Origin of the sequence: Bradyrhizobium sp. AUGA SZCCT0160 (assembly GCF_018130105.1) — a bacterium.
Classification (GTDB): domain Bacteria; phylum Pseudomonadota; class Alphaproteobacteria; order Rhizobiales; family Xanthobacteraceae; genus Bradyrhizobium.
Genome location: NZ_JAFCMD010000004.1, coordinates 115,344 through 228,577, shown reverse-complemented (window position 1 = coordinate 228,577; position 113,234 = coordinate 115,344). Strand labels below are relative to the sequence as shown.

102 protein-coding genes, 1 tRNA gene and 2 pseudogenes (2 of these 105 cut by a window edge) are annotated in these 113,234 nt (G+C 63.3%); 55 read left to right on the top strand and 50 right to left on the bottom strand.

Translation table 11 applies throughout. From position 1 onward, the window contains the following. Positions 1-743: the 5' portion of a DMT family transporter gene (locus JQ558_RS09190; protein ID WP_212293450.1), read on the bottom strand. 136 nt of this gene lie to the left of the window's left edge; 743 of the gene's 879 nt are visible here — the first part of the coding sequence; it begins with the start codon at positions 741-743; its stop codon lies off the left edge, out of view. Positions 744-910: 167 nt separating this feature from the next. Between JQ558_RS09190 and JQ558_RS09185 the strand changes: the two genes are divergently transcribed. Together JQ558_RS09185 and JQ558_RS09180 are read left to right on the top strand one after the other, a co-directional pair. Further along, on the top strand, positions 911-1,309 hold the full coding sequence (locus JQ558_RS09185) for a RidA family protein (RefSeq protein WP_212274906.1): 399 nt from the start codon (positions 911-913) through the stop codon (positions 1,307-1,309). Positions 1,310-1,367: 58 nt separating this feature from the next. After that, positions 1,368-1,586: a hypothetical protein gene (locus tag JQ558_RS09180; RefSeq protein WP_212210390.1), complete on the top strand. Its 219-nt coding sequence runs from the start codon at positions 1,368-1,370 to the stop codon at positions 1,584-1,586. Positions 1,587-1,674: 88 nt separating this feature from the next. Here JQ558_RS09180 and JQ558_RS09175 read toward each other — a convergent pair whose 3' ends face one another. The 5 genes from JQ558_RS09175 to JQ558_RS09155 all read right to left on the bottom strand — a co-directional run bounded on the left by JQ558_RS09175 (position 1,675) and on the right by JQ558_RS09155 (position 4,496). Further along, a complete protein-coding gene (locus JQ558_RS09175) occupies positions 1,675-2,232 on the bottom strand; it encodes a hypothetical protein (RefSeq protein WP_409363423.1) in 558 nt (185 codons plus the stop codon). Further along, positions 2,177-2,533, bottom strand: coding sequence for a hypothetical protein (locus JQ558_RS09170; RefSeq protein ID WP_212210388.1), 357 nt, complete (start codon positions 2,531-2,533; stop codon positions 2,177-2,179). The genes JQ558_RS09175 and JQ558_RS09170 overlap by 56 nt, the downstream gene beginning before the upstream one ends. Positions 2,534-2,761: 228 nt before the next feature. Beyond that, positions 2,762-3,361 (bottom strand): formyltransferase family protein, encoded by a 600-nt coding sequence (locus JQ558_RS09165; RefSeq protein WP_212293449.1) that lies wholly within the window; start codon positions 3,359-3,361, stop codon positions 2,762-2,764. 148 nt (positions 3,362-3,509) lie between these two features. After that, positions 3,510-4,148 carry a hypothetical protein gene (locus JQ558_RS09160; protein ID WP_212293448.1) on the bottom strand — a complete coding sequence of 213 codons (639 nt, stop codon included), beginning with the start codon at positions 4,146-4,148 and terminating at the stop codon, positions 3,510-3,512. A 105-nt stretch (positions 4,149-4,253) separates the two neighbouring features. After that, positions 4,254-4,496: a hypothetical protein gene (locus tag JQ558_RS09155; RefSeq protein WP_212274958.1), complete on the bottom strand. Its 243-nt coding sequence runs from the start codon at positions 4,494-4,496 to the stop codon at positions 4,254-4,256. A gap of 146 nt (positions 4,497-4,642) precedes the next feature. On the opposite strand from JQ558_RS09155, the gene JQ558_RS09150 reads away from it, so the two are divergent. Further along, entirely contained in the window at positions 4,643-5,047 is a 405-nt protein-coding gene (locus JQ558_RS09150) for a hypothetical protein (RefSeq protein ID WP_212293447.1), read from the top strand. 72 nt (positions 5,048-5,119) lie between these two features. Here the strand turns inward: JQ558_RS09150 and JQ558_RS09145 are convergent, their stop codons facing one another. After that, positions 5,120-5,302: a hypothetical protein gene (locus JQ558_RS09145; protein ID WP_212037414.1), complete on the bottom strand. Its 183-nt coding sequence runs from the start codon at positions 5,300-5,302 to the stop codon at positions 5,120-5,122. Positions 5,303-5,709: 407 nt separating this feature from the next. Continuing rightward, positions 5,710-6,084: a hypothetical protein gene (locus JQ558_RS09140; RefSeq protein ID WP_212293446.1), complete on the bottom strand. Its 375-nt coding sequence runs from the start codon at positions 6,082-6,084 to the stop codon at positions 5,710-5,712. Between the two features lie 425 nt (positions 6,085-6,509). Between JQ558_RS09140 and JQ558_RS09135 the strand changes: the two genes are divergently transcribed. Further along, positions 6,510-8,111: an alkaline phosphatase gene (locus JQ558_RS09135; protein ID WP_212293445.1), complete on the top strand. Its 1,602-nt coding sequence runs from the start codon at positions 6,510-6,512 to the stop codon at positions 8,109-8,111. A gap of 31 nt (positions 8,112-8,142) precedes the next feature. Here the strand turns inward: JQ558_RS09135 and JQ558_RS09130 are convergent, their stop codons facing one another. The 3 genes from JQ558_RS09130 to JQ558_RS09120 form a co-directional block, all read right to left on the bottom strand. After that, positions 8,143-8,850: a DUF1045 domain-containing protein gene (locus JQ558_RS09130; protein ID WP_212293444.1), complete on the bottom strand. Its 708-nt coding sequence runs from the start codon at positions 8,848-8,850 to the stop codon at positions 8,143-8,145. 81 nt (positions 8,851-8,931) lie between these two features. Next, complete coding sequence (locus JQ558_RS09125; protein WP_212293443.1) at positions 8,932-10,125, bottom strand: alpha-D-ribose 1-methylphosphonate 5-triphosphate diphosphatase; 1,194 nt, start codon at positions 10,123-10,125, stop codon at positions 8,932-8,934. Next, complete coding sequence (locus tag JQ558_RS09120; protein ID WP_212293442.1) at positions 10,122-10,790, bottom strand: chloramphenicol acetyltransferase; 669 nt, start codon at positions 10,788-10,790, stop codon at positions 10,122-10,124. The genes JQ558_RS09125 and JQ558_RS09120 overlap by 4 nt, the downstream gene beginning before the upstream one ends. A 198-nt stretch (positions 10,791-10,988) precedes the next feature. On the opposite strand from JQ558_RS09120, the gene phnC reads away from it, so the two are divergent. The 4 genes from phnC to phnE (JQ558_RS09100) all read left to right on the top strand — a co-directional run bounded on the left by phnC (position 10,989) and on the right by phnE (JQ558_RS09100) (position 14,635). Further along, positions 10,989-11,804: a phosphonate ABC transporter ATP-binding protein gene (gene phnC, locus JQ558_RS09115; protein WP_212274899.1), complete on the top strand. Its 816-nt coding sequence runs from the start codon at positions 10,989-10,991 to the stop codon at positions 11,802-11,804. Between the two features lie 80 nt (positions 11,805-11,884). Next, complete coding sequence (gene phnD / locus JQ558_RS09110) at positions 11,885-12,823, top strand: phosphonate ABC transporter substrate-binding protein (RefSeq protein WP_212293441.1); 939 nt, start codon at positions 11,885-11,887, stop codon at positions 12,821-12,823. Between the two features lie 82 nt (positions 12,824-12,905). Then, positions 12,906-13,790: a phosphonate ABC transporter, permease protein PhnE gene (gene phnE / locus JQ558_RS09105; protein ID WP_212293440.1), complete on the top strand. Its 885-nt coding sequence runs from the start codon at positions 12,906-12,908 to the stop codon at positions 13,788-13,790. Further along, positions 13,787-14,635, top strand: coding sequence for a phosphonate ABC transporter, permease protein PhnE (gene phnE, locus JQ558_RS09100; protein WP_212293439.1), 849 nt, complete (start codon positions 13,787-13,789; stop codon positions 14,633-14,635). Before phnE (JQ558_RS09105) ends, phnE (JQ558_RS09100) begins: the two co-directional genes overlap by 4 nt. Before the next feature lie 103 nt (positions 14,636-14,738). On the opposite strand, the gene phnF is transcribed toward phnE (JQ558_RS09100), so the two are convergent. Beyond that, complete coding sequence (phnF, locus tag JQ558_RS09095; RefSeq protein ID WP_212293438.1) at positions 14,739-15,467, bottom strand: phosphonate metabolism transcriptional regulator PhnF; 729 nt, start codon at positions 15,465-15,467, stop codon at positions 14,739-14,741. A 118-nt stretch (positions 15,468-15,585) separates the two neighbouring features. Here phnF and phnG point away from each other — a divergent pair, with 118 nt between their 5' ends. From phnG to JQ558_RS09050, 9 genes are read left to right on the top strand one after another with little or no spacing between them, the layout of a single operon-like run. Further along, positions 15,586-16,044, top strand: coding sequence for a phosphonate C-P lyase system protein PhnG (phnG, locus tag JQ558_RS09090; RefSeq protein ID WP_212274894.1), 459 nt, complete (start codon positions 15,586-15,588; stop codon positions 16,042-16,044). Continuing rightward, complete coding sequence (phnH, locus tag JQ558_RS09085) at positions 16,044-16,652, top strand: phosphonate C-P lyase system protein PhnH (RefSeq protein WP_212293437.1); 609 nt, start codon at positions 16,044-16,046, stop codon at positions 16,650-16,652. The genes phnG and phnH overlap by 1 nt, the downstream gene beginning before the upstream one ends. Positions 16,653-16,654: 2 nt before the next feature. Further along, positions 16,655-17,758, top strand: a complete 1,104-nt coding sequence (locus JQ558_RS09080) for a carbon-phosphorus lyase complex subunit PhnI (protein WP_212293436.1) — start codon at positions 16,655-16,657, stop codon at positions 17,756-17,758. After that, positions 17,755-18,639 (top strand): alpha-D-ribose 1-methylphosphonate 5-phosphate C-P-lyase PhnJ, encoded by an 885-nt coding sequence (locus JQ558_RS09075; RefSeq protein WP_212293435.1) that lies wholly within the window; start codon positions 17,755-17,757, stop codon positions 18,637-18,639. The genes JQ558_RS09080 and JQ558_RS09075 overlap by 4 nt, the downstream gene beginning before the upstream one ends. After that, positions 18,632-19,423 (top strand): phosphonate C-P lyase system protein PhnK, encoded by a 792-nt coding sequence (gene phnK, locus JQ558_RS09070; protein WP_212293434.1) that lies wholly within the window; start codon positions 18,632-18,634, stop codon positions 19,421-19,423. The genes JQ558_RS09075 and phnK overlap by 8 nt, the downstream gene beginning before the upstream one ends. 9 nt (positions 19,424-19,432) lie before the next feature. Next, the gene (gene phnL / locus JQ558_RS09065; protein WP_212293433.1) at positions 19,433-20,131 is read left to right on the top strand and encodes a phosphonate C-P lyase system protein PhnL; all 699 of its coding nucleotides are present in this window, start codon (positions 19,433-19,435) and stop codon (positions 20,129-20,131) included. Positions 20,132-20,145: 14 nt separating this feature from the next. Continuing rightward, positions 20,146-21,303, top strand: coding sequence for an alpha-D-ribose 1-methylphosphonate 5-triphosphate diphosphatase (locus JQ558_RS09060; protein WP_212293432.1), 1,158 nt, complete (start codon positions 20,146-20,148; stop codon positions 21,301-21,303). Next, complete coding sequence (gene phnN / locus JQ558_RS09055; protein ID WP_212293431.1) at positions 21,300-21,890, top strand: phosphonate metabolism protein/1,5-bisphosphokinase (PRPP-forming) PhnN; 591 nt, start codon at positions 21,300-21,302, stop codon at positions 21,888-21,890. Before JQ558_RS09060 ends, phnN begins: the two co-directional genes overlap by 4 nt. A 13-nt stretch (positions 21,891-21,903) precedes the next feature. Next, complete coding sequence (locus JQ558_RS09050) at positions 21,904-22,515, top strand: pyridoxamine 5'-phosphate oxidase family protein (protein ID WP_212293430.1); 612 nt, start codon at positions 21,904-21,906, stop codon at positions 22,513-22,515. 410 nt (positions 22,516-22,925) lie between these two features. Here JQ558_RS09050 and JQ558_RS09045 read toward each other — a convergent pair whose 3' ends face one another. Continuing rightward, positions 22,926-23,123, bottom strand: a complete 198-nt coding sequence (locus JQ558_RS09045) for a hypothetical protein (RefSeq protein ID WP_212293429.1) — start codon at positions 23,121-23,123, stop codon at positions 22,926-22,928. Between the two features lie 163 nt (positions 23,124-23,286). Continuing rightward, the gene (locus JQ558_RS09040) at positions 23,287-23,604 is read right to left on the bottom strand and encodes an antibiotic biosynthesis monooxygenase (RefSeq protein WP_212293428.1); all 318 of its coding nucleotides are present in this window, start codon (positions 23,602-23,604) and stop codon (positions 23,287-23,289) included. A 332-nt stretch (positions 23,605-23,936) separates the two neighbouring features. Between JQ558_RS09040 and JQ558_RS09035 the strand changes: the two genes are divergently transcribed. Then, entirely contained in the window at positions 23,937-24,110 is a 174-nt protein-coding gene (locus tag JQ558_RS09035) for a hypothetical protein (RefSeq protein ID WP_212293427.1), read from the top strand. 826 nt (positions 24,111-24,936) lie between these two features. Continuing rightward, entirely contained in the window at positions 24,937-25,395 is a 459-nt protein-coding gene (locus JQ558_RS09030; RefSeq protein ID WP_212274885.1) for a hypothetical protein, read from the top strand. 256 nt (positions 25,396-25,651) lie between these two features. Here JQ558_RS09030 and JQ558_RS37170 read toward each other — a convergent pair. The 4 genes and pseudogenes from JQ558_RS37170 to JQ558_RS09015 all read right to left on the bottom strand — a co-directional run bounded on the left by JQ558_RS37170 (position 25,652) and on the right by JQ558_RS09015 (position 29,858). Beyond that, a pseudogene (locus tag JQ558_RS37170) lies at positions 25,652-25,995 on the bottom strand (hypothetical protein). Positions 25,996-26,175: 180 nt separating this feature from the next. After that, positions 26,176-26,251: transfer RNA gene (locus tag JQ558_RS09025), tRNA-Lys, on the bottom strand. Between the two features lie 148 nt (positions 26,252-26,399). Continuing rightward, positions 26,400-29,078 (bottom strand): glycosyltransferase, encoded by a 2,679-nt coding sequence (locus JQ558_RS09020; protein ID WP_212293426.1) that lies wholly within the window; start codon positions 29,076-29,078, stop codon positions 26,400-26,402. Positions 29,079-29,285: 207 nt separating this feature from the next. Further along, on the bottom strand, positions 29,286-29,858 hold the full coding sequence (locus JQ558_RS09015; RefSeq protein WP_212293425.1) for a beta-1-3, beta-1-6-glucan biosynthesis protein: 573 nt from the start codon (positions 29,856-29,858) through the stop codon (positions 29,286-29,288). Positions 29,859-30,163: 305 nt separating this feature from the next. On the opposite strand from JQ558_RS09015, the gene JQ558_RS09010 reads away from it, so the two are divergent. Continuing rightward, the gene (locus JQ558_RS09010; protein ID WP_212210359.1) at positions 30,164-31,789 is read left to right on the top strand and encodes a beta-(1-6) glucans synthase; all 1,626 of its coding nucleotides are present in this window, start codon (positions 30,164-30,166) and stop codon (positions 31,787-31,789) included. Here JQ558_RS09010 and JQ558_RS09005 read toward each other — a convergent pair. Together JQ558_RS09005 and JQ558_RS09000 are read right to left on the bottom strand one after the other, a co-directional pair. Continuing rightward, positions 31,749-32,129, bottom strand: a complete 381-nt coding sequence (locus JQ558_RS09005) for a hypothetical protein (protein ID WP_212210358.1) — start codon at positions 32,127-32,129, stop codon at positions 31,749-31,751. The genes JQ558_RS09010 and JQ558_RS09005 overlap by 41 nt on opposite strands. A gap of 141 nt (positions 32,130-32,270) precedes the next feature. Then, a complete protein-coding gene (locus tag JQ558_RS09000) occupies positions 32,271-33,704 on the bottom strand; it encodes a hypothetical protein (protein ID WP_212293424.1) in 1,434 nt (477 codons plus the stop codon). Positions 33,705-33,939: 235 nt separating this feature from the next. Between JQ558_RS09000 and glmU the strand changes: the two genes are divergently transcribed. The 6 genes and pseudogenes from glmU to JQ558_RS08970 all read left to right on the top strand — a co-directional run bounded on the left by glmU (position 33,940) and on the right by JQ558_RS08970 (position 42,711). Next, complete coding sequence (gene glmU, locus JQ558_RS08995) at positions 33,940-35,298, top strand: bifunctional UDP-N-acetylglucosamine diphosphorylase/glucosamine-1-phosphate N-acetyltransferase GlmU (protein ID WP_212293423.1); 1,359 nt, start codon at positions 33,940-33,942, stop codon at positions 35,296-35,298. 892 nt (positions 35,299-36,190) lie between these two features. After that, entirely contained in the window at positions 36,191-36,364 is a 174-nt protein-coding gene (locus JQ558_RS08990) for a hypothetical protein (protein WP_212293422.1), read from the top strand. A 12-nt stretch (positions 36,365-36,376) separates the two neighbouring features. After that, a pseudogene (locus tag JQ558_RS37825) lies at positions 36,377-36,529 on the top strand (autotransporter outer membrane beta-barrel domain-containing protein); the annotation flags it as partial. Between the two features lie 206 nt (positions 36,530-36,735). Then, the gene (locus tag JQ558_RS08980) at positions 36,736-39,804 is read left to right on the top strand and encodes an autotransporter domain-containing protein (protein WP_249119249.1); all 3,069 of its coding nucleotides are present in this window, start codon (positions 36,736-36,738) and stop codon (positions 39,802-39,804) included. A gap of 206 nt (positions 39,805-40,010) precedes the next feature. Continuing rightward, complete coding sequence (glmS, locus tag JQ558_RS08975) at positions 40,011-41,837, top strand: glutamine--fructose-6-phosphate transaminase (isomerizing) (protein WP_212293421.1); 1,827 nt, start codon at positions 40,011-40,013, stop codon at positions 41,835-41,837. Positions 41,838-41,934: 97 nt separating this feature from the next. After that, positions 41,935-42,711: a DUF502 domain-containing protein gene (locus JQ558_RS08970; RefSeq protein WP_212274708.1), complete on the top strand. Its 777-nt coding sequence runs from the start codon at positions 41,935-41,937 to the stop codon at positions 42,709-42,711. 115 nt (positions 42,712-42,826) lie between these two features. On the opposite strand, the gene recG is transcribed toward JQ558_RS08970, so the two are convergent. The 3 genes from recG to JQ558_RS08955 form a co-directional block, all read right to left on the bottom strand. Next, on the bottom strand, positions 42,827-44,935 hold the full coding sequence (gene recG / locus JQ558_RS08965) for an ATP-dependent DNA helicase RecG (protein WP_212293420.1): 2,109 nt from the start codon (positions 44,933-44,935) through the stop codon (positions 42,827-42,829). 78 nt (positions 44,936-45,013) lie between these two features. Further along, a complete protein-coding gene (gene prfH / locus JQ558_RS08960; protein WP_212293419.1) occupies positions 45,014-45,637 on the bottom strand; it encodes a peptide chain release factor H in 624 nt (207 codons plus the stop codon). Continuing rightward, positions 45,634-46,827, bottom strand: a complete 1,194-nt coding sequence (locus JQ558_RS08955) for an RNA ligase RtcB family protein (RefSeq protein WP_212293418.1) — start codon at positions 46,825-46,827, stop codon at positions 45,634-45,636. Before JQ558_RS08955 ends, prfH begins: the two co-directional genes overlap by 4 nt. A gap of 373 nt (positions 46,828-47,200) precedes the next feature. Here JQ558_RS08955 and JQ558_RS08950 point away from each other — a divergent pair, with 373 nt between their 5' ends. Next, on the top strand, positions 47,201-47,491 hold the full coding sequence (locus JQ558_RS08950) for a succinate dehydrogenase assembly factor 2 (RefSeq protein WP_212208624.1): 291 nt from the start codon (positions 47,201-47,203) through the stop codon (positions 47,489-47,491). Next, positions 47,488-51,006 carry a transcription-repair coupling factor gene (gene mfd / locus JQ558_RS08945; RefSeq protein ID WP_212293417.1) on the top strand — a complete coding sequence of 1,173 codons (3,519 nt, stop codon included), beginning with the start codon at positions 47,488-47,490 and terminating at the stop codon, positions 51,004-51,006. The genes JQ558_RS08950 and mfd overlap by 4 nt, the downstream gene beginning before the upstream one ends. Positions 51,007-51,149: 143 nt before the next feature. On the opposite strand, the gene JQ558_RS08940 is transcribed toward mfd, so the two are convergent. From JQ558_RS08940 to JQ558_RS08925, 4 genes are all read right to left on the bottom strand, one after another. After that, positions 51,150-51,740: a hypothetical protein gene (locus JQ558_RS08940; protein ID WP_212293416.1), complete on the bottom strand. Its 591-nt coding sequence runs from the start codon at positions 51,738-51,740 to the stop codon at positions 51,150-51,152. Between the two features lie 120 nt (positions 51,741-51,860). Further along, positions 51,861-53,087 (bottom strand): GGDEF domain-containing protein, encoded by a 1,227-nt coding sequence (locus JQ558_RS08935; RefSeq protein ID WP_212293415.1) that lies wholly within the window; start codon positions 53,085-53,087, stop codon positions 51,861-51,863. Positions 53,088-53,177: 90 nt separating this feature from the next. Further along, positions 53,178-54,683 (bottom strand): class I adenylate-forming enzyme family protein, encoded by a 1,506-nt coding sequence (locus JQ558_RS08930; RefSeq protein ID WP_212293414.1) that lies wholly within the window; start codon positions 54,681-54,683, stop codon positions 53,178-53,180. A gap of 22 nt (positions 54,684-54,705) precedes the next feature. Further along, a complete protein-coding gene (locus tag JQ558_RS08925; protein WP_212293532.1) occupies positions 54,706-56,538 on the bottom strand; it encodes an extracellular solute-binding protein in 1,833 nt (610 codons plus the stop codon). A gap of 269 nt (positions 56,539-56,807) precedes the next feature. Between JQ558_RS08925 and JQ558_RS08920 the strand changes: the two genes are divergently transcribed. Next, on the top strand, positions 56,808-57,638 hold the full coding sequence (locus tag JQ558_RS08920) for an invasion associated locus B family protein (protein ID WP_212293413.1): 831 nt from the start codon (positions 56,808-56,810) through the stop codon (positions 57,636-57,638). Positions 57,639-57,741: 103 nt separating this feature from the next. On the opposite strand, the gene hspQ is transcribed toward JQ558_RS08920, so the two are convergent. Beyond that, positions 57,742-58,074, bottom strand: coding sequence for a heat shock protein HspQ (gene hspQ, locus JQ558_RS08915; RefSeq protein WP_212208631.1), 333 nt, complete (start codon positions 58,072-58,074; stop codon positions 57,742-57,744). Positions 58,075-58,208: 134 nt separating this feature from the next. On the opposite strand from hspQ, the gene JQ558_RS08910 reads away from it, so the two are divergent. Further along, complete coding sequence (locus JQ558_RS08910) at positions 58,209-59,162, top strand: AEC family transporter (RefSeq protein WP_212293412.1); 954 nt, start codon at positions 58,209-58,211, stop codon at positions 59,160-59,162. A 34-nt stretch (positions 59,163-59,196) separates the two neighbouring features. Here the strand turns inward: JQ558_RS08910 and JQ558_RS08905 are convergent, their stop codons facing one another. Continuing rightward, complete coding sequence (locus JQ558_RS08905; protein WP_212293411.1) at positions 59,197-60,387, bottom strand: UbiH/UbiF family hydroxylase; 1,191 nt, start codon at positions 60,385-60,387, stop codon at positions 59,197-59,199. Between the two features lie 134 nt (positions 60,388-60,521). Here JQ558_RS08905 and pcsA point away from each other — a divergent pair, with 134 nt between their 5' ends. The 3 genes from pcsA (at position 60,522) to JQ558_RS08890 (ending at position 63,050) form a co-directional block, all read left to right on the top strand. Further along, on the top strand, positions 60,522-61,256 hold the full coding sequence (gene pcsA, locus JQ558_RS08900; protein WP_212293410.1) for a phosphatidylcholine synthase: 735 nt from the start codon (positions 60,522-60,524) through the stop codon (positions 61,254-61,256). Continuing rightward, positions 61,253-61,987: a TerC family protein gene (locus tag JQ558_RS08895; RefSeq protein WP_212293409.1), complete on the top strand. Its 735-nt coding sequence runs from the start codon at positions 61,253-61,255 to the stop codon at positions 61,985-61,987. Before pcsA ends, JQ558_RS08895 begins: the two co-directional genes overlap by 4 nt. Positions 61,988-62,075: 88 nt before the next feature. Beyond that, positions 62,076-63,050: a quinone oxidoreductase gene (locus tag JQ558_RS08890; protein WP_212208636.1), complete on the top strand. Its 975-nt coding sequence runs from the start codon at positions 62,076-62,078 to the stop codon at positions 63,048-63,050. A 170-nt stretch (positions 63,051-63,220) separates the two neighbouring features. On the opposite strand, the gene JQ558_RS08885 is transcribed toward JQ558_RS08890, so the two are convergent. Both JQ558_RS08885 and JQ558_RS08880 read right to left on the bottom strand, forming a co-directional pair. Beyond that, positions 63,221-64,417: an acetylornithine transaminase gene (locus tag JQ558_RS08885; protein ID WP_212293408.1), complete on the bottom strand. Its 1,197-nt coding sequence runs from the start codon at positions 64,415-64,417 to the stop codon at positions 63,221-63,223. Positions 64,418-64,663: 246 nt separating this feature from the next. Next, entirely contained in the window at positions 64,664-65,935 is a 1,272-nt protein-coding gene (locus JQ558_RS08880; protein ID WP_249142401.1) for a tetratricopeptide repeat protein, read from the bottom strand. A gap of 145 nt (positions 65,936-66,080) precedes the next feature. Between JQ558_RS08880 and JQ558_RS08875 the strand changes: the two genes are divergently transcribed. Then, positions 66,081-67,037 carry a hypothetical protein gene (locus tag JQ558_RS08875; protein WP_212293407.1) on the top strand — a complete coding sequence of 319 codons (957 nt, stop codon included), beginning with the start codon at positions 66,081-66,083 and terminating at the stop codon, positions 67,035-67,037. A gap of 9 nt (positions 67,038-67,046) precedes the next feature. Here JQ558_RS08875 and rimO read toward each other — a convergent pair whose 3' ends face one another. Next, the gene (gene rimO, locus JQ558_RS08870; RefSeq protein ID WP_212293406.1) at positions 67,047-68,372 is read right to left on the bottom strand and encodes a 30S ribosomal protein S12 methylthiotransferase RimO; all 1,326 of its coding nucleotides are present in this window, start codon (positions 68,370-68,372) and stop codon (positions 67,047-67,049) included. A gap of 113 nt (positions 68,373-68,485) precedes the next feature. Between rimO and JQ558_RS08865 the strand changes: the two genes are divergently transcribed. The 5 genes from JQ558_RS08865 to JQ558_RS08845 all read left to right on the top strand — a co-directional run bounded on the left by JQ558_RS08865 (position 68,486) and on the right by JQ558_RS08845 (position 74,352). Next, complete coding sequence (locus tag JQ558_RS08865; protein WP_212031559.1) at positions 68,486-69,076, top strand: ANTAR domain-containing response regulator; 591 nt, start codon at positions 68,486-68,488, stop codon at positions 69,074-69,076. Continuing rightward, entirely contained in the window at positions 69,073-70,251 is a 1,179-nt protein-coding gene (locus JQ558_RS08860) for a CmpA/NrtA family ABC transporter substrate-binding protein (RefSeq protein ID WP_212293405.1), read from the top strand. Before JQ558_RS08865 ends, JQ558_RS08860 begins: the two co-directional genes overlap by 4 nt. 356 nt (positions 70,252-70,607) lie before the next feature. After that, positions 70,608-72,392: a NirA family protein gene (locus JQ558_RS08855; protein ID WP_212293404.1), complete on the top strand. Its 1,785-nt coding sequence runs from the start codon at positions 70,608-70,610 to the stop codon at positions 72,390-72,392. 10 nt (positions 72,393-72,402) lie between these two features. Beyond that, complete coding sequence (locus tag JQ558_RS08850) at positions 72,403-74,001, top strand: sulfite reductase subunit alpha (RefSeq protein WP_212293403.1); 1,599 nt, start codon at positions 72,403-72,405, stop codon at positions 73,999-74,001. Between the two features lie 198 nt (positions 74,002-74,199). Next, positions 74,200-74,352 carry a hypothetical protein gene (locus JQ558_RS08845; protein ID WP_192736006.1) on the top strand — a complete coding sequence of 51 codons (153 nt, stop codon included), beginning with the start codon at positions 74,200-74,202 and terminating at the stop codon, positions 74,350-74,352. A gap of 10 nt (positions 74,353-74,362) precedes the next feature. Here the strand turns inward: JQ558_RS08845 and JQ558_RS08840 are convergent, their stop codons facing one another. Next, positions 74,363-75,274 (bottom strand): helix-turn-helix domain-containing protein, encoded by a 912-nt coding sequence (locus JQ558_RS08840; protein WP_212274691.1) that lies wholly within the window; start codon positions 75,272-75,274, stop codon positions 74,363-74,365. A 168-nt stretch (positions 75,275-75,442) separates the two neighbouring features. On the opposite strand from JQ558_RS08840, the gene JQ558_RS08835 reads away from it, so the two are divergent. From JQ558_RS08835 to JQ558_RS08810, 6 genes are read left to right on the top strand one after another with little or no spacing between them, the layout of a single operon-like run. Beyond that, complete coding sequence (locus tag JQ558_RS08835; RefSeq protein WP_212293402.1) at positions 75,443-76,669, top strand: amino acid ABC transporter substrate-binding protein; 1,227 nt, start codon at positions 75,443-75,445, stop codon at positions 76,667-76,669. 29 nt (positions 76,670-76,698) lie between these two features. Next, entirely contained in the window at positions 76,699-77,568 is an 870-nt protein-coding gene (locus tag JQ558_RS08830; RefSeq protein WP_249119245.1) for a branched-chain amino acid ABC transporter permease, read from the top strand. Then, positions 77,565-78,512, top strand: a complete 948-nt coding sequence (locus tag JQ558_RS08825) for a branched-chain amino acid ABC transporter permease (protein ID WP_249128215.1) — start codon at positions 77,565-77,567, stop codon at positions 78,510-78,512. The genes JQ558_RS08830 and JQ558_RS08825 overlap by 4 nt, the downstream gene beginning before the upstream one ends. After that, the gene (locus tag JQ558_RS08820) at positions 78,509-79,252 is read left to right on the top strand and encodes an ABC transporter ATP-binding protein (RefSeq protein WP_212293401.1); all 744 of its coding nucleotides are present in this window, start codon (positions 78,509-78,511) and stop codon (positions 79,250-79,252) included. The genes JQ558_RS08825 and JQ558_RS08820 overlap by 4 nt, the downstream gene beginning before the upstream one ends. After that, complete coding sequence (locus tag JQ558_RS08815) at positions 79,245-79,970, top strand: ABC transporter ATP-binding protein (RefSeq protein WP_212208645.1); 726 nt, start codon at positions 79,245-79,247, stop codon at positions 79,968-79,970. The genes JQ558_RS08820 and JQ558_RS08815 overlap by 8 nt, the downstream gene beginning before the upstream one ends. 39 nt (positions 79,971-80,009) lie before the next feature. Further along, complete coding sequence (locus tag JQ558_RS08810) at positions 80,010-81,461, top strand: aldehyde dehydrogenase (protein WP_211996825.1); 1,452 nt, start codon at positions 80,010-80,012, stop codon at positions 81,459-81,461. On the opposite strand, the gene JQ558_RS08805 is transcribed toward JQ558_RS08810, so the two are convergent. Further along, entirely contained in the window at positions 81,449-82,402 is a 954-nt protein-coding gene (locus JQ558_RS08805) for a helix-turn-helix domain-containing protein (RefSeq protein WP_212208646.1), read from the bottom strand. The genes JQ558_RS08810 and JQ558_RS08805 overlap by 13 nt on opposite strands. Positions 82,403-82,542: 140 nt before the next feature. On the opposite strand from JQ558_RS08805, the gene JQ558_RS08800 reads away from it, so the two are divergent. From JQ558_RS08800 to ggt, 3 genes are read left to right on the top strand one after another with little or no spacing between them, the layout of a single operon-like run. Further along, positions 82,543-84,519, top strand: a complete 1,977-nt coding sequence (locus tag JQ558_RS08800; RefSeq protein ID WP_212293400.1) for a primary-amine oxidase — start codon at positions 82,543-82,545, stop codon at positions 84,517-84,519. A gap of 40 nt (positions 84,520-84,559) precedes the next feature. Continuing rightward, positions 84,560-85,645 carry a TRAP transporter substrate-binding protein gene (locus tag JQ558_RS08795; RefSeq protein ID WP_212293399.1) on the top strand — a complete coding sequence of 362 codons (1,086 nt, stop codon included), beginning with the start codon at positions 84,560-84,562 and terminating at the stop codon, positions 85,643-85,645. Positions 85,646-85,684: 39 nt separating this feature from the next. Further along, positions 85,685-87,307: a gamma-glutamyltransferase gene (gene ggt, locus JQ558_RS08790; RefSeq protein WP_212293398.1), complete on the top strand. Its 1,623-nt coding sequence runs from the start codon at positions 85,685-85,687 to the stop codon at positions 87,305-87,307. Positions 87,308-87,312: 5 nt separating this feature from the next. Here ggt and JQ558_RS08785 read toward each other — a convergent pair whose 3' ends face one another. From JQ558_RS08785 to pxpB, 3 genes are read right to left on the bottom strand one after another with little or no spacing between them, the layout of a single operon-like run. Next, complete coding sequence (locus tag JQ558_RS08785) at positions 87,313-88,083, bottom strand: LamB/YcsF family protein (RefSeq protein ID WP_212274684.1); 771 nt, start codon at positions 88,081-88,083, stop codon at positions 87,313-87,315. A 35-nt stretch (positions 88,084-88,118) separates the two neighbouring features. Next, entirely contained in the window at positions 88,119-89,174 is a 1,056-nt protein-coding gene (locus tag JQ558_RS08780) for a biotin-dependent carboxyltransferase family protein (RefSeq protein WP_212293397.1), read from the bottom strand. Continuing rightward, on the bottom strand, positions 89,171-89,902 hold the full coding sequence (gene pxpB / locus JQ558_RS08775; RefSeq protein WP_212293396.1) for a 5-oxoprolinase subunit PxpB: 732 nt from the start codon (positions 89,900-89,902) through the stop codon (positions 89,171-89,173). Before pxpB ends, JQ558_RS08780 begins: the two co-directional genes overlap by 4 nt. A 255-nt stretch (positions 89,903-90,157) precedes the next feature. Between pxpB and JQ558_RS08770 the strand changes: the two genes are divergently transcribed. Beyond that, complete coding sequence (locus JQ558_RS08770) at positions 90,158-90,856, top strand: ribonuclease activity regulator RraA (protein WP_211996833.1); 699 nt, start codon at positions 90,158-90,160, stop codon at positions 90,854-90,856. 23 nt (positions 90,857-90,879) lie between these two features. Beyond that, positions 90,880-91,284, top strand: coding sequence for a cupin domain-containing protein (locus JQ558_RS08765; RefSeq protein WP_212274680.1), 405 nt, complete (start codon positions 90,880-90,882; stop codon positions 91,282-91,284). Between the two features lie 195 nt (positions 91,285-91,479). Here JQ558_RS08765 and JQ558_RS08760 read toward each other — a convergent pair whose 3' ends face one another. Both JQ558_RS08760 and JQ558_RS08755 read right to left on the bottom strand, forming a co-directional pair. Beyond that, complete coding sequence (locus JQ558_RS08760; RefSeq protein WP_212293395.1) at positions 91,480-92,328, bottom strand: DUF2147 domain-containing protein; 849 nt, start codon at positions 92,326-92,328, stop codon at positions 91,480-91,482. Between the two features lie 187 nt (positions 92,329-92,515). Continuing rightward, positions 92,516-93,295 carry a transporter substrate-binding domain-containing protein gene (locus JQ558_RS08755; protein WP_212208654.1) on the bottom strand — a complete coding sequence of 260 codons (780 nt, stop codon included), beginning with the start codon at positions 93,293-93,295 and terminating at the stop codon, positions 92,516-92,518. Between the two features lie 97 nt (positions 93,296-93,392). Here JQ558_RS08755 and JQ558_RS08750 point away from each other — a divergent pair, with 97 nt between their 5' ends. Beyond that, positions 93,393-93,905, top strand: a complete 513-nt coding sequence (locus tag JQ558_RS08750; RefSeq protein ID WP_212208655.1) for a DUF1993 family protein — start codon at positions 93,393-93,395, stop codon at positions 93,903-93,905. Between the two features lie 9 nt (positions 93,906-93,914). Here JQ558_RS08750 and JQ558_RS08745 read toward each other — a convergent pair whose 3' ends face one another. The 6 genes from JQ558_RS08745 to JQ558_RS08720 all read right to left on the bottom strand — a co-directional run bounded on the left by JQ558_RS08745 (position 93,915) and on the right by JQ558_RS08720 (position 100,129). Then, positions 93,915-94,619 (bottom strand): hypothetical protein, encoded by a 705-nt coding sequence (locus tag JQ558_RS08745; RefSeq protein WP_312014972.1) that lies wholly within the window; start codon positions 94,617-94,619, stop codon positions 93,915-93,917. A 56-nt stretch (positions 94,620-94,675) separates the two neighbouring features. After that, positions 94,676-95,662, bottom strand: a complete 987-nt coding sequence (locus JQ558_RS08740) for a hydroxyacid dehydrogenase (RefSeq protein ID WP_212293394.1) — start codon at positions 95,660-95,662, stop codon at positions 94,676-94,678. 32 nt (positions 95,663-95,694) lie between these two features. Beyond that, complete coding sequence (locus JQ558_RS08735; RefSeq protein ID WP_212293393.1) at positions 95,695-96,795, bottom strand: ABC transporter ATP-binding protein; 1,101 nt, start codon at positions 96,793-96,795, stop codon at positions 95,695-95,697. 4 nt (positions 96,796-96,799) lie between these two features. Then, on the bottom strand, positions 96,800-97,714 hold the full coding sequence (locus tag JQ558_RS08730) for a carbohydrate ABC transporter permease (protein ID WP_212031516.1): 915 nt from the start codon (positions 97,712-97,714) through the stop codon (positions 96,800-96,802). Then, entirely contained in the window at positions 97,714-98,646 is a 933-nt protein-coding gene (locus JQ558_RS08725; protein WP_212208657.1) for a carbohydrate ABC transporter permease, read from the bottom strand. Before JQ558_RS08725 ends, JQ558_RS08730 begins: the two co-directional genes overlap by 1 nt. A gap of 142 nt (positions 98,647-98,788) precedes the next feature. Further along, positions 98,789-100,129: an ABC transporter substrate-binding protein gene (locus tag JQ558_RS08720; RefSeq protein ID WP_212208658.1), complete on the bottom strand. Its 1,341-nt coding sequence runs from the start codon at positions 100,127-100,129 to the stop codon at positions 98,789-98,791. A gap of 463 nt (positions 100,130-100,592) precedes the next feature. Here JQ558_RS08720 and JQ558_RS08715 point away from each other — a divergent pair, with 463 nt between their 5' ends. Next, complete coding sequence (locus JQ558_RS08715; protein ID WP_212293392.1) at positions 100,593-101,330, top strand: Spy/CpxP family protein refolding chaperone; 738 nt, start codon at positions 100,593-100,595, stop codon at positions 101,328-101,330. A 345-nt stretch (positions 101,331-101,675) separates the two neighbouring features. Here JQ558_RS08715 and JQ558_RS08710 read toward each other — a convergent pair whose 3' ends face one another. From JQ558_RS08710 to JQ558_RS37820, 3 genes are read right to left on the bottom strand one after another with little or no spacing between them, the layout of a single operon-like run. Further along, positions 101,676-102,077, bottom strand: a complete 402-nt coding sequence (locus JQ558_RS08710) for a VOC family protein (RefSeq protein ID WP_212208659.1) — start codon at positions 102,075-102,077, stop codon at positions 101,676-101,678. Between the two features lie 27 nt (positions 102,078-102,104). Next, positions 102,105-103,301: an acyl-CoA dehydrogenase family protein gene (locus tag JQ558_RS08705; RefSeq protein WP_212293391.1), complete on the bottom strand. Its 1,197-nt coding sequence runs from the start codon at positions 103,299-103,301 to the stop codon at positions 102,105-102,107. A gap of 59 nt (positions 103,302-103,360) precedes the next feature. Beyond that, a complete protein-coding gene (locus tag JQ558_RS37820) occupies positions 103,361-103,483 on the bottom strand; it encodes a hypothetical protein (protein ID WP_283813710.1) in 123 nt (40 codons plus the stop codon). Positions 103,484-103,702: 219 nt separating this feature from the next. Between JQ558_RS37820 and JQ558_RS08700 the strand changes: the two genes are divergently transcribed. Beyond that, on the top strand, positions 103,703-103,969 hold the full coding sequence (locus JQ558_RS08700) for a PilZ domain-containing protein (RefSeq protein WP_212208661.1): 267 nt from the start codon (positions 103,703-103,705) through the stop codon (positions 103,967-103,969). 9 nt (positions 103,970-103,978) lie between these two features. On the opposite strand, the gene JQ558_RS08695 is transcribed toward JQ558_RS08700, so the two are convergent. After that, a complete protein-coding gene (locus JQ558_RS08695) occupies positions 103,979-104,947 on the bottom strand; it encodes a tripartite tricarboxylate transporter substrate binding protein (protein ID WP_212293390.1) in 969 nt (322 codons plus the stop codon). Between the two features lie 86 nt (positions 104,948-105,033). Next, complete coding sequence (locus JQ558_RS08690; RefSeq protein ID WP_409410499.1) at positions 105,034-105,669, bottom strand: DsbA family protein; 636 nt, start codon at positions 105,667-105,669, stop codon at positions 105,034-105,036. 844 nt (positions 105,670-106,513) lie between these two features. Here JQ558_RS08690 and JQ558_RS08685 point away from each other — a divergent pair. Then, a complete protein-coding gene (locus JQ558_RS08685; RefSeq protein WP_212293389.1) occupies positions 106,514-107,323 on the top strand; it encodes a helix-turn-helix transcriptional regulator in 810 nt (269 codons plus the stop codon). Positions 107,324-107,544: 221 nt separating this feature from the next. Then, positions 107,545-113,234, top strand: partial view of a VCBS domain-containing protein gene (locus tag JQ558_RS08680; RefSeq protein ID WP_212293388.1) — the start only. It continues 9,487 nt past the right edge of the window; the window shows 5,690 of its 15,177 coding nt (coding positions 1-5,690); the start codon lies at positions 107,545-107,547; its stop codon lies beyond the right edge, outside the window.

Here is a 113,234-nt window from a genome sequence, read left to right as displayed (position 1 = left end):
AAGGGAACCCGCAGGAAATCCATCGGGATCACGACCGTTGCATCGGCGTGCCGCAACGCCCGCGCCATGCAGTAATGCGAGAATGTGCCGCAAAACGCGATCACTGCCGCCCAACCCCAGATATAGGCCGGGGGCCACTTCCAGACGTAGAGCGCGGGAATAAATCCGGCCACAGATTGCACCACCAGCATCCAGAAGATGATCGCGACCGCCTGCTCGGTGCGGGTCAGCGACTTCACCATCGCGACCGAAACGCCGAAGCCCACGGCGGCGGCGAGCGCAATCAATTGTCCCGGATTGACTTCGCCGGTGGCGGGACGAACGATGATCACGACGCCTACGACTCCGAGCACAATGGCGGCGACCTTCCACACCGTCATGCGCTCGCCGAGAAACATTGCCGCCAGGATCGCGGTCCAAATCGGCATCGTGAATTCGATCGCAACGACTTGACCGATCGGGATCAGCGTCAGCGCGAAGAACCAGCCGAGTTGCGCGCCGTAGTGAACGATGTTGCGCACGACATGCATGTGCAGCCGAGCGGTCTTCAACACCGAGAACCCGCCGCTGGCCCGGATCAGCGGATACAGCATGAAGAACCCGAGGATGGTGCGCATCTCCATCAGCTGGAACACATTCAGTTCCCGCATCGCCTCGCGGCCAGCGACCACGATAATCAGCATCAAGGCGAGCCAGCCCGACATCCACAGCGCAGCCAGTGATTTGGAAGGTGTGCGGTCCATGCTGACGGCTGAGTTGGTTGACTTGGAGGGGCAGGCCGGTATCGGCGAGCGCCCGGCGATTTGCAACGTGCAAATCTGCGGACGCAGCGATGCGCGGGCGCCAATTTCGCTGTGGGAGGCGGCGCCGGATCGGTGCTAAGGATCGCCCGTCTCAGGAGGACTCATCCATGCGTATCCTACAACCGGCCGAATGGTCGAAACCCCGCGGCTTTTCACACGGTGTCGAGGTCGACGGTCCAGGCAAATGGATCGTGCTGGCCGGCCAGACCGGCGGCGACGAGAAGGGCGATTATCACCCCGACATGGCCGCGCAGGTCGGCACGGCGCTGAAACGGGTCATCAAGCTGCTCGGCGAGGCAGGGGCCGGTCCCGAACACATCGTCCGCCTGACCTGGTATCTGACCAGCCGCAGCGAATATGAGGCGGCGGGCGCCGGCATCGGCGCGGCCTGGAAGGAGACGCTCGGTCGCAACTTCCCGCCATCGACGCTGCTCTATATCGACGGACTGGTCGATGTCAGGGCCAAGGTCGAACTCGAAGTCACCGCTTACGTGCCCAGATCTTAAGTGCCCAAATCCTGAATCGGACTTGAGGCGCACCCGAACAACACAGGAAACATAGTCCATGACCAACCGCTCGACTTCAGAAGCCCGATCGACTTCAGCGAGTTTCGTGACGGCCTTTGCAACCGGCTGGCCCGAAGCCCAACCCGACATCATGGTGCTGTCGCTCACGACCCATAACGGGGTGCAGGATTTTGCCTTCAACAAGGAACAGGCCCTGCTGATCGCAAAGACCATCAAGGATACTGCTGCAAGGCTGGAGACGCCCAAAACCGGCTAGTCACCGCAAATACCGCTCATAACGAAAATCGCCCGCTCTGCAGCGGGCGATTTGGTATTCGGGAGAGTGCGGGCGGACCGCTGCGATTTTACTTCGAAAGCGAAATATTGGCGGCGCGGAACTGGCTGTCGGCCCGGATGCTGACGGACTGCTTGTTGCCGGCTGTCTTGAGCGCGATGTTCGCGTTGAAGCCGGCGGTGACGGCCGTGACCTGGAAATTGCCACCGCCGCCGCGGCCCTGCAGGCTGCCGGTGATGCCGCGGCTGGTTTCGCTCCACTGCCCGACAATCGCGCCGCCCTGGTCGACCACGTTGGCCGTCAGGTTGAACCGATAGGCGTCGCTCGCGCAGGTGAGGCTCATGTCCATCTTGGCGCCCGCAACGTCATAGACCGCGCGGCAGCGGATGCGTTCGTTCGATCCGTCGTCCAGCGTGACGGTGCCGGCGCCGGCCCACTTGCCGGCCATGCCGGCGTAGGGCCCGGAGGACTGGGCATAACTTGCTGGGACTGCAAGCGAAGTCATAAAAAACGCGACGGCTGCAATTGTCAGCCGCCGCGGATAGGCGAAGAAATCTGATGTTCGGCCTGTCTTACTGACGGGAGGCTTCCCATCGACCGCTACACGGTACACCAGCTGATGCCCCATTCCATTTCCCCGATCCGGAGTTGCCACTGAGTTGACCGTTCGCATATGCACCATTGATCGAGACTCGCACAAGTCCCCCGGAACTGACGGTTCCGGAAACCGGGGCGCCGGACCCCGTTACCTTGCCGTCGCTGACCGTGACGGTTGAGGCGGTGCGCGCATCGCAGCTGCCGGTTTTGGTGACGACGGTAACCTGCCAAAGCCCGTCATAGGGCTGCGCGGCGGCGGCGGGAGCGGCCGCGAAGGCTGCGGTGGCAAGAAACGAAGTCAAAAAAAGCTTGCTGATGCGGTTCGAACGCATGGATCAAATCCCCGAAAGATGTGTGTGATGAGCGCGTTATCCGGTCACAATGTGTTCAAACTTTGGTGCGCCGCAAAAACGCGGAAAGTTCCTGTGCACTCAAACACATCAAGGTGAATCCGGTTCCGGCCTCGGAACGAATAAAAGCGCATAATGGGCTCTTTTTCGGGCCATGATTCGGGCCGAAATGCTTAACTGGGTGAAACGGCCGGATATTCCCCCGTTTGGTCAGTGCCTTGCGTCGGATAGCTTTGGCGCGAGGGTGGCGAATTGCTCGTCCTGGGGCCGGGCCGGCAGGGTCTTGTGGATCCTGGCGTAATCGATGACTTCGCCGAGCAGCTTTTGGCCGAGGGGAGCCAGCGCGCGCTCCCAGAGCTCGCGTGCGGTCTCGCCTTTCCTGACGAAAACCCACTCCTGCGCCGCGATCGCGCCGGCGTCCATCCGGTCGGCGAGGTGGTAGATGGTACCGCCGGCGATCGGATCGCCTTCCTTGATGGTCCATTCGACCGCGGCGATGCCGCGGTGCCGGGGCAGCAGCGAGGGGTGATAGCCGATGCCGCCGAGCTTGGCGACGGCGAGCGCCTCGCGGGTGATGCGGGCGTGGCTGTGGGCCGTCACGATCAGGTCGCTGTCGGGGGCGATTTCCGCCGCTGAGACGAATCTGGCGTCGGCCTGCACGACGACCTCAACGCCGGCGGCCCTCGCTGCGGCGGCCAGCCGGTCTTCGTTGTCGTGGACGACGATCCTCGCGATTTCGACGCCGTGTTCGCGCAGCATGGTGAAGGTCGTCACGCCGAAATGGCGGGAGCCGACGAGGGTGATCCGCATATGTTCCGTCCGTCGTTAGTCAGGCCGATATGCGGATAGCACACCAAAGCCGTCAGACTCGCCGCCGGGGTCGGCTAGTCCGGGTTATCAACAGTCAGGGTTATCAACGAAAGGGCGCACCGGGCAAGTCGGCCTGCCGTCGCCGCAATTAGTTCCTGCTGGCACAGCTCGGGTAGGGCGCGGGCTCGCCGGGCACGATCGGACAGACACGAATCGGCTGCAATTGGCGCAACCGCTCCAGCCATTTGGTCTCGTCAATTGTGCTTCGCCCAGTCGCCGGCGTGCGTTCGGCCCATTGCACCGTGTAGTAATCGGCGCTGCCTTTGACGGTGACGATCAGGGTGGTTTCGCTGTGTTTGTCGGCGCTGGTTTCGACCCGGCCGCAGCTTGCCACCGCGACATACGCATCTTGATCGCCGAATTTGGCCGGGCCAAATCCTTGCGCTGCGAAGGTGTCGGGGCAGGCCGACTTGAAGCCACCGACCATCGAGCCCGCAAAGCGCTCCGGCGAAACCCCGGCGTTGCCGGCGGCCCCCTTGGCGCCGGTCACCGTGATCATCTGGGTCCAGCTCTTGACGGTCTCGCCCTTCAGCACGGCCTCGCGAACATAGTTCGTCCCCTTGGTGTTCTCGAACACCGTGGCGAAACTGGCGGGCAAGCTGAACATGACGAGTTGACCGAAGATCGGCGAGATCACCTTGAAAGTCGTGGGGGCCGGGCCTTGGGCCGATGCCGACGTCGCGAGCAGCGCGCACAAGGCCGCCGAGAAAACTGTCACTCTCGTCATTGGCAGCTTCCTCGCCGACTTCGCCGTGCAATCCGCGCGTTCGATCATAGGCCCGCGACGGCGCGCTGCCGGTTGGCGCGTGATCCCAATGGGATCCCCAAGGGGTCAAGTGAGGATACGAAGCTCCGGCCGGCCGCGGGTGCGGGGCTGGTCCTTGGCCGGCTGTGACTGGCGCGTCGCCACCAATTGAAGCTGGGTTCGCAGGTCGGCGCTGCATTGCTTCATCTGATTGCGCAGTTCGCGGCGCGTAAAGGCGGTGAGGGAGGGATCGGCCAGTTGCTGCCAAGCCGAGCGCAGCCATTCCTGCAGGGCGCGGATATCATTATCAAGGATTACGGGCTGGTTCATGCCGCCGAATCTCCAGATGTGATCGCCGCCAAGTTAGGTCTGATTCGTTTACAGATGCCTACTCCGGTAATTGACGGGCGCGACCTTTACCCCCGGAACGAGCGCCCCACATGAACGTTGGGCCCACAGCTTTCCCTGGAGATTCAATGTCCGGCCATTCGGCGCTTGTTGGCTTTGCGATGCTTGTCAGCCTGATCGTGCCCGGCACCGCGTTCGCGCAGTTCCCGCCGCCCGCCGGCTCGGCCGGAGCGGGCAGTTCTGCGATCAGCGGCATACCTTACGGTCCGGCCAATCCCAGCGCGGTCGGCGACCCCAGCGGAATCGGAAACGCCTCCCGGATCCCGCCGCCCGGCACCAACAGTCCTGCGCCGTCCCCCAGCTACGGTTCGGTCAATGCGTCGCCCTCGGGTTCGCGCGTCGTCGTGCCGCCCTATGCGGGGGCGTCGCAACGGATCACCGTTCCGCGCCAGGCAAGGTCAAAGAGGCCACCCGTGCGCCCGCGCGGCCGGGTTGAGACCAGCAAGTTCACCGGGATATGTCGGGGCTGCTAGGGGGCGCGTTGCCTCGGGACGCTGCCTTGACGCTGCCTTGGGACAAGGCCAGGCGATCCGCAGGAGCCCTGCCTAATGCGGTTGCAGATCGTTCGCCTTCCAGCCGGTGGAAAGCACAAGGAACAAGGCGCGATACGCGTGATAGCGTGCGGCGGGCCGGGTTTTCTCCCGTCCGCCTGCAATCATTTTCCCGCTCTGATCGCGCACTTGCCAGCAAAAGTTCCGGCGGCGCTTGAAGATCACAAATTGCAGCATCGGAGGCCGGAACACCGCGCGGGGCCCATTATTCCAAAGAAAATGCGGGCAATGCATGTTTCGGTTCATGGCGTGCGCTGCTCGGATTGAGAGCGGGAGGAACGTTCAACGCGTTATGGCCGATTCTCTTCCAAAATATCCGATTCGCAGGCTTGATTGCGGATCGTGGGGGCTGGCTCAACGGGGCACGGTGTTGTTGCCCGCCGCTGCGGATTCCGGAGATTCCAAGAATGAAACCCCCGCCGTCCCTGAGGATCGGCGGGGGGTATGGGAAAGATGGTGCGAGGCTGGGCGGTGCCCAGGTGTCGCGCCAAGGACCCGCGTGAAATCAGCCCTATCGAACAGTTCCGGGCAAGACGATTTTGTAAGCAATGCTGCCTGCGTTTCGTGCACACGCGACCAATCGATTACTCCGCGATGAATGACGTCGTCTTGGTCCCGGAATCGTAGCGCAGCCTGAGCACGTTGAATTTGCACAGATTGACGTTCTTCCAGCGCACCGATTCATCGTAATTCGCCCAATCCACCTTGATGTTCCAGACGCAGCCGTCCTCATCCTCGTCCTCATCGAATTCAACGTAAGCGGTGTCCTGGTTCTTCAGGGTCTTGTCGAGTTCGTTCTCCCATTCGTCGAGGCCGTCATCGGGCGAATTGAAACCCAAAAACTTGATCGCATAGCCGGTCTCGTTGATGACCGAGACGTTGCGGTTGTCGGCGGCCAAGGCGGGCGCGGCGGCGAGCGATAGTCCAAGCACAATCAACACGGATAAAATCGTTTTCATTTGAAATGCTCCTGGCGGCACAAGGCGTGCGGCGACGCGTTTAGCAACCTTTGCGTTGGCCGTCCTCTCACGCAGCGCACGATGATCGCAATTTGGACATCCGTATTCGTCCGGGTTAGCGGCGCGCGGTTTCGCAATCTATAACGGCCTCGCTAACAGCGGGGGGGGGCAGGGCGTTCGCTCATCACAGTGAACGCCATTCCACTGGAGGCTCACGAGGCCCGGACTCCTAGGCACTCCGGGCCTCGTCTACCTCCCCCACACATCCGCACATCCGCTCAGCAACCGACGGCGAGTTCACCGCTGAGATTGCGAACACCTTCATTCTGATGCGGCCGCGCGGTTCATCCGACTGTCGCAAAACCTTCGACCTGCGGTCAATTTGGACAGGCACCCTTCGTCGCGATTCGACGAGGATGCCTTGAATGCCGATTGGAATACGCGCGACGCAAGACCTGACTGGACAAGGCTTGACCAGACGTCAATTGCTGGTTCGATCCGCATCCACCGCCGCGGTCGCAGCGTTGGGAAGTGTTGCCAAGCCTTATCTCAGCCGCGCCGCGGACCGTCCGCACATCGCCGGCGGGATTGCGTCGGGCGACGTCTCGGCCGATTCCGCGGTGATATGGGCAAGGGCCGATCGTGCCGCGCGCATGCAGGTGGAGTGCTCGATCGACGAGAGCTTCAAGTCCATCCTTCGCGTCGCATGGTCGGAAGCGCTGCCCGAGCATGACTTCACCTCGAAGCTTTTGCTCGATGGCCTTCCTCCGGGGCAGGATATTTTCTACCGGGTGCGTTTCGCTGATATCGGCGAGTCCGGGATTTCGGGTGAGGCACAGGTCGGCCATTTCCGTACCGCGCCGGTGGCGCGACACGCGGTATCCTTTGTCTGGTCGGGCGATACCGCCGGCCAGGGCTGGGGCATCGATCCCGCCCGCGGCGGCATGCGGACTTACAAGACCATGCTCGTAAACCGCCCGGACTTCTTCATCCATTCCGGCGATCACATCTACGCCGACTGTCCGATCGAAGCCGAATTGAAGCTGCCGGACGGAGGCTTGTGGCGAAACATCGTCACCGAAGACAAATCCGTCGTTGCCCACAGCCTCGCGCAATATCGCGCCAACTACAAATACAATCTGCTCGACGAGAATCTGCGCGCCTTCAACGCGCAAGTGCCGATGCTCGCGCAGTGGGACGATCATGAAGTGACCAATGACTGGGCGCCGGTCGGCACCGCCGACGAGACCGGCTACGCCGAAGACGGCAGCTCTCACCTGGTGGCGCGGGCGGCCCGCGCGTTCCATGAATTCATGCCGATCCGCAACCTGGCTGGGCAGGCGGGGCGGATCTATCGCAAGGTCGCCTATGGGCCGCTGCTCGACGTCTTTCTGATCGACATGCGCAGCTACCGCGATTCGACGTGGAATAATCGCGACGACCGCAGCGACACCTGCATTCTCGGCCCCGCGCAACTGGCCTGGCTGAAGCGTGAACTCACGGCGTCCGATGCGACCTGGAAGGTCATCGCCGCCGACATGCCGATCGGATTGATCAGCGAGGATGCGATCGCGCTTGGCGACGGCCCGCCGGAGCGGCGCGAATGCGAGATTGCCGATCTGCTGTCCTTCATGAAACGCATGGGCATCAGCAACACCGTGTGGCTGACGGCCGACATGCATTACACGGCCGCACATCGCTACCATCCGAACCGCGCGGTGTTTCAGGATTTCGAGCCGTTCTGGGAGTTCGTCTCCGGACCGCTGCATGCGGGGACTTGGGCGCCGGCCCCGCTGGACAATACGTTCGGACCGGCGGTGGCGTTCCAAAAAGGCTGCAGCGCGGAGCAGGGCGAAAACCTCGCGCCGTGTTTCGGACTTCAGTTCTTCGGCCGGGTTGATATCGATGGCCAATCGGAGGTCATGACGGTGACCTTGAAGGATGTCGACAATCTGGATCTATGGTCGGTGGATATCGACCCGCGGCCGGATGGACGGCAGAAGCAAGTGCTGTCTCAACACATCTGATCCGCCTGACGCGGCGGCAATGCGGATGCGCCTAACCCTGGCCTGGCATGAGGACGAATTGCCTGGCGATCCGGAAGCGGGAATCCGCGCTGTCCTGACGGAATAACGCGAGCCGGTCGATCGCGAGCGTCTCGAGGCCGAGCGTGGAAAACCTATTCCTCAGCATCGCCAGAACGGTCTCCAGCCGGCTTGCGTCAAGCCGGCCTGTTAACGTCATGTGGAATCGAAACTCTTCCATCACGTAGGGATAGCCCCAGCGGTCGAGATGAGCGCGCTGCGCCGATGTCAGGCGGGAAGGATTGCGGCGCGCACGGTCCGCTTCGGTGAGCGGCGCGCGGAACATATCGAATTCGCTGACGCAGTCGGCCGCAAGCCGGATCAAATCACGCGGCGGCTCTGCCGGGATGACAGCAATGAAGCCGCTGATCGAGCCGACCACCGGCCTGATCACTGGAATCGCCCGGGCCGTTGCGGCGAAGGCGGCACACGCCGCGAGGAGTTCTGCTTCAGTCCTGCCTTGTGCCAGCGACAAGGGTGCCTTCAGCGTGGCGTGAAAGCCGTAATTGCGGGGATCGGCGGTCAGGTCCTGCCAATCCGGCGCAGCGCTGGCGACATCTACCGGAAACGGCAGGTCTTCGCCGCCGAAGGCGTCATAGCCAAGCAACTGCGAGCCGAAGCGGTTGAGATCGCTGGCCTGCGCCGGGGCGTAGTAGATCGCGTAACGCGGATAATTCGACATCGGTGCAGACTAAAGCGTTTTCGAGCGAAGTGGAGCCCGGTTCGCGTGAAGAAAACGCGTCAAGACAAAAGACTCGGCGCGTCAGGCGGCCGCAACCGTCTTGCGCGGCGCCGTTGAGGGACTGCGCAGGCGGCCAGCTTCCGTCAGATGCACCAGGCGTCCCGCGGCCATGACGGCGACGACACGCGGCCGCAACGGCACCTTGTCATCGACGAAGATGATGTCGGCACGCTGGCCGGCGGCGAGAACGCCGCGATCGGTGAGGCCGGCGGCGCGGGCGGGGGCTGAGGATATCAGCTGCCAGGCCTCGGCCAGCGGCAGCACGCCATCCGAAGCGAGGCGGAACGCTGCCAATAGCTGCGCCGGATAATAGTAATCCGACGCCAGCACCGAGCATAAGCCCTTGGCGATCATGTCGGAGGCCTTGGTCCAGCCGGTATGACTGCCGCCGCGGACGACATTGGGCGCGCCGAACACGATGAAGTCGCCGGCCTCTGCCGCCTCACGTGCGGTTTCCTCGTTGACCGGAAACTCGGCGATGCCGACGCCCTGCGCCCGAAACGCCTTCCGCACCTCGGTGCTTTCGTCGTCATGCGACAGCATGCGCACGTTGGCGTCACGCGCCGCTTTCGCCAGCCGGGCGATCGAGGCCGGCACCTCGTGCGCGCGGCCGACGACGCTCGCCACCAGCAAATCGAACGCCTCGTTCGAAAGCCCGGTGCGTTCGACCATGCGGCTGCGCTTTTGCGGCTTGTCGAGGTTGGCGACCGTCCCATCCATGTGGTCGTTGAATGCGAACAGGTCGATGCGCCCGTCCGACAGCCATTCGATGATCTCGGCCTCGGCGTCGAGATTGTAGGTCTCGTGACGCAGATGGAAGCGGGTATCGGCCGAAAGCTGCGGCCGCATCGACTCGATCGCTTCCAGGAGCCGCCTTGCATTATCGCCAGAGCGCAGGCCCGGCTCCCACGACCACGTCGTGCCATGATAGACCGTGGTGATCCCGTTGCTGATCGCCTGCCGGTCGCTGTCACCAAGGGCGACGTCGATCGGGAAATCGACGCCCGGGCGCGGCATCATCTGCCGTTCGAACGCATCGCCATGAAGATCGACGATCCCCGGCAACACCAGCAAGCCGCCGGCGTCGATGCCCAGCGAAGCGCGGCCCTGGTCGACGCCGATGGCGCTGATGTCACGGCCAGCGATCCGCAGCGAGGCCTCGTGGATTTCTTGGCCGAGCAGGGCTCGGCCGCCTTCGATGAAAATGTCAGTCACGATGCTGCACCCTGATGCCTGATCTGCGCGCGGACCGAGCCCGTGCCTGCTTCGTATTTTGCCAGAAAATCCTCTACCGTGAGCTTGCGGAAATCGGGCAGGGCGCAGCGCAGCGTCTCATGGTCCCAATTCCACCAGGCAAGCTCGGCGAGCCGGCCGGCGACCTCTTCCGAAAACCGCCGCTTGATCGGCCGCGCCGGATTGCCGCCGACGATGGTGTAGGCCGGGACGTCCTTGGTCACGATCGCGCCGGCGGCGACCACGGCGCCGGTGCCGACGTTGCGGCCGGGCAGGATGATCGCGCCATGGCCGATCCAGACGTCATGGCCGATATGGATTTGGTGCGCGCGCCGCCATTCGAAGAACGCGGCGTCGTCGCTCTCGCCGGAAAAATAGGCGCTGGCCCGGTACGTGAAGTGCGCCTGAGTCGCGCGGTGCATCGGGTGATTGCCCGGATTGATCCTGGTCATTGCCGCGATCGAGCAGAATTTGCCGATGGAAGTGTAGGTGATCTGGGCGTCATTGACGACGTAGGAATAGTCGTCCATCGACACTTCATGCAGGATCGTGCGCGCGCCGACTTCGCAATAGGCACCGAGCCGGGTGTCGTGCAATTTCGCCGTGGGATCGACGGTCGGGTCGACTGAAAGCATTTTGCCGGCCATACGGGCGTCTCTCCGCGACAAAGGTGGTGTCACGATGGCACGTCATCAATGGGCATGATGACATCTTCGTGACGGTTGCATGACGGATATCGCGTGGGCGATGAGGGTGTGGACGACGCCGCACCGCAGCGTGATTGTCACACAACTGTAAAGTCCAATCGCTAGCGATGATCCACGAGTGGGATTCTGGAGCATTGCATGCTGGTAGTGGAAGGTTTGACGTGCCGTTTCGGCACAAAAGCCGCAGTGGATGATGCGTCATTCTCCATCGCGCCCGGCAGCTTCGTCGGCGTGATCGGCCGCTCCGGCGCCGGCAAGTCGACGCTGCTGCGGATGATCAATCGCCTCGCGGAGCCTTCCGAAGGCCGCATCCTGTTTGAAGGCGTCGACGTGACCGCGCTGCGCGGCAAGGATTTGCGGCAGTGGCGCGCGCGCTCGGCGATGATCTTTCAGCAGTTCAATCTGGTCGGCCGGCTCGATGTGCTGACCAATGTGCTGATGGGGCGGCTCGCCGAAATCCCGTCCTGGCGTTCGCTGACGCAAACCTGGCCCGAACGGGACAAGGCGCTGGCGATGTCGGCGCTCGAGCAGTTCGACATGGCTTCGCTTGCAGCCCAGCGCGCCGACCAGCTCTCCGGAGGTCAGCAGCAGCGGGTCGCGATCGCGCGTGCGCTGGTGCAGGAGCCGGATATCATTCTCGCCGACGAGCCGATCGCTTCGCTCGATCCACGCAACACGAGGATCGTGATGGATGCACTGCTGCGCATCAACAAGCATTTCGGCATCACCGTGATCTGCAATCTGCATTCGCTCGATCTGGCGCGAGCCTATTGTGACCGCCTGATCGGCATGTCCGCGGGCCGCATCGTGTTCGACGGGGCGCCGGCGACGCTGACCGACCTCATTGCGCGCGAGCTTTACGATCTCGAAGCCAACGACGTCATGGGCGCAGCACCCGCACATGCGCCCGATGGAGCCGCCGTCCCTGAGCTGGGCACTGCGGCGGCGGCCTGAGCGTTTCGTCTGTAACAGGGCGGCCGCTTGCAAAGCTGCAAACCGCCGAAAAAATGCGTAACACAACAAGAGGGCACACCATGATCAATCGTCGTATCGTTCTGGCCGGCGCGGCCGCGCTGGCGTTTTCGGCCTCCGCCGCTTCTGCGCAGGACTGGAAGGGCAAATATCCGGAACTGACCTTCGCCGTCGTGCCGGCGGAAAACGCTTCGGGCGTGACCGAACGCTGGGCGCCGTTCGTCGCCTATCTCTCCAAGGAGCTCGGCGTGAAAGTCACGCTGCGCATTGCCAACGATTATGCCGCCGTCATCGAAGGCCAGCGTTCCGGCAACATCCATATCGCCAGCTACGGCTCGGCGTCGTTCGCGCGCGCGCGGATGACCGGCGTCAAGACCGACGCGTTCGCCAACGACATCAATGCCGATGGCTCTACGGGTTATTACTCGGTGTTCTTCGTCAAGGCGTCGAGCCCGTACAAGAACATCGACCAGCTGAAGGGCAAGAATCTGGCTTTGGTCGATCCGAATTCGACGTCGGGCAACAACGTGCCGCGCTTCGAACTCGACAAGCTGGGCATCTCCGATGCCGACACGTATTTTGGCAAGGTCGTGTTCAGCGGCAGCCATGAGAACGCCATCCTGGCGCTCACGCAGGGCACCGTCGAAGTCGCTGCCAATCAATGGACCACCGACGACGACTCCACGCTGGCCCAGATGCTGACCAAGGGCATGCTGAAGAACGCCGACGGCACAGCGATGAAGAAGGATGATTTCCGGATCGTGCATAAATCCGCGCCCATTCTCAATGGGCCCTATGCCTATAATTCGGACCTTCCGGCAGATTTGAAGGCCGCCATCGGCAAGGCGTTTGCGGATGCACCGACCAAGGACAAGGCCGCCTTCGAGCGTCTTTCCGACGGCCAGAAAAAAGCCTTCAATCCCGCCACGACAAAGGATTGGGACGGCATGATCGACCTGATCAAGTTCGTGGACAATCTTCGCAAGAAGAAGGCGTCCTGATCGATCGGCGGAGCGAGACCAGGCCGGGTCCATGCGACCCGGTCTTTTTCCGTTCAGGACATAACCGGCACAGCAGCCTTCCATGACATCAGCCGTATCCATCCTTCCAGCCCAGCAACTTGCGGCACTCAACGACGCGTATCGTGCGGCGGTGGCGCGCAAGCGGCTGCGGATGACGCTGGCAACGGCGGTATTCTTTGCCGTTCTCGTCATCGCCGCCATCGGCGCCGAGGTGAATCCGGTCACGTTCGTCAACAAGATCGGAAATTTCGTCAGCTACTTCGACCGCATCGGCACGCTGGAAAGCGGCGCGCGGGTCTGGTCCGATATCGGCGAGTGGTTCTGGGGTTGGAAAAAATGGCTGGCGCTGCTCGGCGAGACCGTCCTGATCAGTTACGTCGGTACCCTGGCCGGGGCGATCCTTGCTTTTGCGCTCAATTTTCTGGCCGCCGAAAATACCTCGCCGGCGCCATGGCTGCGGTTTACCATTCGCCGCCTGATGGAATTCTGCCGTACCGTTCCGGACATCGTGTTCGCGTTGATCTTCGTGATTGCGTTCGGTCTCGGGCCGATGGCCGGGGTTCTCGCCATCATGATCCATTCGGTCGGCGCGCTCGGCAAATTGTATTCCGAAATCGTCGAGAACATCGACATGAAGCCGGTCGAGGGGGTGCGATCGACCGGCGCGAGCTGGATCGCGTGCATCCGCTTCTCCGTCGTGCCGCAGGTCGCGGCGGGTTTTGCCAGCTACACATTGCTGCGCTTTGAGATCAATGTGCGCGGCGCGTCGGTGATGGGTTTCGTCGGAGCCGGCGGCATCGGCCAGGAACTCGTCGTCGCCGTCAGAAAGTTCTTTTATTCCGACGTCAGTGCGATCCTGCTGATGATCATTGTCACCGTGTTCCTGATTGATATCGGCACCGGATGGGCGCGCGGGCGGCTGTTCGGCAAGGAGGCACGGGCATGACACGGTTGCTGGCACCGGACTCCGGGGATTTGCGTGGCCGCTATCCCGAGGTTTTCGACCGGCCGGCTTCCTCCCGTCTCGCGATCCCCGCGATGCTGCTCGCAGCATTCGGGATCTTCGTGTTCGGGCTTGTAGAGCTGGAGTTTTCGCCGGCACGGATGCTGGCCGGGTTGAGCCAGCTCGGCTGGATCACGATGATGATGATCCCGCCCGATCCCGGCGGTTCGCTCCCGGTCTATCTCGTTGCACTCGGTGAAACACTGTCGATCGCGATGCTGGGCACGACCCTTGCCGCGTTGCTGGCGCTGCCGGTCAGTCTGCTGGCGGCAAAGAACATCGTGCCGTCGAGTATCTTCCGCTTCCCGGTCCGCCGCTTTCTCGATTCGATCCGCGGCGTCGACACGCTGATCTGGGCGCTGGTCTGGATCAACGTTGTCGGGCTTGGGCCGTTCGCGGGCGTGCTGGCGATTGCGGTGGCGGACTTTGGCGCGTTCGGCAAATTGTTCTCCGAAGCGATCGAGGCCGCCGACAAGAAACAGGTCGAGGGCATCCGGGCCTCCGGCGGCAATGCGCTGCACGAAATACGGTTTGGGCTGATGCCGCAGGTGCTGCCTGTGATCGCAGGGCAGGTGCTCTATTTCATCGAGTCGAACACCCGCTCGGCCACCATCATCGGCATCGTCGGCGCCGGCGGCATTGGATTGCAGCTGGCCGAGCAGATCCGGGTGCTGGAATGGCAGAAAGTCTCATTCCTGATCCTGATGATCCTGGTGGCAGTCGCCGCCATCGACTGGATTTCGGGCAAGCTGCGGTTTGCGATCATCGGCCAGCGCGCGGTGGTTTGATGGCAGCCCGTAGGGTGGGCAAAGGCGCACTTGCGCCGTGCCCACCAATCCTTTGTTGGGGAAGCAAGAGGTGGGCACGCTTCGCTTTGCCCACCCTACAAGCCTAATCGCTTTCCACCAGAAACTCGACGCGTTCGGCGGCAAAGCGCGAGCGCTTGGTCACGATTGGCTTGCCGTCGGGATCGACGTCGGTGCTGTCGACCACCAGCACCGGGCGGCCGAGCGCGAGATCGAGCCGTGCGGCGTCGCTGGCGTCGGTTATGGCGGCGGTGATGCGGGTGGAATATCTGCGGTAATCGCGGATGCCGTAATGTGCGACCAGCTTGGTCATCGAGCGCACGCTGGCAAAGACCCGTCCCGCGTCAGGGAAGCGCTCGGCGGAGAGCCATGAGGTGCTGACGCAGATCGGCGTCCGGTCGGCCAGCCGCAGCGCCTCGATCCGGACCAGGGGTGCGCCCGTCTTCAGTCCGAGTTCCCGCGCCAGTTCACGTGTAGCGACATCGTCGGACGCTGCGATCAACTGGCCACGCGGTTCATGGCCGCCGGCGCCGACGATTTCGGAAAACCGCGTCCGCGAGCGCAAGGGATAGGCGAGGCGTTGGGCCTCGACATAAGTACCGCTGCCGCGCTCGGCGCGCACCAGCCCGCGTTCGGCGAGCGTCGCCAGCGCCCGGCGCACGGTATGGCGGTTGACCCGATAGGTCTCGGCGATCTCCATCTCGCCCGGCAGCTTCTCACCCGCGGCGAAGCGGCCCTCGGCAATGCCGCGTTCGATCCCGTCGGCGACCTGCCGCCACAACGCCACACCGGTGGCCGCGTCCTGCATGCTCATGCTGCAAATATATCCGGGACGGTCATCCGAAAAACAACCTTGTTGTCACCAAACAGTCATGGCGTTTGGTTATGAAGTTGTCTATTAGCATAGACAACTTGATTCCGGCAAGGTGGATATGACGGCAACCGAGAACGACAAGCAGGCGCAGCGCAAGGCGGTCATGGCGGTGCTGGCGCACTCCGATCCATCAGAGATATCCGGCCGTCTGGCGGCGATCACGCTGCCTGATCACGAGAATCTGCGCGAGCCGGAGAACGGCCTTGTGATGGTGCGCGGCCGTATCGGCGGCGACGGCTCTGCCTTCAATCTCGGCGAAGCAACGGTATCGCGCGCGGCGGTGCGGCTTTCGACCGGCCAGGTCGGCTTCGGCTACACGCTCGGCCGCGACAGGGAAAAGGCGCGCATGATCGCGCTGTGCGACGCCATGGTGCAGTCGGATGAATTCGCTGGCCTCATTGAGACGAAGGTGATCGCGCCGCTGCGCGCGGCGATATCTGCGAAACGGAGCCGCAAGGCGGCCGAGGCCGCGGCGACGCGGGTCGATTTCTACACCTTGGTGCGGGGAGAGGGCTGATGACGACGGTTGCCGAACTGCCCGCAGGATTTGCCGACAAGGTGTTGTCGGCGCAATCAACCTTCCGCTCCGTGATGGACGCGATGGCACGTCCCGGCAGCGTGCAGCGCATTGCGGCCGTCGCCGGCACGCCCGCCGCCATGATGCGCGGCACCGCGGCTATTGCGCTGACCCTGTTCGACCATGATACGCCGATCTGGCTCGACAGCCGGATGTCGGAAACATCCGACGTTGCCAAATGGCTCAAGTTCCACACCAGCGCGCCTGTGATCGCGGATTCCTCGATCAGCAGCTTTGCCCTGATCGGCAGCCCCCGCGAACTTCCGGCGCTCGACCGCTTCGCGTTCGGCAGCAATGAATACCCGGATCGTTCGACGACGCTGATCCTGCAGATCGACAGCCTGACGCAGGGTCCCGCCCTCGAGCTGCGCGGCCCCGGCATCGACGGCACAGCGATCCTGCAAGCCGCGATCCAGCCGCATGATCTGTTCGAACGGCTCGCCATCAACGTGGCGCTGTTTCCGCGCGGCATCGACGTGGTGCTGGTCCATGACGATGCGATCGTCGCGATACCGCGCACCACGCGGCTGGTAGCGAGGGGAGGCTAGTTATGTACGTTGCCGTCAAGGGAGGCGAACGCGCCATCGAGAACGCTCATCGGCTGCTGGCGCATGAGCGGCGCGGCGACCGTGACGTTCCCGAGGTCTCGCTGTCCCAGATCTCCGAGCAGTTGTCGCTCGGCGTCGACCGGGTCATGACCGAGGGTTCGCTGTACGATCGCGAACTCGCCGCGCTCGCGATCAAGCAGGCGCGCGGCGACATGATCGAGGCGATCTTCCTGGTCCGCGCGTTCCGCGCCACGCTGCCGCGCTTCGGCACCACCGAGCCGGTCGATACCGGCGCGATGCAAGTGCGGCGGCGGATTTCCTCGACCTTCAAGGACATTCCGGGCGGGCAAATCCTCGGCCCGACCTTCGATTATACCCATCGTTTGCTGGACCCACAGCTTGCTGAGGGGTTTTCCCCGGAAACGCCGGAGACCAGCGAAGCCTCGCTCGCGGCGACGCCGCGCGTGACCGACATTCTTGGCCGTGACGGCCTGATCGAGCCGTCGCCGGCAGCGGATGCCGAGACGCCGGTCGGCGACCTCACGCGCGAGCCGCTCAGCTTCCCGGCGGATCGCGACCTGCGCCTGCAGAACCTGGCGCGCGCCGACGAAGGCTTTCTGCTGGCGCTTGGCTATTCCTCGCAACGCGGCTACGGCCGCAACCATCCGTTTGCCGGCGAAATCCGCTTCGGCGAAGTCGAGATCGAATTCATGGCCGAGGATGTCGGCTTCGCCGTGCCGCTCGGCGCGATTGCGATGACCGAATGCCAGATGGTCAACCAGTTCAAGGGCTCGGCCACCGAAGCTCCGTGCTTTACGCGTGGCTATGGGCTGGCGTTCGGGCAGAGCGAGCGCAAGACCATGTCGATGGCGCTGGTCGATCGTACGCTACGTGCCCGGGAGCTCGGCGAGGAGGTGATCGCACCGGCCCAGGACGAAGAGTTCGTGATGTCGCATTCGGACAATGTGCAGGCGACCGGTTTCGTCGAACATCTCAAGCTGCCGCACTACGTGGACTTCCAGTCCGAACTCGGCCTGCTGCGCAAACTGCGCAAGGAGTTCACTGAGGCCACGGAATCGGCGCCGATGCAGGAGGCTGCGGAATGAACGCGCCAACGTATAATTTCGCCTATCTCGACGAACAGACCAAGCGGATGATCCGCCGCGCGATCCTCAAAGCGATCGCGATCCCCGGCTATCAGGTGCCGTTTGCCAGCCGGGAAATGCCGATGCCCTATGGCTGGGGCACCGGCGGCGTGCAGGTCACGGCCGCGATCCTGGGACCCGAGGACGTGCTGAAGGTGATCGACCAGGGTTCCGATGACACCACCAACGCGATCTCGATCCGAAAGTTCTTCGGCAAGACCGCGGGCGTCGCGACCACGACCGCCACGGCGGACGCCACTGTGATCCAGACAAGGCACCGGATACCGGAAGCGCCGCTGCATGGCGGGCAGGTGCTGGTGTATCAGGTGCCGATCCCCGAACCGTTGCGGTTCCTCGAGCCACGTGAGACCGAGACAAGGCGCATGCATGCGCTTGGCGAATACGGCCTGATGCACGTCAAGCTGTATGAAGACATCGCGCGCTTCGGCCACATCGCGACGTCCTACGCCTATCCGGTCAAGGTGAACGCGCGTTACGTGATGGACCCGTCGCCGACGCCGAAATTCGACAATCCGAAGATGGACAATTGCGCGGCGTTGCAATTGTTCGGCGCCGGCCGCGAGAAGCGCATCTACGCGATCCCGCCGCATACCACGGTGGTGTCGCTCGATTTCGAGGATCATCCCTTCACGCGCTACCGATTTGACGCGCCCTGCGCGCTGTGCGGTGCCGGCGATTCCTATCTCGATGAAATCGTCACCGACGACAAGGGCGGCCGGATGTTCGTTTGTTCGGATACCGATTATTGCGAGAGCCGCCAATCGGCCGGCCATCGCGGCAGCGAAAGCGCGGCACCGCACAAGGAGAGGGCGCATGGCTGAGCAAACCCTCGACGATCAACCGCTGCTGGTCGCCGAAAACCTCGGCAAGACCTATGGGAAGCTGATTGCCTGCCGCGACGTCTCCTTTGCGCTCTATCCCGGCGAGGTGCTGGCTGTGGTCGGCGAGTCCGGATCGGGCAAGTCGACGCTGCTGCAGTTGCTGTCGGCCCAGCTGGCGCCAACGACGGGCAGCGTCTCCTACCGGATGCGCGACGGCGTGCTGCGCGATCTTGCTGCATTGGGCGAGGCCGAGCGGCGCTTCCTGTTCCGCACCGACTGGGGCTTTGTGCATCAGGACCCCGCGCAGGGCCTGCGGATGGCGGTCTCGGCCGGAGCCAATGTCGGCGAGCGGCTGATGGCGGTGGGATGGAATCATTACGGCCGGATTCGTGACACCGCGTCATCCTGGCTGGAGCGTGTCGAGATCGACACCGACCGTATCGACGACGCGCCGCGGACCTATTCGGGCGGCATGCGCCAGCGCCTGCAGATCGCGCGCAACCTCGTCACAGAACCGCGGCTGGTGTTCATGGACGAGCCGACCGGCGGCCTCGACGTATCGGTGCAGGCGCGGCTGCTCGACCTGATGCGCAACCTCGTCAGCGAATTGGGCCTCGCAGCCATCGTCGTCACCCACGATCTTGCGGTGGCGCGGCTGCTGTCGCACCGCGTGATGGTGATGAAGGGCGGCCGGGTCATCGAAACCGGGCTGACCGACCAGGTGCTCGACGATCCCCGCGAACCCTACACCCAGTTACTCGTCTCCTCGATTTTGCCGGCATGAGTTAGGCCAATGAACGCGATGATCGACATCACAAACGCCGAAAAAACCTTCACCATGCATCTGCAGGGCGGGGTCGAGCTGCCCGTCGTACGCGGGGTCTCGTTCCACGTTGTATCAGGCGAATGCGTTGTGCTGTCGGGACCCTCGGGCGCCGGCAAATCCTCGATCCTGAAGATGATCTTCGGCAACTACCGCTGCGACGGCGGCCGGATCGGCATCCGCCACCAGGGCACCGTGATCGATCTCGCCACCGCCGAACCGCGGCAGGTACTGAGCGTGCGCCGTTCCACCATCGGCTATGTCAGCCAGTTCTTGCGCGCGGTGCCGCGGGTCGCGACCATCGACGTGGTGGCCGAGCCCCTGATCGTGAACGGGATTGCCCGCGCAGAAGCGCGCGAGCAGGCCGGCTCCCTGCTGCGGCGGCTGAATATCCCCGAACGGCTGTGGGCGCTGCCGCCCTCGACGTTCTCGGGCGGTGAGCAGCAGCGCGTCAATATCGCGCGCGGCTTCATATCCGACCTGCCGATCCTGCTGCTGGACGAGCCGACGGCATCGCTCGACACCGCCAATCGCGCCGTCGTGGTTGAATTGATCGATCAGAAGAAACACGAGGGGGTGGCGATGGTGGCGATCGTCCATGACGACGAGATCCGCCATTTGATCGCGGACCGGATCGTCGATGTGACGTCGTTTGCCTCGGCGGCATAGGGAAGAGACGTGAGATGAGCGCAACGAAGCACGAAACCATTTTGGGCAATGCCGGCATCATCCTCGCCGATCGCGTGATCGCGCGCGGCTGGGTCGCCATATCAGATGGCCGTATCGCCGAATTCGACGAAGGCGATGCCCCCGGGCAAGCCGAGGACGCTGCCGGCGATCTGATCATGCCCGGCCTGATCGAGCTGCACACCGACCATCTCGAAGCGCACTACGTGCCGCGACCAAAAGTGTTCTGGGATCCGATCGCCGCGGTCGTCTCTTATGACGGACAGTTGGCGACTTCGGGCATCACCACGGTGCTGGACTCGCTGCGGGTCTGGCGCGAGGACGGCGCCGAGGAGGTCGATGGCAGGGCAGGCGTGCTCGCGAAGGCGATCACAACGGCGCGTGAGGAAAACCTGCTGCGCGCCGATCATTTCCTGCATCTGCGCTGCGAAATACCGATGCCGAGCGTCGTCGAGGAGGCAAAGGAACTGATCGACCGGCCGGACATCCGGCTGATGTCGTTGATGGACCACACGCCGGGGCAGCGCCAGTTCCGCGACGAGGTCAAGCTGCGCGACTATTACCGCGGCAAGGGTGGCGGCATGACCGACGCCGAGCTCGACGTGCTGTTCGAGCGGCGCTTTGCCTACCAGAAGACCTATGCCGCGGCCAACATGCGCGAGATCGTAGCATTGGCGCATCAGTACAAAATACCGCTCGCCAGCCATGACGACACGACCGAGGAAAACGTCATCGACGCCGTGCGCGACCGCGTCGCGGTGGCCGAGTTTCCGACCACGATGGAAGCCGCGCGCGGCCTGCACCAGGCCGGCATCGGCATCCTGATGGGCGCGCCGAATGTGGTGCGTGGTGGTTCGCATTCCGGAAACATCGCCGCCGTCGATCTCGCCCGCGAGGGACTGCTGGACATCCTGTCGTCCGACTACATTCCCTCGAGCCTGCTGATGGCAGCCCTGCAATTGCCGCGGCATGTTCCCGCAATTGATCTTGCTTCCGCCATCCGCACCGTCACCAAGACGCCGGCCGAGGCTGTGGGGCTTTCGGACCGCGGCGAAATCGCGGTCGGCAAGCGCGCCGACCTGATCCGAGTCCATGTGGCGCGCGACATCCCGGTGGTGCGCAGCGTCTGGCGGGAAGGGCAGCGTGTGGCATGACCGACATACTCACGACATCAACGGGCCATGCGGACGCAATCGGGCCGGGCCGACTCATTCTGTTGGTCGGACCGAGCGGCGCCGGCAAGGATACGCTGCTCGGGCTTGCCAGGGCCGCCTGCGCCGACGATGGCACCATCGCATTCCCGCGCCGCGTGATCACGCGGCAGGCCTCGGCCTCCGAGGACAATGAAGAGGTCAGCGCCGGCACTTTCGAGGCGGCGCTGGCGCGCGACGAATACGCCATGCATTGGGAAGCGCACGGCCACCGCTATGCAATATCGCGCGCCATCGACGACGAAATCCGCGCCGGGCACACTGTTGTCGGCAATGTTTCGCGCACCATCATTCCAGCGATGCGCCAGGCCTATGCCGACGTCACGGTGATCTCGATCACCGCGCCGCCGAACGTGCTTGCGGATCGGCTGGCGATGCGAAACCGCAGCAGCGACGGCAGGATCGAACAGCGCTTGAGCCGCACGGTCGATGAAGCCGCGCCCGACGTCACCATCGTCAATACCGGCAGCGCCGAATTTCACGCACGTCAGCTTGTGCGCGCGATCAAGGGCGAGAAGTGGGACGAGTAGAATAGGAGAAGCGATGACCATCGTCTCGACGATCGAACAACTCGAGGCCATCTACGGCTTTCCCAACGATGCTTCGACGGTGAAGGTCGCCGACCGCGTGACCCCGTCCTACCGGGCGCTGATGGATCAGTCGCCGTTCGCGGTGCTGGCGACCTGCGGGCCGGAAGGGCTGGATTGCTCGCCCCGCGGCGATCTCGCCGGCTTCGTGCGCATCCACGATGAAAAGACCCTGATGATGCCGGACCGGCGCGGGAACAACCGCTGCGACTCCCTCCGCAACATCGTGCGAGACCCGAGGATCGCGCTGCTGTTCCTGATTCCGGGCTCGGGCAGCACGCTGCGCGTCAACGGCCGCGCGCATGTTTCCGCCGAGCCCGAGCTGCTGGCGTCGTTCAAGATGGACGGCAAGGCGCCGCGCACCGTGATAGTCATGACGGTGGAGGAGATCTATTTCCAGTGCGCCCGCGCCATCGTCCGCGCCGATCTCTGGAATCCCGACAAGCGCGTCGATCCGAAGAACTTGCCGACACCAGGCGATATCCTGGCCGAGATGAGCGACAACACCGTGGGCGGCGAGAAATACGACCGCGAATGGCCGGAGCGTGCGCGGCAGACGATGTGGTGATTGCTGGTTCGCAAGCGCCGTTCGCTTTCCGGCTTAACAATCCGGCCTCTACTGCGGCAGGTCGGCTTCCCTTCGCTCTTTGAAGGAAGCCGCCCGGCTTGACCGGCCTCACGATTATCGTGACACTTCGGATCACCAGTCTCCGAAGGGGCGGAGGTGGCATTTCCAAACAGGGAGGTTTTGATGGTTCGTTTTTCAGCTGTCGTTGCAATTGCGTTCGCGCTTGCTGTTTTCGTCGGGGGATCGCTTGCGCAGGCCCAGAAGGCCTCAGACCCAAAGAGCCAGCCCGGTAGCGGCCAGTGCCGGCTTTCAAACGGACAAAAATGCTGATTTGATTTCGATCGGCCAGTGCGTAGCGCTGGCTGTCCTGGGCTCGCCGGCCATGCCGGTGAGCCCATTTTCGTCGGGTACTACCCTTGATTAGTTGCTGCGGGATCCTGACTTGCGGCGCTGCTGATGAATGCATTGAACCGCAGCGAGGCCTCGGCAAATCTCTTCAGAAACTCGGCCGTGCTTGCCTCGGCTTCGGGCAAGACATTGTCGACGAGCCCGCCACCCGCAACGGACTCAAGTTCCTCAACGCTCAGTTCGTGACTTTCACTGGTCATTGTCTCGCACCATTTTTGCGATGTCTCGCAGGCTGCGATCTTGGCGGACCACAATCAACGGAGATGTGACGTAAATCACGAAACGAAGGAGGCTGCCGGAGTGGTGGCTTCTTTGAGGTTTCCTGCCCGGTTGAGTGTTCTTAATGGGTCTGCAGGACGGGCGCTAGATTCCGTGGCTATGCCGTATTTTCAGAATCTGAACTGACTTCGGAAGCTCGATCAGAAAATCCTTGTCGCGCTCCAGGTGATGGATCCTGGATGGGTCTCCGCCCGTGAACCTGCTCATCGATTCCAGGCTTTCCCAATACGAGATGGTGATGAACTCGGTCTCGTTTTGTCTGTCCTCCCTGAACGTCTGGACGGCGAGGGCCTTCTCGATCAGCGGCTTGATGCCGACCTCGTAATTATAGGCCTCGTATTCGTCTGCCACGTCTGGAGTGGTCCTTCCGCGCCAAACGCGGGCGATCTGGGGTTTGGTCATGTAGGGCCTCCGGTCGGAAAACCCGCATGCGGATAAACCGTTCCAATCTAAACGGCTGCTCTATTCATGCCGGGCGCGGAGGGGGTTGACCCCTCCTTGTTGGGGGCCTGCCATCCGGGCACATGAACGGGTTGTTAAGAATTCCGCCGACGAAACGCGGTTGAAACAATCGCGAAACCAAATCGCCATGAACCCCGCGAAATCTTAGGCCGACTAACCATCGAACAGGAGATGATGACGATGATTAAAGTTGGCTCGAAGGAAGAAGTTGCCCTGCTGCTCGCATTGTTTGGCGTGCTCGATCTGCCGGTACAGGCGCCCAAGAAGCGCAAATGACACTGCTCGTCGCCCCACTGTTGTTTGTCTTGCTGGGCGTCGGGGCTGTCAAAGCCAAAAAGGCAGGCCTCTCCGGCTGGGAGGTCTTCCTCATGGTCGCAGTCGGCAGCCTGTGCATTCTGGTGGTGACGTTGGGATTCCTGATGTGGGGATTCCGCAACTTCGGTTAGCTCCGATTGATCAGCCAGACACCTGTGCTGCTGAGCGTCTACAAGTTGTCGTCGGCGCAAATGCGGATGCTATCGTTCCCGAGGGGCGTCGGTGGGTTGCCGGGCTATTGGCTACGTGCCCCGTGCCTGCCGGCCTATTCGGTCCAAATGCGCTCTCCGCACTGCTTGCACTCAAACATATGAGTGACCACTCCGCTTTCAGATTCCATGATCGTTTTGAGAAGCGTGAGTTTTCCTGCGCAGAAGCGGCAGTCGTGGTTTGATTGATCCCGAGCAGTGGCGATCTTCTCAGCTCGAAATAACTCCATGACGCCCCCTTCCCACAAAGGGTAGGGTACGGAGCGCCGGTTTCGTGAGGCGTAAATGGGCAACAACTGTTGCCCCGGGCGACAAAGTTAAGGATGAAGGTCGGTTGTCCACAGCAATCCACCGCCGCGCGCCGCCACGCTCGGGTCGTCAACCTTCGTGTCGACAGAAAAGCAATAGCGCCGCCGCAACGCCTTTTGCCGTCAGACGGCCGGCAACTGCCGCCCGGCCGCTTCAAAGTTGCCCTAACTTGTTATGTCGGGAGCCGGACTTAAAGTGATAGGTGAAGTCATCATCGGAATGAGCTTGGCAATTGCCGATGCAGCCGGTCAAACGTGTCGCGCTTCGTTTTCTGCGGTGGCAAGATCGCGGATCAATTCCGCTTCGGCTGCGTCCCTAGGAAGTTTTCGAGAGGCTTGATAATCCTTCATGGGTTTTCAGTCCCTATAGCTGCCTGGTTATTGAACAAAGCGCACCGACTACGCTGAAGCGACCCGTCGGGATTGAACGTGAGAACCGCTTGCAAAATCTCATCCGACGCGCGGAAGTGCAGGACAACATCGCTGCCGTTCCATTGCAGATCGATGAGATCGCCGGCACACGTTTCAACGAACCGTTGGTGCCAGTACGCAGCGATAGCGTGCGCGCCGCGCAATTCTTTCTTGTCCCCGCAGTCGCATTGCAGGGAAGCATCATCGGCATAACAATCAACAATGAAAAGGTCGCCCGCGCGATAGGCATCGAGCCAATCGATCGCGATAGCAATCAGATCGATGGAAGACATGGTCCCTATCCACCCCCGCGCGGCTGTCATTGCGCGCTCGAAGCGCGCGCAGATATGAGCAGAATTACGCCAAACGCGCTTGTTAAAGTGCGCCAATTTTTTGTTGTTTTGCCTCAACAGCGAATGGCACAAACTGCACATGCCAAGGGATGCAAGCGGGTATATCGTGTTGAATTCGCGAGCAATGCCCCGTGAGAGCACCCTGCCATGGCAGTCGAATTCCTCTATCGCGCAGGCATCATCGCCCTTGGCCTGATGAACGTCGGGCTGGTTGCTGTCCTATTGTTCGCAGGCGGCTAAAGCGGCAGCCGGCGACTTGAAACTCGCGGCTCGCCACCGGATGCACCCGCTCTTGGCGTCCAAACGGCCGCCGCGATAGGCAGGGTCTTGGCCTGACTTGACCCAGGCAGCCGCGCGCCGGGCCACCGGCGCACGGCCGCCTCAACATGGATTAGTAGCGCGGGCAAACCCAGTTGCCGTAGGTATCGTAGCCGCAGCCGCCGCCGTAATAGGCCCCAGCCGCCGCAGCGCCAACAGCAGCCGCGCCGACCGCTGCGCACCGTAGCCCCGACGATACCCGTAGCCGGCATAACCGTAGCGACCGCCGCGCACTGCGACAGCGCTACCCCGAGCACCTCGAACTGCGACCGCGCCGCCGCGGTAGCCACCACCGTGAAATCCGCCACCACCGCGATAAGCGCCACCGCCGCGACCGCGGGCGTCGGCATCGTCTGGGATCAAACTGGCGGCGAGCAGAACAAGTGCCGCAAAAGCAGCAAGAACATAGCGAAGCATGGCCGAACCTCTTTCTACAAACCCTGCCGGACAGGAAATTGCTGCGCTGTCAGTGCGGGGCATTGATGTAGATCAAAAGAACCTGTTCCTGGATTCATGGGGCGAGATGTCGGGTGCTGACACAGTGCCGACACAGCACTTTCGGCAAAACCGCGAAAATTCAAGTTGTGCCCGATTTCATGGTGAGCGCGGAGGGACTCGAACCCTCGACCCCATGATTAAAAGTCACGTGCTCTACCGCCTGAGCTACGCGCTCACTCGACGCGCTGTGTAGGGGGCGGGCCCCTGCGGGTCAATAGCGCCGGCGCCAGAAAATGTTGGGCCGTGCGATCCAAATTCCTGAGGTTCGGCTTGCGGTTAGTCCGGCTTCTTGAAGCAGGCTGCGCTGATCGATTCACCGTCCGTTAATTGGCTTCCCGGCGAATCTCGGATGCGACCGGCTGGGAGGGGCGCGCGACCGTCGGCAGCCGGACCGGGCGGATGCCGATCAGTTCCGCCGTCCGCACCGCGCTGTTGCGCCAGAAGGCGAACGAGTTGGTGCGGGAGTTCTCCAACAGCGCGATCGCGACCGCGGCCAGGAACGGCAGGCTTTGCAACACCAGCACGGCAGCGAACACGTAGATTTCGTGCACCTGCTTGTACCCGTTCGTGACGACCAGCACGGCAGCGCCAATCAGCAGCAGCACGCCGATCACGGCTTCCCAGAACGCCTGGAATTCGATCGACATCCGCGACAGACCGCCCTTGGAGGTGCGGGCAAAGGCGAGGTGCTCGGTGATCAGGCCCTGGGCAACGGCGCGCGACACGGTCCACTGCACGCTCATCGCCGCGATCATGGCGCCCAGCATCTGGCCGGCCTTGATCTTCACGCGCAGGCGATAGAGCGCGATGAAATGCACCAGCGAGACGACGAACGAGGCGATGATTGGAAACGTCAGGATCTTGTCGGGAACGGCGATGTCGGCAAACGCCACGATCGGAACCCAGATCAGGTTGAGGATCGCAACCACCACGCCAAGGCTCTCGGCGCCGAGCCAGTTCAGCCAGCCGAGCGAGAATTCCCGGCGTTGATCGGGGGTAAGCCGGCTCGCGCCGGGCAGGAAGCGCCGCCAGTGCTTCTTGACGATCTGGAAGCCGCCATAGGCCCAGCGGTGACGCTGCTTCTTGAACGCTTCATAGGTGTCGGGCAGCAGGCCCTCGCCATAGCGGACGTTGGTGTAGTGCGTCAGCCAGCCCTGTTGCTGGATGGTCAGGCCGAGATCGGTGTCCTCGCAGATGGTGTCGCTGGACCAGCCGCCAGCCATATCCATCGCGGAACGGCGGATCAGGCACATCGTGCCGTGCACGATGATCGCATTGAACTCGTTGCGCTGGACCATGCCGATGTCGAAGAAGCCGGCATACTCGCCGTTCATGATGTAGTGCATCAGCGACAGGTCACCGTCGCGATGCTCCTGCGGCGCCTGCACCAGGCCGACGCGCGAGTCCGCGAACACAGGGACGAGATCCTTCAGCCAGTCCGGATGCACGACGTAGTCGGCATCGATGATGCCGATGATTTCGGCGTCCGCTGCGGTACGCTCCATCGCGATGCGCAGCGCGCCGGCCTTGAATCCCTGCACCTTCTCGGCGTTGATGAACTTGAAGCGTTCACCGAGCGTTCGGCAATGATCCTGGATCGGCTGCCAGAATGCCGGATCGGGCGTGTTGTTGATGATGCAGACGCATTCGAAGTTCGGATAGTCGAGCCGCGACACCGCATCGAGCGTCTGCTTCAGCATCTCGACCGGCTCGAAATAGGCGGGAATGTGGATCGATACCTTTGGGAAGGTGACGTTCTCGCCGATGGTGGCGGGCGCCAGCGGCGCGCTCTTGGTGATCAGCCGGCGCGGGCCGCGGCCGAAGGCGACCGCCGCGATTTCCTCGATCCGCGCCATCGCGATCAGGACCAGCGGTACCAGCAGGATCAGGCCCAGCGTCAGCGCGAAGGCCGAGCCGAACACGAAATAGTGCCCGTCCCAATAGGCGAATACGGTGGCGACCCAGGCGCCGACGCCGTTTGCCGCGGCCGATAGCATGACGGTCTGCATGACCGTCGGCCGGTCGAGGCGCAGGATCGGCAGCGACAGCAGGATGCCGACGAGGACGGCGATCAGTGCGAGCTTCCAGTAGTTCTCGTTTACGATCGGGCCGGTCCAGGCGAATTTCGGCTCGCGCGACGCGTTCAGGATGCCCCAATAGGGACCGACGCCGCCTTCGAAGAATTTCCAGGGCTGATCGATCGCCTCGACGATATTGTAATCCATGCCGATGGCATCGGCCCTGGCGACGAAGTTGCGCAGCACGGAAGCCTGTTGGAACGGGCCGGGTTCGGCATTCCGCAAATTATAGCCCGCGCTCGGCCAGCCGAATTCGGCGATGACGATCCGCTTGCCCGGGAATTTCTCGCGCAGCAGCTGGTAGAGGTAGACTGCCTGATCGACGGCCTGCTTGTCCGTGAAATTTTCCCAATAGGGCAGCACGTGAGCGGCAATGAAGTCGACGGAGGAGGCCAGTTCCGGATTGTCGCGCCAGATGTTCCAGATTTCGCCCGTGGTAACGGGAACATTGACCGATTTCTTGACCCGCTTGATGAGGTCGATCAGGTCCTCGACCTTTTGCTCGCCGCGGTAAATCACTTCGTTGCCGACGACGACGCCGATGACGTTGCTGTTGCGCTTGGCGAGGGTGATCGCCGCGTCGATTTCGCGTTCGTTGCGGTCGGAATTCTTGTCGATCCAGGCGCCGACGGTGACCTTGAGGCCGAACTCAGCAGCGATCGGCGGAACCAGTTCGACGCCGCCCGTCGACGAGTAAAGGCGAATCGCCCGCGTCACCGTCGACAGCTTCTTCAGGTCGGCGCGGATTTTCTCGACTTGCGGAATATTGTCGACGTCGGGATGCGCAGATCCCTCAAACGGTGCGTAGGAGACGCTCGGCAAAATGCCGCGGAAATCGGGCGCCGGCTGCTTTTCCTGGAACAGACCCCACAACGCAGCATGAGCTGCGGTTACAAACAGCAGAACGGCGACGACGGCGCGCATCGGTGGTTAAACCATAACGGGGCCTGCATGTGGGAAAGCGAACCCGTCCCCTAGGTTCGACCGGCACGGCGGCGAGATTAAGGATAATCCTGCCGCACGAATTCACAACTGATATGACGCGATGGCGTTTTAAGGGCGCGGACTTGAACAAACGCTGAATAATCCCGTTCGTTCCGCGCGAGTGTTGCCGTTGATCCGACTGGCGATTTACTTCGCCGGTGCGGGGCTGGCGCTGGGGGCCGGCGAGGGGGATGCGGCTGGCGCTGGCGCCGCATTGCCGGCGGCCGCAGGCGCGGCCGGGCCGGCGGCAGCTGCCGCCTGGGGCTGGGCGCCCGGATTGATCCAGCAGGCATGGATCCGGCTCGACAGGGTTTCGGCGACCTTGGGGTCGATCTGGCCGCCAAACCGGGTCAGACAGCGGAAGGTGGCCTGAACATGGCCGCCGGGGCAGCCGAACCGGTCATAGAGGTCGAGGTGCCGGAATGCGGTATCGAGGTCGTCGAGCCACATCAGGCGGACCACGCGGCGGCCGAGCCAGACGCATTCCGGGTTTCCGGCCGGACCGTTGATGGCCTGCGTGGCTTCGACGAATTCGTCGGTCTTGCGCTGGTTGTCCCGGTTCACGTCTGCCGAATTGGCCGCCGGGGGCTTGCCGGGCTGGTCCGGGGCAGGGGTGCCGCTCTGGGCCAAAACCCCGCCTGATCCGATCAGGAGGACAAGGCCTGCAACGGCGAGGTGGCGCAAAACCGCACTTTTGAGATCAGGCCCACTTCGACGCATACATTCCCCGACTTGTTACATGGCCGCTGGAATTCCCGAAAAGGCAATTCCCACGGCTCGTGATGGCTTGGCTAGTTGCCGTCCAAATAGGTCTCCATTGCGGCGGAGACGCTGCCGGATTCCCATGACGGTTATTTCGGATTTTGTCCAGCAAAGTCACAACTTTATCGTCACGTGGTAAAATCGTCGCAGGGAGTACCTCGGGGCGGACTTTGGACTAGCTGTTTGGATTAGGTCTATCCTCCTGATAGATCACTCTTGGCAGAACGCCGGTGACCGGCTAATCGACGGTCCCCGCCCGGAGGATGGAACCGATTTCTTTTCGTACGCCGCTGGCGCTTCTCCTGACATCGCTAGGTATGATCGCAGCATTGTGGTGGTGGCTGGCCACCCCGATCACGCTCGTGCGCGCGCCGATCGACCCCAACGCCAAACTGCAGTGCGTCTCCTATGCGCCGTTCCGGGGCGAGCAGACGCCGCTGATTCCCACCACGCATATCGATGCCGAACAGATCACGCAGGATCTGACGCAACTTGCCAAGATCACCGACTGCGTGCGCACCTATTCGATCGAGAACGGGCTCGACCAGGTTCCCGCCATCGCCGCCAAGGTCGGGCTCAAGGTCATTCAGGGCATCTGGCTCAGCAGCAACCGGATCAAGAACTATTCGCAGATCGCCGTCGCAGTCGGCCTGACCAAGGAATATCCGGGTGTCATCACCGCGCTGGTGGTCGGCAACGAAGTGCTGCTGCGCGGCGAGATGACGACGTCGGATCTTGCGGCCTACATCCGCGCGGTCAAGCCGCAGGTCACCATTCCCGTCACCTATGCCGATGTCTGGGAATTCTGGCTGCGCAACCGCGAGATCTACGACGCGGTCGATTTCGTCACGATTCATATCCTGCCGTACTGGGAGGACATGCCGGTGCGCGCGAAGTTCGCCGCCTCCCATGTCGATTCGATCCGCAAGCGGATGGCGATCGCCTTTCCGGGCAAGGAGATCCTGATCGGCGAGACCGGTTGGCCCAGCGCCGGGCGGATGCGCGAGGGCGCGCTGCCGTCGCGCACCAACCAGGCGCGGGTGGTTTCCGAAATTCTCGATCTCGCCAAGCGCGAAGGCTTTCGCGTCAACCTGATCGAGGCCTACGACCAGCCGTGGAAGCGCCAGCTCGAGGGCACCGTCGGCGGCTATTGGGGCCTGATCGACGCGGCGCAGCGGGCGGTGAAATATCCGCCGGGCGAGGCCATCAGCAATTTCCCGTTCTGGAAGCTGCAGATGGGCTGCGGCATGGCGCTGAGCTTTTTCGTGTTTCTCGCGGGCTGGCTGACGTTGCGGCGGCGGCCCTGGCAGCCGCGGCTGGCCGCCTGGCTCGCGGTCGGCACCTCGGCGACGATTTCCGGAATGCTGCTCGGCGTCGCCGCCGACAAGATGTTCTATGAGAGCTACGGGACCGGCGGCTGGCTGCAATGGGGGGCGCTGCTGGCGGCCGCGATCGCGTCCCCGATGCTCTGCGCCAACGCGGCGATGTCGGGACGGCCGCTGCCGACCTTCCTCGAATTGCTCGGCCCGCGCGATGGCCGGACCGGATCGGTGCTGTCAGTGCTGCTTGGCCTGACTCTGGTTGTCGCCACGGTGATCGGCGCGGAGACCGCGCTCGGTTTTGCGTTCGATCCGCGCTATCGCGATTTTCCGTTCGCTTCGCTGACCATGGCCGTGGTGCCGTTTGCCGCCTTGATGCTGGTCAACCGGCCGAAGGAGGGCACTCGCCCGATCGCCGAATCGGCCTTTGCCGGACTGCTCGTGGTGGCCACGCTCTATATCGGAATCAACGAAGGTCCGCAGAACTGGCAGGCGATGTGGACCTGCGCGATCTACTTCCTGCTCGCGCTTACGCTGTGGCGGGCGCGGGCCGCGCAAAGCCCAAAATAAGCAGCCCGATCGCGAGCCCCGACAGCACGACATTATAGAGCACGATCCCGAGCCCGGCCGCGATCAGCCCGCCGGTCAAAAGCACGATCGACGGTCGCATCACGTGAAGCACCGCGATGATCAGGGCGACGATGCCGAACACCGAATTCTTGAACAGGGTGGTGGCGAGCGTACGGGCCTTGCAGATCATCGTCTGCAGCCCGGCGTCGCACGCCAGCGCGACGGTCGAGAACTCGACCGCGAGATAGCGCAGATAGAGCGCGTAGCCGACGGTGACGAAACCGACCACCAACAGGAACTGCACCTGATAGGGCGTCAGGCGGAACGGAGTTTTTTTCACAGCGGCATTTTCTCGAGCTCGGAGGGATGGCGGGGCGAATATGGTCGGGAATGGCCGCCGGGACAAGTCACTGCAGGACATTAAGGGGCATCAAAAACAGTTCAGAATTTTTCCGCAACCCTTTGTATTATAAGTAAATATCTATTGGCCCCGCTTGCCGAACCAGGACGAGACTGAGGTCGTTGCCGCTGTTTCCGGCTTCTTTGCCGGCTCCTCCACGGCTCCGACAGGGGCGCGTTTCGTCACCGCACCCCGCCGGCGGGGCGCGGGTTTTGCGCTCGGCGCGGGCAATGGGTTGTCGCCGGTCAGCGACAGCCTCTGGCCGTCGAAGATCGCCGTCTCGCAGTTCCGCTTGTTTTCGGTCAGGACGGCGCAGATCCGGGCGGCAGCTCCGGCGTCGTTGATGGGACCGGCCACCAGTCGAAGCTGCATACCGAGCCCGTTGGTGCTTTCCTTGACGACGATGATCGGGCGCAGCGCGGCGAGCGGCGCGTTCGATCTCGATTTCAGCAGCCCGCGCCACAGCGCGCGCAGGCCGGGAACCGAATTGGCGGTGCCGAGATCGACCCCGAATTGGGTCCGCTGGACCGGGACCCTCGGGCCGGTTTCCTCGTCCGCCTCGGCGTCCGTGGCCGGTGCGGCCGCCATCACTTCCGGGATCGGGCTCGCTGTCACCGGACTCAAGGGCCTGGCGGGTTCGATCAGTTTCGTGGCGGACGGATCGGGCGGCGCCATGAAGGACTGTGAGGCGACCAGCGGCGTTGCCGGCGTCGCAGCGTCGGCCTTCGCAGCCTCGATCCTCACGGTATCGATTTTCGCCGTATCGGACTTTATCCCTTCAGGCTTGCCCGTCTCAGGCTTTACTGCCTCAGCTTTGGCCAATTCAGGCTTGGCGGCTTCAGGCCTTATCGGGTCGGTCTTCTTTGCTTCGATCTTCGGTAACTCGGGCTTGATGGTTTCCTTGGCCGTTTCCTTGCCAGGTTCTTTGGCCGAATCCTTGGCAACGGATGAAACCGCCGCCGGACCCGGTTCGGCGGGGATCGGATTGGAACCGGATTTGTCAGGCGCGGCCGCAGCAGTCTGCGTCGTCACCGGCGCCACGGTGGGGGCGGGAGTTTGCGCGGCCTGGGAAGCTTGGGGCTCGGCAGGCGAAGGCGCTGCCGGGGCGGGCGATGCCGCGGCGGAATTCTGGCGGGCGATGGATCCGGTCACGGAGTCCAGCCCGCGTTCCAGGCCGGTGACGCGGCTATAGAGCCGGTCGCGATCGCTGTTGAGCGTATCGATGGCCGCTGCGAGCCGCCGCGCCTCGCGTTCCGTTCGACTGGCAATATTCTGGATCTGCTGTGCTCGCTGGTTGAGATCGGTCGCGGCCATCTGGTCGCGCTTCCATCCAGACTGGGTCTGGTTGGCCATCACGGCGACGACGACCGCGGCCACCGCACCGACGCCCCACGATCCGAGCCGCCACAGCGCGCGGCGGTCGAGATCCTCTTCCTCGGCCAGCAAACCGCTCAGCACGCCGCCGGTATCGTCCGTCCCGAGGCCGCCAGCGCGATGGTCGGAATTCTTGGCCAAACGTCTTTGGCCCTCCCGAGGCCTGCCGAATCACAGGTCAAACATTAACAGGAATTCTGCCATGATCTTGAATCCGGAACTTTGCGGGACGGCGAATCGGGTTTCCACTCACAGCGAAAACACCTAAAGACGGCGCCGTTGCTTTTGGCCCCGATAGGGATTTTTGTTTTGACGCGTTTTCTTCACGCGAACCGGATGCCACTTCGCTGGAAAACGCTCTAGTAGAGGACTTCTCATGACTGCTCGATCCAGCCTGACGGTGGTGCTCGCGGCCGGCGAGGGGACGCGGATGCGGTCCGCGCTGCCGAAAGTGCTGCACCCGGTGGCCGGCCAGTCGCTGCTGGCGCATGTGCTGGATGCCGCCCCGAAAGGCGCGGGCGCCTCGCTCGCCGTCGTGATCGGTCCCGATCACAAGGCGGTCGCCGACGAGGTTGCACGGAGGCGTCCCGATGCCGCGACCTTCGTCCAGCGCGAACGCCTCGGCACCGCGCATGCGGTGCTGGCGGCGCGCGAGGCACTGGCGCGCGGCGCCGACGACCTGATCGTCGCCTTCGGCGATACGCCTTTGATATCGGCCGAGACGTTTGCGCGAATGCGCGCGCCGCTGGAGAAGGGGGCCGCGATCGCCGTACTTGGCTTCCGCGCCGCCGACCCCACCGGTTACGGCCGGCTGCTCGTCGAGGGCGAGCATCTGGTGGCGATCCGCGAGCATGCGGATGCCAGCGCCGAGGAGCGCAAGGTCACGCTGTGCAATGCCGGGGTGATGGCATTCGACGGCAAGAAGGCGCTCTCGATCCTCGATCGGATCGGCAATGCCAACAGCAAGGGCGAGTATTATCTCGTCGATGCGGTTGCACTCGTCAGGGACATGGGATTGGAGGCCGTCGTGATTGAAACCAGCGAGGACGAAGTGCGCGGAATCAACACCAAGGCGCAGCTCGCCGAAGCGGAAGCGGTGATGCAGGCGCGGCTGCGCAAGGCAGCGCTCGATGCCGGCGTGACGCTGATCGCGCCGGAAACCGTGCATCTTGCCGCCGACACCACCTTCGGCAACGACGTCACCATCGAGCCGTTCGTGGTGATCGGCCCCGGTGTCAGCATCGCCGACGGCGCGGTGATCCATTCGTTCTCGCACATCGTGCAGGCCTCGATCGGCAAGAAGGCGTCCGTCGGCCCGTATGCGCGGCTGCGGCCGGGCACATCGCTCGGCGATGGTGCGCGGATCGGCAATTTCGTCGAGACCAAGGCCGCTCACCTCGAAGCCGGCGTCAAGGTCAACCATCTCTCCTACATCGGCGACGCCCATGTCGGCGCCAATTCCAATATCGGCGCCGGCACCATCACCTGCAACTATGACGGCTTCTTCAAGCACAAGACCACGATCGGCGAGGGCGCTTTCGTCGGCACCAATTCGTCGCTGGTGGCGCCGGTGAAAATCGGCAAAGGCGCCTATATCGGTTCGGGCTCGGTCATCACCAAGGACGTGCCCGACGATGCGCTGGCCGTCGAGCGCAGCCCGCAGAACAACCGCGACGGCGGCGCGGCGCGCTACCGCGAGATGAAGCTGCGGGCGAAAGCGAAGAAGGAAGGTTGAGGGCGAGGGCACGAGCTCTCTCCACGTCATTGCGAGCGTAAGCGAAGCAATCCATAGCTCGGCTAGCTGCGGCATGGATTGCTTCGTCGCTGTCGCTCCCTTGCGCAAACGCTTCGCGTTTGTCGCAGGCAATGACGGCGATAGAGCAGCTCCGCACAACGCTGTCGTCCTCCGCGAAAGCGGGGGACCCAGTACGCCGCGGCTTCTCGGTTCTATCATTGGCGTCTCTGGGATACTGGGTCGCCCGGTCAAGCCGGGCGATGACAACTGAGCGTGTGTTCGCATTCTCGCGACGCATTGCGCCCGAGATTTTCTGAAAACTTCCCGCCCTCTCAATTCAGAGGGCGCAGGGAATGCCGGATGCGCGCTGCACCCGCGGTCTCATGTGCGATTGTGCTAAAAAAGCTGCACATGAGCATACAGGGCAGCGGAGAACATCCGACATTCCCTGCGCAATGGCTTTACGGCTTATAACGCGCTCTCCCCGGTGAGACGGCCTCTATTGCCACCGTCGCCTTGCAGATCGCTCCGCAAGACTTGACGCCGTTACGGGCGCCAGGACCACACGCTTTCGCCGTACGCTTCAGCCGCGACCGTCCATCGCAACTGTTACGTCCACCGCAACCCGCCCCTCGTCGTGACGACGGCCGACGCCCTCTGAGTGGGACGGGATAACGCAAACTCGTAGAGATGATTTGCCCGACGGCGAAAGCGAAATATTTTTTATTTCGGGGCTTGACACGATTTCCGTAAATCAGAAGTGATTTGCCCGTCGGGTTGTTTTGTCGCAGTCAGCGTCCGTGCGGCGGATCACGGAAGTCCTGTCCCCCCAACAAATAGTGTGAGGCGGCAAACGAGGGGATTCGCCCGAGCACCGATGAGGAGGATGCCAATGAACATCGATATGCAGAATGACAGCCGAGTGCGGCAGAACGACAACCGATCCCTTAACGACGACGAGCTTGGTCGCGTGCAAGGCGGCGTCAACGTGCTCGACGTTGCGAAGGCCGTGTTGACCACCATCAGCACGGTCCTGCGCATGGCCAACGGTCGCCCGCAGCTTTGATCTGACCAAACCGGGGCGCGGCAGGCCGCTGACGCCGCACTCGTGACCGGTTCGGCCGAAATGAAGTGGATCAACGGCTGGTCGATCGCGGGCACATTCGAGGGCGAGTTCTCGAATGTCACTCGTTCCTACGCCGGCAAGGGTGTGGTGCGTTACGCCTGGTGAGGCGGGACGGCGAGGGCGCTCGCTACAAGCCAGTTCGCCCACTGCAAATCCCGCTTATCTCCTCGTTCAATTGGCCGCTGTGGCCGAATTAGCGCACAACCGTTTAAAGCGGTCGGACCGGTGCCGTCGCGTTGCTGCCGATCCCCCGCATCGATAGGGTCGGAGCCTGAATCGTACGCTATACTTATATTTACTAGGAAATTGCGATGGCGCAGCAACTGCTCAACAGGCGCCATCGCGCGACGTCGGACACCGCACTAACGGGATCGCTGGCACGGCTCGTTCGCCCAATTGCGATGGGGGCGTTCAGCGCGGCAGCCGCCGTGCTGACCAATGTGGCGCTCACCGACCGAGCCGCTGCACAGACCTGGAATGGCACCGGAGACTGGAGCGTCGCGGCCAACTGGACGCCCGCCAGCGTTCCCGATGCGATCGACGCAACTGCGACGTTCAACGCGGTCAGTCCTTTCACCAGCGTCGGCGTTGGTCTGAACGGCGGTCCGTTCACGGTCGGTACGCTGAACCTCGATAGTTCCATCGCCAACAGCGGCTATGGCTTTCAAGTCGGGACGTTGATCATGCAGGTCAGTGCAGGGTCGGCGGCGATCAATGTTCAGACCAGCAATATCACAGTGGACTTTTTTTCCACCACAACGCTGCAACTGAATTCCAATACGGTGATCACCACTGCGAGCTCCGCAGCGCATCTAACAGTCGACGGCCTGGTCGCTGGAGCCGGCGCATTGACCATCGCGGGTCCCGGCACCGTTATTCTGAATAATGCCAACACCTTCACCGGCGGCACCACGATCACGTCCGGCACGGTCGAGATCGGGGACGCCGCTGCGCTCGGGACGAACAATGTGCGCTTCGACGCCGGCGCCTTGCGGTCGACTGTCACCGGCTCGCTCACAAACCAGATAACCGTGAACGGCGGCGGAGCTTCACGCATCAGTGCGGCCAATGGCCAGACCTTGACCCTCACGGGCTTCTTTTCCGCGAACGCCGGCGCGGCCGGGATCCAATTCGGCGAGGCAGGCGGCACCGGCACGGTGGTCTGGTCGAACGTTGGCGCCGGATTCGGCGGCGCGCCAGCCTTCACGGTGGATGTTCTGGGCGGCACGTTGCGCGGTACCAGCGGCACGCTCGGTTTCTTCGCGGGTAACGCAACCGCCACGAACATCGCCGCCGGTGCGACGATCGATTTCGCGTCTCCAGGAATTCTCGGTACCTCGCGTGTCGCCAATCTTCAGTCGGCCGGCACCGTGATCATCAGCGGTCCCTCGCTGCTGGCCGGCGGCGGCCAGTCGAGCGGGGCGATCACCGGCGCCGGAGGCCTCACCGTCGCAACGCCGAACACCGTCGGCGGCAGCACGGGTCTGCTCGTCCTCTCCGGCACCAACACCTATGCCGGCGGCACGACGATTCAGACCGGTGCCACCCTGCAGCTCGGCGCCGGCGGCACCACCGGCTCGATCCTCGGCGACGTCGCGAACAGCGGCACGCTCGCCTTCAACCGCTCGGACGCGGTCCAGTTCGACGGCGTTGTCTCAGGTAGCGGCGCGCTGCAGAAGGACGGGGCCGGCGCGCTCAACCTTACCGGCAACAACACCTACACCGGCAACACGACCGTCAACGCAGGCCTGCTTGCGGTGAACGGTTCGATCTCGTCGTCGGCGATGACCACGGTGAACGCCGGCGCAACGCTCGGCGGCAACGGCACCGTCGGCAACACGACGATCAATGGCGGCACGCTCGCGCCGGGCAATTCGATCGGGCTTTTGACCGTGCAGGGCAGCCTCGTGCTTACGGCGGCATCGAGCTATCTGGTCGAGGTCTCGCCGTCCAACGCCGATCGCGTCAACGTCACCGGCGCGGCGACGCTCGGCGGCGCGACGGTGAACGCGAATTTTGCGGCGGGCACTTACGTCGCCAAACAGTACACCATCCTCAACGCGGCGGGCGGCGTGAACGGTACGTTCAGTGGTCCGGTCAACACCAATCTGCCCGGCGGATTCAACTCGAGCCTGAGTTACGACGCCAACAATGCGTATCTCAACCTCGCGCTCAATTTCGTGCCGCCGCCGGGCACGGGGCTCAATGTCAATCAGCAGAACGTCGGCAACGCCATCGTCAATTTCTTCAACACCACAGGTGGCATTCCGATCGTGTTCGGCGGATTGACACCGTTCGGGCTGACACAGATCTCCAGCGAGACCGCCACCGGTTCGCAGCAGACCACGTTCAATGCGATGAACCAGTTCATGGGGGTGATGACCGATCCGTTCATCGCCGGCCGTGGCAATCCGATCAGCGGCGGTGGCAATCCGAATGCATATGCGGAGGAGAGCCTCGCTTATGCCGCCAAGCGCAAACCGAACGATGCGCTGGCGGCGATCTACACCAAGGCGCCGCCGATCGCGCCGAGTTTCGAACAACGCTGGAGCGTGTGGGCGGCAGGCTTTGGCGGGTCGCAGACGACGGACGGCAATACGGTGCTTGGGTCGAACAACACGCGTAGCAGCCTCGCTGCTGGTGCCGTCGGCGCCGACTATCGCCTCTCGCCGAACACGATAGCCGGTTTTGCATTGGCCGGCGGCGGCACCAATTTCAGCGTCAATGGATTTGGCTCCGGCCGATCCGACCTATTCCAGGCCGGTGCATTCATCCGGCATACTATCGGCCCGGCCTATATCACCGGCGCGCTGGCCCTTGGCTGGCAGGATGTCACCACCGATCGCACCGTGACGGTCGCCGGCATCGACCGCCTGCGCGCACAGTTCAACGCCAACGCCTGGTCGGGCCGCGTTGAAGGCGGCTATCGCTTCGTGTCGCACGGTTTTGGCTGGACGCCGTACGCGGCCGGACAGTTCACGACGTTCGAACTGCCAGCTTACGCCGAGCAGGCGATCGTCGGCGCCAACACCTTTGCGCTCGCGTACAACGCCAAGAGTGTCACCAGCACCCGCAGCGAACTCGGCCTGCGCACCGACAAATCATACGCCGTGCAGAACGGCGTCTTCACGCTGCGCGGCCGCGCGGCCTGGGCGCATGACTTCAATCCGGACCGCTCGATCGGCGCCACGTTCCAGACGCTGCCGGGTGCATCCTTCGTCGTCAACGGCGCGCGGCAGGCCGCGGATGCAGCGCTGGTGACCGGCTCGGCCGAGATGAAGTGGATCAACGGCTGGTCGATCGCCGGCTCCTTCGAGGGCGAGTTCTCCAACGTGACCGAAAGCTACGCCGGCAAGGGCGTGGTGCGCTACGCGTGGTGAGGCGGCGGGCAGGGCTGGACATTGCCCTCCGCGCCGGGTTCGCCTAAGTCCATTGGACGCCGCTTACCAATGGCAAACGTTAAGCTTTCCGCTTAAGACTGTCTCAATCCGCAATAATTATTGAGTAGGTGGGTAGCCGCGTTTCCCGTTAAGGGAACGTGGCGTTGCTTCGGCAATTTTTCGACGATTTGGGGATATTAAACCGCATGTGCGGCATTGTCGGCATTCTCGGACGCGCTCCGGTCGCGGAGCAGTTGGTGGATTCGCTCAAACGCCTGGAATATCGCGGCTATGATTCGGCCGGCGTCGCCACGCTGGAAGGCGACCATCTGGCGCGGCGCCGCGCCGAGGGCAAACTGAAAAACCTCGAAAAACGGCTGGAGGCCGAACCGCTCGCCGGCCATACCGGGATCGGGCATACCCGCTGGGCCACCCACGGCCGGCCGACCGAGAACAACGCGCACCCGCACGCGACCGAACGCGTCGCCGTGGTCCATAACGGCATCATCGAGAATTTTCGCGAGTTGCGCGAGGCGCTGGAGAAAAAGGGCGCGGTCTTCAGGACCGAAACCGATACCGAGATCGTGCTGCATCTGGTCGACAATCTGCTCGGCCAGGGCATCGGTCCCGTGGAAGCGGTGAAGGCGGCGCTGTCGCAATTGCGCGGCGCGTTCGCGCTCGGCTTCATCTTCGCCGGCGACAATGATTTGATGATCGGCGCCCGCAACGGCCCGCCGCTGGCGATCGGTCACGGCGACGGCGAAATGTATCTGGGATCGGACGCGATTGCGCTCGGGCCCCTGACCAACACCGTCAGCTATCTCGAAGACGGCGACTGGGTGGTGCTGACGCGCAAGGGCGCCACCATCTACGACAAGGACAATGCGATCGTGCAGCGCGACGCGATCAGGCACACGGCGTCGAGTTCGCTGGTCGACAAGGCGAACTACCGCCACTTCATGGCCAAGGAAATCCACGAGCAGCCCGAAGTGGTCGGCCATACGCTGGCGCGTTACGTCGACATGGCGACCGACCGCGTGATGCTGCCGGTGACGCTGCCGTTCGATTTCAGGGGTGTGCAGCGCATCGCGATCGTCGCCTGCGGCACCGCGAGCTATGCCGGCCATATCGCCAAATACTGGTTCGAGCGGCTCGCCCGCGTGCCGGTCGAGGTCGATGTCGCCTCGGAATTCCGTTACCGCGAGGCGCCGCTGCGCAAGGGCGATCTGGCGATCTTCATCTCGCAATCCGGCGAGACCGCCGACACGCTGGCGGCGCTGCGCTATGCCAAGTCGCAGGGCGTCCACACGCTCTCGGTGGTCAACGTGCCGACCTCGACGATAGCGCGCGAGAGCGAAACCGTGCTGCAGACGCTGGCGGGGCCCGAGATCGGCGTCGCCTCGACCAAGGCGTTCACCTGCCAGCTGATGGTGCTGGCCGCGCTGGCCGTTGCCGCCGGCAAGGCGCGCGGCGAATTGTCCGACGAGGACGAGACCAAGCTGGTCCACGGCCTCGTCGAAGTTCCCCGCCTGATGGCCGAGGCGCTGACGACCGAACTGCAGATCGAAAAGCTGGCGCGCGACATCGCCAAATGCCGCGACGTGCTCTATCTCGGCCGCGGCACCAGCTATCCCCTGGCGCTGGAAGGCGCGCTGAAGCTGAAGGAAATCTCCTACATCCACGCCGAGGGCTATGCCGCCGGCGAGCTCAAGCACGGTCCGATCGCGCTGATCGACGAGAACATGCCGGTCGTGGTGATCGCGCCGCATGACCGGGTGTTCGAAAAGACCGTCTCCAACATGCAGGAGGTCGCCGCCCGCGGTGGCAACATCATCCTGATGACGGACGCCAAGGGGGCTGCGGAGGCGACCATCGAATCCCTGGTCACCATCGTGCTGCCCGACATGGCCGCGACCTTTTCGTCCATGGTCTATGCCGTTCCGGTGCAGCTTTTGGCCTATCATACCGCCGTGGTGATGGGCACCGACGTCGATCAGCCGCGAAATCTGGCCAAATCGGTCACGGTCGAATAGCCGCAGGGGTGTGCTTGCCGGCATCTCGGGCCTTCAAAAACCTGCTAGGATGGCTTAGCTGGAACAAGACCGGCTGCCCCCGCGACCTGGAACCGCAATGAATCCCCAAGATTTGCCACCGTCCACCCCGGCCGAAATCCCGCCGGAAGTCGTCCATACCGGCCTGATGGCCCGTTTCCGCAACTACTTCCTCACCGGCCTGGTGGTCGCCGGACCGATCGCAATTACCTTTTATCTGACCTGGTGGTTCGTCACCTGGGTCGACGGCCTGGTGCGGCCGTTCGTGCCGATTGCCTACCGGCCGGAAACCTACCTGCCGTTCGGCCTGCCGGGTTCCGGGCTGGTCATCGCCGTGGTGGCGCTGACGCTGCTCGGCTTCCTGACCGCCAACCTGATCGGGCGAACGCTGGTCGACCTCGGCGAAAGGCTGCTCGGCCGCATTCCGGCGGTGCGCGCGATCTATCGCGGCGTCAAGCAGGTATTCGAGACCTTGTTCTCGGGGAAGGGATCGAGCTTCCGCCGCGTCGGCCTGGTCGAGTTTCCCTCGCCCGGCATGTGGTCGATCGTGCTGATTTCGCAATCGCCGAGCGTGGAGATTTCCAGTCGCCTTCCCAGCAATGACGAGCACATTTCGGTGTTCCTGCCGTGCGCCCCGAACCCGACCACGGGGTTCTTCTTCTATGTGCCGAGGAGCAAGATCCTCGAAATCGAAATGAGCGCCGAAGACGCCGCGACCCTGATCATGTCCTGCGGCGTGGTGCAGCCGGGCTCCGATCCGCAGAAGAAGATCGCGGCACTGGCTGCGACGGCGCAGGCCGCGCAAGCAGCGCGTGCCGCCAACGCGGTCACGCTGCAGCCAGCGAAGGTGGAGTAGGGCACCGTCTCTCTCCACGTCATTGCGAGGAGCCCTTGCGACGAAGCAATCCATCTATCCGTTATGCCGCGCGATGGATTGCTTCGCTGCGCTCGAAATGACGGCTGATCGAGTGTCACCCAGCCCCGATCAGCGGAATCGCTTCATCCCGCTCATACAAATACAGCAAGCAGCGCAGCGCTTCGCCGCGGTCGCCCTTGAGTTTCGGATTGTCCTTCATGATCCGCAGCGCCTCGTCGCGGGCTTGGGTGATGAGCTGGCCGTGGACTTCGGAGCGGGCGATGCGGTAGCCGGGCAGGCCGCTTTGCCGGATGCCGAGCACATCGCCTTCACCGCGCAGTTTCAGATCTTCCTCGGCGATCCGGAATCCGTCTGACGTTTCGCGGATCACTTTCAGCCGGGCGGTCGACATCTCGTTGAGCGGCTCCTTGTAGAGCAACAGGCAGGTGGACGCCTCCGAACCGCGCCCGATGCGGCCGCGCAATTGATGCAATTGGGCGAGGCCAAAGCGTTCGGCGTTCTCGATCACCATGATCGACGCGGCGGGAACGTCGACGCCGACTTCGACCACGGTGGTGGCGACCAGGAGGCCGATTTCGTGGGCGGCGAACTGGGCCATCACGCGGTCCTTTTCGGCGCCCTTCATCTGGCCATGAACGAGGCCGACGCGGTCGCCAAAACGCTGTTGTAAGCGCTCGAAGCGCTCGGTGGCGTTGGTGAGGTGCTCGATGCCTTCGGCCTCGGACTCTTCCACCAGCGGACAGATCCAGTAGACCAGCTTGCCGGCCTTGAGCGCACGGCCGACGCCGTCGACCACTTCGTCGAGCCGGCTGTTGGGAACGGTGCGGGTGTCGATCGGCTGCCGGCCGGCCGGCTTCTCGCGCAGTTCCGAGACGTCCATGTCGCCGAAATAGGTCAGCACCAGCGTGCGCGGGATCGGCGTCGCGCTCAGCACCAGCACATCGACGGCCTCGCCCTTGTTGGTCAGCGCCAGCCGTTCGCGCACACCAAAACGATGCTGTTCATCGACCACGGCGAGCGCCAGCGATTTGAAGATCACATCGTCCTGGATCAGCGCGTGGGTGCCGACCAGAAAATCGATCTCGCCGGCTTCCAGCTGGGCCAGGATTTCCCGTCGCTCCTTGCCCTTTTCGCGCCCCGTGAGGATCGCCACGCGCATGCCGGCGCGTTCGGCCAGCGGCGTGATGGTCTTGATGTGCTGGCGCGCCAAAATTTCGGTCGGCGCCATCAGTGCCGCCTGCTTGCCGACCTCGGTCACGGCTGCGGCCGCCAGCAGCGCCACGACCGTCTTGCCGGATCCGACGTCGCCCTGCAGCAACCGCAGCATCCGCACCGGCTGTCGCAGATCCCCGGTGATGGCGGCGACCGCGTCGCGCTGTGACGCCGTCAGCGCGTAAGGCAGCGCATCGATGATCCTGCTGCGCAGATGGCCGTCACCGGCGTGGCGGTCGCCGGCCGGCCGGCGCAATTGCGCCCGCACCAGCGCCAGCGCCAGTTGACCCGCCAAAAGTTCGTCGAAGGCGAGCCGCGACCAGAACGGGCCATCGGGGAGGATGTCCGTGAGTTCGACCGGAATATGGACTCTCGTGAACGCTTCCCGGATGGGCGGGAAGTGGCAGCGGCGGATCACTTCCGGGCTGATCCACTCGGGCAGTTCGGGGAGTTTTTGCAGCGCCTGGGCGACCGCGCGGCGCAGCGAGCCGAGCGCGAGGCCTTCGGTCAGCGGATAGACCGGATCGATGCCGGTCAGTTTCGCAAAAGCCGCTTCATCCACGATGTTGGTGGGGTGCACGATCTGGGGAATCCCGTCGTACATCTGCAAGGTGCCCGACACGTAGCGCTTCTCGCCTACGGGAAGTAGCTTTTCGACATAGCCGGGCTTGGCGCGGAAGAACGTCAACACCACGTCGCCGGTGTCGTCGCTGGCGTAGACGAGGTAGGGCGCCCGCGAATTGCGCGGCGGTGGCGGCCGGTGGCGATCGACGGTGACTTCGAGCGTCACCACGGTTCCCTGCACGGCCTCGCGGATCTTTGGCCGCGCCCGGCGATCGATCACGCTGGCCGGCAGATGCAGCAGCAGATCGACCAGCCGCGGCGTCTCGCTGCGGCCGAGCAGATAGCGCAGCAATTTGTCCTGCTTCGGCCCGACGCCAGGAAGCGTCGTGACCGGAGCAAACAGCGGATTGAGCAAAGGAGGGCGCATTGAGGAAGCTAAGTCCGTTTCGGCCGGGAATGCCCGGCTTTGTAGCGAACGTCCACGGCTTTTTTCGTGCCGCAGAACCTACGATGCCTGAAACGCGGCGCCCTTGAACCGCTTGACCGGGCTGCCGCGCTCGAGGCGATCATGTGCGGCATGGGCGTCATTCCGCGCGGTGATCGCTTCCAGTTCGCCCTGCAGCCTGATCAGTGCCGCAATCCGCTCCAGTGCCAGCGCCTTGTTCCGATGCTGCGAGCGTTCCTCGCGCGCCACGACGGACAGGCCGGTCGCAATGTGCGTCGCACGCACGGCGCTCTCGGTCTTGTTCTGGTGCTGACCGCCGGGGCCGCCGGCCCGGAAGGCTTCAAAGCGAACGTCGTGCGCTTTCGGCGCTTTCGGCGCTTCGGGCGGTGCCGGAAGTTCGAAAACACCAATGAACCAGTTTTTGCGCTTGTGATGTGGCCGGAGCGAGCTTGGCGCCACCCACTGGATCGAACCGATCCATGGCCGAGCAAAGGCCGCGGCAGCGTCGCCGTGGATCACTGTTATCGCCGATGCCGGACCATGCCCGTCCGGATTCGGTCCATTCACGCAATCGATATCAAGGCCGAGTGCGGTCGCTTCGGCGGTGAGGGCCGCAACAGTCTTTGCGAGCGCGATCCGGCATTCTGCCGGACCGCGTCCGCTGGTCAGGAGAAGCCGGATCATCGGCGATCCTCCTTCCAGGATTTTTCGCGCTTGCTGCTGCTCGCTGCGACGCTGGATTGCGCCTTCTTGAACGTCACCAGCGGCCGGAACGTCGCCACCACGCGCGCCAGGCCGAACTCGACGAGGTCGGCGATGACGCGATCGATGTTCTTGTAGGCCTCCGGCGCCTCTTCCACGAGCCGGCCGCGATCCCCGCAGACGACGATGCCGCCGTACGGATTGCGCTCCAGCCGTGCCACGTCGGATTTCTTGCCCCGCACGCGGCCGTGCATGGATGCCCGGTCGTATTTGCGGCCCGCACCATGCGCGAGCGAGGCGAGCGCCTCGGTTCGCATCGGAGCCAGCGGCTCCACCAGATAGGACAGCGTCCCGCGCGATCCCGGCACCGGCACCAGCCCGCGATCGGAAGCCGCCGCGCCTTTCCGGTGCAGCGCCAGGACGTCGCCGCCGACAGAGCCCTGACGCTCGACCATGTTGTGGGCCAGATCGTTGACAGGACGCAGGTCCGCACGCGCCGCCGCTGCGGCCCGCTCGGCGATGATGCGACGGTTGAGCTTGGCCCATCGCACGGCGTGATCATGCGCATCCATGTAGGACTTGCCCTCATCGCTCGCGGGATCAAGCGATGCTTGACCGTTCGACAGGACGCGCTCCAGGATCGAGTAACCAAGACCCCGCGAGCCGGAATGGACCAGCACATAGGCCTGATCCCGGTCCAGTCCCGCCTGCGCGGCCGTCTCCGGGATGAGGATTTCCTCGATCGCCTGGATCTCGCAGAAATGGTTGCCGCCGCCGATGCTGCCGAGCGAGGCATCATACGTCGTGGCGTCAAGGCCGGCATCGACCAGTACACCGGCGACATCGCCATCCCAGGGGTGATCGAGGGAGCTCAAGCGGTCGGCCAGTTGGTCGAACCGCAGCTTGCGCACCGCGATATCGAGCGCAAACAGCCCCATGCCGCAGCCGATGTCGGAGCCGACCAGCTGCGGATGAATCCGGTCGGCCAGAATGGCGCAGCCGACAGGACCATATTTGCCGGGATGCAGATCCGGCATGGTGGCGACCGCCCGGACGCCGGCTAGGCCAGCGACCTGTTCGAGTTGAAGCGTGGCATTGCCCTCGATCCAGGATTTGGACGAGGCGAAGACATGGATCGGCGCACGGCCGTCCATCTTGGGAGAAGTGCCCATTTAAAAAGCTTTCAGAAGATTTGGAATCGTCGACGCGCACAGCACAGCGTTCGCTGACTTAAGCGCGTGATTTCCCAAGCGGCGCGGCTAACGCACGCGCCCTTAGGCGATGCCCTCGACGGGGTGGCGAGACATCAACGTCATCGAGCCTTCTCCCTGTTGATCGAACCAAAATCGGCCACCGATCGCGCAGATCACATACCGGCGAAACGCAAAAGCTGCAAGTCCGCCGCGACCTCCTGTTGTCGCACGTCACATGCGTCGGGTTCACTTGGATTTGTGCCGGAAACGCTACTGACATTCGCCGCTTCCATGGCTATATCAACCCCGCCCGGCACGTCCGGGCTTTTGGCGTTCGGATGGGAATGGGACAATGACGGGTTCGACACGATCGAGCGGTGGGCTCGATGACCGCCGCAAGCGGCTTTTGTTTCGCTGCTGGCATCGCGGCACCCGTGAGATGGATCTCATCCTCGGGCGCTTTGCCGATGCCGAGATCGCTGATCTGTCTGATGGCGATATGGCCGAACTGGAACGGCTGCTCGAGGTGCCCGATCCCGATCTCTATGCCGCGCTGACCGGCGAAAAGCCGCTCGATCCCGAGTTCGCCAGTGCGCTGTTCGATCGCATCAAGGCGCGTCGCGCCGTGGACCACGACGCATGAAGTCTCCAGTCAAATCGCCCGCCGCGCTATTGGCCCCCGGCCGGGCGCTGACCTTTGCGAATGTCGCCGAGGGCGCGGAAGGCCTGGTCGTTGCTGACCTCGCACGCGCGGTCGCCGCCAAGCCGAAACCACCGGCGGTGAGCCTTGCGGTGGTGTGCCGCGATGGCCCCCGCATGCAGCAACTGGCACGGGCGCTGGAGTTTTTCGCGCCCGATTTGCCTATCATGCAGTTTCCGGCCTGGGACTGCCAACCCTATGACCGGGTATCGCCGCATGGCGGCGTCTTGGCCCAGCGCCTGACCACGCTGGCGCGGTTGTCGCGGCTTCAAGGCAGCGACAAGCCGCTGATCGTGCTGACCACGGTCAACGCCATCGTGCAGCGCGTGCCGGCGCGCGAGGTGGTGGCGGCGCAGGCGCTGTCGGTGGCGCCCGGTCACGTCGTGCCGATGGACTCCATCGTCGCCTGGCTGGAGCACAATGGCTACAACCGCTCCTCGACCGTGCGCGAGCCCGGCGAATACGCCGTGCGCGGCGGCATCCTCGATCTGTTTCCGGCCGGGCTCGACCAGCCGGTGCGGTTCGACTTCTTCGGCGACAGCCTGGAATCGATCCGCACGTTCGACGCCGAGACCCAGCGCACGCTGCTCGACATGCGCGCGCTCGACCTGGTGCCGGTCTCGGAATTCCAGCTGGTCACCGAGACCATCCGTCGCTTTCGGATGGGGTATGTCGCGACCTTCGGCGCGCCGCAGCGCGACGATCTGCTGTATGAAGCCGTCAGCGAAGGCCGCCGCCATCCCGGCATGGAACACTGGCTGCCGCTGTTCCAGGAACGGATGGACACGCTGTTCGACTATCTCGACGGCGCGCCGGTCGCGATCGAACCGCAGGGCGAGGACGCTGCGCGAGAACGTTTCAAGCAGATCGCGGACTATTATGAAGCAAGGCGCGAGGCACTGGAGCATCCCGGTGGTGGCGCGATCTACAAACCGTTGCCGCCGGACCGGCTCTATCTGAGCGAAGCGGAATGGGCGACCCGCCTTGAAGAGGCCGCGCTGGCGCGGCTGACGCCGTTCGCGGTGCCCGAGCACGGCTCCGACGTGTTCGATGCCGGCGCGCGGCAGGGGCGCAACTTCACGCCGGAGCGCGCCGATAGCTCCGTCAACGTGTTCGAAGCCGTTGTCGCCCATGTGCTGGCGCTGCAGGCGCAGCGCAAGAAGGTCGTGATCACACTGTGGAGCGAGGGCTCGCGCGACCGCATGGGCAGCATGCTGCGCGACCACAAGCTTAACAACCTCACCAGCGTCAACACCTGGCGCACGGTGCAGGCGACACCGCGCAACGAGGCCATGCTGGCGGTGGTCGGCATGGAATCCGGTTTCGAGACCGACGACGTCGCCGTCATCAGCGAACAGGACATTCTCGGCGACCGCCTGGTGCGGCCGCGCAAGGCGAGCCGCAAGCTCGACAATTTCATCTCGGAGGTCACGAGCCTCGCCGCCGGCGATCTGGTGGTGCATGTCGAGCACGGCATTGGCCGGTTCATCGGGCTGCAGACGCTGGAAGTGTCCGGCGCGCCGCATGACTGCCTCGAGCTGCATTACGCCGCCGAGACAAAGCTGTTCCTCCCCGTCGAAAACATCGAACTGCTGTCGCGCTACGGCTCCGACCACGCCAATGTCGAACTTGATCGTCTGGGCGGCGGCGGCTGGCAGGCGCGAAAAGCAAAACTCAAGAACCGCATCCGCGAGATCGCGGGCGAACTGATCAAGATCGCGGCCGAGCGCCATCTGCACGAAGCGCCGAAAATGCCGGTGCAGGCCCATGTCTATGACGAGTTCTGCGCGCGCTTCCCCTATGAAGAGACCGAGGATCAGCTCGGCGCCATCACGTCCACGCTGAAAGATCTCGAAAGCGGCCGGCCGATGGACCGGCTGATCTGCGGTGACGTCGGCTTCGGCAAGACCGAGGTGGCGCTGCGCGCTGCCTTTGCGGTCGCGCTCGACGGCAAGCAGGTCGCTGTGGTGGTGCCGACTACGCTGCTGGCGCGGCAGCACAACAAGACCTTTACCGAACGTTTTCGTGGCTTCCCCGTCAATGTCGCGCAAGCCTCGCGGCTGGTCGCGCCGAAGGAACTGACGCAGGTCAAGAAGGGGCTGTCGGAAGGCAATGTCGACATCGTCGTCGGCACCCATGCGCTGCTCGGCAAGGCGATCAAGTTCAGGGATCTCGGCCTCCTGATCGTCGACGAGGAGCAACACTTTGGCGTCAGCCACAAGGAGCGGCTGAAGCAATTGCGCGCGCAGGTCCATGTGCTGACGTTGAGTGCGACGCCGATTCCCCGCACGCTGCAACTGGCGCTGACCGGCGTGCGCGACCTCTCGATCATTGCGTCGCCGCCGGTCGATCGCCTCGCGGTACGCACCTTCGTGGCGCCGCATGACCCCCTGATGATCCGCGAGGCGCTGCTGCGCGAACGCTACCGCGGCGGGCAGGCGTTTTATGTGGTGCCGCGTATCGAGGATCTCGCGAGCGTAAAGGACTTCCTCGACAAGACCGTGCCGGAGATGAAAGTCGCTGTCGCCCATGGCCAGATGCCGCCGACCGTGATCGAAGACATCATGTCGGCGTTCTACGACGGCAAATACGACGTCCTGCTCTCGACCACGATCGTCGAGTCCGGGCTAGACATTCCCTCGGCCAATACGCTGATCGTGCACCGCGCCGACATGTTCGGCCTCGCGCAGCTCTATCAGCTGCGCGGCCGGGTGGGGCGCTCGAAACTGCGCGCCTATGCGCTGTTCACGCTGCCGGCGCAGCAGAAGATCACCGCGCAGGCGGAACGGCGGCTCAAGGTGCTGCAATCGCTGGAAACGCTCGGCGCCGGCTTCCAGCTTGCATCGCACGACCTCGACATCCGCGGCGCCGGCAATCTGCTCGGCGAGGAACAATCCGGCCACATCAAGGAAGTCGGCTTCGAGCTTTATCAATCGATGCTGGAAGAGGCGATCCTCAACCTCAAGGCCGGCGTGGTCGAGCCCGCGGCCGACCGCTGGTCGCCGCAGATCACCATCGGCATGCCCGTGCTGATCCCGGAGGATTACGTCAACGATCTTGCGGTGCGGCTGTCGCTGTACCGCCGGCTCGCCGATCTCGAGACCGACGAGGAGATCGACAATTTCGCCGCCGAAATGCGCGATCGTTTCGGCGTGCTGCCGGACGAGGTGCGCTATCTGTTCAAGGTCGCCGCGATCAAGGCCTATTGCCGAAGGGCCAATGTCGAGAAGGTCGATGCCGGGCCGAAGGGCGCCGTCATCAGCTTCCGCGACAACAAGTTCGCGCAGCCGGACCGGCTGGTGTTCTTCATTCGCCAGCATGGCCAGGCCGCCAAGGTGCGGCCCGACATGAAGGTGGTGTTCCTGCAGGTATGGAAGACGCCGGAAGAACGGCTGATGGGCACGACGGAGATTTTGCGGCAGCTCGCCAATCTCGCGGAGAACAAGAAGGCGGCGTAGGGCTTCGAACCATCCCCGTCATTGCGAGCGTAGCGAAGCAATCCATGTGTCGGCATGCTGCGAGATGGATTGCTTCGCTACGCTCGCAATGACGGGATCGGACGGCTACGACCCGGCGCGCTGCACTTCTTTGTCGAGCCGCATCAGCTCGACAATCCCCGTGCAATCGGGGGCGCCTCATTCGAGGCTTTGCAGCTCGCGATCACGACCGTCGGCGATATGGACAGCCCGCTGGTCTTCTTGATTGTTATCGCGCCATCTCCAGCGGTGGCTACATCGAGCTTCACCTCCAACCTGGCCAATCCGCTGATCTTCCCGTTGGACACGGATGATATGAGCGTGTGCTCGGGCGAGTATGTGGCCTTGCGGTGCGCGGTGTACTTAAGCCAGCTGTACCAGCGGGAGCCGCTGACGTTCGGCATTATTCCCAACACGCCGGTCGATTCCCAGGAATAGCTGACGCCGATGAAATCGATCGCCAGGTGCACGTGGTCGCCGGACGCGAATGTGCCACTCAGCGTCGCGGTGTCGCTGCCCTGGTCGAACAGCTTACGGGCCTTCGCCTCGAATTCAGCGCAGTTGGTCGCGGTGGCGATGGCAGGTTCGACGGCGGCGGTTGGCTTCGTGTCGAGGTTTGCCTTATTGAACAGCGACAGCCCTCCCACGAGCGCAAGGGCCATCGCAAACAACGCGATCCCAGAAGCTTTCCAGGTTAGCCCCATGTTATTCGTCAACATTGCCGCTTCCTCGACGGTGGGCGCAAAGCGCCCGCGCCCGTCGGTTTAGGCGGCGAGCACATCGAACCTGTGTCGCTCCAGCGGCCCTGCGGGTTCATGGACGATTGGACGGAACATTCAGGACGCGGCGCGATGCGCCTCTTCGCCGAGGCGCGCGAGCAGCGCCTTCGCGGAATCCTTCGACTCCAGTGTCGCGACCGTCACGGTTGGTTCTGCGCGGGTGTCGCGCTTGCCGTGGCTGGTGTGGCGCATGACGCTGGACAGCCGCCGCGCGATCGTATGCGCGGTCTTGAGGTCGGTTTCGGCGAAGGCGACCACGACCGATCCGTCATCGCAAACGGCGCCGAAATCCATTTGCCGCATCAGCCGGCTGATGATGCGCGCGCCGTCGAACTGGGCGCGGGGGTGGGCGGGGTCGAAGGCGAAGCGCGCGACCGACAGGCCGCCGCCGCGTTGCTGGGTCTGATAGACCGCGCTGGCGAAGTCGCGTTCGAAGGCGGTCGGTGTGAGCAGGCCGGTGCGGGCGTCGATCAAACCCTCGGCGTCGATCGAGCGCAGGGTCCGGCTCAAATGCGCTTCGAAGGCATGCTGGCGGATCAGCGGCAGCGCGGTCGCCACCATTTGTGCGGGCTCGCCCGAGAGGATTTCGAGGTTCGGCAATTCATAGGCAGGCAATAGATCGCCTGACGTCACCACCACAGGCAGATGGCGGAAGCGGGCGTCTTCCGCCAGCACGGTCAGGAACGCATCGACCACGCGCGGGCTAAAGCCTTCGCTGAGCACGATGCCGTCGATGTCGCGTGCATTGAGATGCTTCGCCGCAGCCTCGATGCTCAGCGCGCCGACCACGCCGGTTTGTTCGCCGAGCGAGACCGACAGCGTGGGGTAGCCGCCGCCGCGGCCGACCAGCAGCACCGTGGCATCTCTGAAGGTATCGATGTCCGACAGCGCGATCCGGGTGGCCGGCACGAGCCGGCGCATCACGGTCGCGTGCAGCGCACGGACACGCAGCGCCGCGCGCAAGCGCGCGACGAGGCGCCTGGAGTCACCCTGGCTTTGGAAAAACGGGATGGCGTTTTCGGGCAACGTTCCCTGCGGATCGACCGCGATCAGCGGCAGATAAGGTTGGTGGGCCGCGATCGGCGCGGCGAGTGCGGCAAGCGTGGCCTGATCGACGTCGGACGTCGCGGCCAATACCGCGGCCGGCTGCAGCTGTTCGACCGCGCGACCTGCGTCCGCCCATTCGGCCTCGACGACCGGAAACAGCTTTGCGACGTCGAGCGCTGCGGCAAACGACGGCCGCCTTGCGGTCGATACGACGAGGATCGGGCCTTGCTGGGACATCTGACAACTCGGATCAAGCGCGCCATTATGAGTGCGCGATCCTAGTTTGCCGGGCTTAATGTGGCGTCAACGCAAGCCGCGAGATTGCGCTCAGGTGGAATTGGCCCGGTCGCGAAACGCTTCGACCATCAACGGGTTAAGCCCAAGTTCCGTCAGCGCGTCGCGGGCGCGGGCGTTGTCCTGGGCCCGGCCGGCGAGCCGATGGCCGCTAAGGCGATCCGGCAATGCCGTGAGCAGCGCGCCTTGTCCGAGCCGCCGGGCCCATTCCTGCAGGTCCTGCGCCAGGAACCGATAGCCGCCGACGGCCATGATGCCGGAGGGGGGCGCGGTGATGTTGATCGCGCCGGTCGAGCGGTCGAGCCGCGCGGAATAATCGGTGTCGACGTAATCGCGCGGCGCGGCTGCGATCAGCGAGTCGCTGGGGGGCGGCGGCGGCGCATAGGCCGCGACCGGGATCATCGGTCCGCGCAGTCCCAGGGTGCCCCGCGGCGTCAGCAGGACGTCGCCCGCGATCGAGGAGCCCGGCAGTTCGCGCGGCGCGCCGTGCGGTCCTGGTTTGATCAAGGCCGGCGAACCGTCCTCCGCAATCCGGCGCGCCCCGAACAAACCGACTTCGCCGAACAGGTAGACATCGGTCAGGGTTGCCTGCTGGGCCGACCAGGACGCGCTCGACAACACCTGTTCCGGCGCGCGCCACAAGCCGATGACGTTGCGCAGGGAGGGCAGGCTGCCCGCGAGGTCGAGTTCGTCCAGCCGCAGCGCCAGCTGGGCCGGGGCAATCAGCGTGTCGCAGGCATACTCGTTGACCTGCTGCTCCAGCACCTCTTCGTCGAACGGATGGTGCAACACCAGCGTTCCGCCCGACAGCAGCCAGACCGTCAGCGTCGATGCGAGGCCGGCAAACGACATCGGCGAAAACGCCGAGAGGATCGTTGCGCCCTGCGGCACGTCGCTTTCGAGCGAAACCGACAGTCCGCCGGCGATCAGGCCGAGATGGGCACGCGGGACGGGCCGGAAACCGTCCGAGGTCAGATCGAACGAGATCAGTGCCGCCTTGCGGCCATCCTGGATCACCGCGCGCGCGGTTGTCGATTCCCGCAGGATCGCGTTGTCGAGCGAGGCCATGCCTTCCGGCAAATCGGTGCCGAAGCCGCAGACATGGCGGATCGAAAATGCCTCGGCCGCGGCATTCATGGCCAGATCCGAATAGACGATGCCGTCGACCTTGCTGGTGGTGACGATCGCCCGCGCCGCGGTGCGGTTGAGCGCCATGGTCAGTTCCGCCTGCCGCCACAGCAAGGGCAGCACGGCGACCACGAGGCCAGCGCGATAGGCGGCCAAAATTGTCAGCGCGAATTCGATGGTGTTCGGCAACTGGACTGCAATGACGGAGTTGGCGGGCAATCCGGATTCGATGAAATGCGCAGCCAGCGCGGAAATGGCGCGGTCGGCCTGCGCGTAGGTGAGGCGCTTCGGCGTCTGCCCGGTGACGCGCTGCTTGTTGGGCGGATCGACCAGCGCCGTCGCATCCGGCTGCCGTGCCAGCGACCGCTTGAACAACGTATCGAGCGTGGGCGAAGCGGCTGGCTGGGTCACGGCGTCACTTCGATGGCTTGCGTCATTTGGTTTGCGCGTCCGGTCTGTGCCACCACGTTTCGGGCAGGTACCCCGTCAAGGCGATGGTTGAAGGCCGTTCTACCCGATTCCATCGCGCGATCCATTGCTCGGCGACGTTAAACAACGGGATAGCGTAGAAGCCCGACATCAGGGTGCGGTCCAGCGCCCGCACCGCCGAGACGAATTCCGGCCGCTCGCGGGCCTCCAGCAGCGCTGCGATAAGGGCGTCGATCGCCGGATCCTTTGCGCCCATGTAGTTCCTTGTGCCTGATATATCGGCGGCTTGGCTGCCCCAATAGAACGACTGCTCATTGCCGGGTGACAGCGACTGGTCCCAGCGGTTCTGCAGCATGTCGAACTCGTAGCCGAGCCGGCGCTGGTCGAATTGCACCGGATCGACCGCGCGCACGCTGGCCTCGATGCCGGCGCGTTTGAGGTCTCTTGCGTAGGCCAGCGCGATCCGTTCCTGATCGCGCGTGGTGACCAGGATTTCGAAGGTGAGGGGTGTTTTGGTCGCGCGCTGGCGCAGCACGGTGCCGTCGAGCACGTAGCCGGCCTCGGACAGCAGAGCGAGGGCAGCCCGCAGCGCCGCGCGGTCGCGGCCCGAACCGTCTGTCACGGGCAGGCGGAAGCTGCCGTCGAGAATGTCAGGCGGAATATGCGCGAGGTACGGTTTCAACAGTTCGCGCTCGCGTTGATCGGCGGCGCGGCCATAGGCTGACAATTCCGACCCGGCGAAGAAGCCTCCGGCACGCGTATAGAGGCCGAAGAAGTAGTTGCGGTTGATCCATTCGAAATCGAACAGCAGCGTCAGCGCGCGCCGCACGCGGACGTCGGAAAACAGCGGACGGCGGGTGTTGAACACCAAATACTCCGACGGCTGCGGCATCCCCGGCTTGATGGTGTCGCGGATCAGCTCGCCGCTGCGGGCGGCCGGAAAATCATAGCCGTCGTGCCAGCGCAGCGGCTCGGCCTCATTGCGGAAATCATAGAGCCCGCGCTTGAAGGCTTCGAACTGGCCGTTGGACTCGCGGTAGTAATCGAACCGGATCTCGTCGAAGTTCCACAGGCCCCGGTTCGCCGGCAGGTCACGGCCCCAATAGTCGGGATTGCGCGTCAGCGTGACGCTGGCGCCGGGGCGCACCGCAGTGACGCGGTAGGGACCGGAACCGACCGGTCCCGTCATGGTCGTTTCCTCAAAGGTTTCGGGATCGACCGCATGGCGCGGCAATACCGGCATCAGGCCGAGGATCAACGGCAGTTCGCGGTCGGGCGCGCCGCCGAAATCGAACCTGACGGTGAGCGGGTCGGGCGCTTCGGCCTTGGCGACCTTGGCGTAATACTGGCGGTGGTTGGGGCGGCCGCGGTCGCGCAGCAGCGCCCAGGAGAACAGCACGTCGTCGGCCACGACCGGCTTGCCATCCGAGAACCGCGCCCGGGGATCGAGATGGAACGTGACATAGCTCCTGATGTCGTCGGTCTCGACGCTCCTGGCGAGCAGGCCGTAGAGCGTGAAGGCCTCGTCATTGCCGCGGCTCATCAGGCTCTCGACGACAAAGCCCCTGATCTGCTGCAGGGCGAGGCCCCGGACGATGAACGGATTGAGGCTGTCGAAGGTGCCAAGCAGACCCCAGACCAGCCGGCCGCCCTTCGGCGCATCCGGATTGGCGTAGGGCATGTGGACAAAATCGGCCGGCAGGGCCGGCGCGCCATGCATGGAGATCGCATGGCTTTCACCGGCGCGGGCCTTGCCCGCGAGGGCCAGCGGCAAAAGGCCGAGCGCGAGCACAACGCTGGCGAGAATACCAGGCCGGATACGTCCAAAGACTAACATCTGCACGCGCGGATTTGATTCGGGATCACACACCAGTGAGCTTTACCATAGGCCTTGACCACAGGCTTCGGCGTCCACCGAGACCGCGGCCAAAAATGCTTGTCGGCATTGATCTTTTCGTCCGCCGCTGTATTGAAGGCGTGCAATTGACTAGGCGGTGACGCCTGTCACGTATCCGCCTCAATTGACTAGGAGACAGCCGCCCAAACGGCTAGGTGTCGGTGCCTGCAGCGGTTTCGGGCGCTCCCGTTCAGAAAGGGTTTTCCGCAATGAATTTCCGTATTTTGGCCGTCCGGCCGTATGGGCGGGTTGCCGCCTTGTTGGCGGCGACGGCATTGTCCGCGACGTTGCTCGTCGCAGGTGCGCAGGCCCAAACCCCGGCTCCGGCCCCCGGCGCGCCCAAGGAGGCCCCGAAGGCCGCTCCCAAGGCTGCCCCGAAAGCCGCTCCGAAGGCCCAAGCGCCCGCGGCCCCGAACGGCCAGCCGGCCCCGCCAGCGGCTGCCGGTGCTCCCCCCGCAGGCGGTCAGTCGCAGGACCAGCAGGTCCAGCTGATCTATGCGCCCTGGACCAAATTCTGCCTCAAGGGGCAGGACGCCGGCGCCAAGCAGGTCTGCTTCACCGGTAAGGACGGGCGCATCGAGTCCGGCCAGCCGGTCATCGCGGCCGTCATCATCGAGCCGGAAGGCGAGCCGAAGAAGATCCTGCGCGTGACGCTGCCGCTCGGCATGCAGCTCGTGCACGGCACCCGCGTCATCGTCGATGCCAATCCCCCGGCGCAGAGCCCCTATGTGATCTGCTTCCAGAATGGTTGCATGTCGGACTACGAAGTGAGCCCGGAACTGCTGGCCAACCTGAAGAAGGGCCAGAATCTGGTGGTCCAGGCGATCAACTCCAACGGCGCGCCGCTGACGCTGCCGCTGCCGCTGGCCGAATTCGCCAAGGCCTATGACGGGCCGCCGACCGACCCCAAGGAATTCGAAAAGACCCAGCAGAAGTTGCAGGAAGAACTGCAGAAGCGGGCCGAAGAAGCGCGCAAGAAGCTCGAGGCCAACCCGCCCGCTGGCGGCGCGCCGGGCAATGCCAATCCGGCGGCGAAGTAACGCCGCTTTATCAACCAACAAAAAGGCGCCCGGGACCGGGCGCCTTTTTCGTTCAGAGAACCCGGATTTCGCTGCGCTCCATCCGGGCTACACGTGAGGTGGACTAGTTCAAAGAGGGATTGCGCGGACGATAGCCGCCGGACTTGTCCTTGACGAAGATCTCGGCGACCTGCGAATGCCGGATCGGTTCGCCGGAATCGTCGGGCAGCAGATTCTGCTCGGAGACATAGGCGACGTATTCGGAGTCCGAATTCTCCGCCAGCAGATGATAGAACGGCTGATCCTTGTGCGGCCGAACGTTCTCAGGGATCGACAACCACCATTCCTCGGTATTGTTGAATTCCGGATCGATGTCGAAAATCACGCCCCGGAATGAAAACACCCGGTGACGGACGATCTGACCGATCTGGAATTTGGCGGTGCGCGCTTTGATCATACCTCGTCGAATAGACCATGATTGTGGCCGATGCTAGGGGCAAAAGGTTGCATTAACTCTCAAGTCCGGCCGGCACATCCGGCGCTAGCCCCAAGAAAACATTGACGAAACGCTGACAAAAAGACCCCCATTGCATGGCCGATATCCTCAATCTGGCGATTCCCTATTTCGGGGTGATCTTCATCGGCTTTGCCTGCGGCAAGACCAGGGGGCTGCCGGAGGCGGGGCTCGCCTGGATGAATTTCTTCCTGCTCTACGTCTCGCTGCCGGCCCTGATGTTCGGCATCATGGCCAAGACGCCGTTTTCGGAACTCAACAACCCGCCATTCCTGATCGCGACCACGCTCGGGACCGTGATCGCCTTCGTCGTTGCCGTGGTGACGGGCCGGGTGATCGGCGATCTTTCGCTGCGCAAGGCAACCCTGGCCGGGCTGGCCGGCGCCTATGGCAATATCGGCTATATGGGTCCGGGGCTGGCGCTCGCCGTGCTCGGCACCAAGGCGGCCGCGCCGACCGCGCTGATTTTTTGTTGCGACAGCATTTTCCTGTTTTCGATCGTACCGATCCTGATCGCGTTCACCGATCGCGAGCATCGCTCGCTGCTGCACACGCTCGGCATCGTGGTGCGGCAGATCGTGCTCAACCCGCTGATCATGTCGGCCGGCGCCGGCGCACTCGCCGCGGCGCTGCATTTTCGTCCCCCCGTCGCGATCGACAACACGCTGGTGTTTTTGCAGAACGCCGCGGCGCCGACGGCATTGTTCGTGCTGGGCGTCACCGTCGCGTTGCGCCCGTTCGATCGCGTGCCCTGGGAAGTGCCCGGCGTGATCGCGGTCAAGCTCCTGATCCATCCGCTGATCGTGTTCGGTCTGATGCTGCTGTTCGGGCCGTTCGCACAGCCCTGGGCAGCCACCGCGGTTCTGATGGCGTCACTGCCGCCGGCGCTCAACGTGTTCGTGATCGCGCGGCAGAACAACACCTGGATCGAGCCGGCGTCAGTCGCCGTCCTGATCGGCACCTTCGCCTCCGTCGTCACGCTGACCAGCGTGATGTGGTTCATCCAGAGCGGAAGGCTGGGGCTGCCGTAAAGATCGCCAGGGCGCCTACAGTAGGGTTCACGCCCTAGCCCACGCGCTTCCATGTCGGCGCGAGGCCCTCGCGCATGGCGAGCCGCCGCAGCGGACCGAACGAGCCGATCAGGTGCAGCCCCAACGCGCGCAGCGACTGCACGGGGAGGAAATCGCTGAGCAGCGAGCGGTTGGCGAGGTCGATGACAAACATCCGGCTGGCAACATCGGAACGGCGGGCGGATTGATAGCGCGCCAGCACTTGCGGCGCGCCCGGATCCTCGCCGATCGAGATCGCGTGGCCTGCGATATCGGCGATGTCGGCGGCATCGCGCAATCCCATGTTGAGACCCTGCGCGCCGATCGGCGGCAACACATGGGCGGATTCGCCGACCAGCGCCACGCGGTGGCTGGCGAACTGCTTTGGACTTTCGATCGAGAGTGGAAATAGATTGCGTCCAGGCTCGATCCGGACGCTGCCGAGAATGAAGTGCGATTGCTTTTCCGCAGCATCGGACAGTTCGTCGTCGCCGAGCGCCATCAGCCGTTGCGCTTCCGGGGCGGCGGAAACCCACACCACGCTGCTGCGGTTGCCGGGCAGGGGCACGAACACGCACGGCCCGTGCGGGGTATGAAACTCGGTGGAGATATTCTTGTGCGGCCTTGAATGGCTGATGTTGAAGGTCAATGCCGACTGGTGCAGGTCGCGGCGCTTGACGTCGATGCCGGCGGCCTCGCGCGACAGGGACTGCCGCCCGTCGGCGCCGATCACCAGCCGCGCCGACAGCGAGCCGCCCGCACGGGTATGGATGGCAGCCATCGCATCCTGCGGATCGACCGCTGCGGCCTCATCGTCAAATCGCGTCAGGCCGGACAATTCGGCGGCGCGCTCTTCCAGGGCAGCCATCAGCGTCCGGTTGTCGATATTGTAGCCGAATTGGTCGAGGCCGATTTCCTGCGACGAAAACCGCACTTCCGGCGCCCGGATCAGGCGGCCGGTGTCGTCGACGAGCCGCATGGTCCGCAAGGCTGCGGCCTGATCCCGGCAGCGGCGCCAGACATCCAGACGTTCGAGCAGATCGGTGGAGGCGCCCAGCAGCGCTGTGGTGCGGTTGTCGGCATAGGCGGCGCGGCGGGCGAGCAAGGCGGTCCTGGCACCGGTCTCAGCCAGCGCGATGGCGGCGGTCAGTCCCGCCGGTCCGCCGCCGATCACAACGGCGTCATAAATTGGCGATGCATCGTTCATATTGGAACAATTGACATTCGCGGCGGCATTTTCAAGTCATTGACCTTCTTAAATGTTTCCGCCGCTTCGCGCGGCGGAAGGCCGCAAGCGCCGATATGCAAAACGGGGCGATTCCTGTAAGCACTGCCGGAGCAATGGACCAGACACAAGAACCAAAAGCACCTCCCGCGACGACGCGGATGCGGACGGCCGCATTCGGCGTCCACGTCTTCACGGCGCTTGGAGCGGGCATCGGCCTGATTGCGATGCTGGAAGCCGTACGCGAGCACTGGGCCGCCATGTTCGGCTGGCTTGGCGTCGCGCTCATCATCGACGCCATCGACGGTCCGCTCGCGCGCAAATTCGACGTGGTGCGGCTGCAGCCGAACTGGTCCGGGGAGGTGCTCGACCTCGTTGTCGATTTCGTCACTTACGTGTTCGTTCCGGCCTACGCCATCACCGCGAGCGGCTTGCTGTTGCCGCTGGCGGCGCCGCTGCTCGGCATCGGCATCATGACCTCCAGCGCGCTCTATTTTGCCGACCGCCGCATGAAGGCGGCCGACAACCATTTCCGCGGCTTTCCGGCGGTGTGGAACGTCGCGGCGTTCTATCTGTTTCTGCTGCATCCATCGCCGGTGCTTGCCACTCTTGGCGTAGCGGTCCTGATCGCGCTGACCTTCGCGCCGTTCCACGTGCTGCATCCGATCCGCGTCGTGCGCCTGCGCTGGCTGACCTTGTGGTTGCTGGCCGCATGGGCCGTGCTTGCGGCCTACACCCTTGCCTGCGACTTCGCCGTGGGCATTCCCATCACGGTCGGCCTCTGCGCAATCGCCATCTACGTCGCCGGCAGCGATGCCGTGATCCGCAAACTGAAATCGTTCAAGGCATGATGGAATTACTGACCAGCCCGGAAGCGTGGGTGGCGTTGCTGACGTTGACCACGCTCGAAATCGTCCTCGGAATCGACAACGTCATCTTCCTGTCGGTGATCGTCTCAAGGCTTCCGCCGGAGCAGGCCAATCGCGCGCGCCAGATCGGCTTGCTGCTGGCGCTGGTGTTCCGCATCATGTTGCTCAGCGTGCTGGTGTGGCTGATCGGCCTGACGGAGCCTGTGCTGACCGTGAAAAGCGTGACGCTGTCCTGGCGCGACATCATCCTGATCGGCGGCGGCATGTTCCTGATCGCCAAGGCGACGCATGAAATTCACGCCGAAGTGGAGGCGCGCGAGGCCGAGCCCGAGGCCAAGCCGAGCGCGAGCGTATTTTTCTGGGTGATCATGCAGATCATCGTCGTCGACATGGTGTTCTCGCTGGATTCGATCATCACCGCGATCGGCATGGCCGAGGATATCGAGATCATGGTCGCCGCCGTCGTGATCGCCTGCTTCATCATGTACGTCTCGTCGGGCCCGGTTTCGAAGTTCGTGGCCGATCACCCGACCACCAAGATGCTGGCGCTGGCGTTCCTGGTGCTGATCGGCGTGGCGCTGGTGGCGGACGGATTCAAATTCCACATCCCGCGCGGCTACATCTATTTCGCCATCGTGTTCGCGGCCGCGGTCGAATTGTTCAACGTGCTGGCCCGGCGCAATCGCAAAAAAGTCGTCAAACAACGGGTTTAGGCCCCCGCGAGTTGACATTACGGCCTTGATGGCTTTCGCTCCGCCACGAGCCGGGGCGCTTGAAGCCGATACCGAGGGAGAAAAGGTGATGGTCAAGGCCGTGCGCGTGCACAAGGTAGGGGGTCCGGAAGCCCTGGTGTATGAGAGCGTCGACGTGCCGGCGCCGGGACCGGGCGAGGTCCGCATGCGCCAGCACGCCGTCGGCCTGAACTTCATCGACGTGTATTTCCGCACCGGTCTCTACAAGGCGGCGGGGCTGCCATTCATCCCCGGCAATGAGGCCGCGGGCGAAGTGGTAGCGGTCGGTCCTGGTGTCACCAACTTCCATCCCGGCGACCGCGTCGCCTATTATTTCAATCTCGGCGGCTACGCCTCTGAACGCGTGATCCCGGCGGACAAGCTGGTCAAGCTGCCCGACCACATCACCTACGAGCAGGGCGCGGTGCTGATGCTCAAGGGCCTGACGGTCTGGTACCTCCTGCACAAGACCTTCAAGGTCGAGCCCGGCCATCGCGTGCTGATCCACGCGGCCGCCGGCGGCATCGGCCTGTTGGCCTGCCAATGGGCGAAGGCGCTCGGCGCGCATGTGATCGGCACCGTCGGCACCAAGGCGAAAGCCGACCTCGCGCTTGCCAATGGCTGCGACCACGTCATCCTCTACAACGAGGAGGACTTTGTCGCGCGGGTCAAACAGATCAGCCGCAACGGACTGTGCGACGTCGTCTATGACGGCGTCGGCAAGACCACATTCCCGGGCTCGCTGTCGTGCCTGCGACCGCGCGGCCTGTTCGTCAGCTTCGGCAATGCGTCGGGCCCGGTGCCTCCGTTCGCGCTCGCCGAGCTCAATAACCACGGTTCGCTGTTTGCGACGCGGCCAAAACTCAACGATTACGTCAGCACCCGCCGCGACCTGCTGGAGGGCGCCGACACGTTGTTCGCCGCCGTCATCAACGGCAAACTGCACGTTCCGATCAACCACGCTTATGCGCTGAAGGACGTGGCGAAGGCGCACACCGACCTGGAGGGCAGGGCGACGACGGGTGCGATTATTTTGCGGCCGTAGGTTTTGGCCGTAGGAAAAAGCGTCGTCCCGGCCCTTGAGCTCAGATGTGCAATTGCACATCGGGGGATCCATACCGCGTGATCTATCGATAGAAAAAAGCCGGCAGATACCGCCTGCACTTACTACGGCTGCGGCGTATGGGTCCCGGCTCAAGGCCGGGACGACGATAGCTACGCCACCATCCGCGCCGCTCCCATCTGGGTCAGCACCGTATCCAGGCAATCGATCATCATCGAGATTTCCTCGCGCGTGACGTTGAGCGCCGGCATGAACCGCAGCGCGTCCGGCTGCGGCGAGTTGAGCAGCACGCCATCCGCAAATGCCTGCGCGACGATCGCGGCGCCGATCGGCAGTTTGAGGTCGAGCGCCAGCAGCAGTCCCCGGCCGCGCACGTTGCCGAGACCGTGGCGCGCCGACAGTTTCTGCAATTCGCTTTCCAGAAACAGGCCAGTGTCCACCACCGATTTCAGGAATCCCGGCGCTGCGACATGTTCGAGCACCGCAAGGCCGGCGGCGCACATCAGCGGGTTGCCGTTGAAGGTGCCGCCCTGGTCGCCATGCTCGAAACAGGACGCATAGTCGGTCGCCAGCAATGCAGCGAGCGGCACACCGCCGCCGATGCCCTTGCCGAGCGTCATGATGTCAGGCTCGATCCCGGCATGCTCGTAGTGGAACAGTTTTCCTGACCGGCCCATGCCAGTCTGGATCTCGTCGACGATCAGCAGCAGCCCGCGCTCCTGGGTCAGCGCCCGCAACTCCCTGAGAAATTGATCGGTCGCCTGCCAGACGCCGGATTCGCCCTGCATCGGCTCCAGCATCACAGCAACGGTCTTGCTCGAGATCAGCCGCTTGACGGAATCGAGATCGTTGAGCTGCGCCTTGGGAAAGCCGGTGACCTTGGGCTCGAACAGCGGCTCGAAAGCCTTCTTGCCCGACGCCGACATGGTGGCAAGCGTGCGGCCATGGAAGCCGCCGACGAAGGTGATGATCTCGTGCGCGCCGCCCTTGTACAGCGTGCCAAATTTGCGCGCGAGCTTGATGGCGCCCTCGTTGGCTTCCGCCCCCGAATTGGCAAAGAACACCTGGTCGAAGCAGCTGCTGGCGACCAGCGCATTGGCGAGCTTGAGGCTGGGCTCGTTGAAGAACGCTGGGCTCGGCGTCAGCAGCAGTCTTGCCTGCGCGGCAATCGCGTCGGCGATGATGGCCGGCGAATGGCCGAGGCAATTGACCGCCCAGCCTTGCATGAAATCGAGATAGCGCTTGCCGCTGTCGTCCCACAGATAGGCGCCTTCGCCCTTGGCGAAGACGGTGGACGGCCGTGCGGTGATGTTCATCAGGGCATCGAACGGTTGGGCAGCGTTGGTCATGTCGAACTCCTCGTTGGGTTTTGGGGAAAGGGCAGGCCGAAACGCAAGAAAGCCGCACTTTTCGGGTGCGGCCTTCTCGAAAACGTTGCTGAACTTAGTGGATCAGCGGTGTCGTCGGACATGGCGCAGCCCATCATCGTCGCAAGAGCGACGACGGAAAGCTGCGCGGCGGTTGGTCCGGTTCAATGTCATGGCGCAGCCCCATACAGCCGAATGGCCGGCTGTGTCAAGCGGGGAGGGGCATCATCATTCGATCCCATAGCTGCGGAATTCATCTGAAATATCGGCATTGATCGCCCTGGCAGCGGCCATGTCGATCTCTGCACCGGCCTCATCGCCCTTTTTCCGCTTGGCGATGCCGCGGCCGTACAGTGAGTTCGCCAGCCTCGGATTGACGTCGAGCGCAACGGTGAAACCCTCGATCGCCGCATCGAGTTGGCCAAGCTTGAGATGGCAGAAGGCGCGGCTGTCGAGCGTATGCGCATCGCCGGGCCTGTGCTTGAGCGACTCTTCGCAGTCCGCAAGCCCTTCCTGCGGCCGGCCGACAATGGCCCGTGTCAGGCAGCGCGCATTGAGCGCGGAGGCGTATCTCGAATTCCACTTGAGCGCCTGGTCGTAGTCGGACAGGGCCCGCGAATAATCGCGACGGTCGAAATGAACGTTGCCGCGGGCATAGGCGTCGCGATATTCGCTCGGCGCCAGCCGCAGCGATTGATCGAAATCAGCCAGCGCGCGTTCGATGTCGCCCCTGTCCCTGAACAGACGCGCCCGGTTGCCGTAGGCGGCGGCGTAGTTGGGATCGAGCCGGATCGAGGTGTTCAGGTCGGCTAGCGCGCGGGCTTCGTCGCCGCTCTTGCGATAGAAGGTGCCGCGGTTGAAATAGGCGAGCGCGAATTGCGGGTCGAGCTTGATCGCGCGATCATAGTCGGCCATCGCGCGGTCGTTCTGGTCGATGTCGCCATGGGAGTTGCCGCGATTATTGTAGTACCATGCGTCGTCCGACTTTATCCGGATCGCCAGATCATAGTTGGCGATCGCCTTTTCGGGCTCTCCCTTGTCGCTATAGGTAATCCCGCGGTTGAACCACGCGAATGAATCGAGCGGATTGAGTGTGACGGCGCGGTCGAGATCGGCAATGGCCTTGACGACCTCGCCCTTGCGGCGCCAGGCTTCGCCACGGTTGGTGTAGGCGCCGCCGAGCTTCGGATTGCGCCGGATCAGTTCGCTGAAATCGGCGATGGCGCGGTCGATGTCGTTCTTGGCGAGGTAGTTGGCGCCACGATTGAGGTAGGCACCAGCAAGGTCCTTTGGCTTCGTACCCTTCGCCGCGATCACGCCGGTGCAGCCGGCGATGATCTGGTCAGGAGTGCCCTTACCACCGTTGAAGCACGAGGCTCGGGCCTTCGCCGCGGGAGACGATGGCTTCGCGAAAGCCGGCATAGCCGTGAGCAAGGCCGCCAGACACACCATGGCCTTTACGGCGCCAAAGCCAATCTCTGTCTTGTTAAAGCTCGCCATCATCGATCTCGCGCTGCCAATCCGAAAATTGTCTCCCTTTGTGACTGGAAGGTCCGGCTTGGTTCACATTCCAGGCTTCGCAATTGAACCGGCTCTATGATGCAGCCGACCAAGGCACGCCCATCAACCGCGCAAGGTCATCCCAGTGTCCGACGACTATTCCTATCCCATCGACATCGACAGCATCCGCCGGGCATTTCCGCCCGGCATCGAGGTCCCGCAATTGCTGATTGATTTCGCGGGCTGGCTCAAGGGGCGTGATTGGGGCAATGTCGGCTGCTACGAACTTGTCGGGGACTTTTCCGATAATGCGCCGATCGTCGACGGCAGCCCGCTGCGCGACCAGTTCGCGCTGTTTGCGCGGTTGCCGGAAGGCTCGGTCGTCGGCGCTTGGTACGGGGCCGGCACCAGCGCTGCGAATGCGCCGATCGTGGTGCTGGGCTCCGAAGGCCAATACGAAATCATCGCAGCTTCGCTCGAGGGTTTGCTGGCCAAGATCGCAATCCAGCGATTTGAGGAAGATGTGGTGTGGACCGACTTCACCCCGCACGAAGATGCCGAGGATGAGACGGACGAACTCGCCGATTGGTTGGCCAAGCGTCTGCGCGTCAAGAACCTCCGGAGTTTGACGGAGCCGCCGACCGGGCTGCCGGACTTCGGCCAATGGATGGAGAAATGGTGCAGGGATCGCGAGGCGTTTTGGGAAACGCATCCGGCGATGACGAAGCTAGCGGATCAGCTGGTTGCGCGCCGGCCACCTGGCAAGACGCCGTGGGATCGCACGATTTTCGAGGTCACGATGGCGGGCCAGCAATATCAGGTGCGCGTGCTGGATCGCGGCCGCCAGCCGATCGAAGAAGCCATCGCGATTGAACCGTTGCTGCGCGGTCTGCGCGACGGCATGTGGCGGGCGAAACCGGATCTCGGCCTTTGGTATTCGATGTCGTTTTCGATGGGGGCCGATGGCCGCATCCTGCCGCGCTTCGACTATGAGACGCGTCCGGCGATCAATGACGTTCCCGTCGCAATTGCCGAGGCGCGAGCCGACCTTGTCCGCGCACCCCGGCCCGAACGATGGGTGCCGGCCTGGCTGTCGACTTGAGCAGAAGGGTCAGAACCCCGCGACACTGCCGTGCAGATCGTATTGATCCGCACGCTCGATCTTGGCGGTGACGATTTCGCCGACTCGCAACGGCCGTCGGCTGGAAACATAAACCGCGCCGTCGATTTCGGGCGCGTCGGCCTTGGAGCGGCCTTTCGAGACGGTCGGGCCGACTTCGTCGATGATGATCTGTTGCCGCGTGCCGACCTTGCGCTTCAGCCGCCGCGCCGAAATCTTCTGCTGCCGCGCCATCAGCGCGTTCCAGCGCTCCTGCTTGATCTCGTCAGGCACGGGACTGCCGATCGCATTCGAGCTCGCGCCGGCGACCGGTTCATATTTGAAACAGCCGAGGCGATCGATCTCGGCTTCCTCGAGCCAGTCGAGCAAATAGGCAAAGTCGGAATCGGTCTCGCCGGGGAAGCCGACGATGAAGGTCGAGCGCAGCGTCAGGTCCGGACATTGCTCGCGCCATTTCTTAATCCGCGCCAGCGTCTTTTCCTGCGCCGCCGGCCGCTTCATCGCCTTGAGCACTTCCGGGCTCGCATGCTGGAAGGGAATGTCGAGGTAGGGCAAAACTTTGCCCTCGGTCATCAGGCCGATGACTTCGTCGACATGCGGGTAGGGGTAGACATACTGCAGCCGTACCCAGGCGCCGAGTTCGCCGAGTTCTTTTGCGAGATCGAAGAATTTGGCGCGGACCTGGCGGTCCTGCCACGGGCTCTCGGCATATTTGATGTCGACGCCGTAGGCCGACGTGTCCTGCGAGATCACAAGCAGTTCCTTGACGCCGGCAGCGACCAGTTTTTCTGCCTCGCGCAGCACGTCACCCGCCGGGCGCGACACCAGGTCGCCGCGCAGCTTCGGGATGATGCAGAAACTACAGCGATTGTTGCAGCCTTCGGAAATCTTCAGGTAGGCGTAGTGCCGCGGCGTCAGCTTGACGCCCTGTGGCGGCACCAGGTCGAGATGCGGATTATGGACCGGCGGCAGCGCCCGGTGCACCGCATCCAGCACGCTCTCATATTGCTGCGGACCCGTGATCGAGAGCACGCCCGGATAGGCGGCCTCGATCTGCTCGGGTTCCGCACCCATGCAGCCGGTGACGATGACCTTGCCGTTCTCCGCCATCGCCTCGCCGATGGCGCCGAGCGATTCCTGCTTGGCGCTGTCCAGGAACCCGCAGGTATTAACGATAACGATGTCGGCGCCGTCATGCTTGCGCGCCAGTTCATAGCCTTCGGCCCGCAGCCGCGTGATAATGCGCTCGGAATCCACCAGCGCCTTGGGGCATCCCAATGAAACAAAGCTGATCTTGGGCGCTGCGGCCTGTTGCATATCTTATCTGCCTGATTGATCAGCACGAGCTAGTCCCAATTGCCCACAATTACAAGGCTTTGCGCGGGACCATGACGTGCTATGGATGGGCCCGCCGGGTTAAGAGTTGATCGATGAGCGCTGAGTCGTCACCGAAAATCGTCATTGTCGACGAAAGCCCGATCCGCGCGGCCATTCTCGAAGAGGGGCTGCGGGAGGCGGGCTTTACCCGCGTGGTCCATATCAGCGAAATGCAGAGCCTGCTGGCGCGGATCTATTCCGAAGACCCGGATGTCATCCTGATCGACCTGGAAAACCCCAGCCGCGACGTGCTGGAGGCGATGTTCCAGGTCAGCCGCGCCGTGCGCCGCCCGATCGCGATGTTCGTCGACCAGAGCGACTCCGCCTCGATCCAAGCCTCCGTCGATGCCGGCGTCTCCGCCTATATTGTCGACGGCCTGAAGAAGGAGCGGATCAAGCCGATCCTCGACCTCTGCATCTCGCGCTTCAATGCCTTTTCCAAGCTGCAGGACGAGCTCGACCGAACCAAATCCGCGCTGGAGGAACGCAAGGTCATCGACCGCGCCAAGGGGATCCTGATGAAGGTAAAGGGCCTCACGGAGGACGAGGCCTACGTGCTGATGCGGTCGACCGCGATGCGCGAAAAGAAGAAAATCGGCGAGATCGCACAGTCGATCCTGACCGCGTCGGAGCTGCTGAAATGACGACACCGCTGCATATCGGCTTCATCCCGCTGGTTGACGCCTCTGCGCTGATCATTGCCGTCGACAAGGGCTTTGCTGCCGCCGAAGGGCTCGATGTCACGCTGACGCGGGAAGTGTCGTGGTCCAACGTCCGCGACAAGCTCAATATCGGCCATTTCGACGCGGCGCATCTGCTGGCGCCGGTTGCGATCGCCTCGAGTCTCGGCCTCGGCCACGTCAAGGTGCCGATCGTCGCGCCGTTCAATCTCGGGCTCAACGGCAATGCGATTACGATCTCGCCGGCGCTGCATGCGGCGATCATGGGCGAGATCGACGGTGATGCGCGCAATCCGCTGGTGACGGCGCAGGCGCTGGCCCGGGTGGTCGCCGCACGGCGCAAGGCCGGCGCGGAGCCGCTGACGTTCGGCATGACGTTTCCGTTCTCGACCCATAACTACCAGCTTCGGTTCTGGATGGCGGCGGGTGGGGTCGATCCCGACGAGGACGTCCATCTGGTGGTGCTGCCGCCGCCCTACATGGTGGACAGCCTGGCCAACGGCCATGTCGATGCGTTCTGTGTCGGCGCGCCCTGGAATTCGGTGGCCGTCGATCTCGGCGTCGGTCACATCCTGCATTTCGTCTCCGACATCCTGGTGCGTGCCGCGGAAAAGGTGCTCGCGGTCAGGCAAAGCTGGTCAGACAAGAATCCGGAAGTCCTGGCGGCCCTGATCCGGGCCGCCTCGCGTGCCGCGCAATTCATCGAGCAGCCGGACAATCGCAGCGAGGCTGCGCATATCCTCGCAAGGCCGGAATATATCGGCGTCAATGCCGAAGTGATCCTGCGGACGCTGGATGGCCGGTTGAAGATTTCCCCCGACGGCAAGATCCGCGAAAGCAGCCGCTATCTGCTGGTCGGACGCGAGGGGGCCGCGCGGCCCGATCCCGCACAGGCCGCCTGGCTCTATGCCCAGATGGTGCGCTGGGGACAGACGGCGATGCGGCCGGACGCGCTCAAGACCGCCATGGGGGTGTTCAGGCCGGATCTCTATGACGCGGCCGTGGGACATTCCTTGGGACAGCCGGGCAAGTCCGGCAACGGTTCGGATGCGGTCGGCGCGTTTGCCGGTCCCGCCTTCACGCCCGACGATATCGCCGGACATCTCGCGGCGTTCGAGATCGGACGCTGGAAGCCGTGACAGCCTGACTCGGCTGAAGCAAAATTAGGCACTGGTACTGATTGCCTAATTGTTAGGCCAAATGCCTTCCAAGTAGCTGTGAAGCTAGCTTCAGAGTTTCATCAGCCAACTCCCAACGCTCTGATCTTTCTTACAATTTTCACCAAATCGGTTTGGCACGCAACTTGTATGTTGCAGTGCAGCCAAACCGACGCGGATGTCGGTCGGCCCAACGTCCAAGATGGATTTCCGCAGCAACGAGGCTGGTCGGACCGAACAGGAGCAAAAGCCCGGCACCGCGGCTGCGCCGAGTTCCAAACGGTCAAACCCTTTCGTTGACGCCACCGATCGTGGCCGCAGGAGCTTCGTCACGTCAGATGAAAATGGAAACGCTCACAGTCGACTTTACCGACGAGCAGAAGCGCTACCTCGAGGGCTTCACTACCGGCCTGCAGATCAGCCGGGTCGGGCGCGGGCTCGGCGGCGGTTCGGGCAAGGCAAATGCCGAGCCGAGCGGACCTGAGGCGGCGCACATCAAGGCGCAGGACAGGGTTACCGCCGCCGGCAAGAAGCTCGTCGAGCAGGAAAAGTGGAAGCGCGAGGAGCATCCGTTCGATGTCTATCCGCGGCTGAAGCAACAGGCGCTGGTCGATGCTAGGCCGTCGCCGGCGGACAATTTCCGCTGGCGCTATTACGGCCTGTTTTATGTAGGACCGGCGCAGGACTCTTACATGTGCCGGCTGCGGATCCCGAACGGCATCATGAAGCACTGGCAGTTCGCCGGCATGGCTGACCTCGCCGAACAGCTGTGCGGCCCGTTCTGCCACGTCACCACGCGGGCGAATTTGCAGGTTCGCGAAATTCCGCCGAAGAACGCCGTGGCACTCATCGAAGGCATTCAGGACCTCGGCCTGTGCTCGCGCGGCTCCGGCGCCGACAACATCCGCAACGTCACGGGGACGCCGACGGCGGGGATCGATCCGCAGGAAATTCTCGACACCCGCGAATACGCCCGCGAGTGGCACTATCACGTCCTCAACGACCGCTCGCTGACGGGACTGCCGCGCAAGTTCAACGTCGCCTTCGACGGCGCCGGCAAGATCGCAGTGCTGGAAGACACCAACGACATCGCGTTTTCCGCCGTCGAAGTGAAAGACGGTTTTGGCGTCGAGCCTGGTGTCTGGTTCAAGCTCGGCATCGGCGGCATCACCGGCCACCGGGATTTTGCCGCCGATACTGGCATCATCGTCAAGCCATCAGATGCGACCAGGGTGTCGGATGCCATCGTCCGCGTCTTCATCGATCTCGGCGACCGCACCAACCGGCTCAAGGCGCGTTTGAAATATGTCATCGACGGCATGGGGATGGAAAAATTCCTTGTGCTGGTCGAGGAGAAACTCGGCGACGCCTTTACGCGCGTGCCGGCGGAGGCGCTGGCGCCACGGCCCAAATTCGACCGCACCGCCCATATCGGCGTGCACAAGCAGAAGCAGGATGGCTTGAACTGGATCGGCGTCGCGCTGCCGCTCGGCAAAGTGACCTGCGAGCAGATGCGCGGCCTCGCCAGGATCGCGCAGGATCTCGGCGACGGCGATATCCGCCTGACGGTCTGGCAGAACCTGCTGATTCCGGGTGTGCCCGACGACAAAATCGCATTGGCTACGGCCGCGATCGAGGCGATCGGGCTTGCGATCGGGACTTCTGAACTCCGCGCCGGCCTGATTGCCTGCACCGGCCGCGCGGGCTGCAAATTCGGCCTTGCCGACACCAAGCGCACGGCCGCCAGGATTGCTGATTGGTGCGAACCACGGGTGACGATCGACACGCCGATCAACATCCATCTCACCGGCTGCCATCATTCCTGCGCGCAGCATTACATCAGCGATATCGGCATGATCGGCGCGCGCATCCCGGTCGGCGATACCGACGACACGGTCGATGGCTTTCATGTCTTCACGGGTGGCGGATTCGGTCCGGACGCCGATGTCGGGCAGGAGGTGTTTCGCGACGTCACGGCCGAGGACGTGCCGGCCTATGTCGAGCGGCTGCTGAAGGCCTATCTGGCGCATCGCGCTTTGCCCGATGAAACCTTCCTGACATTTGCGCGCCGCCATGACGGCGAGACGCTGCGCAAGCTGGCCGAAGCCCAAAAATCTTCGTGAAAGTGTCCTCATGAACCAGATCACGCCGCCACCCAAGATCGAGATCATTCCCTCCAGCGCGCCGTTCTCCGAAGCGCAGCGCTCGTGGCTGAACGGATTCTTTGCCGGGCTGCTGTCGGATGCGCCGACGCCGCTCTCGGCTGAGCAGGGCGCTGCCGTCATGGACGGCGGCGATGTCGATGACGGCGCGCCGTGGCACGAGCAGACCATGCCGATCGCGGACCGCATGAAACTCGCGGAGGGCCGCCCGCTGCGGCGGCGGATGATGGCGGCGATGGCGCAACAGGACTGCGGCCAGTGCGGCTACAATTGCAACGACTATTCGGACGCGATCGCCGGCAAGACCGAAGCGCGGCTCAATCTCTGCGTTCCCGGCGGCAAGGAAACCGCCCGGATGCTGAAATCGCTATATGAGGAAATCGACAAGGCACCGGCGGCGCTATCATTGGCGGCTGCCGCAGCGCCAGCCGCTGCCGCGCCCGCGGTCGTCGCAGAACCGGGCCGCTCGCGCGACAATCCCGCGCCGGCGAAATTCCTCGGGCGCTATCTGCTCAACAAGGGCCAATCGGAAAAGGAAACCTGGCATATCGACTTCGACCTGTCGGGCTGCGGGCTCGATTATGTCGTCGGCGATTCCTTCGGCATCTTCGCCCGCAACGATCTCGGCAATGTCGATCAGATCATTGCCTTGCTCGGCGCCTCGCACACCACCCAAGTCCGCGGCAAGACCTTGCGTGAGGTGTTGCTCGACGACGTCTCGCTGGCACCGGCGCCGGATTCGCTGTTCGAACTGATCTCCTACCTCACCGGCGGCGCGCAGCGCGAGAAGGCGAGGGCGCTGGCGCAGGGTGAAGATCCCGACGGTGATGCCGCGACGCTCGACGTGATGGCGGTGCTGCAGAAATTTCCCAATGTGCGGCCGCATCCCGAAGCCTTCGTCGAAGCGCTGGAAGCGCTGCAGCCGCGACTCTATTCGATCTCTTCCTCGCACAATGCGACGCCTGGAAAACTCTCGCTGACGGTGGACTGCGTTCGCTACGTCATCAACAAGCGCAGGCGGCTCGGCCTTGCCTCGACCTTTCTCGCCGAACGGATCCAGCCCGGCGACGAGGTCAAGGTCTATGTACAGAAGGCCCACGGCTTCGCGCTGCCGGAAGATCCAAGGATTCCGATCATCATGATCGGGCCGGGTACCGGCATCGCACCGTTCCGCGCCTTCCTGCATGATCGCCGCGCCACCGGGGCGCCCGGCAAGAACTGGCTGTTCTTCGGCCATCAGCGCAGCGATTGCGACTTCTTCTACCAGGACGAACTCAACGCGATGAAAACGTCGGGGCTTCTGACGCGGCTGTCGCTGGCGTGGTCGCGCGACGGCGACAAGAAGTTCTACGTGCAGGACCGCATGCGCGAAGTCGGCCGCGAAGTGTGGACGTGGCTCGCCGAGGGCGCCAACGTCTACATCTGCGGCGACGCCAAGCGGATGGCCAAGGACGTCGAGCGCGCGCTGGTCGATATCGTCGCCCAGTTCGGCGCAAGGTCAACCGACGAAGCTGTCTTGTTCGTTGCGGAACTCAAGAAAAAGGGCAGGTTCCAGCAGGACGTTTATTGATGAGGGTACAATCGTAGCGCTGCGGGTTCCAATTCGCTCAAATCGGCCCGAATAAAATTCTCACCGGAATTGGGACGAGAGAATTTTTCACTGGAAAGTGAGTCCACAGGAGGGGCCGTATCACTATTTTTCGCGCCCGCTTGCAAGTTGCCGCGAACGATATTCCATATGCATCCCATGCTGCGTTGGAGATCGACAATGCGCGAACTATCGGCGGAAGCCCGCCTGCACCTCTATGCACGTTCCCTGTCCCGCCGGACCGGAACCGGATTCCATACCGCCGCGCTCTACGGCTCGTTTGCGCTCATCGCGGCCATCGTGTTCAGCTCGCTCTCGGTTCACCCGTTCTAATCTTCATGTCCTACGGCCACGCCGCGTAGGACGCGCCGCGCCGCATCTGCTCCAGTCGAGAACGCCGCCGGTAGACGCCCGGCGAAACGCCCTGGTGCTTGCGAAAGAACCGGCTGAAATAACCGGGATCACGAAATCCAAGACCGTAACCGATCTGCTCGACCGGAAGATCGAGCTGCTGCAGGCGCGTGCAGGCTTCCTTGATCAGTCGCAGATGCACGACGGCGCGTGGGCTGACGCCTTTCTCGCGTTTGCAGTGGGCGTGCAGCTTGTCCTCGGTCACGCCAAGTGCGGCCGCATAACGCGCGACCTGCCAGCCATCGCGGTAATGCAATTCGACCATCTGGAGAAAATTTCCGACCAGGCGGGTGCCGTCACCTCGGTGCGCGGCTTCGTCGGGCGGTTCGCCTGAGATGACGGAGCGCCACAGATGCAGGCAAAGCAGCAGCACGTGCGATGACGTCATCGTCGCGGTGCCGCGCCCGGGAGAATGCAGTTCGCGCACCAGCGCGTCGCAGCCATGGACCACGGCATCGAAAGCTTCGCCGACCTGTCCCGCCTTCAAGAGCACCAGCCGGTCGATGGTGCGGCGGAGGTGAAGCGCCTCGGCGCTGCCAGCGACGGTCTTGGTGAGAAAATCTTCGGAGATTGCGATCAGATAACCTTGCGCGCCGGCTTCGACCTGCAGATCGCCCTCGAGATCAGCCGGCAGCCACAGCAGTGCAGGCGCCTCGAACGCCACATGGGTGCCGCGCAGCGCAACGGCGCCACGCCGCGCCTCGATCGCCAAGAGGTGGGAACGGCGAAGTCCGCGCTGACGAATGACCCATTTTGCCGGCGCAAGGCTGGCGGAAAATCGCTCCGCATGGAGGGCCGGAATCGGCTTCTCCGTTAAGGCTTCCAGCCCCGAACCCAACTGCATGGCTCACTCCAACCGTGACAATCTACCGCTTGTTGCGGGCACCCTCTGACGGAAGGATACAATCAATCCCCGGATGCGTCCAATTCTATGCTGACAATGCTCCCATAGGCTGCATCGGGTCGCACGCCGCTCCAAGGCGATGGACGCAAAAGTCTCTGGGAGGAGAACATGGGGTCATCAGTCACCCGCTTCGCAGCGGGATTACTCGCCGTCACCGGGGCGGCCCTTTTCGCAGCCGATGGGCCGGCGCTGGCACAGAGCTCGGTCAAGATCGGCTACGCGCTTTCGCGCACCGGCCCCAATGCCGGCGGCGCCGCGGTGACGACGCTGCCGAACTACGAAATGTGGGTGAAGGAGGTGAACGCCGCGGGCGGCCTGAAGCTCGGCGACAAGCGCGTGCCGATCGAGGTTGTCCAATATGACGATCGCTCCAGCGCTGAAGAAGCGGCGAGGTCGCTCGAGCGGTTGATCACCCAGGACAAGGTCGACTTCATCCTGCCGCCTTGGGGCACCGGCCTCAATCTGGCGGTCGGGCCGATCCTCAACAAGGCCGGCTATCCGCACCTCGCATCCACGGCGGTGACCGATCGCGCGCCTGAACTGGCCAAGCGCTGGCCCAATAGCTTCTGGCTGCTCGGCACCAGCGCCGGCGCCGCCAACACGCTGGTGGATCTGCTGGTCAAGCTGCGCACCGAAGGCAAGATCGGCGACACCGTCGCCATGGTCAGCGTCGCCGACGGTTTTGGCATCGACCTGTCCGGCGCCGCGCGTCCGGCGCTGGCAAAAGCCAATTTCAAGCTGGCCTATGACAAGACCTATCCGGTCGGCACCCAGGACCTCAGCCCGATCGTCAACGAGGTCAAGGCGCTCAACCCGGATGTCTTCATCGCCTTCAGCTATCCGCCGGATACGCTCGGGATTACCGAACAGGCGCGGATCGCCAGCTTCAATCCAAAAATCTTCTACACCGGCGTCGGTACTGCTTTCCCGCTGTTCAAGCAGAAGTTCGGCGCCAATGCGGAAGGCGTGATGGGGATCGGCGGCTGGAGCGGCGACAGCGCTCCGATCAAGGATTATCTGGCGCGCCACAAGGCGTCAGCCGCGAACGGCGCCGAGCCGGATCGCTGGGCCAGTGCGGTGACCTACGCCAGCCTCCAGATGCTGCAGCAGGCGATCGAACGCGTCGGCAAGATCGACCGAGAGGCCGTCATCAAGGATCTGCAGACCGGGACCTTCGACACCATCATCGGCAAGGTCAAGTTCGAGAACAACCTGCCGACCAAATATTGGTGGGTCGGGCAGTGGCAGGACGGCGAATTCTACGGCGTCGCACCGGCCACCAATGAGGGCGCGCGTACGCCCGTTATTCCGAAGCCGGCATGGAAGGCGCCGTGATCGGCGATTGGTCCAGACGGCACTGAGCAATGACGAACGCCATCTTCACCGGCCTGATGCTCGGGGGCATGTACGCGCTGATCGCCATGGGGCTGACGCTCCAATATGGCGTGGCGCGGATCATGAACCTGTCCTACGGCGAGTTTCTCGTCGCGGCAGCCTTTTCCTCCTACTGGCTGTTCACGGGATGGGCATTGAACCCGTTACTTGGACTGGCGCTCGTCATTCCCGCCGGCTTCGGCGTGAGCCTGTTGCTGTACCGCGTCCTGCTCACGCCACTGGTGCGCCGGGCAAGGACGCGGGGCGCACTCGAAGTCGACAGCATCCTGGCGACCTTCGGCATGATGTTCATCGTGCAGGGCATCATGCTGTCGATGTTCGGCGGCGCGTACTTCAGCTACTCCTTCCTGGCGATCCCGGTCAGCCTGTTCGGTGAAATCCTCGCATTGAACCGGCTGATCGCGTTCGGTCTCGCGGTTGCCGTCGGGCTTGCACTGTATCTGGCGCTGACGCGCACCCGGCTTGGCACATCCATCCGCGCGGTTGCGGTCGATCCGATGGCCGCGCAGCTGGTCGCGATCGATGTGGTCAGGACTTCCGCGTTTGCCTTCGCGCTTGGCGGGGCGCTGGTGGCGGCGGCCGGCGTCCTGATCAGCATGTTCCTGACATTCAGCGCGTCATCGGGCGTGATCTTCACCATGAAGGCGCTGATCGTGGTTGTCATGGGCGGTGTCGGCAATCTGCTCGGCTGTCTCGTCGCCGGGCTGGCGCTGGGCTTGAGTGAATCGCTGGTCGCAACCTTCGTCGATCCGGGCCTGACGCTGGCGGTGAATTTCGCGCTGTTCCTCGGCGTGCTGCTGGTCAAGCCCGCCGGCCTGTTCGGGAGGGCACAGCGATGAGCGCAATGCGCCTTGCTGCCGCGCTCGCGGCCTGTGCTGGTCTTGCCGTGCTGGCGCTGCTGCCGACGTACGTCGATGCCTATTACCTCGCACTCGCGATCGGGCTTTTGCAATTCACCGTGCTGGCGACCGCATGGGGCCTGTTCTCCGGACCGACACGTTATGTCTCGCTGGCGACGACAGCGTTTTTCGGGGTCGGGGCCTATACGGTGGCGGTGCTCGGCGAGCTGCTGCCCTGGCCCCTGGTGCTGCTGATCGCGACCGCGATCGGCGCCGTGATGGCCGTTGTCGTGGGCCTTTCGACGCTGCGGCTCAGCGGCCTGCATTTCGTGATCTTCACGTTCGGGCTGGCCGAACTCATTCGCCAGCTCGTGATCTGGTTCGAAGTCAACAAGTCCCGCGTGCTCGGCCGTTACGTGTTCGTCGACATCACCCAGAAGGACATCTACTGGCAGCTTCTCGTGCTGGCGGTCGCGGTGTTCGTGATCGGCTGGCTGATCGCGCGCTCGCGGCTCGGTTTTGCGCTGCGCATCATCGGCGAGGACGAAACCGTCGCCAAGCATTGCGGGATCAACGTCACCGTCGCCAAGGTGACGCTGTTCACGATCAGCGCCGTGTTCATGACGCTGGTCGGCGCGATCATGGCGCCGCGCTGGACCTACATCGAGCCGTCGATCGCCTTCAACGCCACGATTTCCTTCGAAGTCGTAATCATGGCGCTGCTGGGCGGCGCGCACCGGCTGTGGGGGCCGGCGCTCGGCGCCATTCCATTGACGTTGCTGTTCGAGTTCCTGGCGGCGCGGTTTCCGACCGCCTCGACGCTGATCATGGGAGTCATCTTCCTGTTGATCGTGTACGCGCTGCCCGCCGGCGTCGTCGGCCTGTGGGACAATTTCCGGCGGCAGTGGCGGCCACAGCGCGTTGAGCAAGGGGCCAAGGCATGACGGCCGCAGGCTCAACCGTTCTCGACATCAAAGGCTTGGTCCGGGCGTTCGGCGGCCTTGTTGCGGTCAATGGGCTGGATATGACGGTTGGGTCCGGCGAGATCGTTGGGCTGCTGGGGCCAAACGGATCAGGAAAGACCACCGCGCTCAATCTCGTCTCGGGCGTGCTGCGTCCGGATTCCGGCGCGATCCACTTCGCCGGGCACGATATTGCGGGGATGGCGACGCATCGCATTGCGCGCCTGGGGTTAGGGCGAACCTTCCAGCTGGTGCGCGTGCTCGACGGCATGAACTGTGCCGAGAATGTCAGGGCGGGTCTCGCTTTTCATCCGGCACGCTTCGCACGCGGCGAAATGGACGCTGCCGCCACCCGGTTGCTGGAGCGGGTCGGATTGAAAGACTCCGATCAACGCATGGCGACCGAGCTGACCTATATCGACCGTAAGCGCCTTGAGCTGGCGCGCGCGCTGGCGCTGAAGCCGCGGCTTCTGCTGCTCGACGAATGGCTGGCCGGACTCAATCCTTCCGAGCTTTTGATCGGCATCGCACTGATCCGCTCGTTGAAAGAGGAGGGTTTGTCGATCCTGCTAGTTGAACACGTCATGGACGCGATCCGCTCGCTTTGCGATCGCTGCGTGGTCATGAACAGCGGCCGGAAGATTGCCGAGGGGACGCCGGACAAGGTGCTGTCAGATCCCGCCGTCATCGAGGCCTACCTGGGAGCGCCAGCAGATGCTTGAGGTCGCGGACATCAGCGTCGCCTATGGCCAGCACCGGGCGCTGACGGATGCCGGCTTGAGCGTGGGCCGCAGCGAAATCGTCGTCATCCTCGGCGCCAATGGCGCGGGGAAAACCTCTCTGCTGAAGGCCATCGCCGGCATCGTGGCCTGCTTGCCCGGCAAGCGCGTCACGCTTTCGGGGCGCGATATCGCAGGTCTTCCGGCGCATGAGATCGTCGAGGCAGGTCTGGCGCTGGTGCCGGAAGGCCGCGGCATCTTTGCTGATTTGACGGTCGCGGAAAACCTGTTGCTCGGCGCCAATCCGAAGCGCGCCCGTGACGGGGAGGCGGCGCGGCGGGAGCGGGTGCTGGCGCTGTTTCCGCGCCTCGGCGAACGGCTCGGACAGACGGTGCGGACCATGAGCGGCGGCGAGCAGCAGATGGTCGCGATCGGCCGCGCGCTGATGTCCAATCCGGACGTTCTCCTGCTTGACGAGCCCTCGCTCGGCCTGTCGCCGCTATTGGTGCGCGAATTGTTCGCAAGCCTGCGCAAGGTGCGCGAGAGCGGCGTCGGCCTGCTGCTGGTCGAACAGAACGCGCGCGAAAGCCTCGCCATCGCCGATCGCGGCTATCTCATCGAGAACGGCAAGATCACCGGCAGCGGCACGGGGACCGAGCTGATGTCCAACGATGCCGTACAGCGCGCCTATCTCGGCGGAATTGTCGCAAGCGCGGTTTGAAATTCACGAACATAACCTGAAAACACGGAGGATCACGCCATGAACCAGATCAGTCTGCTGCTCGAAAACCAGGACGTTCAGGCTGTTGACGGCGTCACGTTCGATCGCCTCAACCCCATCACGGGCGAAGTCGCTACCCGCGCTTCCGCCGCGCAGATATCCGATGCCAAACGCGCGGCCGATGCAGCCGCGGCCGCGTTTCCGGCGTGGTCGGCGACCGGGCCGGGCCTGCGCCGAAAGATTTTGCTCAAGGCGGCCGACGCGCTCGAAGCCAAGACGGCGCAGTTCATCGAACTGATGGCGACTGAAACGGGTGCTACCGCCGGTTGGGCCGGGTTCAATGTGATGCTTGCAGCGGGGATGCTGCGCGAAGCCGCCGCCATGACGACGCAGATTTCGGGCGAGGTGATCCCGTCGGACAAGCCGGGCTGCATCGCGATGGCGGTCCGGCAGCCGGCCGGCGTCGTGCTCAGCATCGCGCCCTGGAACGCGCCCGTGATCCTCGGCGTCCGCGCCGTGGCGTTGCCGCTCGCATGCGGAAACACGGTTATTCTGAAGGCCTCGGAAATCTGTCCGGGCACCCACCGTTTGATCGCAGAGTGCCTGCGCGATGCGGGATTGCCGCCCGGCGTGGTCAACGTCATCACCAACGCGCCGGAAGATGCGCCTGATCTGATCGAGGCCCTGATTGCGCATCCGGCGGTCCGCCGCATCAACTTCACTGGCTCGACCCGCGTCGGCCGCATCATCGCCCAGACGGCAGCAAAGTATCTCAAGCCGGCCCTGCTCGAGCTCGGCGGCAAGGCGCCGCTGATCGTGCTTGATGATGCGGATATCGATGCCGCGGTCGCCGCCGCCGCTTTCGGCGCGTTCATGAACCAGGGACAGATCTGCATGTCGACGGAGCGGATCGTGCTCGACAACAAGGTCGCCGACGCCTTCGTCGCCAAGCTGGCGACCAAGGCCGACTCGCTGGTGGCGGGCGACCCGCGCAAGGGCGGCACGCCGCTGGGGTCGCTGATCGGCGCTGATGCCGTCGACCGCATCCAGGGTCTGATCAAGGACGCGGTAGCTAAGGGCGCGCGCGTTGTGGCCGGCGGCCGGTCGGAGGGGACGTTGATGTCGGCCACCGTGCTCGATCACGTCACCTCTGTCATGCGGATCTATGGCGAGGAATCGTTCGGTCCAGTGGTCAGCATCGTGCGCGTGAACAGTGTGGATGAGGCGGTGCGGGTCGCGAACGACACCGAATATGGATTGTCAGCGGCGGTGTTCGGCCGCGATATCGCCCGCGCCATGGAGGTCGCCAAGCGGATCGAGTCGGGCATTTGTCATGTCAATGGCCCGACCGTACACGACGAAGCGCAAATGCCGTTCGGCGGTACGAAGGCGTCCGGTTATGGCCGTTTCGGCGGCAAGGCAGGCATCGCCGAATTCACCGAATTGCGCTGGATCACCATCGAGACCGGCCCGCAGCATTATCCGATCTGAGTTTGGGCTGACATCGCGCCGCGGAAATCCCGCGGCGTGACGCCAAAGAAACTCCTGAACGTCCGGGTCGCGTGCGCGCCGTCAGCGAAACCGCACAGCATGGCGAGCGCCGCAATTGAAGTTTGCGACAGGGCAGGTTGCTGCAGCAGGTCTCGAAAGTGATCGACACGCAGCTGGAGCACGTGGCGTTCAAACGTCGTTTGCTGGTCGGCAAAGACACGATGGAAGGTTCGTTCCGATACGCCGAATGCGGCCGCAATCGCCGGGGCCGGTCGATTCGCCGCGATGTTGCCTCTCAGATAAGTGTCGATCAGGCCGAATAGCTCAGTGCGGGTAAGCCCGTGGTCGTCACCGGTTGCGAGGCGCAGCAGGGTCGACAGATAAGCCACGATATCCGTTTCGTGCTGGCCTGGCCGCGCATCCGACAGACGGATGGCAGCGCGAATGAACGCCGCGATCGAGCGCGCGATGGCGCCGGACAGAGGGACGGGTCTCGCGCATAGCCGCTCGGCCTGCGGAAACATCCGGAGCAGCGTCGCGGCGGGAACCGTTGCGATCAGCACTTCGGAACGCTGTTCGGGTCCATCGAGCCGGTCCTCGAACGGCCGCCGCGCGTCATAGAGTACGCCATATCCCGGCTCGATCGTGCCTTCGTTACCGGCCTGCGCCATCGAGCTTCGGCCGCGACGCTGAAAATCGAACATGAATTCGTCCGAGCCCGCCTTGCTCACGAGCCTTGCGTCGCGGCTGTAGCATTGCGGGCTGCTGTCGAAACGCACGAGCTTGACGCTTCCGAGTTCCACGAACTCGAAGTGACCGCTGACCCGCGTCGGGCCGATCGGCCTGGTCTCGATATGGGCGAATGATCGACAGATCGACTCGGTCCAAAACGCCTGGCGTTCGGCGGGGTGGATTTGGTCTGTCGAGACGCTGATCGGCATCGCGGATGCGGTTCCACAGGGTGATAGCTCACCGTCGCCCGAATTCGGGCCGGCTGGCAAGGTCGAAAAGCTGGCAGGTTCATTCAAGACGGTGCACCCTGGTTACCCTAACGTGCGGTCCAATGTTGCAAGGTGTGAATATGGACCTGACGAGAGAACCGGGCGGTACGGCCGTAACGCATCCCCTCGATCCGCTCAGCGAGGCCGAGGTCGCGCTGGCGTCTGAACTGCTGCGCGACGCCAAGCAGCTTGGCGCGGATACCCGCTTCTCCCACGTCCAGCTCGAGGAACCGGCCAAGGCCGACATCCTGGGTTGGACACCAGGCACCAATTTGCCGAGGCAGGCGGCGGTCACGCTGTTCGACTGCAAGACCGGGGCGACCCATGTCGCGACCGTCGATCTCGGGTCACGGCAGGTGACGACATGGCGCGAGCATCCGACCAAGGCGCATCCTTATGGCCAGCCCCCCGTCACGATCGAGGAAGTGTTCAAGGTTGGCGACATCGTCAAGCGTGATGCCGGATGGCGACACGCAATGAAGCGTCGCGGGCTGACGGACGAAGACATCGAGCTGGTCCAGGTCGATCCGTTCTCAGCCGGTTACTTCGACCGGGACGTCGAGAAAGGCCGGAGGCTTGTCAGTGGGGTTTCGTTTTGGCGCCGCGATATCAAGGACAATGGCTATGCCCATCCGATCGAGGGGGTGGTCGCGCTGGTCGATCTGATCGAGGACAAGGTCGTGCAGCTCGTGGACGAGCCGGAAATCGTTCCGATCCCGAAGCGGTCTCGCAACTATGATCGCGCGTCGATCCCGAAAATGCGCGAGGACGTCAAGCCGCTCGACATCGTGCAGAAAGACGGTCCCGGTTTCTCCGTCGAGGGTTGGAAGGTTTCCTGGCAGAATTGGTCGTTCCGCGTCGGCTGGACCGCGCGCGAAGGCCTCGTGCTGCATCAGATCGCTTTCAACGACAGCGGACGGGAGCGACCGATCATCTATAGGGCCAGTGTCAGCGACATGATCGTGCCCTACGCCGATCCGACCGCGAACCATTTCTGGAAGTGCGCGTTCGACGCCGGCGAGTACGGTCTGGGCAAGCTCGCCAATGCGCTGGAGCTTGGCTGCGATTGCCTTGGGCAGATCCATTATTTCGACGTTCCGGTCGCCGACGATTACGGCAAGCCGTCTGTCATGAAGAACGCGATCTGCCTGCACGAGGAGGATTACGGCATCCTCTGGAAGCACTATGAATTCCGCAACGAGACCTTCGAGGTGCGGCGCTCCCGCCGTCTCGTGATCTCGTTCTTCACGACCGTCGGCAATTATGATTACGGCTTCTACTGGTATTTCTATCAGGACGGCACGATCCAGCTTGAAGTCAAGCTGACCGGCATTATCCAGACCGCGGCGGTAGCGCCCGGTCAATCCTATCCCTGGGGTGGCATGGTCGCGGAAGGGCTGGGCGGTCCGACGCACCAGCACTTCTTCAACGCCCGCCTGCACATGATGGTCGATGGCGAGCGCAACAGCGTCACCGAGCACGAGTTCAAGCCACGGCCCTTCGGCAAGGACAATCCATACGGCAACGTGTTCGACACCACAGCGCGAACGCTCGCGTGCGAACAGGATGCCGCCCGCGAGGCCGACGGCCGCACCGGGCGCTACTGGAAGATCATCAATCCCAACCAGACCAACAGCGTCGGCGGGCCGACCGGGTACAAGCTGCTGGCGCACGCGGCGCCGGTCATGCTGGCGCAGGAGAATTGCTACATGACCGCGCGCGGCGGCTTTGCGACCAAGCACCTCTGGGTCACGCGCTATGCGCCTGACGAACGCTATGCCAGCGGCGAATTCCCGAACCAGCATGCCGGCGGCGACGGTTTGCCGAAATACGTGGCGCAGAACCGCGGAATCGAAAACGAGGACATCGTGGTCTGGCACACTTTTGGCGCTACCCATGTCTGCCGGCCCGAGGATTTTCCGGTCATGCCGGTCGAATATGTTGGGTTCGCCCTCAAGCCGAACGGCTTCTTCGCCGAGAATCCGGCGATGGATTTGCCGCCTGACCGCAACGATGCAAGTCGCGACGTCAGGGAGAAGGGGGCGTGCTGCGGCTGATACTACTGGTTTCGCATCCGATCCAAACAGGAGATGGGCCATGAACCGCAGGAACCTTCTCAAGGGCGCCGGTCTTGCCGCCGCCGCAACGGCTGTCAGCGCGCCCGCGATCGCACAGTCCGGTCCAACCGTGCGCTGGCGGCTGACGACGTCGTTCCCAAAATCCCTCGATACGCTCTATGGCGCGTGCGAGATGTTCAGCAAGGCCATGGCGGATCTGTCGGAGCAGAAATTCCAGATCAGCGTGTATGGCCCGGGCGAAATCGTGCCGGCCTTTCAAGTGTTCGACGCGGTGGCCAACAATACCGTCGAGATGGGGAACAGCGCGTCCTACTATTACATCGGCAAGGATCCGGCGTTCGCGTTCGGCACTGCCGTGCCGTTCGGGCTCAACACGCGGCAAATGAATGCCTGGCTCGCCTATGGCGGCGGGCTCGACCTGATGAACGACCTCTACAAGCCCTACGGCATCTACGGCCTGCCGTTCGGCAACACGACCGCGCAGATGGGCGGTTGGTTCCGCAAGGAGATCAAGACGCTCGATGATTTGAAGGGTCTGAAATTCCGGGTCGGCGGCGTGGCCGGGCAGGTGCTGGCCCGCATCGGCGTGGTGCCGCAGCAGATTCCGCCGGGGGATATTTATCCCGCGCTCGAGAAAGGCACGATCGATGCCGCCGAATGGATCGGCCCTTATGACGACGAGAAGCTCGGCTTCCTCAAGGTCGCGCCCTATTACTACTATCCCGGCTGGTGGGAAGGCTGCGCCAATGGCTTTCTCTACATCAACACGGCGAAGTGGGCGGAGCTTCCAAAAGTCTATCAGGACATGATGACGATCGCGGCCGCACAGGTCGCCGCCGACCTGACGGCGAAATATGACGCGCGCAACGCGCAGGCGATCAAGCGCCTGGTCGCGGCCGGCGCCCAGCTTCGGCCGTTCTCGACCGACATCCTCGACGCCTGCTTCAAGGCCACCAATGAGCTGTTTACGGAGGTTGCGGCCAAGAACGACAAGTTCAAGGCCCTGAACGACTCCATGACGGCGTTCCGCAACGAGCAATATCAGTGGCATCAGGTCTGTGAAGCCACCTACGACAATTACATGATCCGGCGAAGCCGCGGCTAGGCTGACATCGCCAGCGGCTCGCCAGAACTGGGGACCCATTTGGATATTCGCACCGGCCGTCCGGTCTCGCTCGCACCTCATGGCATGGTGACGTCACCGCATTCGCTGGCTTCATCAGCCGGCGTCGACGTGCTTCGCGCAGGTGGATCCGCCGTCGATGCCGCGATTGCCGCGAGCGCCGTACTGGCGGTGGTCTATCCGCACATGACAGGGCTGGGCGGCGATGCGTTCTGGCTCGTGCATGACGGCCGCAGCGGAGAGATCAGTTACCTCAACGGCGGCGGCAGGGCGGCAGCGGGTGCGTCGCTGGCGTCCATGGCGGCGAGAGGGTTGAAAGAAATCCCGCTGCGCGGGATCGTCCCGGCAACGCTGACGGTACCGGGCGCGGTTGCAAGCTGGGTCGCGGCGCATGAGGCCCATGGCCGGCTGCCGCTGCAGCGCGTGCTGGAAGGCGCGATCGGTTATGCGCGCGAAGGCTTTCCGGTCACCGGACGGCTGGCGAGCTTCATCGAGATGATGCGCGACGATCTCCTTCGGCAATGCGAAACCGCCGGGATTTTCCTGCCCGGTGGCGCCGTGCCGTTGCCCGGCACAAAACTCACCAACCCCAATCTGGCGAGGACGCTTGAAGCGATCGGGGATCATGGATGGTCCGGCTTTTACGAGGGGCCGGTCGCCGCTGAAATGCTGCGCTTCTCGCAAGCGCGAGGCGGTTTCTTTCAGCCCGGAGATTTCGAGGCGCAAAGGGCGAGTTGGGGTTTGCCGCTGACTGGCCGCTACCGGGACGTCACCATTTTCAACACGCCGCCGCCGACGCAGGGTTTTACCGTGATCGAGATGCTCAATCTGCTCGAGCCGCTCGAACCGCGCCGCATGGACCTCCTCGGACCCGACCGCCTGCACCTGATGGTTCAGGCCAAGCAGATCGCCTATCACGACCGCGATCTCGTGCTCGCCGATCCCGCTTTTGCCGCGGTGCCCATCGAGACTCTGATTTCCAAAGGCTACGCACGCCAACGCAGCGGGTTGATCGATCCGGCGCGCGCATTGAAATGGGATGAGGTGCCGTCATTCGGCAGCCTGGCCGGCGATACCGTCTACATTGCCGCGGTCGACCGAGACGGCAACGCGGCCTCGCTCATTCAGAGCCTCTATGGCGGGTTCGGGTCATGCGTGGTGGCGGGAGCTACTGGCGTCGTGCTGCAGAACCGGGGCGCGTACTTCTCGCTCGATCCCGATCATCCCAATCGGCTCGAGCCCCGAAAAATCCCGCTGCACACCCTGATCGCCTCGATGGCTAAACGCGACGGCAAGCTCTGCAGCGTGCTGGGCTGCATGGGCGCGGATGGCCAGCCGCAGATCCAGCTGCAGCTCTATTCGGCGATGATTGATCACGGGCTCGATATTCAGGAGGCGATCGAACTGCCGCGATTCCTGTCCGGCCGCTTCGCGCTCGGCGAAGCGCGCGACACCCTGCACATGGAAAACCGCTTTCCCGCGGAAACGATCCGCGTGCTGGAACAACGGGGCCACGCTGTCCATCGCTGGGCCCCGTGGGAGGAGATGGCCGGCCACGCCCATGGCATCACCATCTCCGCGCACGACGGGACCCTGAGCGGCGGTTCAGACCCCCGCAGCGACGGCGCCGCGATCGGATACTGAAAACGTCAGTTCGCCGTCTTGAACGGCGCCACCGCGATCCCGGCATCCTTCAACGCCTGACGCACGCCGCGCCCGATCTCGACCGCGCCTGGCGTATCGCCATGAATGCAGACGGTATCGGTGCGCATCTTGATGACCTTGCCTGTCACCGAGACCACGGCCCCGTCCTGCACCATCCGCACCACCCGGTCGGCGATCATCTTGGGATCGTGCAACACCGCGCCCGGCTTCTTGCGCGACACCAGCTGGCCGTCGTCTTCATAGGCGCGGTCGGCAAACACTTCGTGCACCATCGGCAGGTTGGCGGCTTCGCCCGCGGTCACCAGCTTGGAATTGGCCAGCACCACGAAAATCAAATTGGGATCGACCGCCTTGATGCCGTTGGCGATCGCCCGTGCGGTCATGTCGTCCTCGCAGGCGACGTTCGAGATCGCGCCATGCGCCTTGACGTGGGTGACCTTGTGGCCGGCCGCGGTCGCAATCGCCTGCAACGCACCGATCTGGTAGGCGATCAGGTTCTCGATCTCGGATGATTTCAGGCCGGGCATCGGCCGCCGTCCGAAACCGTGTAGGTCGCGGTAGCCGGGGTGAGCGCCGACGCTGACGCCGCGCGCCTTCGCCAGCTCGACCGTGCGGCGCATGATATCGGGATCGCCGGCATGGAATCCGCAGGCGACGTTGACCGAGGTCGCAAGCTCGATCATCGCCGCATCATTGCCCATTTCCCACGCGCCAAATCCTTCGCCGAGATCGCAGTTGAGGTCGATGGTTGTCATGGTGTTGGTCCGCTTCTTGGTGAGTGGATATTGAATCAGTCCGGCCCCGATATGTCCGCAGGCGACGCGACCTGCCATGTGGCCGCGTCGACGGCGCTGACAGCATAGCCGGCGACGTTGGCATCTTGCAGCGCGTCGATGTTGAGATCAAAGCTTTCGATGGGCCGCAGCCGATCGGGCAGGGAATGCAGCAATTCCCAAAACTTTCTTGCCGCGGCTTGTGCCTCAGCCATGCTCACGGCCTTGAAGCGAAAGGCGCGCCCCGCCGGCGTCTGCGCAAACCGGCCGAAGTCGGCGGAAATCACCGTCGCGATCTTGGGATAACCGCCGCTGGTGCCGCGATCCGGCATCAATACGATCGGCTGGCCGTTGCCGGGAACCTGCAGGCTGCCGTTCACGGTGCCGTCGGAAACGATGTTGTGGCCGTGCAGATGCTTGATGGCGGGGCCTTCGAGCCGGTAACCCATGCGGTCGCTGGTGGCCGAAATCTTCCACTCGCTGTCGATAAAGAGTCTTTTGGCATCGTCGCCGAATTCGTCATCCTGCGGTCCCCACACGATGCGGATCGGCGCCTCTGCCGTGGCCGGCAGCTCGATCCGGCGTTCCGGTGCGCCGCTGGCCGGTTTCGTCTGCAATTCGTCTCCGCTCTGCAGCGGGCGCGGGTAGGGACTGCCGAGCCCGGCGCGGGCGTTGACTGCGAGGCTGCCAAAGTCAGGTTCGCCGGCGATGCCGCCCTCGATGGCGAGGTAGCTGAACGAACCGCTGCGGGCAAAGCCAAGCGTCAACGTCTCGCCGTCGGCCAGCGTCGCCGACGTATCGACCGCAACCGGGCGTCCGGCGATGTCGGCGTTGCGTGACGCCCCTGCCAGCGCGATGCGAACGGCGCCGCCGCGCGCGGTGAAGGCGGCGCCGAACGGGCCGATCTCGACAGCGGCTGCAAACGGCTCGTTGCCGACCAGCGTGTTGGTCGCCGCCAACGCCAGCCGGTCCATCGCGCCGCTCGGCACCAGGCCATAGCGCTGCGAGCCGGGGCGTCCGCCGTCTTGCACCGAACTGGCCGGGCCGATGGAGGTGATGACGAGCTTGCTCATGAGGGCATCAACTCGGCCACGATCTCGCCCGCTGCCGCGGCGCGGTCCTGCTCGGCAAAGGTTTTGGTGTCGACCGGCACGAACGTAATGGCGTCGCCGGGCTCCAGCAGGAAAGTCGGATCGCGATGCAGCTGATAGGTTCGAACCGCGGTCTGTCCGAGCAGATGCCAGCCGCTCGGGCCGGCCAGGCATTGCACGCCGGTCTGTACGCCGCCGATCGAGATCGTGCCGGCTGGCGTCAGCAGGCGCGGATTTTGCCGCCGCGGCATCTGCAGTGAATCCGCGAGCCCCGAGAGATAGGACCAGCCCGGCGTAAAACCGATCATGGCGACGCGGTAATCGCCGGCGACGTGCCGCGCCACGATGTCGTCGGGCGTGGTCTTGAGCGTCTTGGCGACGTCCTCGAGGTCGACGCCGTGCTCGCCGCCATAGACCACGGGGATGCGCCAGCGCCGGGTCTTTGTCGCCTCCGGTACCGGCAGCTGCGCCAGCGCCAGAATCTGCTCGCCAAGCGCTTCAAATGAAATTCGCACGGGATCGTAATGCACCAGCAACGAGCGATAGGTCGGAACGGTCTCGGTGACGCCTTCAACCGGCGTGGCCGCCATCGCGCGGTCGAGCGCGAGCACCCGCCCGTTGGCGGCATCGTCGATGTTGCGGGAAAACTCTACCGTGATGGCGCTGTCGCCACTGGGCAAAAGGCGGGGCGGGGGTAGCGTCGCGGCCATGGCCTCAGTACTGCCTCGGGATCTGTCTCAGGGACGGTCTCAGGAACGCTTGGGCTGAGATCAAGCTGTAGCGTGTTTCGCGCGCCAGTGGAATTCGCTTCGTGCGAAATCATTGAGCAAGTTCAATAAATTAATCTGCATGGCAGTGATAAGCTGTTGTGATCGAACTCTTTCGAACGAACCCTTGACGCGATGCCCGCGCCCCGCAAGATGCGCTACCTTTTGATCCCCTCCCATTGGAGCGTTGCCTTACCGATGTCCCTGACACCCGAAGCGATCGCGACCCTGTCCCGCGTGTCCACCGCCACCATCACCACAGTCCTCCTGAAGAAGGGCCTGCGGAACGTCTGGATGCGCGGCACCAAACCGTTGCGCCCGGGACAGCCGCGGCTGGTCGGGCCGGCCTTCACGCTGCGCTTCGTGCCCGCGCGCGAAGATCTCGCCACCCCCGAGTCGTGGTCCTCGCCGATCTCCACTCGGACGGCGATCGAAGCGATGCCGCAGGGTTGCATTGCCGTGGTCGACGCGATGGGCGTCAAGGATGCCGGTATCTTCGGCGACATCCTGTGCGCGCGCATGGTCAAGCGCGGGGTCGCGGCGCTGATCACCGACGGCGTCGTGCGTGACGTCGAGGGTGTGCTCGGTACCGGCCTGCCGGTCTGGTGCGATGGTTACGCGGCGCCACCGTCGGTGGCCGGGTTGACCTTCGTCGGTTGGGGCGAGCCGATCGGCTGCGGCGGGGTGGCGGTATTCCCGAACGACGTCGTGGTCGCCGACCAGGACGGCGCGGTGCTGATCCCGCAAGCGTTCCTCGACCTCATTCTGGCCGAAGGCGCCGAGCAAGAGCGGATGGAAGCCTGGATCGTCAACGAAGTGAACAACGGCGCCGCGCTTCCCGGCCTCTACCCCATGAATGCCGAGACCAAGGCGCGCTACGCGGCGAGCAAGAAATAACATCAACAAAGCGAGGTAACGCCATGGATATTCACGTCTCCGGCTCGAGGCCGACGCGCAAGGCTCCGCCCGATTATTTCACCGGTACGGTCTGGCAGGATCCGATCATCGCCACTGAAGCGCCGGCGCGGCTGGTTTCCACCCGCGTCTCTTTCGAACCCGGCGCGCGTACGGCGTGGCACTCGCATCCGCTCGGGCAGACCCTGTACGTGGTTTCGGGGATCGGCCGTGTGCAGGCCGTGGGCGGACCGGTCCGGGAAATCCGGCCCGGCGACGTCGTCTGGATCCCGCCCGGCGAGAAGCACTGGCATGGCGCCTCGCCAACCAACGGCATGACCCACATCGCGATGCAGGAAGCGCTCGACGGTAGCTACGCGACCTGGATGGAGAAGGTCACGGACGCCGAGTATTCGGCAAAGGTCGGGTAGCGTCTCCCGGATGAAGCGAGCCGAGACCCGTTCTGCTTTGCATGGGGTTGTTTTCGCGATTTTTTGTTCGGGCCCTACCGTTCATCGCCCATAGCGTGAACCGATGGCCTGAGAGGTCGACGCGAACGAGAACCCGCAAACAAAAAGCCCCGCCGGCGAAGGCGAGGCCCTGGTTGAATGTGCGTTGTTGGCGCGTCAGTTCACGCGGGTCCAGGTCTGGCCACCGCAGAACATGCCGCCAAAGGCGCAGCCCTGAACGCGAAGGCTGTCAGTGCCTTTAAGCGCGAGCGTTGAATCATAGGTGCTGCCGGAACTCGGATCGAAAATCCGGCCGCTCCATTTGTTGTCCTTGCCGGGCTTCATGTTGATCAGCACCTGCTCGCCGTTGCGGTTCGACTTCTTGTCGACGGAGTAGCCGCAAAGATTGGGGCCGCATTGTTCGATGCGGACCTTGCCTTCCTTCTCTTCCGTCAGCCAGACGCCAAGCGGCGAGTTTGCCGCCTGCGGGGCCGCCGGCGGCGGTGCGGGCGGCGGCGTTACCGCAGCGACGGCAGGCGCGGGCTTCGGCGCGGGAGGCGGCTCTTGCTGGACCTGCGGGGCTGGTGCGCTGGGCGGCAGTGGGGCGGGCGGCACAGTCACCGGATCCGCCGCCGGGGCAACGGCGACAGTGGCGGTCGAAGGTTCAGCGGGCGCGGCCGCGACCGGTGCGGGAGCTGCAGGGACGGTTGCAGGGGCCGGCGGCACAGCGGCCTGCTCGGCGGGGACGGGCGCGGCGGGGACAGCTGCGGCGGGAGCGACCGTGTCGGGTGGCGTCCTGGAGTCCGTCTTTGCCTGTTGCGGCGACTGCTTGCGCGGGCGATCGCGATCACCGTCCTCGTTGCGCGAGCGTTTGGCCTTCGGCGTATTGTCGTAGACGCCCGGGATCTGAACGGTGCCGCGATCGGGATCGATGCGAATGGTGCGGCCGCCGTAATCGAAGGTGTACTGCGCCTGCGCGGCACTGCTCGCCAGCAAAAGCGCGGCGATCGCCAGAAGCTTCTTCATATTGACCTCCTGAGCAGGGAATCCCAACCCCCGAAGCTACGCAATGGCAGCTCGCAAAACGTGATCCAGATCACTTTCAGATGGTAAGTCGTGCACTAGCGGCTTTGGTTCAATGTCGTCTGAGCAGCCTAATTTGCAACCGATAGACGGTCAATTTGCGGCGAAACCGGCGTATTTTGCCGGCCGATCAATCGAACCAGGCGGCGTAGATTTTCCTGAAGCTGCCGTCCTCTCTCGCAATGTGCAGCCACTGATCGACGAAGGCTTTCAGCGCGACGTCGCGCTGCAGCCAATAGGCCTTCTCGGCGAAGTCGAACGGCTTTTCGGGATGCACCGCGCACAGCACGCCCGGATGTAGCTTCTGCTGGTACAGCGTCTCCGACGAATCCGTCATCATCAGGTCGGCATTGCCCTTGGCGATCTCGTCGAAGATCGTGACGTTGTCGTTGTGGAGTTTCACTTCCGCGTTCTTGACGTTGGCGCGGGCAAACCGTTCGTTGGTGCCGCCGGGATTGACGATCACGCGCGTGCCTGGCTTGTCGATGTCGGCAATGGTTTCGTACTTGCCCTTGTCGGCGCAGCGGGCGATTGGCGTCTTGCCCTCACGCATGATCGGCGTCGAAAACAGGCCCTTCTTCTGCCGGTCGAGTGTGATCGATACGCCACTCATCGCGACGTCGAAATTGTCGGACTCGAAATCCTTCATCAGTTGCGGCCATGCGGTGTGGACGAATTCGACCTTGACGCCGAGCGCCTTGCCGAGCGCTTCCGCCATGTCGACGTCAAAGCCGCTGAATTTCGAAGTCGTCTTGTCGAGATAGCTGAAGGGCCGGTAGTCGCCGGTCATGCCGACCCGCAGCGTGCCGCGCTTGATGATGTCGTCGAGGCGGGAAGGCGCCGGCTGCTGGGCATGGGCTGACATCGTCAACAGGGCAGCCATGCCCAGACCAAATAGCATTCGAAGCATCAGTTCTTCTCCGCCGGTGAATTCGATGACACCTTGTTTGTGATGACGCAGGATTTAGACCAGATGTCGGCGCCGCGCCAGACGGAGAGATCCAATCGTGACAATCTCGCTCTGTGAAACGTCGGTCGATGTTTTCGTGCCGTATCTCGGCAATCTGTCGACGTTGCTGGACCACGCCTCGACCTATGCCAAGGCCAAAAACATCGATCCGGCGATCCTGCTCGATATGCGGCTCTATCCCAACATGTACAATCTGACGCGCCAGGTCGGGGAGGCCAACCGTCATGCGGTGGTTGCCTGCGCGCTGCTGGCCGGGCGCGAGCCGCATGTTTTTCCGGTGGCCGAGCCGGATATTCCCGAGCTCCAATCGCGTATCGCGGCAGCGATCGCCTTTGTGCAAAGCCTGCCACGCGCGGAGATTGACGGCGCCGCAGACAAGGAGGTGGTGTTTACATTCAAGAACGGGGCGACACGCAGATTCATCGGGCGGTCGTTGCTGCTGACATTCAGCGTGCCGCAGTTCTTCTTCCACGTCACCACGGCTTACGACATCCTGCGCCATGCCGGCGTGGATCTCGCCAAGAAGGATTTCCTCGGGCCGCGGCGATAGCGCGTCCGATTACGCCTCGCCGTTGTCTTTGCGCACCAGATTGGCGACGGCGGCGCGTCCTGTCATTTCGCTTTTCAGTTGGTCGAACCGGCGACGTGCCGCGGCTTCGCGGTCGTCGACCAGCTGGATCGCGGCATCCTTGTTCATCGGTCCACTGACAATGGGCGTTGAATTCTCCCCAATGGTCTCATCGACGTAATAGTCACCATCGTCCTCGCGGACCGTCCATTTGAAACGGATCGCGGCCATGGGTCCGGGCCCGACCTTGGAATAGCCATCGGCCTCGAACGGCAGAAAGACCTCAGGTGGGGGGGCCGCTTCGATCGGCGCCGCGGTCTCAAGCGGCGGAGGAACCGCGAGCGAAGGTGCTGCTTCGATCGGTTGAAATTCTTCGAGTGGCGGAGGGGTGGCCGCCACCTCGTTAACGGCAGGCCGTTCCCGCTCGCGGGGGATCACGGGCGGCTGATCGAGAATGCTGGCGATCGCCGCCAGGGCGTTGTCGGTCGGGTCGTTTTGGCTCACGATTCGGCCTCCGGATCGAGCTCCGTCTGCGGAATCGGTGTCCCCGTTGCCGCCCGGTATCTTTTCCTCGCTTCCGAATGAGGCTGAGTTTTGTCCGTTCAGGCGCAAAACCGGCGATGCCGGGCACGGATCTGCACGGTTAGCCCGCAATACGGAATAAGGGTTCCTTATGATCTCATCGGTATGAAACATTCCCGGGCGGCCGCTCGATCGTTCAGCCGTCACCCGGTTTGATCATGCCGGATCGCTCAGAGCACGTCCTGGTTGATGACGTTCTGACGCAACGGATCGCCGTCGAGAACGCTCAGGATATTGCGTGCGGTCTGTTCGCTCATGCGATCGACGGCTTCCCTTGTCACACCGGCGACATGGGGTGCGAAGATGACGTTCGGAAGCGCGAACAGCGAATGGCCGGCTGGCGGCGGCTCCTGTTCGAACACGTCGAGACCGGCGCCGGCAAGTTTGCCGGACACCAGCGCGTCATGCAGCGCGGGTTCGTCGATGATGCCGCCGCGCGCGGTATTGATCAGATAGGCGGTCGGCTTCAACCGCCTCAAGCGCGCGGCATTGATCATGCCGACCGTCTCCGGCGTCTTCGGGCAATGCAGGCTGACGAAGTCGGCGCGCGGCAACGCCGCGTCGAGATTGGTGACTGGCTCGCAGCCGGCGGCCTTGATGTCGGCGGCGGGCTTGTAGGGATCGAAAACCAGCACGTTCATTTCCATTGCCTGGCAGCGCTTGGCGGTGCGGGTGCCGATGCGGCCGAAGCCAACGATCAGCACGGTCTTGCCATAGAGATCGTAGGGCAGCATGCCGAGCCGGCTCGGCCATTTGTTGTCCCTGACGATGGAGTGCATTTCCACCGCGCGTTTTGCCAATGTCAGCATCATGAACAATGCGCACTCGGCAACGGAGGGCGAATTCGCGGTGCCGGCGACCATCAGCGGCACCTTGCGGCGGCTCAGCGCCGGCACATCGACCGCGTCAAAACCGACCCCGATCCGGGTCACCACCAACATGTCCCTGGAAGCTTCCAGTTCCGTTTCGCCGAAGCGGGTGCCGCCGAGGGCGACACCATGGACCGGCGCATGCTCCTTGAGCTTGGCCTGGAAATCCGGTTGCGAGATCATGTTGGGGAATTCAACGAGTTCGATATCCTCGCGTGCGTCGAGCAACGCGCGCCCCTGCTGTGACATCGATTCCGTGACGAAGATTTTCTTCTTGTTGGTCGCCATTTCCTGCCCTTGGGTGACTGTTAACTCCGCCGTCAAATGACGGCGCCGCTCACCTCGTTTAGCAGGTGCATATTGTTGAGGTCCACTGCCAATCGGAGCGGGGCGCCATCCTGTGCGCCGGCGTTGGGATTGACCCGGCCGCAAACCTGCGTGCCCTCGAGCGCGAAGTAGATCAGCGTCTCCATTCCCATCGGCTCGGTGACGTCGAGCGTGGCATCGAAGTTCTCGACGCCGGTTTCCGGATGCGGGCTGGCCTCCGTGACGTGCTCGGGCCGCAGTCCCAGCAGCAGCTTGTCGGTGCGCGACACGCCTTGATATCTGGCGGCGCGTGCCGGCGGCAACGGGAAGGCGAGACGGTCGGTGATCCGGACGTGCAGCTTGCCGCCGGATTCCTCGAGCCGGCAAGGAATGAAGTTCATCGCCGGCGAGCCGATGAAGCTCGCGACGAATTTGGTGGCGGGATTGTGATAGAGTTCGTTCGGCGTTCCGATCTGTTCGATGCGGCCGTGGTTCATCACCACGACCCGGTCGGCGAGCGTCATCGCCTCGACCTGGTCGTGGGTAACGTAAACCGTCGTGGTGCGCACCTTCTGATGCACCTTCTTGATCTCGATCCGCATCTGGACGCGGAGCTTGGCGTCGAGGTTGGACAGCGGCTCGTCGAACAGGAACACCTTGGGGTTACGCACGATGGCGCGGCCCATGGCGACGCGCTGGCGCTGACCGCCTGACAGCTGCTTCGGCTTGCGGTCGACGAGTTCGACGATGTCGAGCATGCGCGCGGCTTCGTCGATCCGGGTCTTGATCTCGGCCTTCGGATAGCGTTTCAGCCGCAGCCCGAACGACATGTTCTCCGCGACCGTCATATGCGGGTAGAGCGCGTAGTTCTGGAACACCATAGCGATGTCGCGGTCCTTTGGCGGCACGTCGTTGACGACGTCGCCTCCGATCATGATATCGCCGTCGGTGATGTCCTCGAGCCCGGCGATCATCCGCAGAGTGGTCGATTTTCCGCAACCCGACGGGCCCACCAGCACGACAAACTCATGATCGGCGATATCGAGATCGATGCCGCGCACCGCCTCGACGTCGTCGTACTTCTTGACAACCTTGCGCAACGTCACGTCAGCCATGAGTTCAACCCTTTGTCGCACCGGCGGTCAGGCCGGCAATGTAATAGTCCATCAGGAACGCGTAGATGATCAGCGGCGGCGCGGCGCCGAGCAGGGCGCCGGTCATGATCTGGCCCCATGCGAACACGTCGCCCTTGATCAAGGTCGTGACGATACCGACCGGCAGCACCAGTTGATCCGTCGATGTCGTGAAAACCAGCGGATAGAGAAACTGCGCCCAGGAAACCGTGAAGGCAAAGATGGTCGCCGCGATCAGGCCGGGCAAGGCGACAGGAATGAAGATCCGCGTCAGCGTCTGGAACCAGGACGCGCCGTCGATGATCGCGGCCTCGTCGAGCTCCTTGGGGATGGAGGCGAAGTAACCGATCATGATCCAGGTGCAGAACGGCACCGTGAGCGTCGGATAGATCACCAGCAGCACGTACCATTTGTTGATCAGCTGGATCCCGGTCAGGTCGCCGAACGCCACGAACATCTTGAACAAGGGGAGAAACAGCAGCGTTTCAGGGATGAGGTAAGTCAGGAAAACGCCGGTCGCGAGCGTTGCCGAGCCCCAGAACCGCATCCGCGCCAGCGCAAAAGCCGCGGGCACGCTGATCAGCATGGTGATGGTAACGACGAAGATCGAGACCAGCGCCGAATTGCGGAAGAAGGTCAGGAACTGGTTCGATGTCAGCAACTCGACGTAGTTCGACAAGGTCGGATGGTAAACCCACCACGGGTTCGTCGCCGCGGAGATTTCGGCGCTGGTCTTCAGCGACGTGATCACCATGTAGAGAGGAGGCACCAGCGCGAACACCGCGAACAAAGTGAGGAAGAAGTACGACCATCGCAGCGCCCAGGTGCGATCGCGGCTCATGCTGCGCAGTTTGACGGGGCGGGTCGGGGCGGCCTTGTCGATCACGACGGTGCTGGTCATCAGGATTCATTCCCGCGTTTGTTGATGTCGCGCAGGATGAACACCGCCGCGATTGCGAGTATCGGCACCATGAACAGCGAGACGCTGGCGCCGAGCGGAATGTCGCCGCCCTCGATACCGATGCGGAATGCCCAGGTGGCGAACATATGGGTCCGGTCCAGCGGACCGCCCGCGGTCAGGATGCGCACGATATCGAAGTTGGCGAAGGTGACGATCAGCGAAAACAGCGTGGTGATCGCGATGATGTTGCGCATCATCGGCAGTGTCACGTACCAGATGCGCTGCCACCAGTTGGCGCCGTCGATGGCCGCGGCCTCATAGAGCTGGTCGGGCACCGATTTCAGCGAAGCCAGGTACATGATCATGAAGAACGGGGCGCCGAACCAGATATTCACCAGGATGACCGAGAAGCGGGCCCAGCCGGTCTCGCCGGTCCATGGAATCCGGTCGATGCCGATGCCGGCCAATAGATAGTTGAAGGCGCTGTACGACGGATCGAACAGCCACAGCCACGCCAGCGTGCTCATGGCCGGCGGAATGACCCAGGGCACCAGCAGCATGCCGCGCCATTTGCGCTGGCCCTTGGCCGGAATGTTGTGGACGAAGTGCGCCACGATGAAACCGATCAGGGCCTTGAAGACGACGGCCGTGATCGCAAAAATGCAGGATTGCTCGACCACCAGCCAGAAGGTTTCCCGCTTGAACAGGAACTGGAAGTTTCCGAGTCCGATGAAGCGCTGCATCGACTTGTTCAGGGTGGCCAGATGCAGCGAGTAGAAGGCAGGATAGATGACCAGCAGCAAGATCAGCAGGATCAGCGGCAGCGTCATCAGGAAGGCCGCGGTCGATTTGCGCTTCAGGGCGGTTCGTAAACTGGCGCGCTTGCGCCCCGTTCGCGGAGCGGCGTTACGCTCAATCGCGACATCAGCCATGATGCATCTTCCTCGCGAGTTTCATTAGAGCAGGGTAGTTTCCTCGTCGAGAAGCCGGCGCGGCGCCGGCTCCCATCGTGTCGGCAGGCGGATGTACGCCGCCACGGCCCGATATCCGACGGGCCGCGGCGGCGAAATCGCCTCAGCTACGCATGAAGCCTTCGAGTTCGCCTTCCGCCCAGGCCAGCGTCTTCTCCATGGGCTCGCCCCGGTAGAAGCGCACGCACATCTTGGTGAGCGTTGCCTGGGTGTAGATCTGCTGGGCGACCTTGGGCGGCGCGGGCGACGCCGAGATCGAAAGCAACTGATGCTTGTGCGGATTCGGATAGTGGTAGAGCGTGCCCTTCGGCGGTCCTTCCTCGGCCCATGTCTTCAGGGTCGTCAGTTTCTCGAAGGCTGGCAGGTCGTAGCCGCCGCTCGCCGCCACCATTTTCTCGACCGCATCCGGCTGCGACAGGCGCGTCAGCACGCTCTTTGCCGCCGGCTTGTTCTTGGAGAAGCTCCAGACGCTCCAGAAGTAGGGCAGGAACGGCGCGAAGCGGCCCTTCGGACCGACCGGGAAGCCGTGGGTCCAGCATTGCTCCGCGATCTGCGGCGCATCGCGCTTGGCGACGGCCCACGCGCTCGGCGGATTCATGATCAGGGCGCCTCTGCCCGAGACCAGCCACCTGTTGTTGGAGCCGTCGTCCCATGACGGCGCGTCCGACGGCAGGAAGGCCATCAGCTTTTTGTAATATTCGAGCGCCTGGCGCACGTTGTCGTTCTTGACGACGACGTTGCCCTTGGCATCGACGACCTCCGCCCCGAAGGCCAGGAAGAACGCCCCGACGGTATCGACGGAATCGCTGGTCTCGCCAAGTCCGATGCCGAAGGGAACGCCGCCCTTGTGACAGGCCTCCGCCGCCTTCAGGAATGTGTCCGTGGTCCAGCCATCGGCTTTCGGCGCCGAACCCGCCGGGTACATGGCCAGGACGTCGATGCCGGCGTGCTGCTTCATCAGATCGATACGCGAGCAGGGTCCCTTGATCTGGCTGCCGACGCAGGCCGGAACGCCCAGCCATTTGTTGCCGGCCTTACCGAGGTACTGGACGGTGCCGTTGACTTCGCCGTTCTGCTTGATGAGCCCCTCGACCACGTCATTCATCGGCTCGAGCAACTCCGCCTGCGCGTGCGGCCACCAGGTCGGCATCGCCAGAATGTCGTGGCCCGACTTCGCCTGGGCTTCGGCGGCGATCGTCAAGAGGTTCTTGTTACCCTGGCTCGGGATGTAGTCGATGGTGACCTCGACCTTTTCCTTCTCGGCCCACTCATTGACAATATCGGTAGAAGCCTTGTTGGCGCCGGGTACCCAGTGGTCCCAAAATCCGATTGATAGCTTGCCGGCGGCGTGTGCGCCGCGCACGTAGGGTGCGGTTACGAGTGCAGCCGATGATAGCGCTGTCGCAGCAATGAATTGGCGTCGAGTAAGCTTCTTCCGTGTCATGGCGTTCCTCCCTGGATGGGCCAATCGGATTGAAGGAAATTCCCGTTCTTGCTTTTTTATTCGGCTCCATTCGGACGCCGCGGATATTTCATTATTGACGATCAGAGCAGAATTGCCAGCGTCTGTCGAGAAATCACGTAGGCGCTGTCCTAGAACTAACGTTGCGTGCAAATCGAAGGCCGCGACGACCGTTGGCCCGTTGTCTACCGCTCATTCCTGACTCATGGCGCGGAATATTGCGTTGCACCTATCGAACTCATCGGAGGGGTGAGGATGCGAAATAGCGCCGCAGGTTCCCCTACCGCGTGTCCAAATTGGGATACGCCGGCGTTTTCATCACTGGGATGACCAGGCGCGGCAGGTAGACTCGCGCGGCGCGAAAACGATAAAATCGGATTCGGCCGCGGTCCTTGGCCCAGCACCACCCCGCCGGAAACTCACGATCGACCATGGAGACCAGACAATGACCAGCCCGACATCGAAGCTGCGCGCGCGGTTCAGATTGTGCGCAGCCCTTGGGGTGGCCGCCCTTATGCTGTTTAGCGCGTCGCTCACGGTGGAGGCACAGGTGGTTGAGGGGGTCCAAAAGGGCGCCCGCGAGGGGAACAAGGCGGCCGGACCGGTCGGCGGCGTGCTTGGCGGCGCTATCGGTGGTGTTGTCGGGGTGGTGACCGGTGTTACCGGCGTCCTCACCGGCGGCGCACAACAGCAACAGCAACAGCAACAGGCGGCCCCGGCGAAAGATGCCAAACAGGGCGATGCCGCCAAATCGAGCAAGGCGGCCAAGGGGACCAAGACGGCAGCGAAGCAGCCGCAGGTGCTGACCCAGACCGGTGCACCGCAAATCACGGCCGAACAGATCGTTGCCAACAGCGACGCCAATATCGAGCGTATCAAGAAGCAATTGAATCTGACGCCAGAGCAGGAGAAGAACTGGTCCGGCTTCAACAGTGCGATGCACTATCTCGGCCATAATGGCGCCGATCGCCTCAATCTGCGTATTGCGCGCGCCAAACGCGATCCGCCCGACGACATCATCGAGCAGATGCGGAACGAAGCCCAATTTCTCAACGACCGTGCGGTGGACCAGCGCAATGTGGCGGATGCCGCCGAACCTTTATTTGCAAGCCTGGATGAGAAGCAGAAAAAGATATTCATCCAGGAAATGGTCAATCTCAGCCACGAGCGCGGGCTGGATTAGCGCGGATAGACTGACGCATTCACCTAACGTTATCCGCCCCGGAACGAGTCCGGGGCGACTTCCCCATCATGGTGGGGCTTACCCGTGGGCGAATAGCCGGGCACGCATGCCCTGGGGTAGGTGAAAGGCGAGGCACCCGGCTATCCTGCCGCAGCGGCGCGGCGGGTTCCAATCGCCATGCAATGATGAAGAAACCCTGACGGGATCGCGCCCGACTGATGGCTGACTTGCGACCTTGTCGGGAACCGCTAACGCAAAGCCGAAATCAAAAAGCCGGAATTAAAGCAAGTTCGGCCAGCGCTGGGGCTGACCGAATAGTCGAAAATTGCTCGCGGCGGTGGCCCGTTACGCCTTCGGGAAGTTCAGCTCCACACCGACGCCGTCGGGATCGTAGAGAAAGATTTGCGTATCACCGGTTCGCGGCACGATGCTCTCGCGGAATTTTACGCCTTTGGCCTGCAGGCGCTTGCGCACGCCGTCGACGTCGGTCGCGGCAAAGGCAATGTGGTCAAGCCGCCCGGTGTCCTCGTATTTCTTTTCGGTGCCGCGCACCACGATGCCCTCGCGTGGCTCGCGCGTACCCATCAGGTGCACGGTGGCGTTGCCGCCGGAGTAAAGCCAGTAGCCGGGGAAACCGAGCGGTGGACGGTCGCCGTTCTCCAGTCCAAGCACGTCGCAGTAGAAATCCTTGGTGCGCTCGAGATCGGCAGGTTCGATGGTGTAGTGCTGTAATCCGCCAAGTCCCATGGTTTCTTCTCCTTGGACGCAATGGGGTTAGACAAAGGTGAGATCGACATCGACGCCCATCATCCAGGCACCGACGGTTTCAAAATGTCTGATCTGGCCTTGCAGTTGCTGGGTTACGGTATGGATGTCGCGGAAGCGGCGCTCCAGCGGGTGGCCTTCGAAGATCGCGGTGGCTCCCGCCGCATTGTAGGCGAAGTCGACTGCCTCGCGTGCCTTGTGGATCGCGTTGGTGGCGGCCATGCGGACCGTGATGCGCTGCGCGACGGTGATGCTGGCGCCGGCGACGAGGTCCTTCCAGATTTCGGCCATCGACTGCAGCACGAAGCCGCGGGCGGCGCGCAGATTGACCTCGGCCTGGGCGAGGCCGGTTTGGACCACGGCGTTGTCGCGCAAGATGCGTATGGCCCCGCGCGGCACCTTGTTGCGCGCCACCTCGACGAAATCGTCGAGCGTGCTTCGAGCGATGCCGCAGGCAACGCCGGCAAAGCCGACCTGGTAGCAAGTGCCGGCCCCCATGCGATAGAGCGGACCGCTCTCGCGGCATTCCCGGTCGAATTCACGGGTGATGGAATGGTCCGTTGGAACGAAGAAGTCATTCAGCGCGAACTGGTCGCTGGCGGTGCCGCGCAAGCCGACCGTGTTCCAGATGTCGGTCCATTCGACGTCCTCGGTTCGCACCAGCATGGTCCGCTCTAGCGGCATACCGTTGGCTTCCAATCGGGGAGTGCCGTCGGCCGCAAAGATCGGACAATGCGCGCCGAGCCAGGTCGCGTGCCGACCACCGGAGGCAAAGGCCCAGACGCCGGTGACCCGGTAACCGCCCTCGCATTCGATCGCGCGGACCTTGGACCCGGGACCCCAGGCCAGTACTGCGCGCGGATCGGCGAAGATCGCGCGCGCCACCGGCAGATCGAGATAGGCCGCCGACATCGCGCAGCCGCCGGCCTGGCTGAGACACCATGCCGTGGACGCATCCGCCTTGGCGATGGTTTCAATGACATGGAAGAAGGTGACGGGGTCGGTTTCAATCCCGTCGGTCGAGCGCGGCAGCAACAGACGAAACAGCTGCGCGTCGTGCAGCCTGTCGAGCAACGCGGGCGGCAGCCGTCGCGCACTCTCAATGTCGTTTCCGGCCGCCGCCACATCGGGACGAACGGCCTCGGCACGGGCGATGATCGCCCGGTCGCCGGCAAGGTCGGCAGCAGTCGCGATCAAATTGTCCAAGCCTCCATCGACGCCTTGTGTTCAAGACTATGCCCGCCGGACTCTCGCCTGCGACATATTCAGCCCATCGGCCAATTCCTTGTCGATCTGTTCGATCGACTTGCCCTGGTCTCGAAGCCGATGAAATAGTACACGATGCCGGCCATCAGGAACCAGCAGCCGAGATAAACGAACGCTGTCACCGCCTATCTAAAAAGGGTATCGCCGGGCTGTCGCGAGCGACAAGCCCATGAAGACGCGGAGCACATCTGCGCAGAAGCGATGGAGGCATCCTGCCGCTCCGCACAAATCGGAACGTCGCAAGTCCATCGTCGCCGATTGCATTGCGGTGCACACACGCCATTTGCTTAAGGTTTCGTGGCTAGTTAGATAGGTCGAGCGATATTCACGGCCGGAAACGTATGGAAGAAAAGCGAAAATATCCGCGAACCGAGATCGAGGAGCCCGCCTATGTCTCATCGGGCGGCTCCGTGATGCGTTGCGTGGTGAGGAATATTTCGCTCGAGGGTGCGGCGATCGACGTCGAGAACCCGGCATTCGTTCCGCAGCACTTCCGTCTCGTGATGGCGAAGGATTCTTCGATCGTTCATGAGTGCCGGGTCGCCTGGATCAAGAAGAACCGGATCGGCCTGACGTTCATGAATGTCGCGCAGGAACCGCCGGAATGAAGTGACGCGTCACTCTATCCTGAGCTTCGCGTCACGTACCACTTTGCCCCATCTTTCCATTTCCAGCTTGATGCGGGCGCCGAACTCCTCCGGCCGGTTCGCGACCGGCTTGAATCCGAGCACGGTCAGGCGCTCCTTCACGTCTGCCTGCCCGACCGCCCTGGCAATTTCGCGATAGAGCAGGTCGACGATCTCTTTCCCCGTTCCCGCCGGCGCAAGGACGCCTGTGATGGTATCGGCCTCCTGGTCCTTGATGCCTTGTTCGGCAAAGGTCGGCACGTCGGGCAATTGGGTCGCGCGCTCGCTGGCGGCGACGCCGAGCGCGCGCAATTGGCCGGCCTGCGCCGCCGAAAGGGCGGGCGGCAGCGCGGTGAAAGCGATCGGCGTGTGCCCGCCGACGGTTGACTGGATCGCAGGCGCTGCGCCGGTAAACGGCACGTGCACCAGGTCGAGGCTGAACGCCAGCCGAAACAGCTCACCCCCCAGATGCGGGGTCGAACCGACGCCGGGGCCGGCAAAACCGTATTTGCCGGGATTGTCACGGATCAGCTGCACCAATTCCGGAAGCGACCTGGCCGGCAGCGACGGGTTGACCACCACCACGTTCGGGGAAACCGCGACCAGTGTCACCGGCGCGAAATCCTTGACGGCATCGTACGGCACCTTGGCGTAGAGGCTGGGATTGACCACAAAGCCGGTGCTGACCACCATGATGGTGTAGCCGTCGGGGGTCGCGCGGGCGACCTGGCCGGACGCGGTGTTGCCGCCGGCGCCGCCGACATTCTCCACAAAGAACTGCTGGCCGAGCGCATCGGAGAGCTTTTGCGACACCAGGCGTGCGATCACGTCGGTTGGGCCACCGGCGGGAAACCCGACAACCACGCGCACCGGGCGGTTCGGATAGTTCTGTGCCGAGGCCGTCGGGACGCCGCCCAGCAGCAGCGCCGCAGCGAGCAAGATTTGCAGAACGGCCGCCATGACGCCCCCCGATTTTATGTTTGTTGACGCCATCATCAACGACGGCGCGCCGCAGAACAAGGGGGAGGCGTGGCCCGGCGCAGTCGTTATTTCTTCAGCAGCGGCTTGATCCGCTCTTCGAGCTCCTCGAATGACATCGAACCTTTCAAGCGCTCGCCATTGAGGAAGAAGGTCGGCGTTGAATCGACCTTGAGCGTTTCGTGGGCGTATTTCTGATCCGCGGCGAGCTTGTCGAGCATCGCCTGATCCCTCTCGCAAGTCACCACGTCCTGTTCGCTCATCCCGTTCAGCTTGCCGACGAAATTCAGCGTTTCCTTGGTCTGCCTGATCAGTCGGTCCTGCAGCTTGAACAGGGTCTCGATGGCGCCGAAATATTTTTCCGAATCGTTCCTTGCGATGCAGCGCGCCAGCATCGAGGCCGCCGCAGCCGCGACGTCGAGCGGGAACTCGCGGAACACGAAGCGGACCTTGCCGGTGTCGATATATTTGGAGCGCAGCATCGGAAAGACGTTCTCGCCGAAGGCGGCGCAATGCGAGCAACTCATCGACGCGTATTCGGTGATGGTCACCGGCGCCTTCGGCGATCCGATCGCGATGTCCGGCAGCGACACTGGCTTGGCGACAGCCGCCGCCATTGCGCTCTGGGCGACGGCGGGGCCTGCGAAAAACGGCGCGGTGAATGCGAGCAGGGCGACAAAAGCGATGCAGCGAGGGGCGTTCAACGGGCTATTCCAAATTGATGGGCGGGGAGAGTCTATCCGGTTCTGCCGGGTCTGAAATTATCTATATTCTTCAACAAGCAAAGACGAAAGCCGGATGTGTCACGCGATCGATCCGCGTGGAGCTGCGCGCCGTCATGGCAGCCGAAATCGCTGGTCAGCGCTTCATCGCTGGTGCCTTGCAGTAAACGTCCTGAAGTTGATGGGGTGGCTGCAGACCTCTCAGGGTTTACTGCTCCGGAGGTTTCGACACTTCCCCGGAACTTCCGAGCTCACCCGGCTTGCCGAAATGGATCAGTGCTTTTCGAAACCATGACGGCGGCAGACGCACAGCGGCCTTCCAGGGAGATCACGTAGAACTACGGATGCTGGCCCGAATGGTCGGGCTACGAGTTGGATACTTTCGCTCGCTGGACATGTGCACAATGTGGCGGTCTGCGATCTGCACCATTGAATTAATCGTGCTTGCTTACGATGATTGACGATCGCAGTTGACCGGGACTTTCTGGCAATCCATTCATGCCGGGCGAACTGGCTTTGAAAGCCGGCGGGCAAGAAGGGTGAGGGGGCATTGGCGACAGATCCATTCATAGACGAGATCTATGAAGCGGCGGTCGTTCCGGAAAAATGGCGATCCATTCTCGATCGCCTGGCGGAAATAGCCGATGCCGAGGGTACGCTGCTGTTCGCAGCTGGCCCTGGAGATCCCCGATGGCTGTCATCCAGATCCATCGAGGAGTTCATCGCGGAATGGACCGGCAGCAAATGGTATCTCGACAATCCACGCGGCCAGCGCCTCGTTCCGATCGACGAACCGAGGTTCCTGACCGATCTGGACGAGTTGACGATGGCGGAGATCGACGCCTCCGATTTTTATACCGAACTGTTGCGCCCCCGTGGACTTGGATGGTGCGTTGGAACGTCGATACGTTCACCGGCCGGCGACACGCTGGTGTTCTCGATCGAGAAGGCTCACAGCAAGGGCCCGGTGCCGCGATCGGTTGCGGAGACTTTGGATCATTTGCGTCCGCATCTTGCACGGGCATCGGTCCTCTCGGCGCGACTGGGGCTGGATCGGGCGATATCGACAGTCGCGACGCTGGACGCGATCGGCTTGCCGGCTGCGGCGTTGGCGTCCACTGGTCGCATTATCTCGGCCAATGCCGGTTTTCTTGCGAGCAAGGGCCATGTCCGCGTCGGCGCGGGAAACCTCATTCAATTTACGTCCGAACCGGCTCAGACATTGCTGACGGAAGCTATTTCGCGCGGCGGGCGTTCCTCCAATGGAATCGGCCGGTCCATTCCGGTCCGAGCGACCAAGACTGACCCGGCTTTTGTCGCCCACGTCGTGCCCTTGCACGGCGGCGGACGAGATGTGTTCACCGGAGCCTTGTCGATCGTTTTCATCACCTCGATGGTGCCGAGCACCAGCCCGGCGTCGCCATTGTTGCAGGCCCTTTTTGATCTCACACCGGCGGAGGCACGCACGGCTAGTCAGATCACCGAAGGCAAATCCATCGAACAGATTTCGTTCACAACGGGAATAGCTCAGAACACGATTCGATCTCACCTGAAATCGGTATTTCAAAAGACGGGAGTGCAGCGGCAAGCGGAATTGGTCAGCTTGCTCGGCGTAACGATTCATCAAGTCACGTAGGATGACTGGTTAACGCCTAACCCATTTGGGGGAGGCTATTTTGTTGTTGACGCGCGGCTTGACTTGACCGCGACGATTTCTAAAGACTACATAAAACGCATTCTAAAAATTCATTTCGAAAAACTCATACAGGCCCGTTGGGGCTTTGAACAACAACCAATCAAAAGCAGCGGATTGATCTGACGCCGTCAGACCGACCGATTTTTCGTGGGGTTAGTGCTATGGCAAATACACCGGCGGTCATTGGTTCACCGAGCAACAACGAAGTCACCGAAGACACCTCGTTGCAGTTCTTGACAGCCGTTGGAGCCATCCCGATCAGCGATGCCAACCCTGGACAGGCTTTTTTCAAGACCACGGTGAAGAAAGCCACAGGCACTCTGGGAACGCTGACGCTTGCCGCGGACGGGACCTACACTTACTCGGTCGCCAACAGCGCCGTTCAATATCTGGGGGCCGGCAAGACCAAGGTCGAGACCTTCACGGTGACGTCGATCGACGGCACAACCAAGCAAATTAGCTTCACGATCAAGGGCACCAACGATGCCGCGGCGATCGGCACGCCGACCAGTTCTCTGGTCACCGAGGATACTGGTGTTTCCGGCGGCAATCTCAAGTCCACGGGTACGCTGTCGATCTCGGATACCGATCAGGGCGAGGCCTCCTTCAAAACGCAGGTGACGTCAGTCGGTACCAATCTTGGAACGCTGACGATCGCCGCGAACGGATCTTACACCTACTCGGTATCCAATTCTGCCACGCAGTATCTCGGCGCCAACGACACCAAGACCGAAACCTTCACCGTGATGGCGCTTGACGGCACCACCAAGCAGATCAGTTTCACAATTCAAGGCAAGAATGATGGCGCCGTGATCGGCACGCCGACCGTGCGCAACACGACCGATACGGGCGGATCGTCGTTGACGGCAACCGGCATGATCTCGGTTTCGGATGTCGATCAGGGCCAGGCCGCGTTCAACACGACGGTGGCTCAGGGCATCAATCTGGGAACGCTGTCGCTCAATGCGAACGGGTCGTACACCTATTCGGTCGCCAAGAGTGCCGTGGGCTATCTCGGCGTGGGCGCCACCAAAACCGAAACCTTCACGATTACCTCGGTTGACGGCACCAGCAAGCAGGTGAGCTTCGTCGTCACTGGCATCAACGATGCCGCGGTGATCGGCACGCCGACCGTCAGCAACGTGACCGAGGATGCCACAACGCAGCCGATCCTGTATACCTTCGGGTCGATCTCGATTACGGATGCCGACCAGGGCGAAGCCTCGTTCAAGACGGCGCTGATCAGTGGCCAGGGCGCGCTCGGCACGTTGGTGCTGCTGCCAAACGGCGGCTACACCTATTTTGTTGCGAGTTCCGCGGTACAGTATCTCGGCGCTGGTGACACCAAGGTCGATACGTTTACGATTACCTCGAAGGATGGCACCACCGCGCAGGTCTCCTTCACGATCCACGGTACCAACGACGCTGCGGTGATCGGTACGCCGACCCATCGCGACGTTACCGCCGATCCCAATCAGACGACGTTGACCGCGACGGGCTCGATCTCGATCTCGGATGTCGATCAGAACCAGGCGTCTTTCAAGACGACGGTGGTTTCGGCGGCGGGCAACATCGGCAATCTCTCGCTCAACAGCAACGGCACCTACAGCTACACCGTGCCGGAAAGCGCGGCTGAGCAACTCGGCATCGGCGGGACCAAGGTCGATACCTTCACGGTCACCTCGTTTGACGGTACGAGCAAGCAGGTCACCTTCGTCGTTCATGGCCCGACCTCCGCCAACCACCCTGCGGTGATCGGAAACCCGTCCGTTTCTGATGTCACCGAGGATGCCACGTCGCCGGATCTAACGGCGACCGGCACGATCTCGATTTCCGATGCCGATGGTGCAGGGGAGGCCGCGTTCCAAACCACGGTCGGCTCGGCTGCGGGAAATCTCGGCACGCTCTCGCTGTCCAGCAACGGCAGCTATACCTACACGGTGGCCAACAGCTTCACCCAATCGCTCGGCGCCGGCAGCACCAAGGTCGATACTTTCACGGTCACTTCGGCGGATGGTACCGCCAAGCAAGTGACCTTCACGATCAACGGCACCAACGATGCCGCTGTGATCGGAACGCCCGCGGTTGTCGACGTGACCGAGGATGGAGACCTGTCACTGTCCGGCACGCTCACGGTTACCGATACCGACCAGGGTCAGGGTTCGTTCCAGACCACCGTTACGGCAGTCGGCACGGCTCTCGGATCGCTCGCGCTCGGCGCCAACGGCGCCTACACCTATTCGGTCCCCAACAGCGCGACGCAGTCGCTCGGCGCCAACGCCACCCATGTCGATACGTTCACGATCAAGTCGCTGGACAACACCACCCAGCAGGTCAGTTTCACGATCCACGGCGTCAACGATGTGGCGGTGATCGGAACGCCGACGGTCGTCGACGTCACCGAGGATGCCAATGTCGTTGGTGGCAATCTGAGCCTCTCCGGCACACTTTCGATTTCCGACGCCGATCAGGGCGAGGGCTCGTTCCAGACCACAGTCAGCCCGGGTGCTGGGAATCTCGGCTCACTGACACTCGCTGCCAATGGTGACTACACGTATTCAGTTGCCAACAGCGCCACCCAATCGATGGGAGCTGGCGTTACCAGGACCGATACGTTCACGGTACAGTCGCAGGACGGCACCCCCAAGCAGCTCAGCTTCACGATCCATGGCAGCAACGATGCCGCGGTGATCGGAACGCCGGTGCTTGTCGATGTTACCGAAGACGTCAACGTCGTCGGTGGCAATCTGAGCCTCTCCGGAACGCTCTCCGTTTCCGATGACGATCAGGGCCAAAGCTCGTTCCAGACCACAGTTGTGCCTGGCGGCATGAATCTTGGTACCCTGACGCTCGCCGCCGATGGCTCCTACACCTATTCGGTCCTCAATAGTGCTGCACAGGTGCTCGGCCCCAACGTCACCCAAGTCGATACGTTTACAATTACGTCGCTCGACGGTACGTCCCAGCAGGTCAGCTTCAACATTCATGGCGCACAGGACGCCCCGACGCTGAGCGTCGCGACGGCCAGCGGTACGGAGGACAACGCGATTCCGCTGACGATTACGTCGGCGCTGATCGATCGCGGTTCCGCGTTGACGCTGACCATCACCGGCGTGCCGGACGGCGTGACCTTCAACAATGGTACGGTTGATGCCAACGATCCCAGCATCTGGCACCTCAGCGATTCGGATCTGGCAGGTCTCTCCCTGATCCCGGCGCCCGACTTCTCCGGCACCGTTAATCTGTCCGTCAGCGCAACCAGCACGCATTTTGCGACAAGCTCGCAACTTTCGACTGCCGTGCAGACGTTGACAGTGAACATCGCCGGCGTTGCGGACGCGCCGACCCTGACAGGCCCTTCGACGTCCATCGACGTGGATGCGTCCGCGGATCCGATTCCGCTTGGTCTGCATGTCGCGCTCGTCGACGGTTCGGAATCGCTCGGGGCGGTAACCATCAGCGGCGTTACTGGTGGTTATGTGTTGTCGGCCGGCGTCTACAACGAGGACGGTGATTACTGGCTCGTTCCCGCAGATCAGCTTGCCGGCCTGACGATGCAGCCAGGGACGGCCAATACGGTCGGCGCATCCGGACCGCTCCAACTGCATTTGACGGCCAGGTCCATCGATGGGGCCAGTGTTGCGACGACCTCGATCGATGTCACCGTCAACGTGGCGCCGGACCCCGATTCATTCAGCTCGCGCGTCGTCGACGGCTACATTTCGGGAGCAACCGTATTCTCCGACGACGACGGTGACGGCGAGTTCGACGTTGGCGTGGAGGCATCCGCAACCACGGCGGCCGACGGAACGTTTACGATTACCGGCGCGGGCGGCGGCAAGCTGGTCATGTTCGGCGGTGTCGACGTATCCACGGGCCTGGATTTCCACGGTACGCTCAGCGCAGTTGCCGGCTCGACCGTCATTACGCCGCTAACCACGCTGGTCGCCGCACTGGCGACCTCGTCCGATCCGGCTGACATTGCGATCGCACAGACCGCAGTGTTGAACGCGTTCGGGCTTGGTGCCGTCGACCTGCAGACATTCGATCCGGTCGCGGCGGCGGCGGCGGGCGGTGCCGGCGCAGCGGACGCGACCAAGATTCTGGCTGCAGGTATCCAGGTTCAGACCACGATTGCGCAGATTACAGCGGCGGCAGGATCGACCACCACGGGAGCGGATGTCGTCTCCGCGGTAGCAAGCGCGATTTCCGATGCGGCGGGCGGTACGGTCAACCTGTCAAATACCACGACCTTGACCTCGATCATCCAGGATGCGGCACCGACTGCGGATCCCGCGGCGGTCAGCGCCGCCACGCTGATTGTATCGGAGGCCAATGCAGCCATCGCCACCGCTGCGGCAGGCACGGGTGATCCGCTGGCGGTTCTGACCAGCCTGGCCCAGGCGGCCAGCGTGGCGCTGGGACAAACGACGGATGCGCTCGCTGACGCAGCAGCTGCCCTTGCTGCCGGCACTGGCGACTTCACAGACGCCGTCAGCAACAATACAGGCGGCGCTCTGACGACCGCGATCCAGACGGTGGAAGTGGGTGATCCCGACGGCTCCGAGGTCGGCACCCTCGGCAACGACACCATTTCCGGCGCCGGCGGCAACGACGTCATCGACGGTCTCGACGGCAACGATACGCTCAGCGGCCTCGGTGGCAAGGACACGATCCACGGCGGCAACGGCAACGATACCGTTCTTGGCGGCGACGGAGACGACAATCTCTACGGCGACGACGGCAGGGACCTGCTCAGCGGCGGGGCCGGCGACGACATCATCGATGGTGGCAACAGCCATGATCGCGCGACTTATGCCGAGGCTACGGGTAGTATTACCGTCGATCTTGCAGCTGGCACCGTGTCCGGCGCTGGCGTCGGCAGCGACGAGCTGACCAGCGTTGAAGGCATCATCGGCAGTAATTTTGCCGACACGTTTGATGCGACAGGATTTACGACGGAAGCAAACGGCCTCCCCGGAGCAACGATCGGCTACAATGAGTTCGAGGGCCTGGGCGGCAACGACCTAATCATTGGTGCCATCAATGTGCAGGGTCAGGCCCTGACCCGGATCAACTATCTCAGCGCGACGGGCGCGGTCACGGTGGACATCGCCGCGGGGGCGGCGGACGGCGATGCGTCGGTCGGCCATGACACGATTTCCTATATCGCCGGGGTGTGGGGTTCTGCCTTCAACGACACCTTGCGCGGCAGCGACAACGTACAGGGCAGCTTCGAGGCATACGAAGGTCGTGGCGGCGACGACCTCATCGATGGTCGCGGTGGCTATGACATTGTGACCTACAACACCGATACGGCGACAACGTCCGGTATCGTCACGCTCCTTGCAGCGGGAACCGTGACCGGCGACGCGACCGTAGGCACGGACACGCTTCGCGCTGTGGAAGCGGTGCGCGGCACCAACTTCAACGACGTCTTTGACGCTCGCAACTTCGGTAGCGCCGGCGCCCTCAACATTGGCTCATCCGGAACCTTCAATGATTTCGGAGGTGCGGGTGGCAACGATACGATCTTCGGCAACGGCGCCACTCGTCTCAACTACGCGCTGGCGGCGGCCAGCGTCTCCGTGAACCTCGAAACCAGCGCACCCGGGACCACGGCGCTCACCGTTGCCGGTTCCGCGACCGGTGCGACCGAGGGGACCGACACCTTTACCGGCGTCAACGCGGCCCAGGGTTCGGTCTTCAACGACACGTTCCTGGGCAGCGCCTTCAACAACACCTTTACAGGTCTCGGCGGCGATGACTTCATCGATGGCCGCGGCGGTTTCGACACGGCCAGCTACAACAGCATGGGTCTTGCGACCGCCGGGGTCACCGTCAATCTGGC

What these genes read in the sequence shown, in the direction of transcription:
- JQ558_RS08980 (WP_249119249.1), top strand. Translation starts at nt 36,736, where the DNA reads ATGGCGCAGCAACTGCTCAACAGGCGCCATCGCGCGACGTCGGACACC.
- JQ558_RS08810 (WP_211996825.1), top strand. Translation starts at nt 80,010, where the DNA reads ATGAACCAGATCAGTCTGCTGCTCGAAAACCAGGACGTTCAGGCTGTT.
- mfd (WP_212293417.1), top strand. Translation starts at nt 47,488, where the DNA reads ATGAAGTCTCCAGTCAAATCGCCCGCCGCGCTATTGGCCCCCGGCCGG.
- JQ558_RS08820 (WP_212293401.1), top strand. Translation starts at nt 78,509, where the DNA reads ATGACGGCCGCAGGCTCAACCGTTCTCGACATCAAAGGCTTGGTCCGG.
- JQ558_RS08760 (WP_212293395.1), bottom strand. Translation starts at nt 92,328, where the DNA reads ATGAAGAAGCTTCTGGCGATCGCCGCGCTTTTGCTGGCGAGCAGTGCC.
- JQ558_RS08815 (WP_212208645.1), top strand. Translation starts at nt 79,245, where the DNA reads ATGCTTGAGGTCGCGGACATCAGCGTCGCCTATGGCCAGCACCGGGCG.
- JQ558_RS08860 (WP_212293405.1), top strand. Translation starts at nt 69,073, where the DNA reads ATGACGACACCGCTGCATATCGGCTTCATCCCGCTGGTTGACGCCTCT.
- JQ558_RS09075 (WP_212293435.1), top strand. Translation starts at nt 17,755, where the DNA reads ATGAACGCGCCAACGTATAATTTCGCCTATCTCGACGAACAGACCAAG.
- JQ558_RS09015 (WP_212293425.1), bottom strand. Translation starts at nt 29,858, where the DNA reads ATGCGTCGAAGTGGGCCTGATCTCAAAAGTGCGGTTTTGCGCCACCTC.
- JQ558_RS08885 (WP_212293408.1), bottom strand. Translation starts at nt 64,417, where the DNA reads ATGACCAACGCTGCCCAACCGTTCGATGCCCTGATGAACATCACCGCA.
- phnE (WP_212293440.1), top strand. Translation starts at nt 12,906, where the DNA reads ATGACATCAGCCGTATCCATCCTTCCAGCCCAGCAACTTGCGGCACTC.
- JQ558_RS08865 (WP_212031559.1), top strand. Translation starts at nt 68,486, where the DNA reads ATGAGCGCTGAGTCGTCACCGAAAATCGTCATTGTCGACGAAAGCCCG.
- JQ558_RS08800 (WP_212293400.1), top strand. Translation starts at nt 82,543, where the DNA reads ATGGACCTGACGAGAGAACCGGGCGGTACGGCCGTAACGCATCCCCTC.
- JQ558_RS08700 (WP_212208661.1), top strand. Translation starts at nt 103,703, where the DNA reads ATGGAAGAAAAGCGAAAATATCCGCGAACCGAGATCGAGGAGCCCGCC.
- JQ558_RS08720 (WP_212208658.1), bottom strand. Translation starts at nt 100,129, where the DNA reads ATGACACGGAAGAAGCTTACTCGACGCCAATTCATTGCTGCGACAGCG.
- glmS (WP_212293421.1), top strand. Translation starts at nt 40,011, where the DNA reads ATGTGCGGCATTGTCGGCATTCTCGGACGCGCTCCGGTCGCGGAGCAG.
- prfH (WP_212293419.1), bottom strand. Translation starts at nt 45,637, where the DNA reads ATGATCCGGCTTCTCCTGACCAGCGGACGCGGTCCGGCAGAATGCCGG.
- JQ558_RS08950 (WP_212208624.1), top strand. Translation starts at nt 47,201, where the DNA reads ATGACGGGTTCGACACGATCGAGCGGTGGGCTCGATGACCGCCGCAAG.
- JQ558_RS09160 (WP_212293448.1), bottom strand. Translation starts at nt 4,148, where the DNA reads ATGACGAGAGTGACAGTTTTCTCGGCGGCCTTGTGCGCGCTGCTCGCG.
- JQ558_RS09060 (WP_212293432.1), top strand. Translation starts at nt 20,146, where the DNA reads ATGAGCGCAACGAAGCACGAAACCATTTTGGGCAATGCCGGCATCATC.
- glmU (WP_212293423.1), top strand. Translation starts at nt 33,940, where the DNA reads ATGACTGCTCGATCCAGCCTGACGGTGGTGCTCGCGGCCGGCGAGGGG.
- JQ558_RS08905 (WP_212293411.1), bottom strand. Translation starts at nt 60,387, where the DNA reads ATGAACGATGCATCGCCAATTTATGACGCCGTTGTGATCGGCGGCGGA.
- JQ558_RS09155 (WP_212274958.1), bottom strand. Translation starts at nt 4,496, where the DNA reads ATGAACCAGCCCGTAATCCTTGATAATGATATCCGCGCCCTGCAGGAA.
- JQ558_RS08725 (WP_212208657.1), bottom strand. Translation starts at nt 98,646, where the DNA reads ATGGCTGATGTCGCGATTGAGCGTAACGCCGCTCCGCGAACGGGGCGC.
- JQ558_RS09050 (WP_212293430.1), top strand. Translation starts at nt 21,904, where the DNA reads ATGACCATCGTCTCGACGATCGAACAACTCGAGGCCATCTACGGCTTT.
- JQ558_RS08935 (WP_212293415.1), bottom strand. Translation starts at nt 53,087, where the DNA reads ATGTCCCAGCAAGGCCCGATCCTCGTCGTATCGACCGCAAGGCGGCCG.
- JQ558_RS08970 (WP_212274708.1), top strand. Translation starts at nt 41,935, where the DNA reads ATGAATCCCCAAGATTTGCCACCGTCCACCCCGGCCGAAATCCCGCCG.
- rimO (WP_212293406.1), bottom strand. Translation starts at nt 68,372, where the DNA reads ATGCAACAGGCCGCAGCGCCCAAGATCAGCTTTGTTTCATTGGGATGC.
- JQ558_RS08850 (WP_212293403.1), top strand. Translation starts at nt 72,403, where the DNA reads ATGAACCAGATCACGCCGCCACCCAAGATCGAGATCATTCCCTCCAGC.
- JQ558_RS08840 (WP_212274691.1), bottom strand. Translation starts at nt 75,274, where the DNA reads ATGCAGTTGGGTTCGGGGCTGGAAGCCTTAACGGAGAAGCCGATTCCG.
- JQ558_RS09145 (WP_212037414.1), bottom strand. Translation starts at nt 5,302, where the DNA reads ATGCTGCAATTTGTGATCTTCAAGCGCCGCCGGAACTTTTGCTGGCAA.
- phnC (WP_212274899.1), top strand. Translation starts at nt 10,989, where the DNA reads ATGCTGGTAGTGGAAGGTTTGACGTGCCGTTTCGGCACAAAAGCCGCA.
- JQ558_RS09165 (WP_212293449.1), bottom strand. Translation starts at nt 3,361, where the DNA reads ATGCGGATCACCCTCGTCGGCTCCCGCCATTTCGGCGTGACGACCTTC.
- JQ558_RS08895 (WP_212293409.1), top strand. Translation starts at nt 61,253, where the DNA reads ATGATGGAATTACTGACCAGCCCGGAAGCGTGGGTGGCGTTGCTGACG.
- phnG (WP_212274894.1), top strand. Translation starts at nt 15,586, where the DNA reads ATGACGGCAACCGAGAACGACAAGCAGGCGCAGCGCAAGGCGGTCATG.
- JQ558_RS09135 (WP_212293445.1), top strand. Translation starts at nt 6,510, where the DNA reads ATGCCGATTGGAATACGCGCGACGCAAGACCTGACTGGACAAGGCTTG.
- JQ558_RS08715 (WP_212293392.1), top strand. Translation starts at nt 100,593, where the DNA reads ATGACCAGCCCGACATCGAAGCTGCGCGCGCGGTTCAGATTGTGCGCA.
- phnH (WP_212293437.1), top strand. Translation starts at nt 16,044, where the DNA reads ATGACGACGGTTGCCGAACTGCCCGCAGGATTTGCCGACAAGGTGTTG.
- JQ558_RS09045 (WP_212293429.1), bottom strand. Translation starts at nt 23,123, where the DNA reads ATGACCAGTGAAAGTCACGAACTGAGCGTTGAGGAACTTGAGTCCGTT.
- phnK (WP_212293434.1), top strand. Translation starts at nt 18,632, where the DNA reads ATGGCTGAGCAAACCCTCGACGATCAACCGCTGCTGGTCGCCGAAAAC.
- JQ558_RS09140 (WP_212293446.1), bottom strand. Translation starts at nt 6,084, where the DNA reads ATGAAAACGATTTTATCCGTGTTGATTGTGCTTGGACTATCGCTCGCC.
- phnE (WP_212293439.1), top strand. Translation starts at nt 13,787, where the DNA reads ATGACACGGTTGCTGGCACCGGACTCCGGGGATTTGCGTGGCCGCTAT.
- JQ558_RS08735 (WP_212293393.1), bottom strand. Translation starts at nt 96,795, where the DNA reads ATGGCTGACGTGACGTTGCGCAAGGTTGTCAAGAAGTACGACGACGTC.
- JQ558_RS08770 (WP_211996833.1), top strand. Translation starts at nt 90,158, where the DNA reads ATGTCCCTGACACCCGAAGCGATCGCGACCCTGTCCCGCGTGTCCACC.
- JQ558_RS08685 (WP_212293389.1), top strand. Translation starts at nt 106,514, where the DNA reads ATGGCGGAGATCGACGCCTCCGATTTTTATACCGAACTGTTGCGCCCC.
- JQ558_RS08990 (WP_212293422.1), top strand. Translation starts at nt 36,191, where the DNA reads ATGAACATCGATATGCAGAATGACAGCCGAGTGCGGCAGAACGACAAC.
- JQ558_RS09040 (WP_212293428.1), bottom strand. Translation starts at nt 23,604, where the DNA reads ATGACCAAACCCCAGATCGCCCGCGTTTGGCGCGGAAGGACCACTCCA.
- JQ558_RS09010 (WP_212210359.1), top strand. Translation starts at nt 30,164, where the DNA reads ATGGAACCGATTTCTTTTCGTACGCCGCTGGCGCTTCTCCTGACATCG.
- phnD (WP_212293441.1), top strand. Translation starts at nt 11,885, where the DNA reads ATGATCAATCGTCGTATCGTTCTGGCCGGCGCGGCCGCGCTGGCGTTT.
- phnL (WP_212293433.1), top strand. Translation starts at nt 19,433, where the DNA reads ATGAACGCGATGATCGACATCACAAACGCCGAAAAAACCTTCACCATG.
- JQ558_RS09150 (WP_212293447.1), top strand. Translation starts at nt 4,643, where the DNA reads ATGTCCGGCCATTCGGCGCTTGTTGGCTTTGCGATGCTTGTCAGCCTG.
- hspQ (WP_212208631.1), bottom strand. Translation starts at nt 58,074, where the DNA reads ATGATCAAAGCGCGCACCGCCAAATTCCAGATCGGTCAGATCGTCCGT.
- JQ558_RS08780 (WP_212293397.1), bottom strand. Translation starts at nt 89,174, where the DNA reads ATGAGCAAGCTCGTCATCACCTCCATCGGCCCGGCCAGTTCGGTGCAA.
- JQ558_RS09170 (WP_212210388.1), bottom strand. Translation starts at nt 2,533, where the DNA reads ATGCGTTCGAACCGCATCAGCAAGCTTTTTTTGACTTCGTTTCTTGCC.
- JQ558_RS08830 (WP_249119245.1), top strand. Translation starts at nt 76,699, where the DNA reads ATGACGAACGCCATCTTCACCGGCCTGATGCTCGGGGGCATGTACGCG.
- JQ558_RS08730 (WP_212031516.1), bottom strand. Translation starts at nt 97,714, where the DNA reads ATGACCAGCACCGTCGTGATCGACAAGGCCGCCCCGACCCGCCCCGTC.
- JQ558_RS08710 (WP_212208659.1), bottom strand. Translation starts at nt 102,077, where the DNA reads ATGGGACTTGGCGGATTACAGCACTACACCATCGAACCTGCCGATCTC.
- JQ558_RS09035 (WP_212293427.1), top strand. Translation starts at nt 23,937, where the DNA reads ATGACACTGCTCGTCGCCCCACTGTTGTTTGTCTTGCTGGGCGTCGGG.
- pcsA (WP_212293410.1), top strand. Translation starts at nt 60,522, where the DNA reads ATGGACCAGACACAAGAACCAAAAGCACCTCCCGCGACGACGCGGATG.
- phnN (WP_212293431.1), top strand. Translation starts at nt 21,300, where the DNA reads ATGACCGACATACTCACGACATCAACGGGCCATGCGGACGCAATCGGG.
- JQ558_RS08855 (WP_212293404.1), top strand. Translation starts at nt 70,608, where the DNA reads ATGAAAATGGAAACGCTCACAGTCGACTTTACCGACGAGCAGAAGCGC.
- JQ558_RS08745 (WP_312014972.1), bottom strand. Translation starts at nt 94,619, where the DNA reads ATGTTTCATACCGATGAGATCATAAGGAACCCTTATTCCGTATTGCGG.
- JQ558_RS08825 (WP_249128215.1), top strand. Translation starts at nt 77,565, where the DNA reads ATGAGCGCAATGCGCCTTGCTGCCGCGCTCGCGGCCTGTGCTGGTCTT.
- JQ558_RS08740 (WP_212293394.1), bottom strand. Translation starts at nt 95,662, where the DNA reads ATGGCGACCAACAAGAAGAAAATCTTCGTCACGGAATCGATGTCACAG.
- JQ558_RS08955 (WP_212293418.1), bottom strand. Translation starts at nt 46,827, where the DNA reads ATGGGCACTTCTCCCAAGATGGACGGCCGTGCGCCGATCCATGTCTTC.
- JQ558_RS08755 (WP_212208654.1), bottom strand. Translation starts at nt 93,295, where the DNA reads ATGCTTCGAATGCTATTTGGTCTGGGCATGGCTGCCCTGTTGACGATG.
- JQ558_RS08845 (WP_192736006.1), top strand. Translation starts at nt 74,200, where the DNA reads ATGCGCGAACTATCGGCGGAAGCCCGCCTGCACCTCTATGCACGTTCC.
- JQ558_RS08890 (WP_212208636.1), top strand. Translation starts at nt 62,076, where the DNA reads ATGGTCAAGGCCGTGCGCGTGCACAAGGTAGGGGGTCCGGAAGCCCTG.
- JQ558_RS08910 (WP_212293412.1), top strand. Translation starts at nt 58,209, where the DNA reads ATGGCCGATATCCTCAATCTGGCGATTCCCTATTTCGGGGTGATCTTC.
- JQ558_RS09185 (WP_212274906.1), top strand. Translation starts at nt 911, where the DNA reads ATGCGTATCCTACAACCGGCCGAATGGTCGAAACCCCGCGGCTTTTCA.
- JQ558_RS08795 (WP_212293399.1), top strand. Translation starts at nt 84,560, where the DNA reads ATGAACCGCAGGAACCTTCTCAAGGGCGCCGGTCTTGCCGCCGCCGCA.
- phnF (WP_212293438.1), bottom strand. Translation starts at nt 15,467, where the DNA reads ATGAGCATGCAGGACGCGGCCACCGGTGTGGCGTTGTGGCGGCAGGTC.
- JQ558_RS08805 (WP_212208646.1), bottom strand. Translation starts at nt 82,402, where the DNA reads ATGCCGATCAGCGTCTCGACAGACCAAATCCACCCCGCCGAACGCCAG.
- JQ558_RS08920 (WP_212293413.1), top strand. Translation starts at nt 56,808, where the DNA reads ATGAATTTCCGTATTTTGGCCGTCCGGCCGTATGGGCGGGTTGCCGCC.
- JQ558_RS08835 (WP_212293402.1), top strand. Translation starts at nt 75,443, where the DNA reads ATGGGGTCATCAGTCACCCGCTTCGCAGCGGGATTACTCGCCGTCACC.
- JQ558_RS08925 (WP_212293532.1), bottom strand. Translation starts at nt 56,538, where the DNA reads ATGTTAGTCTTTGGACGTATCCGGCCTGGTATTCTCGCCAGCGTTGTG.
- JQ558_RS08880 (WP_249142401.1), bottom strand. Translation starts at nt 65,935, where the DNA reads ATGGCGAGCTTTAACAAGACAGAGATTGGCTTTGGCGCCGTAAAGGCC.
- JQ558_RS08695 (WP_212293390.1), bottom strand. Translation starts at nt 104,947, where the DNA reads ATGGCGGCCGTTCTGCAAATCTTGCTCGCTGCGGCGCTGCTGCTGGGC.
- JQ558_RS09180 (WP_212210390.1), top strand. Translation starts at nt 1,368, where the DNA reads ATGACCAACCGCTCGACTTCAGAAGCCCGATCGACTTCAGCGAGTTTC.
- recG (WP_212293420.1), bottom strand. Translation starts at nt 44,935, where the DNA reads ATGCGCCCTCCTTTGCTCAATCCGCTGTTTGCTCCGGTCACGACGCTT.
- JQ558_RS09175 (WP_409363423.1), bottom strand. Translation starts at nt 2,232, where the DNA reads ATGGGGCATCAGCTGGTGTACCGTGTAGCGGTCGATGGGAAGCCTCCC.
- pxpB (WP_212293396.1), bottom strand. Translation starts at nt 89,902, where the DNA reads ATGGCCGCGACGCTACCCCCGCCCCGCCTTTTGCCCAGTGGCGACAGC.
- JQ558_RS09080 (WP_212293436.1), top strand. Translation starts at nt 16,655, where the DNA reads ATGTACGTTGCCGTCAAGGGAGGCGAACGCGCCATCGAGAACGCTCAT.
- JQ558_RS09130 (WP_212293444.1), bottom strand. Translation starts at nt 8,850, where the DNA reads ATGTCGAATTATCCGCGTTACGCGATCTACTACGCCCCGGCGCAGGCC.
- JQ558_RS08765 (WP_212274680.1), top strand. Translation starts at nt 90,880, where the DNA reads ATGGATATTCACGTCTCCGGCTCGAGGCCGACGCGCAAGGCTCCGCCC.
- JQ558_RS09120 (WP_212293442.1), bottom strand. Translation starts at nt 10,790, where the DNA reads ATGGCCGGCAAAATGCTTTCAGTCGACCCGACCGTCGATCCCACGGCG.
- JQ558_RS08785 (WP_212274684.1), bottom strand. Translation starts at nt 88,083, where the DNA reads ATGACAACCATCGACCTCAACTGCGATCTCGGCGAAGGATTTGGCGCG.
- JQ558_RS09020 (WP_212293426.1), bottom strand. Translation starts at nt 29,078, where the DNA reads ATGCGCGCCGTCGTCGCCGTTCTGCTGTTTGTAACCGCAGCTCATGCT.